The 112547-nt window shown below is 70.2% G+C and carries 104 protein-coding genes, 12 tRNA genes, 1 other RNA gene and 5 pseudogenes (2 of these 122 cut by a window edge); 62 read left to right on the top strand and 60 right to left on the bottom strand.

The genetic code is table 11. The features are described 5' to 3' along the window. A protein-coding gene (locus ACZ5NH_RS17585) for a class I SAM-dependent methyltransferase (RefSeq protein ID WP_468776109.1) crosses the window boundary here: on the top strand, window positions 1–589 show its 3' portion. The gene continues 104 nt to the left of window position 1, outside the view; 589 of the gene's 693 nt are visible here — the last part of the coding sequence; its start codon lies beyond the left edge, outside the window; it ends in the stop codon at window positions 587–589. Between the two features lie 30 nt (window positions 590–619). Further along, on the top strand, window positions 620–1198 hold the full coding sequence (locus ACZ5NH_RS17580; RefSeq protein WP_468776107.1) for an HAD domain-containing protein: 579 nt from the start codon (window positions 620–622) through the stop codon (window positions 1196–1198). 101 nt (window positions 1199–1299) lie between these two features. Here the strand turns inward: ACZ5NH_RS17580 and ACZ5NH_RS17575 are convergent, their stop codons facing one another. From ACZ5NH_RS17575 to ACZ5NH_RS17550, 6 genes are all read right to left on the bottom strand, one after another. After that, complete coding sequence (locus ACZ5NH_RS17575; protein ID WP_468776105.1) at window positions 1300–2709, bottom strand: STAS domain-containing protein; 1410 nt, start codon at window positions 2707–2709, stop codon at window positions 1300–1302. A gap of 443 nt (window positions 2710–3152) precedes the next feature. Continuing rightward, a tRNA-Lys gene (locus ACZ5NH_RS17570) sits at window positions 3153–3225 on the bottom strand. A gap of 99 nt (window positions 3226–3324) precedes the next feature. Then, window positions 3325–4857, bottom strand: coding sequence for an amino acid permease (locus ACZ5NH_RS17565; RefSeq protein ID WP_468776103.1), 1533 nt, complete (start codon window positions 4855–4857; stop codon window positions 3325–3327). A gap of 263 nt (window positions 4858–5120) precedes the next feature. After that, a complete protein-coding gene (locus ACZ5NH_RS17560; RefSeq protein ID WP_468776101.1) occupies window positions 5121–7316 on the bottom strand; it encodes a DEAD/DEAH box helicase in 2196 nt (731 codons plus the stop codon). A 235-nt stretch (window positions 7317–7551) separates the two neighbouring features. Next, window positions 7552–8076 carry a hypothetical protein gene (locus ACZ5NH_RS17555; protein ID WP_468776099.1) on the bottom strand — a complete coding sequence of 175 codons (525 nt, stop codon included), beginning with the start codon at window positions 8074–8076 and terminating at the stop codon, window positions 7552–7554. 170 nt (window positions 8077–8246) lie between these two features. Beyond that, window positions 8247–8597, bottom strand: coding sequence for a metallopeptidase family protein (locus tag ACZ5NH_RS17550; protein WP_388622413.1), 351 nt, complete (start codon window positions 8595–8597; stop codon window positions 8247–8249). Window positions 8598–8712: 115 nt separating this feature from the next. Here ACZ5NH_RS17550 and ACZ5NH_RS17545 point away from each other — a divergent pair, with 115 nt between their 5' ends. The 4 genes from ACZ5NH_RS17545 (at window position 8713) to ACZ5NH_RS17530 (ending at window position 10628) form a co-directional block, all read left to right on the top strand. Continuing rightward, window positions 8713–10266: a metallophosphoesterase family protein gene (locus ACZ5NH_RS17545; protein WP_468776098.1), complete on the top strand. Its 1554-nt coding sequence runs from the start codon at window positions 8713–8715 to the stop codon at window positions 10264–10266. Between the two features lie 80 nt (window positions 10267–10346). After that, a tRNA-Glu gene (locus tag ACZ5NH_RS17540) sits at window positions 10347–10419 on the top strand. A 36-nt stretch (window positions 10420–10455) separates the two neighbouring features. Beyond that, a tRNA-Asp gene (locus ACZ5NH_RS17535) sits at window positions 10456–10530 on the top strand. 24 nt (window positions 10531–10554) lie between these two features. Beyond that, window positions 10555–10628: transfer RNA gene (locus ACZ5NH_RS17530), tRNA-Phe, on the top strand. A 154-nt stretch (window positions 10629–10782) separates the two neighbouring features. Here ACZ5NH_RS17530 and ACZ5NH_RS17525 read toward each other — a convergent pair. Beyond that, on the bottom strand, window positions 10783–12741 hold the full coding sequence (locus ACZ5NH_RS17525) for a hypothetical protein (protein ID WP_468776096.1): 1959 nt from the start codon (window positions 12739–12741) through the stop codon (window positions 10783–10785). 326 nt (window positions 12742–13067) lie between these two features. On the opposite strand from ACZ5NH_RS17525, the gene ACZ5NH_RS17520 reads away from it, so the two are divergent. The 5 genes from ACZ5NH_RS17520 (at window position 13068) to ACZ5NH_RS17500 (ending at window position 18766) form a co-directional block, all read left to right on the top strand. Further along, window positions 13068–13262, top strand: a complete 195-nt coding sequence (locus tag ACZ5NH_RS17520) for a DivIVA domain-containing protein (protein WP_468776094.1) — start codon at window positions 13068–13070, stop codon at window positions 13260–13262. Then, entirely contained in the window at window positions 13259–13567 is a 309-nt protein-coding gene (locus ACZ5NH_RS17515; RefSeq protein WP_388622420.1) for a hypothetical protein, read from the top strand. Before ACZ5NH_RS17520 ends, ACZ5NH_RS17515 begins: the two co-directional genes overlap by 4 nt. 141 nt (window positions 13568–13708) lie before the next feature. Beyond that, on the top strand, window positions 13709–17689 hold the full coding sequence (gene hrpA / locus ACZ5NH_RS17510; RefSeq protein WP_468776092.1) for an ATP-dependent RNA helicase HrpA: 3981 nt from the start codon (window positions 13709–13711) through the stop codon (window positions 17687–17689). A gap of 96 nt (window positions 17690–17785) precedes the next feature. After that, window positions 17786–17860: transfer RNA gene (locus ACZ5NH_RS17505), tRNA-Asp, on the top strand. Window positions 17861–18574: 714 nt separating this feature from the next. After that, complete coding sequence (locus tag ACZ5NH_RS17500) at window positions 18575–18766, top strand: DUF6274 family protein (protein WP_388622424.1); 192 nt, start codon at window positions 18575–18577, stop codon at window positions 18764–18766. 459 nt (window positions 18767–19225) lie between these two features. Here the strand turns inward: ACZ5NH_RS17500 and bldC are convergent, their stop codons facing one another. Then, window positions 19226–19432: a developmental transcriptional regulator BldC gene (gene bldC / locus ACZ5NH_RS17495; RefSeq protein WP_003949541.1), complete on the bottom strand. Its 207-nt coding sequence runs from the start codon at window positions 19430–19432 to the stop codon at window positions 19226–19228. 540 nt (window positions 19433–19972) lie between these two features. Next, window positions 19973–20815 (bottom strand): DUF8083 family protein, encoded by an 843-nt coding sequence (locus tag ACZ5NH_RS17490; RefSeq protein ID WP_388622426.1) that lies wholly within the window; start codon window positions 20813–20815, stop codon window positions 19973–19975. A gap of 200 nt (window positions 20816–21015) precedes the next feature. Between ACZ5NH_RS17490 and ACZ5NH_RS17485 the strand changes: the two genes are divergently transcribed. Beyond that, entirely contained in the window at window positions 21016–22122 is a 1107-nt protein-coding gene (locus ACZ5NH_RS17485) for a Leu/Phe/Val dehydrogenase (RefSeq protein WP_388622427.1), read from the top strand. 290 nt (window positions 22123–22412) lie between these two features. Next, a complete protein-coding gene (locus tag ACZ5NH_RS17480) occupies window positions 22413–22667 on the top strand; it encodes a DUF3073 domain-containing protein (protein WP_388622429.1) in 255 nt (84 codons plus the stop codon). Between the two features lie 170 nt (window positions 22668–22837). On the opposite strand, the gene purM is transcribed toward ACZ5NH_RS17480, so the two are convergent. The 7 genes from purM to purS form a co-directional block, all read right to left on the bottom strand. Next, window positions 22838–23905 carry a phosphoribosylformylglycinamidine cyclo-ligase gene (purM, locus tag ACZ5NH_RS17475; RefSeq protein ID WP_468776088.1) on the bottom strand — a complete coding sequence of 356 codons (1068 nt, stop codon included), beginning with the start codon at window positions 23903–23905 and terminating at the stop codon, window positions 22838–22840. A 32-nt stretch (window positions 23906–23937) separates the two neighbouring features. Next, complete coding sequence (gene purF, locus ACZ5NH_RS17470) at window positions 23938–25467, bottom strand: amidophosphoribosyltransferase (RefSeq protein ID WP_450984715.1); 1530 nt, start codon at window positions 25465–25467, stop codon at window positions 23938–23940. Window positions 25468–25668: 201 nt separating this feature from the next. Then, the gene (locus tag ACZ5NH_RS17465; RefSeq protein ID WP_451551473.1) at window positions 25669–26127 is read right to left on the bottom strand and encodes an META domain-containing protein; all 459 of its coding nucleotides are present in this window, start codon (window positions 26125–26127) and stop codon (window positions 25669–25671) included. 35 nt (window positions 26128–26162) lie between these two features. After that, window positions 26163–26960, bottom strand: coding sequence for a maleylpyruvate isomerase family mycothiol-dependent enzyme (locus ACZ5NH_RS17460; RefSeq protein ID WP_468776087.1), 798 nt, complete (start codon window positions 26958–26960; stop codon window positions 26163–26165). Between the two features lie 104 nt (window positions 26961–27064). Next, a complete protein-coding gene (purL, locus tag ACZ5NH_RS17455) occupies window positions 27065–29323 on the bottom strand; it encodes a phosphoribosylformylglycinamidine synthase subunit PurL (protein WP_468776086.1) in 2259 nt (752 codons plus the stop codon). After that, complete coding sequence (gene purQ, locus ACZ5NH_RS17450; RefSeq protein ID WP_388622440.1) at window positions 29320–30000, bottom strand: phosphoribosylformylglycinamidine synthase subunit PurQ; 681 nt, start codon at window positions 29998–30000, stop codon at window positions 29320–29322. The genes purL and purQ overlap by 4 nt, the downstream gene beginning before the upstream one ends. Beyond that, window positions 29997–30269: a phosphoribosylformylglycinamidine synthase subunit PurS gene (purS, locus tag ACZ5NH_RS17445; protein ID WP_388622442.1), complete on the bottom strand. Its 273-nt coding sequence runs from the start codon at window positions 30267–30269 to the stop codon at window positions 29997–29999. Before purS ends, purQ begins: the two co-directional genes overlap by 4 nt. Before the next feature lie 310 nt (window positions 30270–30579). Between purS and ACZ5NH_RS17440 the strand changes: the two genes are divergently transcribed. The 4 genes from ACZ5NH_RS17440 to ACZ5NH_RS17425 all read left to right on the top strand — a co-directional run bounded on the left by ACZ5NH_RS17440 (window position 30580) and on the right by ACZ5NH_RS17425 (window position 31975). Next, complete coding sequence (locus tag ACZ5NH_RS17440) at window positions 30580–30897, top strand: histone-like nucleoid-structuring protein Lsr2 (RefSeq protein ID WP_388622444.1); 318 nt, start codon at window positions 30580–30582, stop codon at window positions 30895–30897. 204 nt (window positions 30898–31101) lie between these two features. Then, window positions 31102–31173 (top strand) — tRNA-Gly (locus ACZ5NH_RS17435). An 82-nt stretch (window positions 31174–31255) separates the two neighbouring features. Next, window positions 31256–31331, top strand: a tRNA-Gly gene (locus tag ACZ5NH_RS17430). Window positions 31332–31902: 571 nt separating this feature from the next. Then, window positions 31903–31975, top strand: a tRNA-Gly gene (locus tag ACZ5NH_RS17425). Between the two features lie 45 nt (window positions 31976–32020). On the opposite strand, the gene ACZ5NH_RS17420 is transcribed toward ACZ5NH_RS17425, so the two are convergent. From ACZ5NH_RS17420 to ffs, 6 genes are all read right to left on the bottom strand, one after another. Then, window positions 32021–32920 (bottom strand): phosphoribosylaminoimidazolesuccinocarboxamide synthase, encoded by a 900-nt coding sequence (locus ACZ5NH_RS17420; protein ID WP_388622446.1) that lies wholly within the window; start codon window positions 32918–32920, stop codon window positions 32021–32023. 92 nt (window positions 32921–33012) lie between these two features. Then, a complete protein-coding gene (locus tag ACZ5NH_RS17415) occupies window positions 33013–34494 on the bottom strand; it encodes a N,N-dimethylformamidase beta subunit family domain-containing protein (protein ID WP_468776085.1) in 1482 nt (493 codons plus the stop codon). A 250-nt stretch (window positions 34495–34744) separates the two neighbouring features. Then, complete coding sequence (locus tag ACZ5NH_RS17410) at window positions 34745–36655, bottom strand: M48 family metalloprotease (protein WP_468776084.1); 1911 nt, start codon at window positions 36653–36655, stop codon at window positions 34745–34747. A gap of 263 nt (window positions 36656–36918) precedes the next feature. Next, window positions 36919–38187, bottom strand: a complete 1269-nt coding sequence (gene purD / locus ACZ5NH_RS17405; protein ID WP_451551480.1) for a phosphoribosylamine--glycine ligase — start codon at window positions 38185–38187, stop codon at window positions 36919–36921. A 100-nt stretch (window positions 38188–38287) separates the two neighbouring features. After that, window positions 38288–40618, bottom strand: coding sequence for a DNA polymerase III subunit gamma and tau (locus ACZ5NH_RS17400; RefSeq protein ID WP_468776083.1), 2331 nt, complete (start codon window positions 40616–40618; stop codon window positions 38288–38290). A 79-nt stretch (window positions 40619–40697) separates the two neighbouring features. Then, window positions 40698–40792: signal recognition particle sRNA small type (ffs, locus tag ACZ5NH_RS17395), an RNA gene on the bottom strand. Between the two features lie 121 nt (window positions 40793–40913). On the opposite strand from ffs, the gene ACZ5NH_RS17390 reads away from it, so the two are divergent. Further along, window positions 40914–41001 (top strand) — tRNA-Ser (locus tag ACZ5NH_RS17390). A gap of 62 nt (window positions 41002–41063) precedes the next feature. Here ACZ5NH_RS17390 and ACZ5NH_RS17385 read toward each other — a convergent pair. From ACZ5NH_RS17385 to ACZ5NH_RS17335, 11 genes are all read right to left on the bottom strand, one after another. Next, entirely contained in the window at window positions 41064–42344 is a 1281-nt protein-coding gene (locus ACZ5NH_RS17385; RefSeq protein ID WP_468776082.1) for a tyrosine-type recombinase/integrase, read from the bottom strand. Between the two features lie 80 nt (window positions 42345–42424). Beyond that, the gene (locus ACZ5NH_RS17380; RefSeq protein ID WP_223001287.1) at window positions 42425–42658 is read right to left on the bottom strand and encodes a helix-turn-helix domain-containing protein; all 234 of its coding nucleotides are present in this window, start codon (window positions 42656–42658) and stop codon (window positions 42425–42427) included. Window positions 42659–43112: 454 nt separating this feature from the next. Then, on the bottom strand, window positions 43113–44591 hold the full coding sequence (locus ACZ5NH_RS17375; RefSeq protein WP_468776213.1) for an ATP-binding protein: 1479 nt from the start codon (window positions 44589–44591) through the stop codon (window positions 43113–43115). 2 nt (window positions 44592–44593) lie between these two features. Next, on the bottom strand, window positions 44594–45433 hold the full coding sequence (locus ACZ5NH_RS17370; RefSeq protein ID WP_468776081.1) for a bifunctional DNA primase/polymerase: 840 nt from the start codon (window positions 45431–45433) through the stop codon (window positions 44594–44596). After that, on the bottom strand, window positions 45430–46158 hold the full coding sequence (locus tag ACZ5NH_RS17365) for a DNA methylase (protein WP_468776080.1): 729 nt from the start codon (window positions 46156–46158) through the stop codon (window positions 45430–45432). Before ACZ5NH_RS17365 ends, ACZ5NH_RS17370 begins: the two co-directional genes overlap by 4 nt. A gap of 96 nt (window positions 46159–46254) precedes the next feature. Next, window positions 46255–48042, bottom strand: a complete 1788-nt coding sequence (locus tag ACZ5NH_RS17360; RefSeq protein ID WP_468776079.1) for a MarR family transcriptional regulator — start codon at window positions 48040–48042, stop codon at window positions 46255–46257. A gap of 265 nt (window positions 48043–48307) precedes the next feature. Further along, window positions 48308–48673, bottom strand: a complete 366-nt coding sequence (locus ACZ5NH_RS17355) for a DUF6251 family protein (protein ID WP_468776078.1) — start codon at window positions 48671–48673, stop codon at window positions 48308–48310. Continuing rightward, window positions 48643–49014 carry an RRQRL motif-containing zinc-binding protein gene (locus ACZ5NH_RS17350; RefSeq protein ID WP_468776076.1) on the bottom strand — a complete coding sequence of 124 codons (372 nt, stop codon included), beginning with the start codon at window positions 49012–49014 and terminating at the stop codon, window positions 48643–48645. Before ACZ5NH_RS17350 ends, ACZ5NH_RS17355 begins: the two co-directional genes overlap by 31 nt. After that, window positions 49014–49904 (bottom strand): DUF2637 domain-containing protein, encoded by an 891-nt coding sequence (locus tag ACZ5NH_RS17345; RefSeq protein WP_468776074.1) that lies wholly within the window; start codon window positions 49902–49904, stop codon window positions 49014–49016. Before ACZ5NH_RS17345 ends, ACZ5NH_RS17350 begins: the two co-directional genes overlap by 1 nt. Then, window positions 49901–50164, bottom strand: coding sequence for a DUF6284 family protein (locus ACZ5NH_RS17340; RefSeq protein ID WP_468776072.1), 264 nt, complete (start codon window positions 50162–50164; stop codon window positions 49901–49903). The genes ACZ5NH_RS17345 and ACZ5NH_RS17340 overlap by 4 nt, the downstream gene beginning before the upstream one ends. A 466-nt stretch (window positions 50165–50630) precedes the next feature. Next, on the bottom strand, window positions 50631–51347 hold the full coding sequence (locus tag ACZ5NH_RS17335) for a GntR family transcriptional regulator (protein WP_468776070.1): 717 nt from the start codon (window positions 51345–51347) through the stop codon (window positions 50631–50633). A gap of 57 nt (window positions 51348–51404) precedes the next feature. On the opposite strand from ACZ5NH_RS17335, the gene ACZ5NH_RS17330 reads away from it, so the two are divergent. Both ACZ5NH_RS17330 and ACZ5NH_RS17325 read left to right on the top strand, forming a co-directional pair. Then, window positions 51405–52226, top strand: coding sequence for a class I SAM-dependent methyltransferase (locus tag ACZ5NH_RS17330; RefSeq protein ID WP_468776068.1), 822 nt, complete (start codon window positions 51405–51407; stop codon window positions 52224–52226). A gap of 308 nt (window positions 52227–52534) precedes the next feature. After that, window positions 52535–53380 (top strand): DUF4231 domain-containing protein, encoded by an 846-nt coding sequence (locus ACZ5NH_RS17325; protein WP_468776066.1) that lies wholly within the window; start codon window positions 52535–52537, stop codon window positions 53378–53380. Between the two features lie 256 nt (window positions 53381–53636). Here ACZ5NH_RS17325 and ACZ5NH_RS17320 read toward each other — a convergent pair. Beyond that, window positions 53637–54182, bottom strand: a pseudogene (locus ACZ5NH_RS17320) (tyrosine-type recombinase/integrase); the annotation flags it as partial. Here ACZ5NH_RS17320 and ACZ5NH_RS17315 point away from each other — a divergent pair. Together ACZ5NH_RS17315 and ACZ5NH_RS17310 are read left to right on the top strand one after the other, a co-directional pair. Continuing rightward, window positions 54134–54598: pseudogene (locus ACZ5NH_RS17315) on the top strand (ATP-binding protein); the annotation flags it as partial. The pseudogenes ACZ5NH_RS17320 and ACZ5NH_RS17315 overlap by 49 nt on opposite strands. Window positions 54599–54694: 96 nt before the next feature. Beyond that, window positions 54695–56683 carry an RICIN domain-containing protein gene (locus ACZ5NH_RS17310; RefSeq protein WP_468776064.1) on the top strand — a complete coding sequence of 663 codons (1989 nt, stop codon included), beginning with the start codon at window positions 54695–54697 and terminating at the stop codon, window positions 56681–56683. Between the two features lie 402 nt (window positions 56684–57085). Here ACZ5NH_RS17310 and ACZ5NH_RS17305 read toward each other — a convergent pair whose 3' ends face one another. Next, window positions 57086–59524, bottom strand: coding sequence for a non-reducing end alpha-L-arabinofuranosidase family hydrolase (locus ACZ5NH_RS17305; protein WP_468776063.1), 2439 nt, complete (start codon window positions 59522–59524; stop codon window positions 57086–57088). Between the two features lie 76 nt (window positions 59525–59600). Here ACZ5NH_RS17305 and ACZ5NH_RS17300 point away from each other — a divergent pair, with 76 nt between their 5' ends. Further along, window positions 59601–59933 carry a hypothetical protein gene (locus ACZ5NH_RS17300; protein WP_468776211.1) on the top strand — a complete coding sequence of 111 codons (333 nt, stop codon included), beginning with the start codon at window positions 59601–59603 and terminating at the stop codon, window positions 59931–59933. Here ACZ5NH_RS17300 and ACZ5NH_RS17295 read toward each other — a convergent pair. From ACZ5NH_RS17295 to ACZ5NH_RS17260, 8 genes and pseudogenes are all read right to left on the bottom strand, one after another. Beyond that, window positions 59824–60609: a hypothetical protein gene (locus tag ACZ5NH_RS17295; RefSeq protein WP_468776061.1), complete on the bottom strand. Its 786-nt coding sequence runs from the start codon at window positions 60607–60609 to the stop codon at window positions 59824–59826. The genes ACZ5NH_RS17300 and ACZ5NH_RS17295 overlap by 110 nt on opposite strands. Then, window positions 60606–61136: a SigE family RNA polymerase sigma factor gene (locus ACZ5NH_RS17290; RefSeq protein ID WP_356317216.1), complete on the bottom strand. Its 531-nt coding sequence runs from the start codon at window positions 61134–61136 to the stop codon at window positions 60606–60608. Before ACZ5NH_RS17290 ends, ACZ5NH_RS17295 begins: the two co-directional genes overlap by 4 nt. A gap of 143 nt (window positions 61137–61279) precedes the next feature. After that, window positions 61280–61543, bottom strand: a complete 264-nt coding sequence (locus tag ACZ5NH_RS17285) for a hypothetical protein (RefSeq protein WP_468776059.1) — start codon at window positions 61541–61543, stop codon at window positions 61280–61282. A 489-nt stretch (window positions 61544–62032) separates the two neighbouring features. Then, window positions 62033–62749 carry a lanthionine synthetase LanC family protein gene (locus ACZ5NH_RS17280; RefSeq protein ID WP_468776209.1) on the bottom strand — a complete coding sequence of 239 codons (717 nt, stop codon included), beginning with the start codon at window positions 62747–62749 and terminating at the stop codon, window positions 62033–62035. A 91-nt stretch (window positions 62750–62840) separates the two neighbouring features. After that, window positions 62841–64622, bottom strand: a complete 1782-nt coding sequence (locus ACZ5NH_RS17275) for a copper resistance CopC/CopD family protein (RefSeq protein ID WP_468776057.1) — start codon at window positions 64620–64622, stop codon at window positions 62841–62843. 92 nt (window positions 64623–64714) lie between these two features. Further along, window positions 64715–65491, bottom strand: a complete 777-nt coding sequence (locus ACZ5NH_RS17270; protein WP_468776055.1) for an SDR family NAD(P)-dependent oxidoreductase — start codon at window positions 65489–65491, stop codon at window positions 64715–64717. Continuing rightward, window positions 65488–65961: a cupin domain-containing protein gene (locus ACZ5NH_RS17265; protein ID WP_468776207.1), complete on the bottom strand. Its 474-nt coding sequence runs from the start codon at window positions 65959–65961 to the stop codon at window positions 65488–65490. Before ACZ5NH_RS17265 ends, ACZ5NH_RS17270 begins: the two co-directional genes overlap by 4 nt. A 2-nt stretch (window positions 65962–65963) precedes the next feature. Then, window positions 65964–66127, bottom strand: a pseudogene (locus ACZ5NH_RS17260) (GNAT family N-acetyltransferase); the annotation flags it as partial. A 75-nt stretch (window positions 66128–66202) separates the two neighbouring features. Between ACZ5NH_RS17260 and ACZ5NH_RS17255 the strand changes: the two are divergent. The 6 genes from ACZ5NH_RS17255 to ACZ5NH_RS17230 all read left to right on the top strand — a co-directional run bounded on the left by ACZ5NH_RS17255 (window position 66203) and on the right by ACZ5NH_RS17230 (window position 69508). Then, on the top strand, window positions 66203–66805 hold the full coding sequence (locus ACZ5NH_RS17255; RefSeq protein ID WP_468776053.1) for an HhH-GPD-type base excision DNA repair protein: 603 nt from the start codon (window positions 66203–66205) through the stop codon (window positions 66803–66805). 78 nt (window positions 66806–66883) lie between these two features. After that, window positions 66884–67552, top strand: coding sequence for an HdeD family acid-resistance protein (locus ACZ5NH_RS17250; RefSeq protein WP_468776051.1), 669 nt, complete (start codon window positions 66884–66886; stop codon window positions 67550–67552). Between the two features lie 108 nt (window positions 67553–67660). Beyond that, window positions 67661–67966, top strand: coding sequence for a hypothetical protein (locus ACZ5NH_RS17245; RefSeq protein ID WP_468776049.1), 306 nt, complete (start codon window positions 67661–67663; stop codon window positions 67964–67966). 73 nt (window positions 67967–68039) lie between these two features. Next, window positions 68040–68168: a hypothetical protein gene (locus ACZ5NH_RS17240; protein WP_451553227.1), complete on the top strand. Its 129-nt coding sequence runs from the start codon at window positions 68040–68042 to the stop codon at window positions 68166–68168. Between the two features lie 302 nt (window positions 68169–68470). Further along, complete coding sequence (locus ACZ5NH_RS17235; protein ID WP_004943146.1) at window positions 68471–68767, top strand: type II toxin-antitoxin system VapB family antitoxin; 297 nt, start codon at window positions 68471–68473, stop codon at window positions 68765–68767. 105 nt (window positions 68768–68872) lie between these two features. Continuing rightward, entirely contained in the window at window positions 68873–69508 is a 636-nt protein-coding gene (locus tag ACZ5NH_RS17230; RefSeq protein WP_388622478.1) for a LytR C-terminal domain-containing protein, read from the top strand. Window positions 69509–69559: 51 nt separating this feature from the next. Here the strand turns inward: ACZ5NH_RS17230 and upp are convergent, their stop codons facing one another. Continuing rightward, window positions 69560–70195: a uracil phosphoribosyltransferase gene (upp, locus tag ACZ5NH_RS17225; RefSeq protein ID WP_365720507.1), complete on the bottom strand. Its 636-nt coding sequence runs from the start codon at window positions 70193–70195 to the stop codon at window positions 69560–69562. 161 nt (window positions 70196–70356) lie between these two features. On the opposite strand from upp, the gene ACZ5NH_RS17220 reads away from it, so the two are divergent. From ACZ5NH_RS17220 to ACZ5NH_RS17180, 9 genes are all read left to right on the top strand, one after another. Continuing rightward, a complete protein-coding gene (locus ACZ5NH_RS17220; RefSeq protein WP_468776221.1) occupies window positions 70357–70578 on the top strand; it encodes a hypothetical protein in 222 nt (73 codons plus the stop codon). Between the two features lie 312 nt (window positions 70579–70890). Further along, window positions 70891–71427, top strand: coding sequence for a tRNA adenosine deaminase-associated protein (locus ACZ5NH_RS17215; protein ID WP_388623820.1), 537 nt, complete (start codon window positions 70891–70893; stop codon window positions 71425–71427). Window positions 71428–71483: 56 nt separating this feature from the next. Further along, window positions 71484–71915 carry a tRNA adenosine(34) deaminase TadA gene (gene tadA, locus ACZ5NH_RS17210; RefSeq protein WP_388622481.1) on the top strand — a complete coding sequence of 144 codons (432 nt, stop codon included), beginning with the start codon at window positions 71484–71486 and terminating at the stop codon, window positions 71913–71915. A gap of 45 nt (window positions 71916–71960) precedes the next feature. Next, window positions 71961–72045 (top strand) — tRNA-Ser (locus ACZ5NH_RS17205). Window positions 72046–72208: 163 nt separating this feature from the next. Beyond that, window positions 72209–72388: a hypothetical protein gene (locus ACZ5NH_RS17200; RefSeq protein ID WP_055708362.1), complete on the top strand. Its 180-nt coding sequence runs from the start codon at window positions 72209–72211 to the stop codon at window positions 72386–72388. Window positions 72389–72398: 10 nt separating this feature from the next. Continuing rightward, complete coding sequence (locus ACZ5NH_RS17195) at window positions 72399–72692, top strand: Dabb family protein (RefSeq protein ID WP_468776045.1); 294 nt, start codon at window positions 72399–72401, stop codon at window positions 72690–72692. A gap of 174 nt (window positions 72693–72866) precedes the next feature. Continuing rightward, entirely contained in the window at window positions 72867–73715 is an 849-nt protein-coding gene (locus tag ACZ5NH_RS17190; protein WP_388623822.1) for an RNA polymerase sigma factor SigF, read from the top strand. A gap of 327 nt (window positions 73716–74042) precedes the next feature. Then, window positions 74043–74981 (top strand): RNA polymerase sigma factor SigF, encoded by a 939-nt coding sequence (locus ACZ5NH_RS17185; protein ID WP_451004818.1) that lies wholly within the window; start codon window positions 74043–74045, stop codon window positions 74979–74981. A gap of 77 nt (window positions 74982–75058) precedes the next feature. Beyond that, window positions 75059–75796: a hypothetical protein gene (locus tag ACZ5NH_RS17180; RefSeq protein WP_468776043.1), complete on the top strand. Its 738-nt coding sequence runs from the start codon at window positions 75059–75061 to the stop codon at window positions 75794–75796. A gap of 16 nt (window positions 75797–75812) precedes the next feature. Here the strand turns inward: ACZ5NH_RS17180 and ACZ5NH_RS17175 are convergent, their stop codons facing one another. Beyond that, window positions 75813–76013 (bottom strand): hypothetical protein, encoded by a 201-nt coding sequence (locus tag ACZ5NH_RS17175; protein WP_388622489.1) that lies wholly within the window; start codon window positions 76011–76013, stop codon window positions 75813–75815. A gap of 209 nt (window positions 76014–76222) precedes the next feature. Between ACZ5NH_RS17175 and ACZ5NH_RS17170 the strand changes: the two genes are divergently transcribed. The 4 genes from ACZ5NH_RS17170 (at window position 76223) to ACZ5NH_RS17155 (ending at window position 80716) form a co-directional block, all read left to right on the top strand. After that, window positions 76223–76729: a MarR family winged helix-turn-helix transcriptional regulator gene (locus ACZ5NH_RS17170; protein WP_468776041.1), complete on the top strand. Its 507-nt coding sequence runs from the start codon at window positions 76223–76225 to the stop codon at window positions 76727–76729. 88 nt (window positions 76730–76817) lie between these two features. Continuing rightward, window positions 76818–79280, top strand: coding sequence for an MFS transporter (locus ACZ5NH_RS17165; RefSeq protein WP_468776202.1), 2463 nt, complete (start codon window positions 76818–76820; stop codon window positions 79278–79280). A 94-nt stretch (window positions 79281–79374) separates the two neighbouring features. Then, window positions 79375–80196, top strand: coding sequence for a YceI family protein (locus tag ACZ5NH_RS17160; protein ID WP_468776039.1), 822 nt, complete (start codon window positions 79375–79377; stop codon window positions 80194–80196). Window positions 80197–80245: 49 nt separating this feature from the next. Next, the gene (locus ACZ5NH_RS17155) at window positions 80246–80716 is read left to right on the top strand and encodes a PPOX class F420-dependent oxidoreductase (protein ID WP_388622497.1); all 471 of its coding nucleotides are present in this window, start codon (window positions 80246–80248) and stop codon (window positions 80714–80716) included. 130 nt (window positions 80717–80846) lie between these two features. Here the strand turns inward: ACZ5NH_RS17155 and ACZ5NH_RS17150 are convergent, their stop codons facing one another. The 10 genes and pseudogenes from ACZ5NH_RS17150 to ACZ5NH_RS17105 form a co-directional block, all read right to left on the bottom strand. Further along, window positions 80847–81611, bottom strand: coding sequence for a TetR/AcrR family transcriptional regulator (locus ACZ5NH_RS17150; RefSeq protein ID WP_468776037.1), 765 nt, complete (start codon window positions 81609–81611; stop codon window positions 80847–80849). 136 nt (window positions 81612–81747) lie between these two features. Next, window positions 81748–82286, bottom strand: a pseudogene (locus ACZ5NH_RS17145) (MFS transporter); the annotation flags it as partial. 61 nt (window positions 82287–82347) lie between these two features. Then, on the bottom strand, window positions 82348–82497 hold the full coding sequence (locus tag ACZ5NH_RS17140) for a hypothetical protein (protein WP_468776035.1): 150 nt from the start codon (window positions 82495–82497) through the stop codon (window positions 82348–82350). Between the two features lie 66 nt (window positions 82498–82563). Next, the gene (locus tag ACZ5NH_RS17135; RefSeq protein ID WP_468776033.1) at window positions 82564–84771 is read right to left on the bottom strand and encodes a glycosyltransferase family 39 protein; all 2208 of its coding nucleotides are present in this window, start codon (window positions 84769–84771) and stop codon (window positions 82564–82566) included. Beyond that, a complete protein-coding gene (locus ACZ5NH_RS17130; RefSeq protein ID WP_468776031.1) occupies window positions 84768–86261 on the bottom strand; it encodes a bifunctional glycosyltransferase family 2/GtrA family protein in 1494 nt (497 codons plus the stop codon). Before ACZ5NH_RS17130 ends, ACZ5NH_RS17135 begins: the two co-directional genes overlap by 4 nt. 14 nt (window positions 86262–86275) lie before the next feature. After that, window positions 86276–87940 (bottom strand): ATP-binding protein, encoded by a 1665-nt coding sequence (locus ACZ5NH_RS17125; protein ID WP_468776029.1) that lies wholly within the window; start codon window positions 87938–87940, stop codon window positions 86276–86278. Continuing rightward, window positions 87937–88677 (bottom strand): response regulator transcription factor, encoded by a 741-nt coding sequence (locus ACZ5NH_RS17120; protein WP_468776027.1) that lies wholly within the window; start codon window positions 88675–88677, stop codon window positions 87937–87939. The genes ACZ5NH_RS17125 and ACZ5NH_RS17120 overlap by 4 nt, the downstream gene beginning before the upstream one ends. A 100-nt stretch (window positions 88678–88777) precedes the next feature. Beyond that, entirely contained in the window at window positions 88778–89149 is a 372-nt protein-coding gene (locus ACZ5NH_RS17115; RefSeq protein ID WP_468776025.1) for an antibiotic biosynthesis monooxygenase family protein, read from the bottom strand. 87 nt (window positions 89150–89236) lie between these two features. After that, complete coding sequence (locus tag ACZ5NH_RS17110; protein ID WP_468776023.1) at window positions 89237–90112, bottom strand: DUF2797 domain-containing protein; 876 nt, start codon at window positions 90110–90112, stop codon at window positions 89237–89239. Between the two features lie 123 nt (window positions 90113–90235). Then, window positions 90236–90694, bottom strand: coding sequence for a hypothetical protein (locus tag ACZ5NH_RS17105; protein ID WP_468776021.1), 459 nt, complete (start codon window positions 90692–90694; stop codon window positions 90236–90238). 121 nt (window positions 90695–90815) lie between these two features. On the opposite strand from ACZ5NH_RS17105, the gene ACZ5NH_RS17100 reads away from it, so the two are divergent. After that, a complete protein-coding gene (locus ACZ5NH_RS17100) occupies window positions 90816–91352 on the top strand; it encodes a GNAT family N-acetyltransferase (protein ID WP_468776019.1) in 537 nt (178 codons plus the stop codon). Window positions 91353–91457: 105 nt separating this feature from the next. After that, on the top strand, window positions 91458–91679 hold the full coding sequence (locus ACZ5NH_RS17095) for a hypothetical protein (protein WP_388622517.1): 222 nt from the start codon (window positions 91458–91460) through the stop codon (window positions 91677–91679). Between the two features lie 539 nt (window positions 91680–92218). Here the strand turns inward: ACZ5NH_RS17095 and ACZ5NH_RS17090 are convergent. Continuing rightward, window positions 92219–92662 carry a hypothetical protein gene (locus tag ACZ5NH_RS17090; protein ID WP_468776017.1) on the bottom strand — a complete coding sequence of 148 codons (444 nt, stop codon included), beginning with the start codon at window positions 92660–92662 and terminating at the stop codon, window positions 92219–92221. 613 nt (window positions 92663–93275) lie between these two features. On the opposite strand from ACZ5NH_RS17090, the pseudogene ACZ5NH_RS17085 reads away from it, so the two are divergent. From ACZ5NH_RS17085 to ACZ5NH_RS17075, 3 genes and pseudogenes are all read left to right on the top strand, one after another. Beyond that, a pseudogene (locus ACZ5NH_RS17085) lies at window positions 93276–94026 on the top strand (hypothetical protein). Between the two features lie 225 nt (window positions 94027–94251). Continuing rightward, window positions 94252–94878: a hypothetical protein gene (locus ACZ5NH_RS17080; RefSeq protein ID WP_468776015.1), complete on the top strand. Its 627-nt coding sequence runs from the start codon at window positions 94252–94254 to the stop codon at window positions 94876–94878. A gap of 29 nt (window positions 94879–94907) precedes the next feature. After that, a complete protein-coding gene (locus ACZ5NH_RS17075; RefSeq protein ID WP_468776013.1) occupies window positions 94908–95948 on the top strand; it encodes an ImmA/IrrE family metallo-endopeptidase in 1041 nt (346 codons plus the stop codon). 808 nt (window positions 95949–96756) lie between these two features. On the opposite strand, the gene ACZ5NH_RS17070 is transcribed toward ACZ5NH_RS17075, so the two are convergent. Together ACZ5NH_RS17070 and ACZ5NH_RS17065 are read right to left on the bottom strand one after the other, a co-directional pair. Further along, the gene (locus tag ACZ5NH_RS17070) at window positions 96757–97374 is read right to left on the bottom strand and encodes a GNAT family N-acetyltransferase (protein WP_468776010.1); all 618 of its coding nucleotides are present in this window, start codon (window positions 97372–97374) and stop codon (window positions 96757–96759) included. Beyond that, window positions 97355–98113 (bottom strand): GntR family transcriptional regulator, encoded by a 759-nt coding sequence (locus ACZ5NH_RS17065; RefSeq protein ID WP_468776008.1) that lies wholly within the window; start codon window positions 98111–98113, stop codon window positions 97355–97357. The genes ACZ5NH_RS17070 and ACZ5NH_RS17065 overlap by 20 nt, the downstream gene beginning before the upstream one ends. A gap of 463 nt (window positions 98114–98576) precedes the next feature. Between ACZ5NH_RS17065 and ACZ5NH_RS17060 the strand changes: the two genes are divergently transcribed. The 13 genes from ACZ5NH_RS17060 to ACZ5NH_RS17000 all read left to right on the top strand — a co-directional run bounded on the left by ACZ5NH_RS17060 (window position 98577) and on the right by ACZ5NH_RS17000 (window position 108735). Then, the gene (locus tag ACZ5NH_RS17060) at window positions 98577–98846 is read left to right on the top strand and encodes a DUF6284 family protein (protein ID WP_468776006.1); all 270 of its coding nucleotides are present in this window, start codon (window positions 98577–98579) and stop codon (window positions 98844–98846) included. Further along, complete coding sequence (locus ACZ5NH_RS17055) at window positions 98846–99979, top strand: conjugal transfer protein (protein WP_468776004.1); 1134 nt, start codon at window positions 98846–98848, stop codon at window positions 99977–99979. Before ACZ5NH_RS17060 ends, ACZ5NH_RS17055 begins: the two co-directional genes overlap by 1 nt. Further along, the gene (locus tag ACZ5NH_RS17050; protein ID WP_468775960.1) at window positions 99979–100320 is read left to right on the top strand and encodes an RRQRL motif-containing zinc-binding protein; all 342 of its coding nucleotides are present in this window, start codon (window positions 99979–99981) and stop codon (window positions 100318–100320) included. Before ACZ5NH_RS17055 ends, ACZ5NH_RS17050 begins: the two co-directional genes overlap by 1 nt. Continuing rightward, window positions 100320–100637 carry a hypothetical protein gene (locus tag ACZ5NH_RS17045; protein ID WP_468775958.1) on the top strand — a complete coding sequence of 106 codons (318 nt, stop codon included), beginning with the start codon at window positions 100320–100322 and terminating at the stop codon, window positions 100635–100637. The genes ACZ5NH_RS17050 and ACZ5NH_RS17045 overlap by 1 nt, the downstream gene beginning before the upstream one ends. 56 nt (window positions 100638–100693) lie before the next feature. Beyond that, entirely contained in the window at window positions 100694–102817 is a 2124-nt protein-coding gene (locus ACZ5NH_RS17040; RefSeq protein ID WP_468775956.1) for an FtsK/SpoIIIE domain-containing protein, read from the top strand. A gap of 207 nt (window positions 102818–103024) precedes the next feature. After that, window positions 103025–103492, top strand: a complete 468-nt coding sequence (locus tag ACZ5NH_RS17035; RefSeq protein ID WP_468775954.1) for a hypothetical protein — start codon at window positions 103025–103027, stop codon at window positions 103490–103492. 17 nt (window positions 103493–103509) lie between these two features. Further along, window positions 103510–103785: a hypothetical protein gene (locus tag ACZ5NH_RS17030; RefSeq protein WP_468775952.1), complete on the top strand. Its 276-nt coding sequence runs from the start codon at window positions 103510–103512 to the stop codon at window positions 103783–103785. A gap of 87 nt (window positions 103786–103872) precedes the next feature. Next, the gene (locus ACZ5NH_RS17025; RefSeq protein WP_468775950.1) at window positions 103873–104607 is read left to right on the top strand and encodes a DNA methylase; all 735 of its coding nucleotides are present in this window, start codon (window positions 103873–103875) and stop codon (window positions 104605–104607) included. After that, window positions 104604–105494: a bifunctional DNA primase/polymerase gene (locus tag ACZ5NH_RS17020; protein WP_468775948.1), complete on the top strand. Its 891-nt coding sequence runs from the start codon at window positions 104604–104606 to the stop codon at window positions 105492–105494. Before ACZ5NH_RS17025 ends, ACZ5NH_RS17020 begins: the two co-directional genes overlap by 4 nt. 86 nt (window positions 105495–105580) lie before the next feature. Beyond that, the gene (locus ACZ5NH_RS17015; protein ID WP_468775946.1) at window positions 105581–105922 is read left to right on the top strand and encodes a hypothetical protein; all 342 of its coding nucleotides are present in this window, start codon (window positions 105581–105583) and stop codon (window positions 105920–105922) included. Next, complete coding sequence (locus ACZ5NH_RS17010; RefSeq protein WP_468775944.1) at window positions 105919–107067, top strand: DUF3631 domain-containing protein; 1149 nt, start codon at window positions 105919–105921, stop codon at window positions 107065–107067. The genes ACZ5NH_RS17015 and ACZ5NH_RS17010 overlap by 4 nt, the downstream gene beginning before the upstream one ends. A 187-nt stretch (window positions 107068–107254) precedes the next feature. After that, the gene (locus ACZ5NH_RS17005; protein WP_468775942.1) at window positions 107255–107452 is read left to right on the top strand and encodes a helix-turn-helix domain-containing protein; all 198 of its coding nucleotides are present in this window, start codon (window positions 107255–107257) and stop codon (window positions 107450–107452) included. Next, window positions 107452–108735, top strand: coding sequence for a tyrosine-type recombinase/integrase (locus ACZ5NH_RS17000; RefSeq protein ID WP_468775940.1), 1284 nt, complete (start codon window positions 107452–107454; stop codon window positions 108733–108735). Before ACZ5NH_RS17005 ends, ACZ5NH_RS17000 begins: the two co-directional genes overlap by 1 nt. Window positions 108736–108815: 80 nt before the next feature. Here the strand turns inward: ACZ5NH_RS17000 and ACZ5NH_RS16995 are convergent. Further along, window positions 108816–108888: transfer RNA gene (locus ACZ5NH_RS16995), tRNA-Arg, on the bottom strand. A gap of 203 nt (window positions 108889–109091) precedes the next feature. Next, window positions 109092–109182 (bottom strand) — tRNA-Ser (locus ACZ5NH_RS16990). Window positions 109183–109354: 172 nt separating this feature from the next. On the opposite strand from ACZ5NH_RS16990, the gene ACZ5NH_RS16985 reads away from it, so the two are divergent. Beyond that, on the top strand, window positions 109355–109816 hold the full coding sequence (locus ACZ5NH_RS16985) for an SSI family serine proteinase inhibitor (protein WP_468775938.1): 462 nt from the start codon (window positions 109355–109357) through the stop codon (window positions 109814–109816). A 609-nt stretch (window positions 109817–110425) separates the two neighbouring features. Continuing rightward, on the top strand, window positions 110426–112547 hold the beginning of the coding sequence (locus ACZ5NH_RS16980) for a PAS domain-containing protein (protein WP_468775936.1). It continues 2432 nt past the right edge of the window; the window shows 2122 of its 4554 coding nt (coding positions 1–2122); the start codon lies at window positions 110426–110428; its stop codon lies off the right edge, out of view.

The raw sequence follows: 112547 nt of genomic DNA, 5'->3' as shown, positions 1-112547 counted from the left end.
GCCCGGCAGCGGACCCGGCGCCGAAATCCTCGCACCGGATCTGCGCCGCAAGCGACTACTGGAACTCGGCTGCGGCCCCGGCCACAACGCCGCCCACCTCGCCATCCGCTACGGCGCCCACGTCACCGGCGTCGACCTCGTCGGCCTACAGGTCCGCCGAGCCCGCTCCCACTACGGACGGCTAAACAACCTCACCTTCGTCGCCGGACACGCCCTGCACTACCTGCAAGCCTCCGACGAGCGCTTCGACGCGATCTACTCCGTCTTCGGAGCGATCGGCCTCGTCGCCCCCGAGCTTCTGCTCCCGGCCATCGCCCAGCACCTCAAACCCGGATGCACCCTCGCCTTCTCCGTCCCCCACCCCCAGCGGGGCGGCAAGCACCCTTCCGCCGACGACCGGCCCAGCCGCGACTACGTCACCCTCCCCGACCGCACACGCCTGCCCATCGCGCGCTGGGAGTTCGACGCCGTCCGCTGGGAGAAGCACCTCGGACGAGCGGGGCTCTGGCTCGCCTCAGCCCAGGAATTCCACGACGCCCGCCACGGCCTCTGGCCCACCACCCTGCTGATCACCGCGCGCAAGCTCTGACCCCAGCCCCCGGCCCCCTGGGAGAACCCGATGCGCCCGCCCTACCTGCTTCTCGACGTCGACGGCGTCCTCATCCCCTTCCCGGACCCGGAAGGAGCCGGCCCCGACACCCACACGCGCCACGACGTCGTTCCCACCGGCCGGACCGCAGACAACCCGGTCACCATCTGGCTCAACCCAGCACACGGCCCCCTGCTCATGCACGTGATCCGAACCGGCCTGGTCACCCCCGTCTGGTGCTCCAGCTGGCGCCAGGACGCAACCACACTCATCGGCCCCCTCCTCGGCCTCCCGCCCCTGCCACACGTCGAGCTGCCGCGCCCGCAGATCACAACCAGCCACCCCAACGGCTACCTGTGGAAACGCGACCACATAGACGCCTGGCTCGGCGACGCGCCCGCCATCTGGATCGACGACGACTTCACCAACCTCGACCACGAGTGGGCCAGGGAGCGCACCGCCCGTGGCCATGTCACCGCCCTAATCCAGCCGGACCCGCACGTCGGGCTCCTGGCCGAGCACCTGGTCGAGGTCCTGGCTTGTGCCGCCCTGTTGCGCGTCGCGCGGGCTGATGCCTCAGGCGTCCCATGTGAAGCGAAGGTCGCCTAGCGCGGCAAAACCGCAGGAATCGCTGATGCCCTCGTCACCAAGAAGGAGCGAGGGCATCAGCGTTGACAGCTATGTCGCCGGAAGGCAGGCAGTGTTGGTCCCTACCGACGCTGCCGGTGCTGATGTTCGGTGAGCGTCGATGCCGCAGCTGTGATCTGGTGACCACGGCTCTGGGAAGTGCCGACCGAGCCCGCGATGGTCGAGCGTCGACGGGCGGCTTCGGCGCGGCGGTTGGGGGCCGGGTTTCGGCCGGTGTGCTGGATGCGGGTGATCATGACGCGGGCGGGCTGGCGGGCGGTGGTCAGTTCGCGTTGGGCGGCGGCCTCCTTGAGGAGCTGGTGGGGTTGGTGGCCGCGGGCTTCGGCGTCTGCGAGGACGGTGGCGAGTGCCGGCCAGGCCGGGTCGGTAAGGATCCGCTCGGCGTGGTCGGGGACTGCCGCTCGTACGTCGCTGGCCAGGACGCCACGCACTTGTGCCCTTGGGGGCCGGGCTGCGAGTTCGGTGAGCGTGGGGGTGAGGGCGTGGTCGGCGGCGGTCTGGAGGTGCTGGACTGCCTGGCGGGCCGCTTCGGCTTGGTGGACGTGGTTCTTCGCTTCGTGCCAGCGTCTGGCGACGATGGCGGCCCAGACGAGACCGGCGAGCAGTGCGGCGAGTGCGCTGCCGTCGGGGCCGGTGGCGGTGTGGACGATGTCGCGGGCTGCGAGGCGCAGGGTGTGGGCGGTGCGGTCTTCGGCGCGGATCTGGGAGCGCTGGGCTCGGCTGAATGCCTTTTGCAGACGGCGACCGATGTCTCGGTGTTGGGCGTGATGATGCGCCACGACCTGGGTGAGGAGCAGGAACCGGGAACAGCCAGTGAGCCGCTGGACGCTCTCCTGCAACCCCCGGTCCGAGCGGACACCGGGGCCCACCGGGAATCCGAAGGCGCACCCCACCAGCACGGTCGTTTCGGCGACCAGCAGCGCGAAGCCGGGCCGTCGGGCGCTGACGGCAAGCCGCCCCAAGAAGTCGCCCCGCGCCCGGTCCGCGCTCGCTGACAAGCCCGCGACGGGTTGCACGGCCAGGTCGGCGATGTCCTCGCTCATGTCCTCCGCCTGCCAGCGGGTCAGGCGGCGGAGACGGATCCCGTCCTTCACGACTGGTGCACTGGCAGGGTCGCCGCCCTGCTGCTCGTCGGCCGATGGAGACGCTCCCGGCAACTCACTGAGCAGGGAGGCGGAGCCGGTGACGGCGAGAAGTCGGGTGATCTGCGCGCACGGATGGTGCAGCCGCACGAAAGCATGCACCCGGTCCGCGCGCTGCGACGCCGTCAGGAAGACGTCCAGGCCCTTGGAGTCACAGGAGCCGACCGTGGTGAGATCTACATCGATGCCGGTCACGCCGTCGCGCAGGCACTGCTCCAACGCGGTCCGCAGCAAGGGCGCTGTGGCCGGCCCGATCGCGCCGACGAGCGTGACGAGGGCCCGCTCTCCCCGGTCACGCCGGTGAATGTCCAGCCGCTGCACGACCGTCACGCCGCCCCTCGGCAGGGAAGGGCGATAACCGGGGAGGGTCGCGGAGTTGCTGTGCTCGCCGTGGCCATGATGCCGACCCGTCTCCGCACCGTCCGCTCGGGAGGCCCGGGTCTCGTCTCTCGCCGAGGACGACCCGACAGGACAGCCGGAGTGCGTGATGCCCTCGGTACTTTCACCGTACGTCGCCGGCAACCGGGAATGTGGCGCCGGGCAGACTCATCCGCGCCGAGCACACCGCCTGCCGAACGGTCCAATGGAGACCTGACCCCGTACCTACGGGGTATCCACCGCCCCTGGGCCCAAGCACGTTCCGCAGGCCACGGGCGCATCCGCTCACGCATCGCTCACGCACGAGCCCGAAAACGACTCAGCGCCCGAGTCAGCCGAAGCCGACCCGGACGCTGCGTAGCAGGTCGGAGGCCATATCCCCCGCCTGCAACCCGTAGGCCCTGTGGGACTCGAACCCACAACCAATGGATTAAAAGTCCACTGCTCTGCCAATTGAGCTAAGGGCCCAGGCGATGTTGCCTGTCCGAGCATAGCCGGACGCGGCCGTGTCTCCGATCGAGTATCGGTGACGCGGCCGCGTCGGGAGGGGAGCAAGGCTCCGGATGGTCACTTTTCGACCAGCTCCGGGGCCCGGGTCCGCTCCTCGCCGAGGAACCAGTGGCGGGCCGAGGCCAGCCACCAGGTCGCGGCGAAGCCGAGGACGACCAGGACCGCGACCGGGGCGTAGTTGAACGTCTTCCAGGTGACCGGGGAGACCTGCGGGAGCATGAAGAGGATGGTGATCGCGGCCACCCACAGCACCGAGACCACGCCGATCGCGCCCGACCAGCGGCCCAGGTGCCAGGGCCCGCGTTCGAAGGCGGCCCCCTTGCGGACCCGCAGGAAGGTCGGGATGACGTACGCGATGTAGAGGCCGATGACGGCGATGGAGGTCACCGCCGCGTACGCCGTCGAGTTGATCAGGTAGGGCAGGCCGAGGACGAGGGCGGCCAGCGCGGCCAGCCAGACCGCGGCCACGGGGGTGCGGGTGCGGGGGCTGACCGTGTGCCAGACGCGGGAGAAGGGCAGCGCGCCGTCGCGTGAGAAGGCGTAGATCATGCGGCTGTTGGCGGTCACCGAGGCCATGCCGCAGAAGAGCTGGGCGCCGATCACGACCAGCAGCAACAGCTTCCCCGTCGTCGCTCCGAGCGCGTCCAGGAGGATCTGAGCCGGGGGCACGCCCGTCGGGGACGCCAGTTCCTTGTCGTACGACTGGATCGCGAACGTGAAGCCGAGCAGGAGCACGAAGCCGGCGATCCAGGACGTCCAGATCGAGCGGACGATGCCCTTCGGGCCCGCCGTGGAGGCGTCGTGGGTCTCCTCGGTCATGTGGGCGGAGGCGTCGTAGCCGGTGAAGGTGTACTGGGCCATCAGGAGGCCGAGCAGGACGACGTAGGTGCCGCTGCCCCAGCCCGTCTCGTTGACGAACTTCGTGAACACGAACGTCGCCGACTGATGGTGGTCGGGGACGAAGGCGAGCGCGCCGACGATCACCGCGACGCCCAGCACGTGCCACCACACGCTCACGTCGTTCAGGAACGCGACGATCCGGACACCGAAGGTGTTCAGCAGGCCGTGGAGGATCAGGATCGCCGCGAAGATGAGGACCGTGCGGCCCGGAGTCACCTTGAAGCCGAACTGGAGGTCCAGGTACGCGCCCAGGAAGGAGGCCGCGCCGAAGTCGATGCCGGCGGTCACCGCGACCTGGCCCAGCACGTTGAACCAGCCGGTGAACCAGGCCCAGGCCGCCGCCGAGCGAGGTGGGGCGAGGCGGTGCGCCCAGAAGTACAGGCCCGCCGAGGTGGGGTACGCCGAGCAGATCTCGGCCATCGACAGGCCGACGAACAGGGTCATCAGGCCCACCGCCACCCAGCCCCAGGTGATCACCGCGGGGCCGCCGGTGGTCATGCCGAAGAGGTAGAGGGTCAGGCAGCCGGAGAGGACCGAGATGATCGTGAAGGAGACGGCGTAGTTCGAGAACGCCGACATCCGGCGGGCGAGGACCTGGGTGTAACCGAGCTGGGCCAGCCGTTCCTCGTCCGACAGGCCGGACGGGCCGGACACTTCCTGCTGCCCGCTCACTCTCGCGTCATCTGTCATGCCCCCAGCAATTCCCTTACTGAAGGCGTGACATGCGTCACAACATGGCCAAAAAAAGCCCCTGCAAGACGCCTCTCAGAAGAGACCTTGCAGCCCTGCCGGCCGGTCCCGATCTTCACGTGGGCGGCGAACCATCCCTTGCCGCTACCGCTGCAGCGGTAGCGGTTGCCCGCAGGACAATGCCGAAGGGCCCGTACGACCGGGGTCGTACGGGCCCTTGTCGGGTCACTCGGCGTCAGCCGTCACCCTCGTGGGACGCGGCGTCAGCCGTTGCGCTTCCAGCGCGGCTTGTCCTCGCGGCGGCCGAAGGAGGAGCCGTTGCCGCGGTGGTCGTCACGGCGGCCGTAGGGACGCTCGTGGCCGCCGGTGCGGAAGCCCGGGCGGTCGTCGCGGCGGTCGCGGTTGAACGGACGGTCGCTGCCCCGGTGCCCGCCGCGCTCGTCCCGGCGGAAGCCGCCACGGTCGTCACGGCGGTCGAAGGAACGGCCACCGCGGTCGTCACGACGCTCGAAACCACGGTCGGCGCGGTCGTCGCGACGGTCACGGTCGAACGGACGACGGTCGTCGCGACGCTCGGCGCGGTCGCGGTCGAAGCCACGGCCGCCACGGTCCTCACGGCGCTCGAAACCACGGCCACCCCGGTCGTCACGGCGGTCACGGTCGAACGGACGACGGTCCTCGCGACGCTCGAAACCACGGCCACCCCGGTCGTCACGACGCTCGAAACCACGGTCGTCACGGCGGTCACGGTCGAAGGGGCGGCGGTCGTCACGACGGTCGCGGTCGAAGCCACGGCCGCCACGGTCCTCACGGCGCTCGAAGCCTCGGTCGCCGCGCTGCTCACCCCGGTCCCGGTCGAAGCCGCGCCGCTCCCGGCGCTCGTACGGTGCCGAAGCCGCCGGACGCTCCTCGCGCTCGGTCTCCCGCTGCGCCGGCTCCTCGGCCACGGCCGCGAGCTCCTCCGCCGCCGTCGCCTGGGCCTCGGCCACCGCGGCCTCCGGGTCCTCGCCGCGCTCGCGGGCGACCCGGGCGACCAGCCGGTCGGCCTCCTCGCGCAGCTCGGTCGCACGGCGCTGGGCGCGCTCCAGCTGCTTGGTGAGCTGGGCGACCTCGCGCTCGGCCTGCTGGGCGGCGTTGGCGGCGGACTCGGCCTGGACCTCGGTCATGGAGCGGGCGCCGGTGATCTCGGCGACCTCCGGGTCGAAGGCGGCACCGCCCTGGATGATGTGGCGGGCCGCGTCGACGCCGGCGTCCTCCATCAGACGGAAGATCTGGCGCCGCTGGTGCGGCAGGGAGAGGGAGACGACCGTGCCGGTGCGGCCCGCGCGGGCCGTACGGCCGGCGCGGTGCAGGTAGTCCTTGTGGTCGCCGGCCGGGTCGACGTTCAGGACGAGGTCGATGCCGTCGACGTGGATGCCGCGGGCGGCGACGTCGGTGGCGACGAGGACGTTGACGTACCCGTCCTTGAAGTCGGCCAGGGTGCGGGTGCGGGCGCCCTGGGTCATGCCGCCGTGCAGCGCGTCGGCCTTCACGCCCGCCTCGCGCAGCTGCTCGGCGACGCGGTCGGCGCCCAGCTGGGTGCGGACGAAGATGATCGTGCGGCCCTTGCGGGAGGCGATCGCGGCCGTGACCGGCGCCTTGTCCTTGGGCTTCACGATGAGGATGTGGTGCGACATGGTCGTGACCGCGCCCTGGGCCGCGTCCACCTCGTGCAGGACGGGCTCGTTCAGGTAGCGGTCGACCAGGGTCTTGATCTCGTTCTCCATCGTGGCGGAGAAGAGCATGCGCTGGCCGCCTGCCGGAACCTGGTCGAGCAGTTCGGTGACCTCGGGCAGGAAGCCCAGGTCGGACATCTGGTCAGCCTCGTCGAGGACGGCGATCTGGACGTCCTGGAGGGAGCAGGCGCCGCGGTTGATGATGTCGCGCAGCCGGCCCGGGGTGGCGACCAGGATGTCGACGCCGCGCTCCAGGGCGTAGATCTGGTTGCCCATCGAGGTGCCGCCGCAGACGACCTTCATCTTCAGGCCGACGACGTCGCCGTACGGCTGGAGGGCGTCGGCGACCTGCATGGCCAGCTCGCGGGTCGGGGTGAGGATGACGGCGCGGGGCCGCTTCTTCTCGGTGCGGCCGCCGGCCAGCTGGGCCAGGGTCGGCAGACCGAAGGAGAGGGTCTTGCCGGAGCCGGTGCGGCCACGGCCGAGGATGTCCTTGCCGGCCAGGGCGTCCGGGATGGTCGCGGCCTGGATCGGGAAGGGGGTCGTCACGCCGTTCTGCGCGAGCTTGCGCACAACGCCCTCGGGCAGGCCGAGGTCGGCGAAGGTGGTCTGGGGGGTGGTGTCAGCGGCCTCGGGGGCCTCGGTGATCTCGGCCGTCGCGTCGTTGAGCTCCTTGTCGAGCTCATCGAGCTCGTTGAGCTCGTTCTCGGACACGACGAACTGATCAGTACTGGACACGGACATGCGAATGCGAAACCTTCCGGAGTCTCGTCGGCACGCGCCCGTCAACTCCGTGATTCGCTCACGACCGCCTCGATGCGGTCCGCCACGGCAAAGGAGAGTACGCGCCACACGGCGCGCTCTGTGGTGGCGCCGGGCAAATGGGATCAAACGATCTGCCACCATACGCACTCACTGCCCCTGAAGGCAAACCGGCTCCATATCCGCAGGTGAGCCGTGCCTTTGGTGCGTCCGGAGATCACGCCGCGACGTCCGCCCCGGGCTCCGGTGCCGGTTCGCGCTCGACGAGCTGTGTCCCCGGCCCCTCGTGGGCCGAGGAGGACGGCTCGGCCGACGGGGGCTCGGAGGTCGCAGGTGGCGGGGTGGAGGCGGGCGGCGGGGGCGGGGCGGAGGTGGCCGGAGGCGTCGGCGGGGCGTTGGTCGGCGCCGGGCCGCCGGGGGCGACGGTCCCGCCGGGCTTGCCGGGCTTCGCCGGGACCGCGGGCGAGCTGCCCTCGCCGGACGAGGCGGTTGCCGACGGAGAGGCCGACTCCTCTCCCGGCTTCTTCTTGCCGCCGTGCTCGTGCTCGCCGTCACCCCTCGCGCCGTCGTGCCCGCCGGGGCCGGCGCCGTCGTCCACCGAACCGCCGTCGGACCCCTCGCCCCCGTGCCGCCCCGCGGAGTGCGAGGGCCTGGTCCGGCCCGCGTCGTCGCCCACGTTCACACAGCCGGCGGCAGCGGCGAGGGTCAGCACCGTGACGGTGAGCCGGACGGGTACGGACATGGGGCGCACGGCGGCCACCTCCGGAGGCAAGGAAAGGAGTCAACCTCCCCAACTCCCGCCGCCCGCAAGAGGACACGCGCCCCGCACGCATCCCCGCGCGACCACGCGCCCCGCACGGCCGCCCGGCCACGCCCGCGTCACCTTCGGCGCCCACCGATACCAGGGCTGTCTCACCCGTACCCAAGGGTGTGCAGCCGGGCGTCGTCGATGCCGAAGTGATGGGCGATCTCGTGCACCACGGTCACCTCGGTCTCCACGACGACGTCCTCGCGCGACTCGCACATCCGCAGCGTCGGCCCGCGGTAGATGGTGATCCGGTCGGGCAGCACCCCCGCGTACCACTCGCCCCGGTCGGTCAGCGGCGTGCCCTCGTACAGTCCGAGCAGCCCGGGGTCGTCAGCGGGCGGTTCGTCCTCCACGAACACCGCCACGTTGTCCATGAGCCGCATCAGCTCCGGCGGGATCCGGTCGAGCGCCTCGGCGACCAGTTCCTCGAACTCCTCACGCGTCATCTCCAGCACAGGGTCATTGTCCGGTACGAGGGCCAGTACGAGAGCGGTGCGCCACCGCATATCCGCCCGGGTACATGGGCATACGGCACCAATGGTCCGCGTCTCCGTCGCAGCCCTCCGCAGCATGACGAACCGCATGCGCAGTACGACGATCCCGCTGCGCCCCCGCCGCCGCGGCACCCGCAGGCTCCCCGCGCTGGAACTCGCCGCCCGCCCCCGCCCCTGGCTCCGCGCCCTCGGCCTCACGGCTGTCGTCCTCGTCGGCGCCTGGCTGGGCCTGCTGATCGTCGGAAACGTACGGGCCCCGGTCGGCCCGATGAACACGACGATGGCACTGCGCCCCTCGCTCACCGGCGGTACGAAGATCAATGTCTCGCCGCTGGGCGCGCTCACCCTGGACAGCCACGTGGCCCCACTCCGCCTGGACGTCAACGTGGACCAGCTGGATCCGCTACGCGCGCAGGCCCTGGTCGACCACCCCGAACGGATCTCCGGCCTCCAGGACGAGGTCGCCAGGGACGTCGAGCACGACACACTGGACCTGGCCCTGCGCTCCTGTGTCGCCGTGGTGGCCGGCGCCTCGGCCCTCGGGCTCGCCGTCTATCGCAGCCCCCGCCGCGCCCTGGCCGCGGGCGGCCTCGCCCTGGCGCTGCTGGCCGCGTCCGGGGCGAGCGCATACGCCACCTGGAACCCGAAGTCGGTCATGGAACCGAAGTTCTCCGGGCTGCTCACCTCGGCACCGGCGGTGGTCGGCAACGCGCGCAGCATCGTCACCGAGTTCGACGTCTACCAGAAGGAGCTGGCCCGCCTGGTGACGAATGTGACGAAGCTCTACGACGTCACCTCCACGCTCCCGGCCTACCAGCCGGATCCCTCCACCATCCGGGTCCTGCACGTGTCGGACATCCACCTCAACCCGGCGAGCTGGAAGATCATCGCCTCGCTGGTGGAGCAGTACAAGGTGAACGTGATCGTCGACTCCGGCGACACGATGGACCACGGTACGGCGGCGGAGAACGGCTTCCTGGACCCCATCCGGGACCTGGGAGCGCCGTACGTCTGGGTGCGGGGCAACCACGACTCCCGGATCACCCAGCGCTATCTGGAGCGGATGAAGAACGTGCACGTTCTGGACGACGGCCGGGCGCAGACGGTCGCGGGCCTGCGTTTCGCGGGCATCGGCGACCCGCAGTTCACCCCCGACCGCTCGGTGGTGCCCGGCGGCAACGCGGCCGAGCAACTGGCAGGCGACCGGCTGGCCAGCGCCCTGCGCGACCAGCGGGCGGCCGGCACCCCGGTCGATGTCGCGATCGCCCATGAGCCGTCGGCGGCCCGTGAGGCGGACGGCGCGGTGCCCCTGGTGCTGTGCGGCCATCTGCACCACGAGGGGGACGAGAGGCTGCCCTACGGCACCCGGCTGCGCATGGAGGGTTCCACGGGCGGAAGCGGGCTGCGGGCGCTGGAGCGCAGGTACCCCGCGCCCATCGAGGCCTCGATCCTCTATTTCGACCGCGACAGCCACCGTCTCCAGGCCTGGGACGCGATCAAACTGGGCGGGCTCGGCGAGACGACGGCCGAGGTCAGCCGCCATCTGGCGGACGAGAACCGACCGAGGACCACACCTTCCCCGGGCACCCCCTCGCCCTCCTCCCCCACCTCGTCGGCGCCCTCGCCGTAAACCGTTTTGGCGATACTCCCCGCCATCCCATATGCTTCTCACGTCCCCGACGCGCTGAGAAGCGCCCAGGCGGGCCGATAGCCCTCATCGTCTAGCGGCCTAGGACGCCGCCCTTTCAAGGCGGTAGCACGGGTTCGAATCCCGTTGGGGGCACGCAATACCGTGTGCGACACTGTTGCACGCAAGCTTGGTCCTGTGGAGCAGTTTGGAGTGCTCGCCACCCTGTCAAGGTGGAGGCCGCGGGTTCAAATCCCGTCAGGACCGCTGGTGTTTCACGTGAAACACCGCGGCTGGGTAGCTCAGTTGGTACGAGCGTCCGCCTGAAAAGCGGAAGGTCGCCGGTTCGACCCCGGCCCCAGCCACAACCGCCCTCACAGGGCTTGAGCCCCTCCCCGATTCCGCCGGGGAGGGGCTCTTTCGTGTCGGCCCCCACCGAGGGGGCGAGCCAGCCGGTGGTGATCAGGGTGATGACCTGGGCTTTCCCAGGTCATCACCCTTCTTTCAAGAGCGTACGACTCAGGGCACGTACGACCGAGTGTTGCTGGCCCACAGGGCGCCGCCCTTACCGGGACCGCCGGTGCTTGTGTAAACGACGAAGTTGCCGTCCGTCTGCAGCAGGCCGTACGCGCCGCTGTGGCCGTTGGTGTGGGTGGACCAGAGCGCGCTGCCGGTGCTCGAGTAGACGACGAGGTTGCCGTCGGTCTGCATGTAGGCGTAGGCGCCGGAGTGGCCGGAGGTGGCGGTGGACCAGATCGCCTTGCCGTCGTGATTGCGGTAGATCACGAAGTTGCCGTCCGGCTGCATCACCAGGCGGGTGTACTGGGTCTGGGCCCACCAGCCGCCCTGGAGCTTCTGGCCCGAGCCGATCTTCGTCGACCGCGTGTAGGTGCCGTTCGACCACAGCGAGCCGCCGGTGCCGGGCCCACCGCCGGAGCCGTAGACCACCATGTTGCCGTCGTCCTGCACCAGGAAGTAGGCGCCGCTGTGGCCGTTGGTGTGGGTGGACCAGAGCGCGCTGCCGGTGCTCGAGTAGACGACGAAGTTGCCGTCGGTCTGCATGTAGGCGTAGGCGCCGGAGTGGCCGGAGGTGTGGCTGGACCAGATCGCCGGGCCGCTGCTACTCGTTCCGTTCGTCTTGAGGTAGGCGACCAGGTTGCCGTCGGTGCCCATCGCAAGCGTGATGTTCGCGCTGCTCAGACGGTGGCCGGCGGTGAGCTTCCGGCCCGGCTGCAGCGAGTTGACCGTGCCCGCGCCGCCGGCGAAGGCGGTGGTGCCGTTGGGGGTGCCGAGGCCGGTCGGGCCGTCGTAGCCGTTGCCGGCGGTGCACAGGTAGCTCGGTGAGCAGGTGCCGTCGCTGCCCGAGGTGACGTCGTTCAGCGCCGACGTGTGGCCGTAGGGGTACGAGGACGGGTAGCTGTTCGCGGTCGGGGTGCCGGCGAGCGCGTAGGTGGCCGCGATGAGGGGCGAGGAGGCGCTGGTGCCGCCGTAGACGTCCCAGCCGGAGGCGCCGTAGGTGTCGTAGACGGCGACGCCGGTGGCCGGGTCGGCAACCGCGGAGACGTCGGCGACGGTGCGCTTGCCGCAGCCGGTGTCGGACTGCCAGGTGGGCTTGGCCTCGTCGGCGGAGCAGCCGGATCCGGTGCCGTGGGTGCTGTCGTTGGACCAGACCGACTCGCTCCAGCCGCGGGTGTTGCTCGCGCGGCTGAGGGAGGTGCCGCCGACGGCCGTGACGTAGGGGGAGGAGGCCGGGTACTCGGCGCCGTAGCCGCTGTCTCCTGCGCTGACGGTTATGGCGACGCCGGGGTGGTTGAAGTACTGGACGTCAGCGGTGGTCTCGGTCGGATCCTCGAGGCCGCCGAAGGAGTTGGAGACATACTTCGCACCGAGGGCGACGGCCTCGTTCTCGGCCTTGCCGATGTCCGTCATGTCCGTGGAGGAGGCCTCGACGAGCATGATGTGGCACTGCGGGCAGGCGGCGCTGACCATGTCGAGGTCGAGCGAGATCTCGCCGGCCCAGCCGGCGTCCGCGCTCGGGTAGGTCGTGCCGCCGGTCTGGTTCACCTTCTTGAAGCAGCCGTTGGCCGTGGTGCAGGCGGCGAGGCCGTACTGGGACCGATAGGCGGCGAGGTCGGACTCGGCGTTGGGGTCGTCCATGGCGTCGACGACCGCGACGGTGCGGCCCGAACCGGCTGTGGAGGACGGCAGGTTGTAGGCGCTCTGCAGGTCCGATGGGCCGTAACCGGACGGAGTGGTGTTCGGGCTGACGCTCAGGTGCTGCACGACGTCGGTGCGCGCCTCGGCGAGGCACGCCACGTGGCCCGGCGTGGTGGCGTGGGCGCACAGGTGTCTGACATGGGACGCCCCGGTGGCCGACGGTGCGGCGGACGCGGTAGCCGTGAGCCATCCGGTCGATATGAGTGCCGTGGTGGACAGCAGGGCGGCGGTGGATGCCGCCCGACGTCTCCTTGAGAGCAAGGAAATGCCCTTCTTGTGGTGGTGACGATGGGGGACCGAGTGGTCTGCCCATACCAATCGGATGCCGCCGATCAATGCCGATGCGAGATCCGGAGACGGGGGGCGCAGGAACGCTAGCCACACAGCCGATCACGAACAACGCGGAACAGGTAAAGCCTTGATCTGAGTTGCTTACACAGCCGACGCGGTTCAGCCCTATGATCAAGGCGCGCCCCACCTGCACGCGGCCCGAAAAGCGGAAGGTCGCCGGTTCGACCCCGGCCCCAGCCACAGCCAGAAGGCCCGGTTCAGCGAACGGGGCCTTCGTCCGTCGTAGGGGGACATTCATGGCAGGCGATTTCCGGGGCTTCGACATCGCTCGGCGTGGTTACGACCGCGCCCAGGTGGACACCTATCTGACCCGGCTGGCCGAAGGCACGGCACTCGGAGCGCCGCCACTGTTCGACATCGTCCGGCGTGGGTATGACCGGGCTCAGGTGGACGCACGGGTCGCAGAGCTGCTGAATGGAGCGGGGAGATGAGCCAGGACCAGGCCACCGCCGTGACGGGGGACACCCAGCTGGAGAAGGTCCGGGCGCGGTACGGACTGCTCGCGATCGTCGTCAGCAATCTCGCGATCGTCACAGTCGCGATCGTCGGGGTGTGGCGGCTCGACGGGGACAAGTCCGTGATCGTCGGCATACTGACCGCCGCGTTCACCGCCGTGAGCAGCATGACGACCGCCTACCTGGGCATCAAGGCCATCTCCAACACGGCGAAGTCGATCGCGCTGGGCCAGCACAGCGGTGCGCAGGCCTCCGCGCCACCGGCCCAGCGCACATCCTAGAGAAACCGGCCCAGCGCACGTCCTGGGGAAAGCGCCGGCGTCTCGCCGGGGGGTGTCCCCGCACCCCTTCGGGGCGCTCCCCCGTACCCCGCGTCAAATGGTTCGCGTGTTTTTCGGGCGGGGTGAGATCCTGGACCGCGTATGTCTACGCATCCCGCCCCCGCTCTCGGCACCCTCGCCCCCCGTCTGACCGAGCTGTCGCTGCGCGACGCACAGCGGCTCGGCCGGCGGCTCGAGGGCGCGCGCAAGATCCGTAAGCCGGAGGCCCGCGCCGCCGTCCTCGCCGAGATCGAGGCGGAGGTCGGCAGGGCCGAGGCCCGCATGGCCGAGCGGCGCTCCCGCGTGCCCGCCGTCGCCTACCCCGAGCAGCTGCCGGTCAGCCAGAAGAAGGACGAGATCGCGGCGGCCATCCGCGATCACCAGGTCGTCATCGTGGCCGGTGAGACCGGTTCCGGAAAGACCACCCAGATCCCGAAGATCTGTCTGGAGCTGGGGCGCGGGGTGCGCGGCATGATCGGGCACACCCAGCCCCGTCGTATCGCCGCCCGTACCGTCGCCGAGCGCGTGGCGGAGGAGCTGAGGACGCCCCTCGGCGAGTCCGTCGGCTGGAAGGTGCGTTTCACCGACCAGGTCAGCCCGGACGCCACCTTCATCAAGCTGATGACGGACGGCATCCTGCTCGCCGAGATCCAGACCGACCGCGAGCTGCGCGCCTACGACACGATCATCATCGACGAGGCCCACGAGCGGTCCCTCAACATCGACTTCCTGCTCGGCTACCTGGCCCAGCTGCTGCCCAGACGGCCGGATCTCAAGGTCGTCATCACCTCGGCGACCATCGACCCCGAGCGCTTCTCCCGGCACTTCGACGACGCCCCGATCGTCGAGGTCAGCGGCCGGACGTACCCGGTCGAGGTGCGCTACCGCCCGCTCCTCGAACAGGACTCGGAGGACACCGACCGGGACCAGATCACCGCGATCTGCGATGCGGTCGAGGAGCTGCAGGGCGAAGGCCAGGGCGACATCCTCGTCTTCCTCTCCGGAGAGCGGGAGATCCGGGACACCGCCGACGCGCTGGAGAAGAAGAGGTACCCTCGCGCCGGAGGCGCTGATTGGCAGGGCACGGAGATCCTGCCCCTCTACGCCCGGCTCTCGCACGCCGAGCAGCACCGGGTCTTCCAGCCGCACACCGGGCGCAGGATCGTTCTGGCCACGAACGTCGCCGAGACGTCCCTGACCGTCCCCGGCATCAAGTACGTCATCGACCCCGGCTTCGCCCGGATCAGCCGCTACAGCCACCGCACCAAGGTCCAGCGGCTGCCCATCGAGCCGATCTCCCAGGCCAGCGCCAACCAGCGCAAGGGCCGCTGCGGCCGTACGAGCGACGGCATCTGCATCCGGCTGTACTCCGAGGACGACTTCCTCGCCCGCCCGGAGTTCACGGACGCGGAGATCCTCCGTACCAACCTGGCCTCCGTCATCCTGCAGATGACCGCGGCGGGCCTCGGCGACATCGAGAAGTTCCCCTTCATCGACCCGCCGGACCACCGCAACATCCGTGACGGCGTACAGCTGCTGCAGGAGCTCGGCGCGCTCGACGCCGCCCAGAAGGACCCGCGCAAGCGCCTCACCGACACCGGCCGCAAGCTGGCCCAGCTGCCCGTCGACCCGCGCCTGGCCCGCATGGTCCTGGAGGCCGACAAGAACGGCTGTGTCCGCGAGGTCATGGTCATCGCGGCCGCGCTGTCCATCCAGGACCCGCGCGAGCGCCCGGGCGACAAGCAGGCGCAGGCCGACCAGCAGCACGCCCGCTTCAAGGACGAGACCAGCGACTTCCTCGCCTACCTCAACCTGTGGCGGTACATCCGCGAGCAGCAGAAGGAGCGGGGATCGAGCTCCTTCCGGCGGATGTGCAAGCAGGAGTACCTGAACTTCCTGCGCATCCGCGAATGGCAGGACATCTACACCCAGCTGCGCACGGTCGCCAAGCAGATGGGCATGCACCTCGAGGAGCCTGCGGCGGGTACCGACGCCCCCGCCGACCGCATCCACACCTCCCTGCTCGCCGGCCTGCTCTCCCACATCGGGATGAAGGACGTACGCGACGGCAACAAGAACGAGTACCTGGGCGCCCGCAACGCCAAGTTCGCGATCTTCCCGGGCTCGGCGCTGTTCAAGAAGCAGCCGAAGTTCGTGATGTCGGCCGAGCTGGTGGAGACGAGCCGGCTCTGGGCGCGGGTCAACGCCAAGATCGAGCCCGAGTGGGTCGAACCGCTCGCCGGACACCTTCTGAAGCGGACGTACAGCGAGCCGCACTGGGAGAAGGACCAGGCAGCCGTGATGGCGTACGAGAAGGTCACGCTGTACGGCGTCCCGATCGTCGCCCAGCGCAAGGTGAACTACGGCCGCATCGACCCGGAGACGAGCCGCGAGCTGTTCATCCGCAACGCGCTGGTGGAGGGCGACTGGCGCACGCATCACAAGTTCTACGCCGACAACCGCAGACTCCTCAGCGAGGTCGAGGAGCTGGAGCACCGGGCGCGGCGCCGGGACATCGTCGTCGACGACGAGACGCTCTTCGACTTCTACGACCAGCGGGTGCCCGAACACGTCGTGTCCGGCGCGCACTTCGACTCCTGGTGGAAGCGGAAGCGGCACGAGCAGCCTGACTTCCTGGACTTCGAGCGGGAGATGCTCATCCGGGAGTCGGCGGAGGCGGTCACCAAGGCCGACTATCCGGACTCCTGGCGGCAGGGGCAGCTGAAGTTCCGGGTGACGTACCAGTTCGAGCCGGGCGCGGACGCGGACGGCGTCACGGTGCACATCCCGCTCCAGGTCCTCAACCAGGTCACGGACGAGGGCTTCGACTGGCAGATCCCGGGCCTGCGCGAGGAGGTCGTGACGGAGCTGATCCGCTCGCTCCCGAAGCCGATCCGCCGTCACTACGTACCTGCGCCGAACTACGCGAAGGCCTTCCTGGAGAAGGCGGTGCCCCTGCAGGAGCCGCTGACGGTGACGATGGCCCGCGAGCTGAAGCGGATGGTCGGCGTCCCGTTCGAGGCGGACGACTTCGACTGGTCCAAGGTCCCCGACCACCTCAGGATCACCTTCCGGATCGTCGACGAGCGGCGCCGGAAGCTGGCCGAGGACAAGGACCTGGAGACGCTGAAGCTCAGGCTGAAGCCGAAGGCGAGGAAGGCGCTGTCGCAGGCGGCGGCAGCGACCGCGTCCCGGGAGGGCGGCGAGTCGCTGGAGCGCAAGGGGCTGACCGACTGGACGATCGGAAGCCTCACCCGGGTCTTCGAGACCCGCCGGGCCGGCCACCCGGTGAAGGCGTACCCGGCGCTGGTGGACGACGGCGACACGGTCTCGGTGCGGCTCTTCGACACGGAGGCCGAGCAGGCCGAGGCCATGTGGCAGGGCACCCGGCGGCTGATCCTGCGCAACATCCCGGTGAACCCGGCGAAGTTCGCGTCCGAGAAGCTGACGAACGCCCAGAAGCTGGCGCTCTCCGCGAATCCGCACGGCTCCATCCAGGCGTTGTTCGACGACTGCGCGATGGCGGCGGCCGACAAGCTGATCGCGGACTTCGGGGGGCCGGTCTGGGACGAGGAGTCGTACCGGAAGCTGTACGACAAGGTGCGCGCGGAGATCGTCGACACGACGGTCCATACGGTCGCCCAGGTGCAGCAGGTCCTTGCCGCCTGGCAGGCCTGTGAGCGCCGTCTGAAGGCCGTGAGCAGCCCCGCGCTGCTGGCGAACCTGACGGACGTACGCAAGCAGCTGGACGCCCTCGTGAAGCCGGGATTCGTCACCTGGGCGGGCATACGGCGCCTGCCCGACCTGATGCGCTACCTGGTGGCCGCGGACCGGCGTCTGCAGCAGATGCCGACGAACGTCCAGCGGGACACCACGCGCATGGAGAAGGTCCACGAGATGCAGGACGAGTACGCCTGGCTCCTGGAACAGCTTCCGAAGGGCCGCCCGGTGCCGTCCTCGGTCCTGGACATCCGCTGGATGATCGAGGAGCTGCGGGTCAGCCACTTCGCCCACGCCCTCGGCACGGCGTACCCCGTCTCCGACAAGCGGATCGTGAAGGCGATCGACGCGGCCGTGCCGTAACCGCTCGGACACAGGGGGTGAGTTCGACCAGGCGGCCCCACCTCCTGTACAGTCTCTTCTCGCAGCGCAGTGCACAAAACGAGCGCCGCGAAACCTGGTCCTGTGGAGCAGTTTGGAGTGCTCGCCACCCTGTCAAGGTGGAGGCCGCGGGTTCAAATCCCGTCAGGACCGCATCAAAGAAGGGCCCGCATCCGTCAAGGAAGCGGGCCCTTCGACGTGCCACGGAGGCCGCACCCGCACGGAGCCCCAATCGGTCAGGGCACATCCCGCCGGGACCGCACCCCCGAAGGCCCCACACCCACCACACAACCGGGCCCAACAACCTCCCACCCAGGCCGCACCGCTCCGGAGCCGCAATCGGTCAGGGCACATCCCGCCAGGATCACCCCCCTGAAGGTCCCACACCCACCACACAACCGGGCCCAACACCCCCACCGAGGCCCCACCCACGGCACAGCCGCAATCAGGCCGGGCAAACAGCCAGGACCACGCCCCGAAGCCCTCACACCCACCACAGAACCCCGCCCAACACCCCCCACCGAGGCCTCTCCCGCGGCGGAGCCGCAATCGGACAAGGCACATCCCGTCAGGACCGCACAGAAGAAGGGCGCGTGTCCGCAGCCGGACGCGGGCCCTTCCGTAGGCCGGCACATCGCGTTGGCCTCTTCGTGCCGGTCCGTGTCCAGCCCGTCCGGCGATTGGGGACGAGGCCCGTTCAGGGCCGTGGCGGGGGTCCGGGGGCGCAGCCCCAGGGGGTCCGGTCGGGGGCACCCCCGGGAAGCGGCTGAACCGGCGGAGCCACCCCGTGCCCTTGACGACGTCACATTCCGCCGGTACCCAGAAGACAAGGCCCGCGTACCTCTACGGGGCCCTTGGAGGTGGGGTATGGCGGCTTCGGGCAGGCATGAGACGCGGGCGCTGCTCAGGGCCCATCTGGCGGCCGCCTCGTCCTACCGGCATCTGACCCGCCGCTGCCCCGTCTGCCATCACCTGCTGCGGCTCGCACTGGACGCCGGCCCCCGGTACCAGGAGACGGGCGAGGAGGCCGTCGCGGACGAACGTCCCCGTACCGCGTGACCATCTGCGGCCTCAACACCCGTACGTGCGTGGGACCCTGGAACACAGGCTTCCACTAGCGCACACACGCCGGAGGCAACAAGCATCCCGGCATGTGACGGGAGTCACCGCATGAGTTTTTGAAAGGGCGGTACTTAGCCCCGTCCTACAACTGGTCAATTTAATATGTGCAATTGCACCACCCTCAGGGCTCACGCACAGCCGTTCCGACAGCCCTGACCAGACTCCGACAAGGCCGCGCACAGAGACCCATCCGCACCCCGACCAGCGCACAAAAAGATCGCGCTGGACCCGGCGGAGTCCAGCGCGATCTACGACGCACCCTGTGTCGCTGCCTGCAACGTTCTCTTCGGCTTGGGCGAGGGCCCTGTTGGGGCAGGTCCCGCGTCGCTTGGAGCTAGGGTTTCGGGCGCCTCGGCCGGTTGGGGGACCTGCCGGTTTGCCCGGTTATTCGGTTGTTCAGGCCTCGCTGCGCTGCTGCGGGATGCCCGCGAGCAGTGCGCGGACCTCGGCCTCGCGGTAGCGGCGGTGCCCGCCGAGCGTGCGGATGGACGTAAGCTTGCCGGCCTTCGCCCACCGCGTGACCGTCTTCGGGTCGACGCGGAACATCGTGGCGACCTCAGCCGGGGTCAGCAGCGGCTCGGCATCAGGGGTGCGAGCGGTCATGAGCGGCCTCCTCGGGAGAACCGAACCTTCTCGGTTCTTTCCTCTAAATTCTGCACCTTGACCCGCGTTGCCCGAAATGGCGGACGCGAGTCGAGTCGGTTATAGGACGAACGGCTTGTCCTCGGCACTACAACTACACCATCTGTCCAGCCGCGTCGGCCAAACCGATGGAATTGCCCTCCCAGGTGTTCATCAGCGACGGAAGCCGATGGACCATGCCATAGCGGACAGTCACGCCACTGTGACGATCAGTCACAGTGGCGATCAGGAGTCACAAGACCCCCCAAAGCGTGCAATGCTGAGTTTCCGCCCACAATGGAACACAGCTGGACGGACGGAGTCTCCCCCGGACTCCTTGTCCTATTTTGGCATGAGGAGCGGCAAGCGGCGCAAGGGCCGTGTAAGTGCCGTCCATCACCCTTGGGGCAAAAGTCCGGATCGGGACCAACGTCCCGTCACAGGGTCAAGTGGCCTAGACCGTACGTCGTTCGACGCCGTTTGGGCCGTGACGTACGTCACTCTTCGAGCGATTCCGGCACTTCAGTTCGCCGAACGCCGGTCCCGGACCGCCCGCCACCGCTCGACGAGCCGCACATAGGCCTCGCCGGCTGCCGCGCCGTCGCCCATGCGCAACGCCTCGATGCCCTCGGCCACGTCCGCCGCCGAGTGGTCGCCCTCCAGCTCACCGGCCGGCAGCACATGCACCAGGCCGCCGTAGTCCAGCTCCACCAGCGAGCGCGGATGGAACTCCTCCAGCCAGCGGCCGACGTCCACCAGGCCGTCGATCAGCGGGCCCTCCTCGACGGCGTCCTTCAGCGTGCGCAGCGCCCGCGCCACCCGCCGCCGGGCCTGCACCATGGGCGTGCGGTAGCGCAGCAGCGGCGGCACCTCGGCGGTGCCCTTCTCGTAGCGCCGCTCCTCGTCGGAGACCAGCACGAACCAGTTCAGCGGTACCTGCCAGGTCGCCGTACGGATCCATGGGCGGGCGTCGGGATTGCGGGCCAGCCAGCGCTCGTAGTCCTGGGCCGCCTGGCGCCGCACGACCGGCGGCAGCACCGCGTCCAGCACCGGCGCGGGCAGCTCCTCCGCCAGCTCGCCGAGCGCCTGCCAGCCGCGCAGCCGGGTCCGCCAGGGGCAGACGCAGACCACGCCGTCGACCTCCAGCACGAAGGCGTCGCTGCTCTCGTGCACCGGCACCGCGACCGGCGGGGTGGGCAGCAAGTCGGCCAGGGAACGGCGCAGTTCGTCCTGGTAGGAGGGGCGGTCGGGGCGGCGGGCGTAGCGCGTCCAGTGGCCGCGCTCCGGCTCCGGGAAGGCGCCCAGCGGCTCGTACACGCGCAGGTACGCGGCATAGGGGACGACCACGGAGGACACCTTCGGCACGCCTGCTCCCTCCCCATCGGGCCCGGCTCGAAACCACTGCAAATCGTGCCATGGTCATGCGTGCGGACGAGGCGCGGCAGAGTGATCCTGAACACTGCACGGATGGTGGTCGCGCCAAGGCTCTACGCTCATGCCACGGCACCCTGCCACCCGTACGGGGTCCGACCCCACTCGCCGCTATTTACACAGGAGTCACCACAGTGACCGACGTAACCGGCGCGTCTGCTGATGTCCTGCACACCCTGTTCCACTCGGACCAGGGCGGCCATGAGCAGGTCGTGCTCTGCCAGGACCGCGCCACCGGCCTCAAGGCCGTGATCGCCATCCACTCCACCGCCCTGGGCCCTGCCCTCGGCGGCACGCGCTTCTACCCCTACGCGACCGAGGCCGAGGCCATCGCCGACGCCCTCAACCTCGCGCGCGGCATGTCGTACAAGAACGCCATGGCCGGCCTCGACCACGGCGGCGGGAAGGCCGTGATCATCGGCGACCCGGAGCGCGACAAGACCGAGGAGCTGCTCCTCGCCTACGGCCGCATGGTCGCCTCGCTCGGCGGGCGCTATGTCACCGCGTGCGACGTCGGCACGTACGTCGCCGACATGGACGTCGTGGCCCGCGAGTGCCGCTGGACCACCGGCCGCTCCCCGGAGAACGGCGGGGCCGGTGACTCCTCCGTGCTCACCGCCTTCGGCGTCTACCAGGGCATGCGCGCCTCCGCCCAGCACCTGTGGGGCGACCCCTCGCTGCGCGGCCGCAAGGTCGGCATCGCCGGCGTCGGCAAGGTCGGCCACCACCTGGTGAAGCACCTACGGGACGAGGGCGCCGAGGTCGTCATCACGGACGTGCGCGCGGACGCCGTCCGGCGGATCGTCGACCAGTACCCGGAGGGCGTGACGGCGGTCGCCGACACCGAGGAGCTGATCCGGGTCGAGGGGCTCGACATCTACGCCCCCTGCGCGCTCGGCGGCGCCCTGAACGACGCCAGCGTGCCGGTGCTCACCGCCAAGGTGGTGTGCGGCGCGGCCAACAACCAGCTCGCGCACCCGGGCGTGGAGAAGGACCTCGCGGACCGCGGCATCCTCTACGCGCCGGACTACGTGGTGAACGCCGGCGGAGTGATCCAGGTGGCCGACGAGTTGCACGGGTTCGACTTCGACCGGTGCAAGGCCAAGGCGGCGAAGATCTTCGACACCACCCTGGCAATCTTCGCACGTGCGAAGGAAGACGGGATTCCGCCGGCCGCCGCGGCCGACCGGATCGCCGAGCAGCGGATGGCCGACGCGCGCGGCAGCCGCGCCGCGCACTGAGTCCGTCGCACAGGTGAGCGGTACCCGCCGGTGGGGACTTGGAGAGAACTCTCACTTCCATCGGCGGGTCGTTCCCCGATAAGTGGTTAAAATCGCCACTGACCAGCGAGGACGGGGCGCCTCGAAGGTCCAGGGCACACGCGCGTGCTGCGGGCGACGTACCGTATGGGCGCGGGCTCAGGTACCGTGGAAGCCCTACGGACCGGCCTCTCCACGGAGAGTCCGTTCCGGATCATGAACGCGTGTCAGACTCTGGGGCCGTCGAGCCCCGTCGTTGAGGGGGTCGAGCCATGGGGCGCGGCCGGGCCAAGGCCAAGCAGACGAAGGTCGCCCGCCAGCTGAAGTACAACAGCGGTGGGACGGACCTCTCACGCCTGGCCGAGGAGCTGGGCGCATCGACGTCGAACCAGTCGCCGAACGGCGACCGCTTCGAGGACGCCGATGAGCATGACGACGACGACCTGTACTCCCGTTACGCCGACCTCTACGAGGACGACGACGAGGACGAGGACGAAGGTCCCGCACAGCATCGTCGAGGCGCTTGACCTTGCACTGAGCATCAGTCCGGTCGGTGGCACAGCCACCGACCGGCTTCTGTGCTGTCTGCAGGATCATCACAGCCGGCCGGATCACCACGGTCCGCGGGATCACCGCCGTCCGCGGGATCACCGGCGGCCAGAGGACCGCCGGCGTCCCCGGATCGCCGGCGCCCGGATCAGGCGGCGTAGTCCCCCACCAGCTCCGCGCCCGTCTCCTTGTCGCCGCGGTCAGTGATCTCGCCGGCCACCCAGGCGTCGACGCCGCGGTCGGCCAGGGTCGCGAGCGCCACCTCGGTGGACTCCGCGGGGACGATCGCCATCATGCCCACACCCATGTTGAGGGTCTTCTCCAGCTCCAGGCGCTCGACGTTCCCGGTCCTGCCGACCAGGTCGAAGATCGCGCCCGGGGTCCAGGTGGAGCGGTCCACGCGCGCGTGCAGCGCGTCGGGGATCACCCGGGCCAGGTTGGCCGCGAGTCCGCCGCCGGTGATGTGCGAGAACGCGTGCACGTCCGTGGTGCGGGTCAGCGCCAGGCAGTCCAGCGAGTAGATCTTGGTGGGCTCCAGCAGCTCCTCGCCGAGGGTGCGGCCGAACTCCGCCACTTCCGTCTCCAGGGCCAGGCCGGCCGTGTTCAGCAGGACGTGGCGGACCAGGGAGTACCCGTTCGAGTGAAGCCCGGAGGACGCCATGGCGATCACCGCGTCGCCCTTGCGGATGCGATCCGCGCCGAGCAGCCGGTCGGCCTCCACGACGCCCGTACCGGCCCCGGCGACGTCGAAGTCGTCCGCACCCAGCAGCCCCGGGTGTTCGGCCGTCTCGCCGCCCACCAGGGCGCATCCGGCGAGCACACAGCCCTCCGCGATGCCCTTCACGATCGCCGCGACGCGCTCGGGGTGGACCTTGCCGACGCAGATGTAGTCCGTCATGAACAGCGGCTCGGCGCCGCACACCACGATGTCGTCCATGACCATGGCGACCAGGTCGTGGCCGATGGTGTCGTAGACGCCCATGCGGCGCGCGACGTCCACCTTCGTGCCGACGCCGTCCGTGGCGGAGGCGAGCAGCGGGCGCTCGTAGCGCTTGAGGGCGGAGGCGTCGAAGAGCCCGGCGAAGCCGCCGAGGCCGCCGAGGACCTCGGGGCGCTGGGTCTTCTTCACCCACTCCTTCATCAGCTCGACCGCGCGGTCGCCCGCCTCGATGTCGACGCCCGCCGCTGCGTAGCTGGCACCAGTTGTCTCAGACATGACTGTGAGAGCTTTCGTGTCGTACTGCGGTGTTACGGGCGACGGATCGCGTCGGCCGCGGCCGTGGCGGCGGGACCGGCCGCCAGCTCGGTCTCCAGGAGCTGCTTGCCGAGCAGCTCGGGGTCCGGCAGTTCCATCGGGTACTCGCCGTCGAAGCAGGCGCGGCACAGGTTCGGCTTGGCGATGGTGGTCGCCTCGATCATGCCGTCGATGGAGATGTAGGCGAGCGAGTCGGCGCCGAGCGAGGTGCCGATCTCCTCGATGGTCATGCCGTTGGCGATCAGCTCCGCGCGCGTGGCGAAGTCGATGCCGAAGAAACAGGGCCACTTCACGGGCGGCGAGGAGATCCGGATGTGGACCTCGGCGGCGCCGGCCTCGCGGAGCATGCGGACCAGGGCCCGCTGGGTGTTGCCGCGCACGATCGAGTCGTCGACGACGACCAGGCGCTTACCCTTGATGACTTCCTTCAGCGGGTTCAGCTTCAGGCGGATGCCGAGCTGGCGGATGGTCTGCGAGGGCTGGATGAAGGTACGGCCGACGTACGCGTTCTTCACCAGACCCGCGCCGAACGGGATGCCGGAGGCCTCCGCGTAGCCGATGGCGGCCGGGGTGCCGGACTCCGGGGTCGCTATGACCAGGTCGGCCTCGACCGGCGCTTCCTTGGCCAGCCGGCGGCCCATCTCCACGCGGGACAGGTACACGTTCCGGCCGGCGATGTCGGTGTCCGGGCGGGCCAGGTACACATACTCGAAGACACAGCCCTTGGGCTTCGCTTCTGCGAATCGAGAGCTGCGCAGACCGTTTTCGTCGATGGCGACGAACTCGCCCGGCTCGATCTCGCGGACGAAGCTGGCACCGCAGATGTCCAGGGCGGCGGACTCGGAGGCGACCACCCAGCCGCGCTCCAGACGGCCGAGGACCAGCGGGCGGATGCCCTGCGGGTCACGGGCGGCGTAGAGGGTCTGCTCGTCCATGAAGACGAGGGAGAAGGCACCCCGCACCTTCGGGAGGACCTGGTGGGCCGCCTCCTCGATGGTCAGCGGCTTGCCGTCCTCGTCGACCTGGGCGGCGAGCAGCGCCGTCAGCAGGTCGGTGTCATTGGTGGCCGCGACCCGGCTGGAGCGGCTGTTGTTGTCGTTCGGCAGGTCGGCGACCATCTCGGCGAGCTGCGCCGTGTTGACCAGGTTGCCGTTGTGGCCGAGCGCGATCGAACCGTGCGCGGTGGCCCGGAACGTCGGCTGGGCGTTCTCCCACACGGAGGCGCCGGTGGTCGAGTAGCGGGCGTGTCCGACCGCGATATGACCCTGGAGCGAACCGAGCGAGGTCTCGTCGAAGACCTGGGAGACCAGGCCCATGTCCTTGAAGACGAGGATCTGGGAGCCGTTGCTGACCGCGATTCCCGCGGATTCCTGACCCCGGTGCTGGAGGGCGTAGAGCCCGAAGTACGTGAGCTTTGCGACCTCTTCACCCGGAGCCCAGACACCGAAGACGCCGCAAGCGTCCTGGGGGCCCTTCTCGCCGGGAAGCAGATCGTGATTGAGTCGACCGTCACCACGTGGCACGCCACCGAGTGTAGGCGAGGTCGACCACTGGTCCGAATTGGGGATACGTGCCTTTGACGGACAAGCGCTTCCCGATCACCTTGGCGGTTTCTGCGTTTGCGCAGTTCAACGAGGTGTGCTCGCGGTTCTGAGCGTCGGAGGCGGCGCTGCGGGCGCCGGTCGCGGGCCGGTTCACCCGGGGAGTGAGTGAGGTGTCGCACATCATCCGGGCGCGTTGCGGCTGAGGTGGATGCGGTCGCCGTCGCCGTCCGTGAGCGTCAGTTTCGCGTGTTGCGTCTCGGCGACGAGCGTGCCCGTGGTGAGCGCGCGGGCGAGCGCGCGCTCGAAGTCCATCCGGTCCGGGGCGCAGGCCATCCGGGTCGTGCGCAGGTCGCCGAAGGTGAGGTGGTCGCCGTGCACGGTGACCCGCGCGCTGAACTGGTTGCAGCCGAGGTTGCCTGCCGCCTTGCCGTCCGCGTCGATGCGCAGGCGGGCCGAGGCGGGCGCGTGCCGGGTCGTACCGCCGACGGTCAGGCTGTCGACCCGCCAGTCGACGCCGGTCACGGGCTGCTGGACGGTCACCGCACCACTGTCCGCCCTCCCGTTGCCGCACGCCACCGTGAGGACGGCGAGCACGGCGGCCGCCGGCGCGAGGATCATGCGCTGCTTGTACCGGTTCATAACGATTCGACGGTAGACCGGCCGGACCGGTTCCGCTACGCCATCAGCGGCAGCAGCCCCCCGATGTCCGCCCGCTCCCCACTGGCGCTCACCTTGGCCTCCTCCAGGGCGTCCTGCCAGCTCAGACGGCCGGTGGCGAGCCGGATCCAGCTCAGCGGGTCGGTCTCCACGACGTTGGGCGGGGTGCCGCGGGTGTGCCGGGGCCCCTCGACGCACTGCACCACGGCGTACGGCGGCACCCGCACCTCCGTGGAGCCGCCGGGCGCCTTCGCGGCGAGGGCGTCGGCGAGCAGCCGGGTGGCGGCGGCCAGGGCCTGGCGGTCGTACGGGATCTGCAGGCCCGGGAGGGCGGCGTTGAGGTCGTCGGTGTGGACGACGAGTTCGACGGCGCGGGTGACCAGATAGTCGTCCAGGGGCATGGCACCGGCGCTCGTCTGCAGGATCCGGGTGCCGGGGTGCTCGGCGAGCAGGGCGCGCGTCGACCGGTCGACCTCCGTGAGGTAGGCGCCGAGGTCGGGGTGTTCGCCGGACAGGTTCCGGGTGAACTCGTCGATGGCGGCGGCGTTGGCCGAGGTGGCGAAGGGCCAGTCGAGCAGGACGGCGTCCGCCTTGGCCGGCTCGGGCAGGGCGAGCGAGCGGTGGACGGCGGTGAGCGCCATGCCGATGTGCACGGCCAGGTCGCGTACGGTCCACTCGCCGAGCCGGGTGGGCAGCGCGAGCTGCTCCCGGGTGAGGCCGCGCACGGCATCCCTGACGTTTCCGAACTGGGCCAGGACCGCGGCACGGGTCCTGGCGGGGTCATAGCTGCGGGCACGCTTCTTGGCCGGTGGCATGGCGGTGAGCCTATGCCTTCACGGCCTTCTCCCTCGCCGTGCGGCCGCATGCGGAAGACCCCGTCCGGCTCTCCGGACGGGGCCCTCACATGGCCGTACGGCGATTACGCCAGCAGCGCCGGAATGGTCTCCTCGTGAGCCTTCCGCAGCTCCTCCAGGGTGAGCGCGAACTCGCCCTGGACCTCGACCGCGTCTCCGTCCACGACACCGATCCGGGTGGCCGGCAGGCCCCGCGCACCGCACATGTCGTTGAAGCGGACCTCCTCCGAGCGCGGCACCGCGACGATCGCGCGGCCGGCCGACTCGGAGAACAGGAAGGTGAAGGCGTCCAGGCCGTCCGGTACGACCAGCCGCGCGCCCTTGCCGCCGAGCAGCGCGGACTCCACGACCGCCTGCACCAGGCCGCCGTCGGACAGGTCGTGCGCGGAGTCGATCATGCCGTCGCGGGAGGCGGAGATCAGGATCTCGGCCAGCAGGCGCTCGCGCTCCAGGTCGACCTTCGGGGGCAGGCCGCCGAGGTGGTCGTGGACCACCTGGGACCAGGCCGAGCCGCCGAACTCCTCGCGGGTGTCGCCGAGGAGGTAGAGCAGCTGGCCCTCCTCCTGGAAGGCGACCGGCGTGCGGCGCGCGACATCGTCGATCACGCCCAGGACCGCGACCACCGGGGTCGGGTGGATGGCCGCCTCGCCCGTCTGGTTGTAGAGCGAGACATTGCCGCCGGTCACCGGGGTGCCCAGCTGCTGACAGGCGTCCGCCAGACCACGCACGGCCTCGGCGAACTGCCACATCACCGCCGGGTCCTCGGGCGAGCCGAAGTTCAGGCAGTCGGAGACGGCGAGGGGCTTGGCACCGGTGGTGGCCACATTGCGGTAGGCCTCGGCCAGGGCCAGCTGCGCGCCCGTGTACGGGTCGAGCTTGGCGTAACGGCCGTTGCCGTCCGTGGCGATGGCGACGCCGAGGCCGGTCTCCTCGTCCACGCGGATCATGCCGGAGTCCTCCGGCTGCGCGAGGACGGTGTTGCCCTGCACGAGGTGGTCGTACTGCTGGGTGATCCACCTCTTGGAGGCCTGGTTGGGGGAGGCGACCAGCTTCAGGACCTGGTCCTTCAGCTCCTCGCTCGTCTCCGGCCGCGGCAGCTTGTTCGCGTCGTCGGCCTGCAGGGCGTCCTGCCAGTCCGGGCGGGCGTACGGACGCTCGTACGTCGGGCCCTCGTGGGCCACCGTGCGCGGGTCGACGTCCACGATCTTCTCGCCGTGCCAGAAGATCTCCAGCCGGTCGCCGTCGGTCACCTCACCGATGACGGTGGCGATGACGTCCCACTTCGCGCAGATCTCCAGGAAGCGGTCGACCTTCTCCGGCTCCACGACCGCGCACATGCGTTCCTGCGACTCGCTCATGAGGATCTCCTCGGGCGAGAGCGTGGAGTCGCGCAGCGGGACGTCGTCAAGGGTGACGCTCATGCCGCCGGAGCCGTTCGAGGCCAGCTCGGAGGTGGCGCAGGAGAGACCGGCGGCACCGAGGTCCTGGATGCCGACGACCAGCTTCTCCTTGAACGCCTCCAAGGTGCACTCGATGAGCAGCTTCTCCTGGAAGGGGTCGCCGACCTGCACGGCCGGACGCTTCGACGGCTTGGCGTCGTCGAAGGTCTCGGAGGCCAGGATCGACGCGCCGCCGATGCCGTCGCCGCCGGTCCGGGCGCCGTACAGGATGACCTTGTTGCCCGCGCCGGAGGCCTTGGCGAGGTGGATGTCCTCGTGCCGCATCACACCGATGGCACCGGCGTTGACCAGCGGGTTGCCCTGGTAGCAGGCGTCGAAGACGACCTCGCCGCCGATGTTGGGCAGGCCCAGGCAGTTGCCGTAGCCGCCGATACCCGCGACCACGCCCGGGAGCACCCGCTTGGTGTCCGGGTGGTCCGCCGCGCCGAAGCGCAGGGGGTCGACCACGGCGACCGGGCGGGCGCCCATCGCGATGATGTCGCGGACGATGCCGCCGACACCCGTGGCCGCGCCCTGGTAGGGCTCGACGTACGAGGGGTGGTTGTGCGACTCGACCTTGAAGGTCACTGCGTAACCCTGGCCGACGTCCACCACGCCCGCGTTCTCGCCGATGCCGACGAGCAGGGCGTCCGACTGGGGCGCCTTCTCGCCGAACTGGCGCAGGTGGACCTTGGAGGACTTGTACGAGCAGTGCTCGGACCACATGACCGAGTACATGGCGAGCTCGGCGCCGGTCGGGCGGCGGCCGAGGATCTCGACCACACGCTCGTACTCGTCCTTCTTCAGGCCGAGTTCGGCCCAGGGCAGCTCGACGTCGGGGGTCGCGGCCGCGTGCTCGACCGTGTCCAGAGGCGTCCGGCTCATGCGTTGACCAGCTTCTTGAGGATCGAGGTGAAGAACGGGAGCCCGTCGGTACGGCCCGTACCGACCAGCGGCTCGACGGCGTGCTCGGGGTGCGGCATGAGTCCTACGACGTTCCCGGCCTCGTTGGTGATGCCGGCGATGTCCCGCAGCGAGCCGTTCGGGTTGAAGTCGAGGTAACGGAAGACGACACGGCCCTCCGCCTCCAGCTTGTCCAGCGTGTACTCGTCGGCGACGTACCGGCCGTCCATGTTCTTCAGCGGGATGTGGATCTCCTGGCCGGCGCGGTAGTCGCTGGTCCAGGAGGTCTCCGCGTTCTCCACCCGCAGCTTCTGGTCGCGGCAGATGAAGTGGAGGTGGTCGTTGCCGAGCATGGCGCCCGGGAGGAGGTGGGCCTCGGTGAGGACCTGGAAGCCGTTGCAGATGCCGAGCACCGGAAGTCCGGCCTTCGCCTGCTCGATGACCGTCTCCATCACCGGCGAGAACCGGGAGATGGCACCGGCGCGCAGATAGTCGCCATAGGAGAAACCGCCGGGCAGGACCACGGCGTCGACCTGCTTGAGGTCCTTGTCCTTGTGCCACAGGGCGACCGGTTCGGCGCCCGCGAGACGGATCGCGCGCTGGGCATCCTGATCGTCGAGGCTGCCCGGGAAAGTGACGACGCCAATACGAGCGGTCACTTGGCCGCCTCCGCGACTTCCGCGGCCTCTTCCACCTTGACGGTGAAGTCCTCGATCACCGTGTTGGCGAGGAAGGATTCCGCGAGATCGTGGATGCGGGCGAGCGTGGCCTCGTCGACCGGCCCGTCAACTTCCAGTTCGAAACGCTTTCCCTGACGTACGTCCGAGATCCCTTCGAATCCCAGGCGCGGCAGCGCACGCTGGACCGCCTGGCCCTGGGGGTCGAGGATCTCCGGCTTGAGCATGACGTCGACTACGACGCGTGCCACTGGCACTCCCGGTGTGTGGTGCTGAGCAGGTCCCTTCAGACTACCCGCACAAAATTTCTACGCGGGTAGAGTTGTAGGAAACTACGTGAGGCGCATCACGATCGGGTGTCGAAGCCGTACTCCCGTGAAAAGTTCTGGGAAAGTTCCCCAGTCCGCCCCGTTCGCCTATTGTCTTCGGACACGCGGACGGATTTAGTCGGGCTTCACTTTGCATTGCCGAGCACTGTACAAATGAATTGGCAATAGCCGATACTCGGCACGTCGTCGCCGGTGAGCTGTATCGACGTGCCGCACGAAGGGACCGATATTCGTGGCGCAAAAGGTCGTGGTCACGCTCTTTGACGACATCGACGGCTCGGAAGCGGCGGAAACGATCGCCTTCGGACTCGACGGGAAGTCGTACGAGATCGACCTGAACGAAACCAACGCCAAGAAACTGCGCAAGGCGCTCGCGCCCTACGTCGAGGCCGGCCGCAAGCGGTCGCGGTCCGGCAAGGCGTTCAAGCAGACGGAGGTCGCCCCCGACCCGGCGGCCGTCCGCGCCTGGGCCCAGGCCAACAAGATGGACGTCCCCGCCCGCGGACGCATCCCCAAGAAGGTCTACGAGGCGTTCAGCGCCGCGCAGTGAGGCGTGCCGGGAGCCGTCGCGAGCGGCCGGCCGCATGAGCCCGCGAAGGGGCAGTCCTCAGGGTTCGTCAGCGGACCCTGAGGGCCGCGCACTTGGGCATACCGGGCACCAGGGGAAGCCGACTTGCGTCACCCCCCTGTTGATCAGCTAATGTCTGGAGCACGCCGAGGGGCGAGGCCGGAAAGCCGAAACCCCGAGGAGCGTGCGGGTGTAGTTCAGTAGCAGAACATCCCCCTTCCAGGGGGAAGGCGCAGTGTGCGATTCCTGTCACCCGCTCCGGCACCGGTTGTCACGACCACTCTTGTGGATCAGGTAGGCTGGTGCTCGCACCGATCGGTGGGAGCCGGTCGGGAGCAGTGCGGACGTAGCTCAGTTGGTAGAGCGCAACCTTGCCAAGGTTGAGGTCGCGAGTTCGAGCCTCGTCGTCCGCTCCAGGGAAAGCCCCGGTCACAGCGACCGGGGCTTTTTTCGTGTCCCCTGTGATCACGCCGGATCTTCGGATACCGGGCATCTTCTGATACTCGGCATCATCGGATACCGGGCGCCGGTGCTGTGAAGGACGCCACATCTGCGCGCGCCGAAGTGCCCTCCTGCCAGGTGCTGATCGTCACCGGGCCCGGGCTGCCTGGCCGCCTGGAACCGGCGCTCGCGGCCGGTGTGCGTGGGTTCGCCCTGACGGCCGTCAGCGCCCAGCGGCTCGCCTGGATCTCTGGACCGTGCATCGACCGTGCACGCCGGACACCCTTGTGCGGACCCGGGGTTGGCCGCCGACGCGATCTCCGTCAGGGCTGCCCTCCAGCGCCTCGGCTTCCCGTACGGTCGGCGCTCGCGGCCGACGGGGCGCCCGGTCGCGGAGATCGCCGAACGGGCCGCGCCGGCCTTGGTGACCGTGCGGGATCGCCGCTCCTCGGCCGTCCCGAAGCCCGGCACCGGAAACCGACGCGCGGCGGTGCGTCTCACACACGACCGAGGTTGGGTATAGTTGCTCTCGCGCCACGGCGCAACGCGGACGTAGCTCAGTTGGTAGAGCGCAACCTTGCCAAGGTTGAGGTCGCGAGTTCGAGCCTCGTCGTCCGCTCTGGAAGAAGACCCCGGTCCCATGGACCGGGGTCTTTTCGTGCTGCTAGCTCCAGCTGAGGCCGGTGAGGCGCTCGTACGCCTCCACGTACTTCTGCCGGGTCGCCTGCACGACTTCCTCGGGCAGCGGCGGCGGGGGCTGCTCGCTCTTGCGGTCCCAGCCGGAGGCGGCGGAGGTCAGCCAGTCCCGGACGAACTGCTTGTCGTACGACGGCTGGGCGCGGCCCGGCTGCCACCGGTCGGCCGGCCAGAAGCGGGAGGAGTCCGGGGTGAGGACCTCGTCCGCGAGGACCAGGGCGTCGCCGTCGAAGCCGAACTCGAACTTGGTGTCCGCCAGGATGATCCCCCGGTCGCGGGCGATGTCCCGAGCCCGCGAGTACACGGCGAGGGTCGCCTGGCGCAGCTGGGCGGCGGTGTCGGCGCCGACCTGGCGGGCGACCTCCTCGTAGGAGACGTTCTCGTCGTGCTCGCCGACCTCGGCCTTGGTGGCCGGAGTGAAGATCGGGGCGGGGAGCTCCGAGCCGTCCACGAGGCCTTCGGGGAGGGCCAGGCCGCAGACCGTACGGGACTCCTCGTACTCGACCAGGCCGGAGCCGGTGAGATAGCCGCGGGCCACGCACTCCACCGGGACCATCTTCAGCTGCTTGCAGACCAGCGTGCGGCCCGCCCAGTCGGCGGGGGCGCCCTCGGGCACCTCGGTGCTGATCACGTGGTTGGGGGCCAGGTCCCGCAACTGGTCGAACCACCACAGGGAGAGCTGGGTGAGGACACGGCCCTTGTCGGGGATCTCCGTGGGCAGCACCCAGTCGTACGCGGACATGCGGTCGCTGGCGACCATCACGAGGTCGCCCGCCTCGTTCTGGTACAGCTCGCGCACCTTTCCGGTGTGCAGGTGCACCAGGCCCGGAACCTGGATCGGCTCGGGCTTTTCTACGAATCCGGACACGGTTCCTCCCCGTGGTTCTGTCCAAGTGCCTCGATTCTCCCTTATCGGGGGGATCGGTTTCGGCCAGGGGGTCGTGCGCGGGCCGCCGGCGGTCAGTCGCGTTTGCAGATGCGGTCGAGGAGGTTCGCCGTGGCGCGCTGGACACGGGGGTCCACATGGCCGGGGCGGTCCAGGGCCGGGGACCAGGCGAAGGTGCCGGAGGCGAAGACCCAGGCGCCGGAGGGGGCGCGGTACAGGGAGGTCTCCTGGTGGCGCAGGACGCCGTCGTTGTCGGTGTACGGGGAGTGGGCGAGCAGGATGCGCTCCTCGTGCGCGGGCAGCGGGGTGCGCGGGAAGTACCGGTCGGCCTCGCCGGCGACCAGGCCGTCGATCTCGTCACCCTCGCGCGCGCCGGTCGCCTCCCACAGCCAGTGGTCGGCGTTGCGGACGACCAGCGGATGCGGCTCGGGCACCCGGCCCGCGTACTGGATGCCGACCAGCTGCTGCTCGGGCCGGTCGATCTCGCGCCAGAGGACCGGCTTGCCGGGTCCCTTGCGTTTACGGCAGGTCAGCAGGCGGTCCGGGACACCGGACGGGGAGGGGCCCAGCTCCACCTGCCAGTACATGGTGTTGGCGGAGAGGAAGACCAGTGAGGTGCCGTGGTCGCGGGCGTCCTCCACGGCCCGGCGCATCGGCACCGACCAGTACTCGTCGTGCCCGGGGAAGACCAGGCCCCGGTAACGGCCGGGGTCGACGCGGCCGGCGTGCAGATCGCGGGCGTCGGCGTAGGCGAGGTCGTAGCCGTAGCGCTCGGCCCAGCGGATGAAGTCGTAGGCGTGCCCGACGTGCAGGGGCAGGCCGGCGCCCGCGTACGGCCGGTCGAAGGAGACCGTGGTCGCGGCGTCGGCCTCGCCGAGCAGCCGGCCCCTGTCGTCCCAGGCGTGGTACAGACTGGCGCCGGTGCGGCCGTCCTCCGGATACAGGTTGTACGCCTGCCAGGTGATGTCCGGCAGCAGCAGGAGCAGGTCGGCGGGATGGTCGTCGCGGACCGTGAACGGCACGTGGGAGCGGTAGCCGTCGGTGGTGGTGAGGACGGCCACATAGGCGCCGATGGGCCAGTGGGAGGGCACCTGGAGGCGCCAGGACAGCCACCAGTGGTGACAGGAGACCGTGCGGTCGGCGGTCAGCGGCGGGGCCTGGACGATCCCGGACAGCCGCGGACTGGTGGTGATCTTCGCGGCGCCGTCGCCGCCGTAGTGGCCGATCCGGTAGATGTCGACGCTGAACTCCTGGGGCGGGTCGACCGTGACGTGGAAGTCGATCGCCGCGCCGGGCGTGACCGCGCCGGTCGCGGTGAACCCCTTGATCTGGCGGTGCACGTCGTCCGCCGAGCGGGGGCCGGGCACACGCGGGGCGGGACCGACCCCTTTCAGCGGCTGCGGGCTCGGTTCGACGTACCAGGGCACGACATGGCCCGTGTCGTCGAAGTAGGTCTCACTGCCGCGCAGCCAGGGCACCGGGCCCTGGCCGAAGGGGTCCGTGACGGCGTGCGCGAGCGCTCCCGACTCCCAGCGGCGGATGTGGTCCGAGGCCATGGTCGCTCCCCTCCCTCATGCCCCCGTGTCGTCCTGTCTCGGTGGTGCTCGCCGTGCTCGCCGTGCCCGGTGTGCCCGGTGTGCTCGGTGGTACGCGCAGTCCTCGGGCGTGCTGTCGTATGTCGCACGCCCTTGCCAGGTGCGTGGTCGCTCCCAGCACATCACATAACGCACGGGCTCGGTCACTAGTCGTTGCGAATTGACCTGAAGTGGAAGACAGAACTCCCGTTTTACGACGCTGCCGGGTCCCCTAGACGAGCCGTACGGGCTTCTCCGGCCGTATCCCGGACGCGGCCAGCCAGTCGCGCAGCGGGCCCGGGTCTCCCTCCTCGATGAGGCTGAGCACCTTGGGAACGAGGTCGGTGGCGCGCTCGCCGCCCAGCACGAGGGAGGGGCCGTCCAGCCAGTCCAGCGCGGGGACCGCGCCCGCGGTGTCGACGGCCGCGCAGCACACCATCGCCGTGACGTGGTCGGTGAGCAGGTCGCGGGCGGTGCGTGGGGGCTGCAGCGGGAAGAGCGGCAGGCCGCCCTCGTCCCACAGGGCGCTCTCCGGGGTCCGGCCGGTGGCGGTCGCGCCGGACCTCGGGGCGCCGGCCTCCTCGCGGGCCAGGGCGGCGCTCAGGCCCGCGGCGAGGGTGGCGCTGCGTTCCGTGCCGGGGTCTTCGGGCGGCGGTCCCACCTCGGCTTCGCGGGTCGCCTGAGGCGCCTCGGCGGCATGGGACACGTCCGCCTCGTCCTCACCCTCGGCGGGGTTCTGGTTCCCACTCGCACCACCCGTGCGGCTTTCGTCGTCGGGTGCGGGTGGCCCCTGTGGGGCGTCCTCGCCGTCGGCGGCTTGCGGGATGAGGTGTGGGGATTTCGGTATCGCCGCTTCCGAGGGGTGTTCCGTGAGGTGGTCCAGAACTCGGGCCAGGGTGGGGCCGCCGGGGTCGGGGGTCGTGGGGTCGAGGGAGGGGCGGACGCCCAGGGAGTCCAGCACGCGGTGCAGGCGGGCCGCGTCGGCGCGCCAGGTGCGGTCGACGACCTCCTCCGGATACGCCTGCCAGTCCACCGGCGCCCAGTCCGGACCGGGCTCCGCGGGGCCGCCGTGGAAGAGACGGGCGGCGAGGAGGGACGCGGCCTCGTCCACGGCACCCGGCTCCTCCAGGAGGTCGCACGCGGGCCGCTCGCCGAGCCGGGAGGTGAAGCCCTCCGCCAGGCGGTCGCGCCGGGACAGCTCGGTGAGCGCCGCCACCACGCCCGCGTCCAGCCGCGAGGGCCAGCGGCCCATGCGCCAGGCGGGCACCGCGACCCTGGTCAACAGCCGGTCCCAGCCGGCGTAGGCGAGACCGACCTGCTCCTGGGCGACGATCCGCAGGCCGTAGTCGACGGCCTGGGCCCGCTCGGCCGCCGCCGCGGCGACCCCGCGCTCCATCTGCGTCGCGTGCTCCCGGCAGCCGCGCAACAGCAGCCGGGCCACCCAGCCGAGGGCCGCGCACACACCGCGTGTCGCCGGGCAGCGGCCCGGTGTCGAGGCGACCGCGACGGCCGCGTCCAGGCCGCGCACGAAGCGCCGGGCTGCGGCTATGTCCGGGTGCGCCGAAGGGCCCGTACCGGCGATGACAGGGGCGAGGACCGCGCGCAGCTCGCCGACGCGCATCCACCACAGGAACGGGGAGCCGATGACGAGCACCGGGGCGACCGGCGCGCGGCGGCGGCCCGGACCCGCCAGCTCGTCCTCGTCGGGCGTGGAGCGCTGCGGCGGGCCGTGGGCCGAGTGCGTGCGGTCCTCCAGCCAGCTGTCGCAGTCCGGGGTGAGCGCTATGGCCGAAGGGGGCGGCACGTCCAGCCGGTCGGCGAGGTCGCGCACCATCCGGTACAGATCCGGGGCGGACTCCTCCGGGACCGGCACCGTGGGGCTGACGGCGGGGCGGGCCCGGGCCACGACCAGGGCGATACCGGTGGCGGCCAGCAGCACCAGCACGGCGAGCAGGCCCACGACCCAGCGGGTCACGTCCCAGCCCCGGCCGACGAAGTGGCCGGTGGAGCCGCCGGTCAGCAGGATCACCGCGGCGGCCGCGGGCAGCACGGCCACGGCCAGCGCCCGGCCCCGGACCCGCAGTACGGCGAGAGCCCGGGAGCGCGCGGCCTGCGCGCCCATTTCCGCACCGATTCCGGTCACGTCCCGCCCTCACCCCCTCGCCGCCGATGCCGTGCTTGCCTGGTGGTGCTCACTCCCCCACTGTGGCACCCGCCACTGACATCGCAATGCCGGTGGGCCAAGTGCCGGAACGCATGCGCGGCACCCTAGTTGGGGCCCCGGCCCCCGTCAGCCGTATGGACGATTGCTCACTCGATGGAATGGCTTTGGTCAGAGGTGAGTGACAGACAGCAAAGATCAGGCCCCGGATTGTGGGTCCGGGGCCTTCATCAGGAGGGGGCAGGTCAGGCGGTTGCCGCCGGTGCGGCCTGGGCCGCCTTCGCGGCGATGTCCGTGCGGTGCTGGGAGCCGTCCAGCCGGATCCGGCCCACCGCCCGGTACGCCCGCTCGCGCGCCTCGGTCAGGTCCTTGCCGGTGGCGGTGACGGACAGCACCCGGCCGCCCGCGCTGACGACGGCGTCGCCGTCCCGCCTGGTCCCGGCGTGCAGCACGTACGCGTGCGGGGCGTCCTCGGCGGCCACCTCGTCCAGACCGGTGATCGGGTCGCCGGTGCGGGGGGTGGCGGGGTAGTTGTGCGAGGCGACGACGACCGTGACGGCCGCGTCCTCGCTCCAGCGCAGCGGCGGCAGATCGGCGAGGTTGCCGGTGGCGGCGGCCATCAGGAGGCCGGCCGGCGGGGTCTTCAGCCGGGCGAGCACCACCTGGGTCTCGGGGTCGCCGAAGCGGGCGTTGAACTCGATCACCCGGACACCTCGGCTGGTGATCGCCAGGCCCGCGTACAGCAGCCCGGAGAAGGGGGTGCCGCGGCGGCGCAGCTCGTCCACGGTGGGCTGCAGAACCGTCTCCAGCACCTCGTCGACCAGCTTCGGCTCGGCCCACGGCAGCGGCGAGTACGCGCCCATGCCGCCGGTGTTCGGGCCCTCGTCGCCGTCCAGGGCACGCTTGAAGTCCTGGGCGGGCTGGAGCGGTACGACCGACTCCCCGTCGGTGATCGCGAAGAGGGACACCTCGGGGCCGTCGAGGAACTCCTCGATGACCACGCGCTCACAGGCGGCGGCGTGGGCCTTGGCGGCCGCCAGGTCGTCGGTGACGACCACGCCCTTGCCGGCGGCGAGGCCGTCGTCCTTGACGACGTAGGGGGCGCCGAAGGCGTCGAGCGCTTCGGCGACCTCGTCGGCCGTCGTGCACACGTAGGAGCGGGCGGTCGGCACGCCGGCCGCCGCCATGACGTCCTTGGCGAAGGCCTTGGAGCCCTCCAGCTGCGCGGCCTCCTTGGACGGGCCGAACACCGGGATGCCCGCCGCGCGGACGGCGTCGGCCACGCCGGCGACCAGCGGGGCCTCCGGGCCGACGACGACCAGGTCGGCACCGAGGCCGGCGGCCAGCTCGGCGACCGCCTTGCCGTCGAGCGCGTCGACCGGGTGCAGCTCGGCGACCTCGGCGATGCCGGCGTTGCCTGGGGCGCAGTGCAGCGCGGTGACGTCGGGGTCGAGGGACAGGGAGCGGCACAGGGCGTGTTCGCGGGCGCCGTTACCGATGACGAGGACCTTCACGGGGTCAGCCTAATGGCAAGGTTGCCGAAGGTCGGGGGGCGGGTTTGTTGGGGTTTCCTCCAAAGAGGGGCCACTCGCGCGTCGTCGCCGTCCCGGTCGGCTACTCGTTCGAGAACTCCTCCACCACCGTCGCGCCCAGTTCCCGCACGATCAGTTCGTGGCCGGAGAGGGCCGACTCGTCCAGGTCCGGGTCGTCGTCCTCGGGGATGTCGTCCTCGGGGGCGACCGGGGGCGGCTCGGGCGCGGCGTCGGGCCGGGGGGCAGGCGTGGGTGCCGCCGTGGCGGAGCTGGGGCCGGCCTGGGGCGCGGCGGGAGCCTGCGGGGTCGGCTGGGGAACCGTGGGGCGGGGTGCGGCCGGGGTGCCGTAGCCACCGCCGCCCCCGGCGGGAGCGCCGTAGCCGCCTGGGCCGCCGAAGCCCGAGCCCCCGGCGGGCGCCGGTGCGGAACCGCCGCCGGACGGGTCGACGACCGCCTCGATCTTCCACTGCACGTTGAACTGCTCGGCCAGTGCCGCCCGCAGCACGTCCTCGCTGCCGCTGCCGGCGAAGTTGTCCCGGGCACCGGCGTTGACGAAGCCGAGCTGGAGGGTGGTGCCGTCGAAGCCGGTCACCTGCGCGTTCTGGCTGAGCAGGATCCAGGTGAAGCGGCGGCGGTTCTTGACGGCCTCCAGGATGTTCGGCCAGAGCATGCGGGGGTCGAGGCCACCGCTCGGGGCGGCCGGGGGCGCCGCCGGGGCAGCGGGGGCCGCCGGAGCTGCCGGAGCTGCCGGGGGCTGCTGCTGGGCTGGGGCACGGCCGGGGGCCTGGCCCTGGGGTGCGCCGCCCGCCGGTGCCGCTGCCGTGGGCCAGCCACCGGGGCGTCGGCCGCTTCCGGCGGATGCGGCGGTGGGCCAGGCACCGGGAGCGGCGGGAGCCGGGGTGGGAGCACCGGCCGGGGCCTGGGCAGCGGGGGGTGCGGAAGGCGATGCCGGGGCCTCGACGGAGGGGGCAGCCGCTGCGGGGGATGGCGTGGGGGCCGCGGGGGCGGGGGCGGGGGCCGCCGGAGCCGGGCCGCCGGCACCAGGGCCGCCGGGACCAGCAGCACCAGACCCACCAACACCCGGCGCACCAACACCGGTATCACCCGCCCCCGGCCCACCAGCCGCTCGTACCGCCGCGCGGGCCGCCGCCGGGCCGCTTCCGGGCGGTACCGAGGGCAGGGGGGCGCCGGTGCCGTGGGCCTCGGGGCCGGGGACGTAACCCATGGCGGGCATGCCGCCGCCGCCCGAGAAGTGGACGCCGCGTTCGAGACGGTCGAGGCGGGCCATCAGCGACCGGTCGTCGCCATAGGCGGCGGGCAGCAGCACGCGCGCGCAGATCAGTTCCAGCTGGAGGCGGGGCGAGGTGGCGCCGCGCATCTCCGTCAGGCCCGCGTTGACGAGGTCGGCGGCGCGGCTCAGCTCGGCGGCGCCGAAGGTGGAGGCCTGGGCCTGCATGCGCTCCAGGACGTCGGCCGGGGCGTCGAGGAGCCCCTTCTCCACGGCGTCCGGCACGGCGGCGAGGATCACCAGGTCCCGGAGCCGCTCCAGCAGGTCGGCGACGAAACGGCGCGGGTCGTTGCCGCCCTCGATGACACGGTCGACGACCTCGAAGGCGGCGGCCCCGTCACCGGTGGCGAAAGCCTCGACGACGGAGTCGAGAAGCGAGCCGTCGGTGTAGCCGAGGAGGGAGGTGGCCATGGCATACGTCACACCTTCCTCGCCGGCGCCGGCGAGGAGCTGGTCCATGACGGACATGGAGTCACGCACGGAACCCGCGCCGGCCCGCACGACGAGGGGCAGCACGCCGTCCTCGACCGGGATGTCCTCCTTCTGGCACACCTCGGCGAGGTAGTCCCGCAGGGTTCCGGGCGGCACCAGCCGGAAGGGGTAGTGATGGGTCCGTGACCGGATGGTGCCGATGACCTTCTCGGGCTCGGTGGTCGCGAAGATGAACTTGAGGTGCTCCGGCGGCTCCTCGACGACCTTCAGCAGCGCGTTGAAACCGGCCGACGTGACCATGTGGGCCTCGTCGATGATGTAGATCTTGTACCGGCTGCTCGCGGGGCCGAAGAACGCCTTCTCGCGCAGTTCACGGGCGTCGTCCACGCCACCGTGAGAGGCCGCGTCGATCTCGATGACGTCGATCGAGCCCGGGCCGTTGCGCGCCAGGTCCCGGCACGACTGGCACTCGCCGCACGGGGTCGGAGTGGGACCTTGCTCACAGTTCAGGCAGCGGGCGAGGATGCGTGCGCTCGTCGTCTTGCCGCAGCCGCGCGGACCGCTGAACAGGTACGCGTGATTGACCCGGTTGTTCCGCAGCGCCTGCTGCAGCGGGTCGGTGACATGCTCCTGCCCGATGACCTCGGCAAAGGTCTCCGGACGATAGCGGCGGTACAGCGCGAGAGACGACACGCATACGAGGTTATAGGCGCCCACTGACAACCGGTCCCGGCCGCGGACGCCCCGACGATGTCCGGACCGACCCGGGAACGCAAGGGCCCCCCACGCACCCGCCAGAGCCGACCTACCCTTGCTGCCTTCCGGCCCTGGGGGAGTTCAGTCAGATAGCGCCGCGTGAGGGGCTGCGCCCCACATTACCCGATCGCGGCCCACGGTCCGTACCCGATCACGACCCACGGCCGCACCCGATACGGGCCTGCGGGAACGAGTTCGCGAGCACTCCCCTCGGTCATGTAATGTTTCCGGCGGAGGATTCGCCTAGAGGCCTAGGGCGCACGCTTGGAAAGCGTGTTGGGGGCAACCCCTCACGAGTTCGAATCTCGTATCCTCCGCCAGTGCCTCACCGGGCACGATGTCGAAGGGCCCCCTGGAAACAGGGGGTCCTTCGACGTTGTCCCTACTTCTCGTTGTCCTGGTCTTTGTCCACAGCGAGGTTTTCTGAGGCTCCCCAGATGGCGCGCTCGATCTTCCGGGCCGCCTCCTTGAGCATGGGATCGGTCACGTGCAGGTACCGCGCCCGCATCCGAGCGGCGCCGCCCGGCTCCCAACCCATGATTTGGTCGATGACTCGGTCCGGGACCCCGAGCAGCATGAGCACGGTGCCCGCGGTGTGCCGCGCGTCGTGCAGTCGCCCGTCGCGGACGCCGGCGTCTTCCAGCAGCCGTTTCCAGTCGTGGTAGTCCGTGTTCGGACTGAGCGGGCCGCCTAACGGCTTGGTGAACACGTACTCGGACTCGGTCCACAGGTTCCCGGCCGCCGCGCGTTCCCGGGCCTGCGCCTCCCTGTGGGAGCGGAGCATCACGACCAGCGGGCCGGGGAGAGGCACGGCGCGACGCCCGGCGCGTGACTTCGTGTTCTTCGTCTCGCGCCGCACCTGCACCCGGGCCGGGCAGTAGCCGGCCTTCCGGCCGCACGGCGCCGCCTCACCGCACCCGTGCTCGTACTTCGGCCGCAGCCGGTTCCGGCGAAGCTTCAGGTACTCGTTGGCAAGGTCCACGTCGGACCATCGCAGTCCGAGCGTCTCGCCCTGCCGCAGTCCGAGCGCCAGTGCCAGCATCCAGCGAGCACTGTTGCGACGCTTGTTCACTTCGAGTAGGAGGCTCTGCACCTCATCGACCGAGTAGGGCTCTACCTCCGTCTCGTCCTCTTCCATCCTGGGAGGCTTCGCCAGCGCGGCGGCGTTCTTCGCCGCGTGACCGCGCCGCACCGCTTCCCCCAGAGCCGTGCGGGCCGTCCTGTGAGCCTGGTGGGCGGTACCCGGCTTGCTGCCGGCGCTCTGCATCCGGCGGTAAAGGCTCTCCAGGTGTTCAGGCTCCAAGCGGTCGATGCGATGCTTACCGATGCCCGGCACCAGGTGCACCCGGACGGCGACCTCGTAACCGGCGTAGGTGTTCTCGCTCACGACGGGCTTGGCGATGTTCTCGACCCAGTGCTCAAGCCACTTCGCCACCGTCCACGGCTTTCCGGGCTGGCGCGCCGACCCTTCGTCGCGCTGCTTCTCCAGGCGCCGGACCTCGTCCACCAGCTCCTTTCGCGTGGGGCGCGTCAGGTGGCGGCGGTACGGCTCCCCGTTGTCCTTGTAGCCCATCGGGACACGGGCGTGCCAGCGGCCGTCCTTGCCCAGGTAAAGGGCCGATTCGCCGTTGGCCCGGCGAGTGCGCTTCTTCTCCTCTGCCACTGGCAGTTCCTCCGGTCGGTGCGAGGCAGACAGACCCGGAGCGCCGCCCGGCTGTCGGGCGGCGCTCCGGAACGGTGTGATCAGGCGGCGCGCTGCTCGGCGCGGCGGCGGGCGAGGTAGGCGGCGGGGGCGTCGGCGGGGACGCGTCGGAGTCCGCCGATGGTCAGGGACTCCAGTTCTCCGGTGCGGATGAGGGCGTAGCAGGTGGTGCGGCCGATGCGGAGGCAGCGGGCGGCCTCTTCGACGGTCAGGAGGACGGGGGCCGGACCGTTGGCCTTGGCGAGTCGGGTGGTGTCCAGGTCGGTGACGCTCATGTGGGCACTCCTGTGGGCAGTCCTTGGGGGCCGGTGCTGGGTGCACGTGTGTCCGAGGTACGGATTTCTGCGTCACCTGCGTCATCTGCGTCATTCGGGCCCCTGACCTGCGGTTTCGGGGTGACGCAGGACTGTGAGCGCGCGTCACCCGGTGACGCAGACCTCCGTCATCGGGTGACGCAGGTGACGCGGGGTGACGCAGGGATCGGCCGTCTGCGTCACCCGTCTTTAGGCTGTTCACCGGCCGCTTTCGGGGTGTGGGTGACGCAGGTGACGCAGCGTCTTCCTACTTCGGACAGAGAGGGGTGGTGTCTGTTGTGGTGCGCGGCTCAAAGAGTGAAGAACGGGCCGCTTCGCGGCGCGACCCTCGCAGGGCGGCGCCGCCGCCGAACAGCAAGAGGAGCACGCGGCGTCGGGTGCTCCTCTTGCTTGTCCGGGGTGATCGACCACCCGGTCAGAACGCCGGTTCCTGCTCGTGCGCGGTCGAGTCGGAGGCCGATCGCGCGATCTCGATGTAGCGGGACGACTTGGTGCGGCCCCAGTCGATGAGGACGCCCCGGGCTGCGAGTGTGGGCTGAAGGCGCTTGAGGCGGTCTGAGAGCACCTTGCCGGTCGTCGGCCACCCCTTAGGCAGAGGGCGGCACTCCTCGCCCGTGTAGAGGCCCGTGAAGGCGTGCAGCCATTCGGCGGACGTCATCCGCTGCTCGGTCCCCGGCTTCAGGCCGGCGGCGTGCTTGATCGCGGTCTGCGCCAACAAGTCGCCCTCGATCACATCGTCGTTGAGGTCGTCCAGGCTGGCGCGGTACGCGGCGAGCGCCCCGAGACCAGTCGCGGTGTCGAGCTGCGCGCACAAGTGCGCGAAGTCGGCCATCCGCAGGTCGGTCGGAGTGTCCGCCTCAGCAGCCCGGACCTGCACGGTGAGGTCCAGGAGCGAACCGAGGATGACCGGCAGCGCCTCTGCGAAGTCGGACCACAGTTCCGTCTCGGTGCGCCTCACGCGGGGGCGTTCCAGCCTCAGCGGCAGGAGTCGTTCGGCGAGGTCGCCCCGGAGGACACCGACGTCGATGCCGGTCAGCAGCAGCGGCCGGCGGTAGCCGACCCGGAAGACGTCCCCATCGGTGAACAGCGCGCGCTTGACGTTCTCCGCGCCGGTCACGATGCAGCACATCGCATCGGACAGTTCCGGGGTCAGGTGGGAGAGGTTGTCCAGGGCGGTGACCCATCCGGCCGCCACCGCCGTGATCAGGTTCTCCTCGTCCTTCGGGGCCCGGCGCAGGTCTCCGGTCATGCCCTCGATGATCCGCACGAGCATCCGCCCACCGGTGGACTTGCCCGCGCCCTGCGGCCCGGTGAGGAACGGGGCCGGGACGGGCACAGACGGACCGAGACAGCCGATGAGCCAGGCGATGGCCAGGCACTCGGTCTCGGCGGTGGCGAAGTTGCACAGCCGCATCAGAAGGTCGATGCCCTTGCCGTCGGTGTCCTTGACCGGCAGGGGCAGTTCCCCGGTGAGCTGGGTACGGCGCCAGCAGACTTCCTGCGGGTCCGGGATAGCGATGTCCCAGCCGGTGGGGTGGATGCGGACGGACTGCCCATCGCTGCGGCCCAGGTCCAGCCACGTCGCCCCGTCGAATCCCGGGGCGACGCGGATGTGCACGGGCTGCACGTCCCCGGTCATCGCCAACGCTTCGATCAGGTCTAGCGCCTCCTTCATGGCGGTGCCGTTGAACACGCCCAGACCGTCGCGGAACAGTCCGACCATGAGTTCCTGCCGGTGGCTGCCCGTGGTGCCCTGGGAACGGATCGGGCGGGCCACGGGGTGGCCGTTGCGCTGCGCGTACACGGTGCCGTCTGCGGTGCGGAAGTAGCGGAAGTGGGATTGCGCGTAGTCGGTGATGACCTCGCGGGCCGGGTTCTTGTCGTCGTCGGACATGCTCACAGCCCCAACGTGGTCTGGGCGTTGGTCCACGCGTCCGTGCAGTGCCGCAGGGACTCGCCCTTGGCCTGCGCGGCGGCGAACAACCGTCCGATGTGGGTGTCGGTGAGGCAGCCGCACCGGCCGTGCGTGGACAGCACCGCCAGGAAGGTGCGGTACACGGTCGTGTGCACGGCGCTGGACGCCTCGGTGATGCGCTGCTCGGCCATGGCGATTCCACGGGCGAGGTAGGCGGGCGTTCGGTGCGGGCATTGCCCGCCCCCGGCTGGTGCGGGCATGGCGACGGCATGCGGCGCCGGGCGGACCGGAGCGGGCGCCTTGACGGCCAGGGCGCGGACGGTGTCCGGCAGGGCGGTCATGGTGCCGGTGCCGGGCCCGAGATAGCGGGCGTAGGCCATGGTGGACTTGATGTCCACGCCGGGCCGCACGCCGTTCGCGGACGGCATGCGGCCCAGGTAGAGCCAGTGCTCGCCCCGGGTCGTGGGCACGGTCTGCGTGGCCGGCAGGTTCTCGCGGGCCCAGTGGACCGCATCGGCGTCGTCCAGGTCCACGACCGTCAGCCCCGCCCCGCCCGGGTGGTAGGCGACCGCGCTCGCGCGCATCCACGCGCGCCGCCACCCGACCGAGGCGATGACGTCCGCATCAGTGGTCGCGGCGGCCCAGCCGTGGCAGGGACCGAGGCACGAGCACGGTCCGGGGGTCTTCATGTTCGGCCGGCCGCCGCACGCGTTGTCCACGCACGCCGTGCAGTTGCCGAAGGGGACTTTGCCCACCCGCAGCGGCAGGACCGGGACCCGAGAGGCAGCCAGGGCGAGCGCGGTGCGCAGGTACTCGCTCATGCCGCCACCCCCCACGCAGCGCGAGAGGCCCGGAAGGCGCGGCCGATGTACTCGCTGTAGGCGGGCGGGATGGCCTCGGTCAGTTCCTCGCGCACGTCGGTCCACGTGATGCCCATCGCCGCTTGCAACTCCCGGACGGTGGGCTTGCCCCCACCGTTGCCGTAGGCGGCCACGTACGGGCCGTCGTAGAAGCGGCCGTGACGGTAGCCGCGCACGCGGCCCCGGTGCGGCTGGTGCTCGGGCTGTGGCACGGTCCAGCCGCCGGCCTCGAAGTTGCGGTGCCGGATCACTCCGAGACCGAACATCTCCCCGCACAGGGTGAGGTCTTTGCGGATCTCCGCACGTCCGTTGGGCTGCTCGATGACGTACGGCAGGCCCGTCTCATCGAGCAGGGCGCGGGTGGGTGCCACAAGGTCGACGTGGGCTCCACCCCACCCCTGGGAACGGTTGGTGCCCACCGTCAGCGTGCACTTGTCCTGGCAGGGCGGGGAGGCGTGCACGAACGCGTACCGGCGGATCTCGCCCGTGGCGATGAGGTGAGCGAGGTAGGCGAGCGCGTCACCCCGGTGGTACGGGAAGGGGTAGTTCGGCCGGTGGGCGATGTCGCAGCCATGCACGCGGAAGCCGGCGCGCAGGTACCCCATGGCGGCGCCGCCAGCGCACGAGAAGAGATCCAGGAGTAACGGCCGCTCGCCGTCTCGCCGGAAGGTGGTCGGTTGGGTCATGCTGGGAGACCTCCACGGGTCTGTTGACGGTCTGGTGGAAGGCGGCGGCCCCGGTTCTTGGCGGAAGGGGGCCGCCGTCGTCGTTGTGCGGCTGGGTCAGGCGGCGGCGGACTCGTCGCCGCGCGTGGCGGTCAGGCAGCCGTCCGTGGTGCGGACGATCGCGCCGTCGGTAGTGAGGGTCTTGACCGCCTTGGACACGGCGCCCTTGGACAGGCCCGTGAGCGTGACCAAGTCCTTCTGCCGGACCGGCTCGTCAGCGGTCTCGATGGCCTTCAGCACACGGGCGGCGGCGCCATCCGGGAGCGGGGCCGCCTCGGTCGCGGTGTCCTTGACGAGGGTGAGCGTCGGGGCGCCCGCGGCTTCCACCGTGGGAGCCACGCTGCGGGACCACGGCGTGCGGTCGGGCAGAGCGATGACCACGGCCTTGTCCATGTAACGGACCTTGACAGGGTCGGGCTTGCGCTTGCCGTCCCGGATCAGCGCCACACCCGGTACCGGGAGTTCGTCGGCGTTCCAGCCCTTGGCCTGTGCGTCCTCCCCGAGGACGACGCGGGCCTCGGCCGGGGTGCGGACCGCGAGGCAGATGGAGACGCCGATCTGCGGGGCGATCTGCTTGGGGATGCCGTCGCCGATGGTGGGCTTCTGCGTCATCCACCACAGGTCGATGCACGCCGCGCGGCCCATCCGCGCCAGCGACTCCAGCCCCGGCAGCGCGGACCGGTTGACGGTGCGGGTCTTGCCGTCGCTCGTCTCGGTCTCGTAGGGGACCTTGTCAGCGGCGGTCATGACTTCGGCGCCTTCATCGACCACGACCGTGATGCGCGGCCGGTCCGCCGTCGGGGTCCAGGTGTCCTGGCCCTTGGGCAGGACGGAGAGCCGTTCCAGCATCTCCGTCTCCAGCTCGTCGACCACGTCGACGACTTCGCGCGGGGTGGAGGCGACGCGGGCCCGGTGGTCCCACAGGCGGCCTTCCACACGCTTGAGGTCGATGATGACGAGCGCGTTCGCCGCGCCCTCGGACGCCTCATACAGCAGCGGCCGGGACGCCACGCTCTTGCCCGCCCCGGACCGCCCGGCGATCAGCAGCCGTTCCCCGAGCGGCACGGTCACCTGCTCACCGGTCACGGTGTCGATGCCGAGGGAGCGGCGTTCAGGCGTCCACGTCAGGTCGTCGCCGTCGGCCGCGCTGCGGGTGCGCAGGATCAGTTCGGCCCAGCCGCCCTGCTTGCCCGCCTTGATCTGCATGCGCAGGCTCGTGCGGGCCCCGAGCAGGGCGCGGATGTGGTCCTCGGCGGCGCGGAGCTTGGTCGCCGTCCACGTGCCGTCCAGGCGGACGGCGACGACGATGCCCGCCTCGGTCAGCTTCGGCCGGCCGGTCAGCGTGCCGGACAGGCCGCGCTGTTCGGCGTGCTCCTTCCAGTGCTGCGGCTGCAACCGCTTCAGCAGCGCCGACTCTTCAGCGGTGGGCTTGAGTCCAGTCGTGTCGCGCTCGTGCACCGCGATCCACACCGACAGGGCGGTGACGGCGGCCACCACGGCGACGGCCGACCACACCCACACGCGGGTGGAGACGTGCGGCAGCCACACGTACCCGGCGACACCGAGAGCGGCGGCGGTCTTGGTGGCGAACAGCCACATCGGGTCCGGCACGCGCCGCTTGGCGGTGCGCAGCTCGCGCTCGGCGCGGTGGCGCAGCGGGGTGACGCCCTCGGGGTCGATGGCGCGCGCGGTGGCCAGCGCGCGGCGGGCATCGCGCACGAGCGGCTTGCGTTCGGCGCGCAGCGCGGAACGGCGCTCGGCTTCCTTGCGCCACCGGTCGGCGGTCCAGCGGGCGGCCGTGGCGGCGTACTGGCGGTGGGTACGCCAGACTTGGGACTGACTCACGGTGTCCTCTTCTCAAGGGTTCGGTGGGTTGGTGGTGGCGGGCCCTGCGACGGCCCGTCACCACGCATGTGTGTTACGCGGAGTGAGCGTGTTTCCGGTTTCCTGGTTTCCGAGGCGGCCCCTACGCGTGCGCGCGCGAGGACGGAAACTTCCGTCACCCTGCGTCGCTATGGGGTCTATGGCGGGCGAACAGGCTTCCGGGGGTCAAACCCCACGCGGAAGGCCCCTCGGGCGCTCTGTGGGCCGTCTACGGCCTCGGGGCGTTTCAGCGGCCCTTCCGGCCGCTCCTGCCGGTGCTCTTGGTGCCGGTGGTGACCGAGCGGACGACGGTGACCACGGCCCACCCGAGCACCAGCGCGATGAACGCGAGCATCGCGATGTTCGCGGCGATGGCGGTCAGCACGCCGACGAGCAGCGGGCCGAAGTAGACGCCGGCCGCGACCGCACCGGCACCGACCCCGGAGCCCAGCGCGACGCGCTGCACCGTGCGGTCCGGCGGCGCCTGGTGGATGTGCACCACCTGCGGCCCGGCGGGCTGCTGGGCGGGCAGCGCGGTGGGGTCGGCGTAGACGTGGCTGCCGTCGGGGAGCTGCACGACAGTCAGCGGGCGGTGTGCGGGGAGCTGTTCCATGACGCACCCTCCGGGGCGTTGTCGGAAAAAGCGCAGGCAGAGCACATGCCGAGCGACGGCGGGATGACGTATCCCGCATCCCGGCGGCAGGCGGGGCAGAGGCGGCGGGCGGCGTTGGCCTTGACCAGGGCCGCCCACCGGGCCGGGGTCATCGGACGCACCGGCTTGGCGCGGTCGACACGGTAGAGGTAGGCGACCAGCGGGCCCCGCCGGCGCCGGGGCCGTTCGAGCTGCGCGGCCACGTCCTGACCGCCGGGGCGCAAGCCGAGGGCGCGGAGCTGTCGGCGGGTGGCGTAGCCGTCCGGGGCCAGGTGCCACCGGTAGACGGGCAGCGCGGCCATCAGGCGACCAGAAGGCCGCGTTCGGCACGCAGGGTGTCGCGCAGGGTACGGGCGTTCGCCGGCGAGGTGCGAACCTCACGACGGATGCCCTCGGCAGTCAGCTTGGCGTCCGGCCAATCGGCCGTCGCCTTCCGAGCCTCGTCGAGCAACTCATCCGGAGTCCGCTTCAGCCGCGGGGCGCGGGCGACCTCGGGCACACGGCCCGTGGCCCGGCGTGGCCGACTCGACTCGGCAGCCACCGTGCGCCGCTCGATCGGTGTCACACTCGGCTGCTCGATGGCCTTGACCGGCTTGCTCGGGATGGTCGACTTCAGGAAGCCGACGGCCACCGGTCGGGGCAGCGCCGTGACGTTCGACGTGATCGGCGCCGGGGTCGATACCGCAAGGTCAGAACTAGACCGATTCATCTCGGTACTGGTCGATTCCTCCGCATTCGCGGTCGGAGCCGCGATCGGGGTGGGGCGGTGGTGCAGCACCTTCGCCACGAGGTCCGAACCGAAGTAGATCGACCCGACCGGCAGCGACGTGGCGAGCAGCACGAGCGCCCAGTTCGCCGGGTCCCAGTCGGCCAGTCGACCCCAGTCGACCGAGCGGCCGTGCAGCTCCGGGACCAGGCCGTGCACGTAGTTCAGCACGAGCGAGGCGATCGTGTAGGCCGCCAGCACCCGCAGCGCGAACGTCCGATCCCGCCCGGCGAGCACGAGCGTCGCAATCAGGGCCAGGGCCATGAGGCCGTCGACGACGAACGGGTACAGCGTCGCCGCCGTGCCGTCCGCGCCGATGGCGCCCGCGATGTCGCGCAGGGCGTTCCAGGACACCCGGAACGCCATCGCGACGACGGCGACCAGCGCCAGCACCAGGGCGGCGCGGCCCTTGCGGTGCAGGTTCATGCGGCACCGCCCGTCTGCCCGGACAGGCCGTTGACGTGGTCGCGGTGCGCGGCGAGCACGCGCCGGCGGGCCCGGCGGATCCGCCGCTCGTCCAGCTCGCACGGCGTGCGGTCGATGACGACGATCTGCGCGTCCAGCAACTCCATCTCCGCGCGGATGACGGGCATCTCCGCGTCGATGGCGTCCAGCTCCGCGTCCGTGGGCTCCATCCACGGCTCGAACGCGGTAACAGCGTCCTGAACAGTCACGATGTGGTCCATGGGTCGTGTTCTCCCTAGCAGGTGGCAACGGCCCGAACAGCGGCCCCGGTGTTCGAGCACCGGGGCCGCGCGCCGTTGGAGACGGGATCTCCGGCTCCCCTCTGCGCCGCTCGTACGAGACGAGCAGCGGAGGCAACCGGCGCGGCGTGCGCCGCGAGGTCGAAGCGCAGTCAGGCGCTGCGCGATCCGTCTTTTCGACTCGGGGAGACGGGGCCCGCCTATGCAGTTGTCAAGCAACTCCCGGCGCAGGGCCTCTCGTTGTGGCAGGCCGTCCCGAACCAGAACCGCACCTCAGTGAGTTGGTGCGGCGTTGCATCTACAGACTGGACCGGTGGACCGGTCCAGTCAAGCAGTGAAATCGGAGTTATCGAGCAGTGGCGAGCGTTTGCGCAGCTCAAGCAGCTTGACGGGGCATCAAAAAAGCTGGACCGGCGGACCGGTCCAGCTATCTTTCGGTGGGCTCTACCTACATCGCGTAGGTGTCCACCTGCTCAAAGAGAGCGGCCGGGGTGACGCCCTCTTCACAGACCAGCGGGCACCCCTCTTGGTCGAATGCCGTGTGCAGGAGGACCGCGACCGCGCTACCTGGCTCGACACCCAGCCGTTCCGCCTCAACTTGGGTGGCCAGGCGCACGGTAGTCACGTCCACGCCCTCCACAGGAAACCGCCCGGTCTGTCGACGAACGTAGCGGGTCGTCCCCTCTGCGATTGGTGCTGTGTCGGAGAGGCGAGGTGCAGCCTCTCCGATCTCAGGAGGGAACCACGCTTCCACGCAGCTATTGGGGCTCCCGTCTGGCAGCTGGAGGACCCGGACACGCCGGAGGGCCAGGGTGCCGGGTGCGAGGCCAAGAGCATTGGCCACGCGTGTGGGCGGTTCAGCCCAGTCGGGCGTGCCGATCCGCAGGAACGGCATACCACCCAAGATGCGTGCCGACCCGGCCCGCCGGGCGCCGGCGGGACGTGCCACGGGGGTCTCTGTGACGACGAACCCGGTTCCTTGCTTGGCCACGACTACGCCGTCGTTCCGGAGCACGTCCACGGCCTTGATGGCAGTGGCTCGCGACACGTCCCACTGTTCGGCCAGGTCTCGGCCGGACGGAATCGTCTCGCCGGGGGCGAATTCACCTGCGGCGATGCGGGTCCGAAGCGACTCGGCGATCTCCTCGTACTTCAGAACAGCCATTGGCTTCCCTTACTTCGCGCGCTGGACTGGTCCACCGGTACACACGATACTGCGGGCATGTCGAATCTCGAATTGGCTCCCTCCGTGATGCGGTTCTACGGCGAGACAGTGAACGAGGACAGCCGTCTGCGCAGCTCGGCAGACGGGCGGATGGAGCTGGTCAGGACTCAAGAGCTTCTCCGACGGTTTCTGCCCCCCGCACCGGCCCGCGTACTCGACGTGGGTGGGGGGACCGGGATTCATGCCGAATGGCTGGTGCAGGACGGCTACGACGTGACGCTGGTGGACCCGGTGCCCCGGCACGTCGAGTACGCCTCAGCCGTGTGTCCTGCGGTCGTGGGGGATGCCCGCGCCCTAAGCGAGCCGGACGACAGTTACGACGTCGTGCAGCTTCTTGGGCCGCTCTACCACCTGCCAGACCCAGAGGACCGGCGTATCGCGCTGGCGGAGGCGCACCGCGTGGTGAAGCCGGGCGGGCTGGTCGCAGCAGCAGCCATCAACCGGTACGCCTCGTTGTTTGAGCACGTGACGTACGCCCATCTGCACAAGGAGCGAATCCGGGACTCCGTCTCCAAGATTCTTGAGACAGCCGTCTATGACGGCGTGCGAGGATTCACCCTGTCGTACTTCCACCGGGCTGAGGAACTGGTCTCGGAGCTGGTGGCCTCTGGGCTCACTGAAGTGCAGGTTTTCGGGATTGAGGGCCCCGCGTGGTCGCTCGTCAAGACAGCCGAGCAGCAGCCCGGTGAAGGGCCCACGGATGAGCTGATCGCATCGGCCATGGAGGCGGCCCGCATGGCGGAGCCGTACCCGGAGTTGCTGGCCGCTAGCTCGCATCTCTTGGCTGTGGGGAGAGCTTCCGCGGACATCAACCCCTGACATCAACGGTGGCGAACACTGGCGGACAGCCACGCCCGTTCCGCCTTAGGCACAGGCCGGTTTGGGCGCGGGGGCAGGGGGCGCAAAGCGCGCGCACCCGCCTACGGATCAGATGACATCTACCCAGATCGTCAGCCGGGCCGAAACGCCAGTCCGTATTAAGAGCGGTAGGTGCGAGCTACAGCCCCCGCCTCGTGAGGAGTCGAGACGGGGGCGTTCGCACCAGCTCCAAAACGGTATTCGACGGCCTCATGAACTCCTATGATCGGATCGCGTGTAATCGGCACGAGGGGTCGCAGCGGGGGAGCATGGCGCAGTCACCGGGGGCAGCAGAGCGCGCGATTGAGAGTCTTCTTGACCACGACAGGAAGATCCTCGAACTTCGACGTGAAATACGTTCAGCACACATAAGGCGCTTTGTCCTAGTTTCAACCTACGCTTCCGCCCCCACACTGCTGCTTCTCCTGTTCGTCGGGAACATCGCCACATGGGGCCGCGTCGACCTCACCCGCGTCAACATAGCCGGGATCCCGATTCTTCTAGCTTTGCTCGTTTTGTGTGCAATTGTACGAATTCTCAGTTCTGGTGACCTCTTCGATGGAGTGCTTACCGAAGACTGGGAAGCCGGGTACGCAGCTGAGAAGAAGATCGACCTCACGCTGGCCATCGAGCGCAAGCGTCTCTCTGCAGCCTCTACGAACCTGCCAACGGAAACGCGTCGGCACATCTACCGGGAGACCGTCCCGGGAGCCATCGAACAGTATCGAGCTGACGGACTGCGCTACCGGCGTATCCACAACTTCTTCCAGAGCATCATCATCATCGGTTCGCTTGCGACTTCGACGGCAGCGAGCCTTGCGGAGACTCCAGCTCCCTTCAAGTGGATCACTGTTGGCACAAGCTTCGCCGTAGGCCTCGCGGCAGGCTTCACGGGCTACTTCAAGTTCCGCGAGCGCAGCTTCTACCTCCAACAGACGGCGGACTCCATTGAGGAGGAGTACGACGCTGTCAACCTGAAAGTGGGTCGCTACAAGGGCAGCGCAGACGACGCAGCAGCCCTGTTGGACTTCACCGAGCGTGTGGAGACCCTGAAGAACGACCAGCGTAAGCGGCAGCAACAGCTCGACCAGCCGACAGAGACGCCAGAGGGTTAGCGTCGTTGTCCGGGTCTTTGTCCAGTGCACCGACGGCCGCCACTGTTCACCGGCGTGCGCGCACCCCCTCTGACCTGGCCCGCGAACTCGTACGAACGCCCCCGTACGGCCGCGCGGACAGTTGGAAAGCGTGTTGGGGGCAACCCCTCACGAGTTCGAATCTCGTATCCTCCGCCAGTGCCTCACCGGGCACGATGTCGAAGGGCCCCACTGTTCGCAGTGGGGCCCTTCGACGTGCGTGGTCTCAGTTTTGGTCTCATTTGGCTCCGGAGGAGCCCCACAGCTTCTCTCCGACCTGATCCGCGACCTTCCGGAGCATGAGCCCTGTCACATGCATGTAGCGAGCTCGCATCCGCGCGGCGCCACCCGGCTCCCATCCCATGATCGCGTCCACGCTGCCATCCGGGACACCGAGCACGAGGAGGACCGTAGCCGCCGTGTGGCGAGCGTCATGAAGGCGCCCGTCCCGCACGCCAGCGTCCCGAAGAAGCCGCTTCCACACGTGGTAGTCGGTGTTCGGGCTCAGAAGCCCCCCAGTCGGCGACGTGAAGACGTAGCCCTTGTCCTCCCAGTCGGCTCCGGCCCCCGCGCGCTCCCGGTCCTGCTCCTCCCTGTGCTTGCGGAGCAGCTTGATCAGCGGGTCAGGCAGGCCGACCGTTCGGCGGCCAGAGCGTGATTTCGTGCTCTTGTGCTCGCGCCGGATCTGCTCGCGTTTGGGGCAGTACCCCGGCTTCTTGCCGCACGACTCGTCCCGACCGGATCCTGCACGACCTGCTCCCTCAGCCCCAGACGGACGACGTCGCTCTCCTTCTGACCCGGACCAGGACCCTTGGCACCAGCCAGGTCGCCACCTGGGAACTGCCCGCCGAACCCTCCGTCGTGGCCCTGGCCCGTGAACTCGCCTGTGAGGGTCTGGCCGCCTGGCACCAGCAGGAAGCTGCCTTCACCGCGGAACTCGTGGTGAGCGAACTGGTCACCCATGCCATCCGCTACGGCTCCCCACCGATCCACCTGCGGCTCATCCGTGACACGGCGTTGATCCGTGAGGTCAGCGACGCCAGCGGCCCAGCCCCGCATCTGCGACGCGCCCGCCTCTCCGACGAAGGCGGCCGGAGCCTCCTCATCGTCGCTCAGCTCTCCCAGCGGTGGGGCAGCCGTCACACCCGCACCGGCAAGACGATCTGGGCCGAACTACCCCTCACCCCTGCCCAGCATTGATCTTCATCCGCGGGGAGGTCCAATAGCGGGCGTGGTACGCGGTAAGCGGCGGGGACGGGAGCAGCCATCAGGCGTTCGCCACCGCCGGCGTCAGACGTGCCGCGCTCCGCAGCGAACGGGAAGCGGTCAAGGCGAAAAAATCTGTGGCTCTTCGCGGCAACCTTTTCGGCCTCTGGGACCACTCAGCGTTGTCCGGCCAAGTGGTCCGGTCAGATGCAACGGCTGAAAGAGAGCACAGGCATGTCCCTGGAACGAGAGCACAGACATGTCCCCGGCCCACCCACGTCATCGTTGGCGTCCCGCGTCGGCGGCCACCGCGCCGACGGCGGCGGCCGCGGTGGTCGCCCGAAGCATCGTGGCCGTCGATTGCTCGCGCGTCGGGGTTTCTGGGCGGGCCTCGTCATGGTTGTCGTGGCCGGCTCGGCTGTCGTGGTCAGCCAGGCTTCGGCGCAGCAAACCCTGGATCTGAAGAAGTGGTACGTGCTGGTCAACCGCAACAGCGGCAAGGTGCTGGACGACCGCGCCTTCGCCACGAACGACGGCGCTGCGGTGGTGCAGTGGGCGCGCCACGGAGGGGCCAACCAGCAGTGGCGGTTCATCGACGCGGGTGACGGGTACTACCGGCTGCAGAACCGGAACTCCGGCAAGGTGCTGGACGACCTCGGCTGGTCGAAGACCGCCGGCTCCGCCATCGTGCAGTGGAAAGACCTGAACGGCACCAACCAGCAGTTCAAGGTGGCCAAGTCGCCGGACGGCTACGTGCGTTTGGTCAATCGCTTCAGTGGCATGGCTGTCGATGTCCACAACGCCGCCAAGGCCGACGGGGGCTACGTCGTCCAGAACCGCGACCGGGGCAGCGCCGATCAGCAGTGGCAACTCGTCCCGGCCGGGAGTGTCGGCAGCGCCGGTACGCCCACCGCGCCGGGCGGCAGCGTTCCCACCAGCCAGACTCCGAGCGGCTCGCACCCGTCGTCGCCGTCGTCTCCCGAGGCTGGTGGCGGCAGCTCGACGACACGTTTCATGGGCAGTAGCACGGTGCTCATCGGCGGCTCGATGTCTGATGCCTCGGCGGCCGCCGCGCCGTTCGACGTGCGGTACGCCTATGTGCACAGCCAGCCCGCGCCCTCGTCGGCTTACTATTCGGCATCGCTCTGCCAGGCCGCGTGGTCGAGCTGGTGGGGCTGCTGGAACGGCAGCACCACGGCGCCCGGCACTTACGTGACCTGGCGGGACACCGTGGCGGCCCACGCGACGTACAAGGGCAGCCCGCGCCCGCAGAAGATGCTCTGGACGTGGTACTCGTTGCGCGACCTCGGGGATGCGGCAGGCCAGGGCGACGGTCCGGGCGAGGTCGTGGCCATCAACCGGCTTGACCTGCTCACCCGGTACATGAACGACTACCGTTTCTTCCTCCAGAAGATCGGCAACTCGAACGACATGATCGACCTTGAACCCGACTTCTGGGGCTACGTCCGGTCGCTCGGCGATCCGCACAAGGTTGCCGCCCAGGTCTCGGCCGCAAACCCGACCGATTGCGGATCGCAGGAGAACAGCGCCGCCGGACTCTCCCGCTGCCTGATCTCGATGGCGCACAAGTACGCGCCGCACACCGCCGTGGGGCTCCACCTCACCTGCTGGGACTGGCAGAACAACACCCAGGGATGCATCAAGGACTACGCAAGCCTCGGGGCACAGAACGCCGACCTCCTGGTCACCGACGTGTCGGACCGCGACGCAGGCTGGTACGCGCAGCCGGCACACGGCGGCCGTGACACCTTCTGGACCGACCAGAAGGCCGCCGACTCGCTGAGGTTCTACAAGACGATGGCCGAGTCCGTGGGCAAGCCGGTGGTCCTGTGGCAGATCCCCGTGGGCAACATGGCGCAGAACAACACCCTCAACCATTACAAGGACGACAAGGTGGACTGGTTCTTCGGGCACATGGACCAGGTGGCGAACGCCCATGTCGCCGGGCTGCTGTTCGGTCCAGGGCAGCAGGAACAGACAACGGCCGAGACCGACGGCGGAAACCTGATCAGCAAGACCATCGCCTACCACAACTCAGGTGGCACAGCGCTCAAGTAGGCGAAGGCACGAATGCGCCCCCATCTTCCCGATGGGGGCGCGTTTTCGTCATCTTCGTCTGGCTGAGGACTTCTCGGCCGGCGCCGGCCATGCCGCCGTCGGTGCGGGCGTCGATCGAGGCGGCCTTGGCGAAAGGGATGATGGTGCTGACAGGTGCCGGCAGAACGCCGATCCGGGACGTCGGCGCCCACGCCGCGCAGGATCAGGAGCACGCCCATCTGCCGGACAAGCCTCCCCGGGCCTCCGCCTGGTCCCCAAACGATTGGAACCCCAGCCGGCGTACGGCTGGGGTTCCTCGAGGCGGTGAGTATCGGTCAGCGGGTGGAGGTGCCCGAGCCGTAGACCGCTCGTCTACGCCGCCGGTGCGCCGCACCAGATCGCGATCACCACGGATCAGGCGGGTCAGCGCTGCAGGGTGAGGACCCCCGGCCGCCACGGCAGTCGGTCGTAGGGGCCGGCCGCGGTGGGGGACTTGCCCTGGTAGAGGAACTGCAGGTGGCAGGGGTCGATGGTCATGGTCTGGTCGGGGTTGGTGCGGACCAGGTCGCCGTGGCTGATGTCGTTGGTCCAGGTGGCACCGCTGTTGGCCTTGCCGGCGAAGGGGTTGCTCTCGCTGGCGGCCTGCGGGGTCCAGGAACCACTCAGGCTGGTGGCGGTGAACGAGCGGAAGTAGCGCTGCTCGTTCGCGCCCCGAGCCTCGACGATCATGAGGTACTGGTTCTGGCCCTGCACCTTGTAGACCTGCGGCGCCTCGAACAGGTTCTTCACCGTGTCGCTCATGACCGTCGTGTAGGACGAGCCGAAGTTGCCCGGGAAGTTCCCGATCGGCATGCTCGCCCGGTAGATCTTGCCGTTGTCACCGGCGAAGAACAGGTAGATGTTCCGGTCGTCGGCGATCAGTGTCTGGTCGATCGGGCCGGTGGGGGATTCAGTCTTGGGGATGCTGCCGGTGAACAGCGGCTGCGGCGCGGACCAGCCGTCGGGGTCGGTGGGGTCGCTCGACGTGCGGTAGACGAAGGGCGACGCGCCCCACTGGGACGCCAGCACCCAGATCTTCTTGGGCGCGAAGTAGAACAGCGTGGGCGCCACCGCGGACTGGCTCATCCCGGTCTGGCCGGCCGACGCCATGTCCGACCAGTTCGTGAAGGGCCTGAACATCATCGAGCCGTACGACGATCCCGACACGCTCGACGCGTACACCAGGTGCTTGCCGTTGTACACCACGTCGGTGAAGTCCTTCACCGCGTCCCATCCGTTCGCCGGCTGCGCCAACGCACCCGTCGACGACCACCGGTACGTCGACGGAAGAGCACACGTGCCGCCCGCCGGCGCGGGCGCCGAAGTCCTTAGGTTCCAGTGCTGGTGGGCGCCGCCGTTGGAGTCCCAGATCTGGACGGGAGTGCCGTTGGCGGTCCGACCGCCGGGGATCTCCAGCGCCCGGCCGCTGGCGACGTTGGTCAGCGTGTAGGAGCCGTCACTGTTGCGGCCGGCCCGCCAGTGCTGGTTGGTGCCGCCGCCCGAGTCCCAGACCTGCATCCTCGTCCCGTTGCCCGTCTGGTTGCCCGGCTCGTCCAGTACCCGGCCGCTGGCGACGTTGGTCAGCGTGTAGGAGCCGTCGCTGTTCCGGCCGGCCCGCCACTGCTGGTTGGAGGCACCGCTGGCGTCCCACACCTGGAGCGGGGTGCCGTTGCCGTTGTATCCCGCGGGCTCGTCGAGAACGCGTCCGGCGGCCACGTCGGAGAGCGTGTAGACCGCGCCGGAGGTGATGCCGCCTGCGTCCGGCGTGCCGCCGCTGGCGCTGCCCAGGGCGGTGAGCGCCGCACTGTAGGCGGGTTTCTTGTTGCCGCTCGCGTCGAACAACAGCGGGTTCTCACCGGTGCGCCACGAGTCGCTGTCCCTGATCCCCCACACCGTGATGCCCGTGCAGCGGGCGACGTTCATGCACGCCTGGACGGCGTTGGTGTACGCCGTCGGCGACGCCTGGGCGATGTCGAGTTCGGTGATCTGGACGTCCACGCCGAGCGCGGCGAACTTGGACAGAGTGGTCTGGTAGCCGGCCGGTGGGCCGCCTGCGCCGAAGTGGCTCTGGAAGCCGACGCAGTCGATCGGTACACCGCGGGACTTGAAGTCCTTGACCATCGCGTAGACGCCCTGCGTCTTGGCGTCGGTCCAGTTCTCGATGTTGTAGTCGTTGTAGCAGAGCTTGGCGGAGGGATCGGCGTTCCGGGCGGTGCGGAACGCCTCCTCGATGAAGCCGTTGCCCAGCACGTCCTGGAAGACCGAGCTGCGGTGCCGGCCGCTGCCGCCGTCGGCGAACGCCTCGTTGACCACGTCCCAGGCGTAGATCTTGCCCTTGAAGTGGCTCATCTCGGTGGTGATGTGGTTGTCCATCACACTGCGCAGGGTGTTGGCGTCGGTGATGGACTTCACCCAGCCAGGCAGTTGCGAGTGCCACACCAGGGTGTGCCCGCGCATCCGCTGCCCGTGCGCGGAGGCGTGGCCGACGATCGAGTCGGCCGGGCCGAAGTTGAAGGTGCCGCGGGACGGTTCGGTGGTGTCCCACTTCATCTCGTTCTCCGGGGTGATCATGTTGAACTCCCGGTCGAGAATCGTGGAGTACGTCGAGTCCCCGAGCCTGCCCGAGGACACCGCCGTACCGAAGTAACGGCCGCTGCCGGCCGCTGCACCGGCAAGGGTCGGCGTGCGGGCATTCGGCGTGTGGGCGGCCTGGGCGACCAGCGGTACGGCGGCACCCGCGGCGGCGAGGACCACGGCGGCGGCGAGCACGCGGCGGGTAGCCGGACGGCGGCGATGAGAGCGGTTCTGATCTGACAAGGGCATGTCCTTCTGGCACAACGGGCCTTGATCCGGCCCTGGTTACTCGCCAGTCGCCGCCACGCACACAAAGGTTGCCGCGATCGCGGGAAGAATTTTCACGGCCGCCGTCACCGTCCCCACCCAGTCCCGCGGCGACCTGCTGGCCACCGTGGAGGCCACCTACGCCGACGGGACCAACGCCGGGTCGGCCGATGGGACCAACGCCGACCCGGCCGACTGGACCCCGTACCAGCAGTTCGGGTACTTGTTCTCCCACCGGGCTGTGCGGCAAGGGGACTCATCCCCTTGCCGCACAGCGGCCTTCACCGGGTCGGGACGAACCCTCCCCGGACCGACGCGGAGCCGCCCGAACCCTGCGCGTCGACGCGGTAGCCGTCGCCCGCGGCACTGCGCACGCCGGTGCCGTTGTTGAACTGGGCGGCAAACTCATAGCTCCCGGCCGGCACGGTCAGGCCCGGCTTGAGGACCCAGCGGTAGACCAGCGTGCCGTCGGCCTCCTGAGCGGTGACGGTGAAGTCACCACTCGGCAGGGTCTGCCAGGTGCCGGTGTTCTTCACCCCGCCGGTCTGCACGATCCGTATCTCGATCGTGAGCGAGGTGAGCGGCTGGGTCGTCTTGAGGGCGAGGTTGCTCTGCGTCCAGTAGACGGTGCTGTGCGGGTCCACCGAGCCGGTCGACCACAGCGCCCCGTTGCGGCTCTCGCCGGCGGCCGGCGATGGACTGGTGGCCGGCTGAGTCGGGCGCGGGCTGCCCGGGGTGGTGGCCGGGGCCGGCGCGACAGGGGTGGGGCGGGCCGATGTCGGGTGCGGGGAGCCGGCGGTCGGGGACGGGCTGGCCGGCGTGGTCACGGTGGCCGACGGCGACGAGTGCGCGACGATGGCGGCGACGGCGAGGCCGCCGGTCGCCAGGATGCCGGCGGCGGCGAGTCCGGCGAGCGCGACCCTGGTACCGGACCTCGCGAACGGCCGCGCGCGGTGACGGACGGCGGGGCCGGCCACGCCGCGTTGCACCCGGGCCAGCATCCTCGCGCGGTCGGGCCGGTGGGCCTCGGCGGCCTCGCGCAGCCGACGGGCGATCTCCTCGTTCACCGGTTCCTCCTCCCTGCCACCAGGTCCCCGACCGCTCGCGCGCCAAGAATCCTTTCCAGCTCGGCCATTCCCTTCGAGGTCTGGCTCTTCACCGTACCGACCGATATGCCCAGCGCCACCGCCGTGTCCTTCTCCGACAGGTCGAAGGCGTGCCGCAGCACCACGCAGGCACGCTTGCGGAACGGCAGCCGGGCGAGCGCCGCGCGGACGTCCAGCACGGCCGCCATGTCCGGCCCCTCCACCTTCTCGGGGCTGCGGGACCAGAACAGCGTGATCCGGCGTCGCTCGCGCACCGCGCTGCGGATCCGTCCCCGCGCCAGGTTGGCCACCACGCCGCGGGCGTAGGCGAGCGGGTGGTCGGCCTGCCGCAACCGGTCCCAGCGCTGCCACAGGGCGACCAGGGCATCCGCCGCGAGGTCGTCCGCCGCGTCGGTCTCGCCGGTCAGCAGGTGTGCTAGACGGGCGAGTTCGGCATAGTGGCGTTCGAAGAATTCGTGGAACTCCGCGGACGCGTCATCGAGGACCATCCCCCGGTCGCCCTCTCCTGGCAATGATGTGCGCGTTGGTTGCGCGTTTAACAATCGGGGCGGCAGCCTAACAGTGCCCAGCCCGGGATTCGAACGGCTGCCGTGCTCGGTTGCGGGCCGGTGAAGGCCGACCGGCGGGCTGGTCAATGCCGGGCGAGCTGGACGCTGGTCGGCTGCACCGTCGCACCCGCACCGCCGCCCGCCGCAGACCCGGCATCGGACGGGGCGGCCGCCCGCGCGCCTGCGGCGGACGCGTCGGCTGCCCGCCCGGCACCGGTTCCGCTCGCGGTGAGGAGGGTCAGGGCCAGGCACGCCAGCACACCGACGACCAGCAGCCCCAAGGGAATGCCCGTGACCAGTCCGCGCCTGCGCCACGGTCGCGGCGCGGCGTGCTTCGTTGCCCTCATGCCCGTCCATCCGGTAGTTCGAATCGGCCTTCCGGCTCCCAGTTGCCGCAGGGGACGAGAAGGTTGCCGCCCCGACGCTGATTTCCCGGCGACCGGTGCACGGCACGAAAGGGATCTGAAGAACATCGGATACGGCGACAACCTTTCCGTCCCGAGCGGCCACCTAGGGGTGCACCAACCACGGCGAGCGCAGTCAGCTGCGCCACCGCCGCCCGTAGCCACGCACTCCGATCGGGGGCCACTCGTGTCACCCGACGACCCGATAACCTCCGAGCAGCCGATGCCCCGGAGCCGTACGCGCCGCCGTGGCCGAACACGCCGCCGCATCGTGGCGGGAGCGGGGGCGGCACTGCTGGCCGGGGCCGGCGCGGGCGCCCTGGCGCTCAGCGCGCACGCCGCGGCGACCGTCGCCGTCACCGTCGATGCCGGCACCTCGCTGAGCACGATGCCCAGCACCGGCGTCGGCCTCAACACAGCGGTCCACGACACCTACATGACCGACGCCAAGGCGGCGTCGCTGATGAAGGCGGCCGGGATCCGGCAGCTGCGCTTCCCCGGCGGCTCCGTCGGGGACGCCCACCACTGGAAGACCCATACCGTCACCGGCGGCAGCTGGGCCGCGCCGGGCACCGACTTCGACCACTTCATGGCCACCGCGAAGAGGGTCGGCGCCCAGCCGATCATCACGCTCGCTTTTAGGCGTGGACGTAGGGGCCGGCCGGGCCGTGGCACCAGCCGTAGCTGATGGGCTCGATCACATCGGGTCGGTACTGGAGGGGTCGAGTGCGGCACCAGGAAGCCCTCCGGCCCGGCCTCGTCGCGCGCCACGACGTCTGCGGCACCGGCCAGCGCCAGCTCGACCAGGTCCGCACGGCCGGTGGCCTCGCCGACCCGGGCAAGCGCCAGGACGATGCCGAGCGTGCCGTGCGAGATGTGATGCAGACGGGAGTCGATGCCCGTGCGGTGGGCCCAGTGGACGCCCGCCGGGGTCTGCTCCGCCGTGCGCAGATACGGCTCCATGGCGAGGACGGCCAGTTCGGCGTCGCCGGCCAGGAGTGCCCCGAGGCCGATCCCCGCGTTGCCGCCCATCAGCTCGAACAGTTCGCCCCAGCGGGTGCCGTCGAAGCGTGACCGCACGAGTTGCAGCGCGCGGTCGACGGCGGCGCCGGCGGCCGTGTCGCCGAGTTCTTCGTGAAGGGCTCGCAGGACGAGCGCCTTTCCGGTGCGGCCAGTTCTGGTCTCGAGTGGGCGGCGACCGGCTGCCCCGCCCAGAAGATCGACCGCGTCCGGGGCTGGCCTACCGCGTCACCCGCACCCGTGCCGACACCGTCACCTGGTCCAGGTCCGACACCCGGACCGTCGCCTTCATCGTCCAGGTGCCGGGGAGGGGGAGGTCGAAGGAGTCGGTGGACCAGTAGCCGCCGCGGTCGGTGATGCGGGTGTCGAGGGGGCCCAGGTGCCGGGCGGGCAGGGTGAGGGTGACGCGGAGTTCGGGGACCGTGGACAGGCCGCCGTCGGGGCCGTAGACCACCGCCTGCACGGAGGTGCGGCCGATCCGGCCCGGGTCCAGCGTGATCTGGACCTTGCCGTGGCCGCCGGGGGTGCCGACGTCGAAGGGGATCGTGGTGACGGAGGCCGTGGGTATGCCGGTCGTCGCGGTTGCGGACGGTGTGGCCTCCTCGGCCGCACGGCCGGGGACCGTGCTCGTCAGCAGGGTCGTCAGGGCCAGGACCAGCACGCCGACGGCCGCCTCCGCCAGCACCGAGCGGCGCAGGGTGTGGAAGGGCGGGGGTGGGGGCGGGGTGGCGGGTTCCGGGGGGAGCGGGGGGCCGGTGGCCGGTTCGGGGACACGGGCGGCGGCCACCCGGGGCTCCCGGGCCAGGCGGCTGGTCCAGGTGCGGGAGCAGGCCGCCGCCAGCAGCAGCGCGGTGACCGCCGCCAGTTTGGCCAGCAGCGTGCGGCCGTACGTCGTGTCCGTGAGTGCCTGCCAGGAGCCGAGGCCGCGCCAGGACTGGTAGACGCCGGTCAGGACCAGGACCGTCACCGAGGCGGAGGCCAGGCGGGAGAAGCGGGCCACGGTGGCCGGGGAGGTGCGCCGCAGGATGCGCAGGAGGGCCGCCAGACCGCCCAGCCAGGCCGCCATGGCCAGCAGGTGGAGGGTGGCGGAGGTGATGGCCAGGGGGACCTGGATGCCCGCCGCGGCGTGGTCGGCCGCCGTCCAGGTCAGGGTGAGGGGGAGGGAGACGGCCCCGGCCACGGCCAGCGTCGTACGGCGCGGGAGTCTTCTGCGGCGGGCCCGCAGGAGCGCCACACCGGCGCCGGCCAGGAGCAGCAGCGTCAGGCGGAGGAGCAGGAGGGCGCCGGGGCGGGTCGTGGCCGTGTGGGTCAGGGAGCCCAGGGAGACGCCGGGTGAGGTGCCCTCCTCGTAGGGGGCGCGCAGGAGGTACAGGACGGCCGTCGTGGCGAGCAGGGTCCAGGCGGCGGCCAGCACCGGGGTGCGCAGCGGGGCCGCCGTCGGCGGGCGGCAGTACGCCACGAACGCCGCGGCGCCGAGCAGAAGGGCCACCGAGAGGTAGGCGAGGTAGCGGGCGATGTTGTACAGGGCCGCCGTGGCGGGGTTCTCCGTGTCGTCGGGGGCCGGGCTCGCGGCCGTCGCCGTGCGGTTGCCGACCGAGAAGGTGAGCGCTCCGGACACCGGGTGGCTGTCCGCGGACACCACCCGCCAGGCGACGGTGTAGGTGCCGGTGGCGAGCTTCGCGGGGAGGGCGACGCGGGCCGCGTCCGAGCGGCCGGGGGCGTGCTCGGCGGGGCCCGTGCGCAGCCGGTGGTTGGTCGGGTCGTAGACGCGGAAGGAGTCGGTGAGCAGGCCGACCGATTCGGTGAAGGTCAGGGTGACGTGCCGGGGGGCCGTGCGCAGGAGGGTTCCGTCGGCGGGGTCGGACGTGCGCAGGGCCGCGTGGGCGGACGCGGGGGCCGCCGTGCCGAGCAGCAGCACGAAGAGGCCCGCGCAGAGCAGGCCCAGCCGTCGTGCCCATCGACGCCGGTCGTGCAGCAGCACTCGTCCCCTCCCTCGACGCATGCCTCGTAGGAGCACGCCTCGCCGCCTGTCCTCCGTATGAGTACGCAGAGACCGGCCGGAGCGCTCAGCCCGCGAGCGATCGGCCGCAGCGCTCACCAGGTCGGCCGGGCCGAGATGCCGCCGTCCACGGTCAGGTCGTGGCCGGTGATCCAGCTCGCGAGCGACGAGGCCAGGAACACACAGGCGTCGGCCACGTCCTCGGGACGGCCGAGCCGGCCGGTGGGGACGGCGGCGAGCCAGCGGCGTACGCCGTCCGGCCAGGCCTGCGCCAGGCCCTCCCGGTCGATCAGGCCGGGCGACACGGTGTTGACCCGGATGCCGTCGGGCCCGTACTCCAGGGCCGCCGCGCGGGCGTGCATGACCACTGCCGCCTTGGCCGCGCTGTAGTGGGCGTGGCCGGGCGCGGGACGGGAGGCCTCGATGGAGGCGATGTGGGTGACGCTGCCGCCGCCGTGGGCCCGCATATGGGCGGCGGCGGCCTGGGTGCAGGCGAAGACGCTGGTGAGGTCGGTGTCGACGACCGTGCGCCACTCGGCCGCCGCCATACCGGGCAGGGGCTGGATGGGCTGGACGGCCGCGTTGTTGACGAGGGCGGTGAGCCGGCCGCCGGACCAGTCCGCCGCCTCCCTGACCAGCCGGTGGCAGGCGTCCTCGTCCGTCAGGTCCGCCCGGAGTACGACGGCCTCGCCGCCCGACTCCCGGATCCGGGCCGCCACTTCGCCGGCCGCGTCCACCGCCGTACGGCAGTGCACGGCCACCGCCGCGCCCTCCTCGGCGAAGCGCAGCGCGATGGCGCGGCCGATGCCGCCGCCCGCGCCGGTCACCAGGGCGGTCTGTCCGTCGAGCAGGTTCAGCGGGCTCCTGTTCATGGGCGGCACAGTTCCGCGATCCGGGCGGCCTCGGAGGGATAACGCGCCGTCAGGTCGGCCGCACTCCCGTGTTCGTAGTCCGGGTAGGTGAATCCGGGCGCCATCGTGCAGCCGAAGAACGCCCAGGCGCCGCCCGGTGCCACCCGCGCGCCCATCCAGGTGCGGGCGGGCACGGTGAGCTGGGGCTGCTGGCCGGACAGCGGGGCGGGGCCGAGAACGGCGGTGCGGGTGCTGCCGTCGGGGGCGAGCAGCAGGAGGTCGAGCGGGTCGCCGAGGTAGAAGTGCCAGATCTCGTCGGTGGGCAGGCGGTGCAGGGCGCAGAAGTCGTCGGCGGTGAGCAGGGCGACGATGGCGGAGCCCTCGGGCCGGCCGTCGGGGCGCTCCGGCCCCTCCCAGGTACACCGGAACAGGCCGCCCTCGCGGGGGATGGGTTCGAGGCCGTAGTACGCGATCAGATCGTCCGGCGTCAGCGTCACCCGGGGAAGGCTATCGCGCGCTCCGGAAGGCGAGTTGGCGTCGGGCGTGCTTCTCCGGCCGGTATCCAGCGGGGAGGTCCACCTCGGGCAGGACGACCGCCGGGCCGACACCGAAGCCCTGGCGTTCGAAGCGGGTGATCGCCCTGGTGTCGCGTACGTCCGTACGAGAGAGAGGGGGGGGAGCCGTCGGACCACCCCGGCTGCGTCGCGCGCGCCGGCGGGCCACCATCGACGCATGGACGTCACCCTGCACCTCGCCCAGGACCCCGACGCCGACGCGCTCCTCGGGCGGTCCGCGCTCGCCGCACTCACCGGCATGCTGCTCGACCAGCAGGTCCCGATGGAGTGGGCGTTCAAAGGGCCCCGGACCATCGCCGACCGGCTCGGCGTCCCAGCGGCCGGCGATCTCGACGCGCACGCCATCGCCGCGATGGACCCGGAGGCCTTCGCCGCGCTGCTCGCCGAGAAGCCGGCCGTGCACCGCTACCCGGGCTCGATGGCGGGGCGCATCCAGCAGCTGTGCCAGTACCTCGTCGAGCACTACGACGGGGACGCGGAGGCCGTCTGGCGGGGCGTGCCGACCGGTTCCGAACTGCTGAAACGGCTGGAGGACCTGCCCGGGTTCGGCAAACAGAAGGCCCAGATCTTCCTCGCCCTGCTCGGCAAGCAGCTCGGCGTCACGCCGGAGGGCTGGCGGGAGGCCGCGGGGGCGTACGGCGAGCGCGAGTCCTTCCGGTCCGTCGCCGACATCACCGGGCCGGAGTCACTGGCCAAGGTGCGCGCGCACAAGCAGGAGATGAAGGCGGCGGCGAAGGCCTCCGGCAAGCCGGGCCGATAGACGTGGGGTGGCTGCGGGGCTTCACTCGACCGGCCCACCCCGATGGCAGCGCCGACCCCGCCGTCCACAGCATGAACCATGACCGAGATACCGAACACCGGTCCGGAGTGGGGCCGTGAGTACGACGACCGGAATGTGCACGCGGGCGCGCCGCCGGGCGAGCGGCGTGAGCCCGAGCCGCCGTTCGAGGGGCCCCTGCACGCCCTGTCCCAGGCCGCCTGGCAGGTGGTCCTGGTCACCGGGACCGCCTCACTGGTCCTCGGCGTCCTGGTGCTCGTCTGGCCCGGCCCCTCCCTGCTCGTCGCCGGTGTGCTGTTCGGGCTCTACCTCTTGGCCAGCGGCGTCTTCCAACTGGTCGCCGCGTTCGGCACGCACCGGGCGACCTCGCTGCGGGTGCTGGCGTTCATCAGCGGCGCGCTGTCGATCCTGCTCGGCCTGCTCTGCTTCCGCGGGCCCATGCAGTCGATCCTGCTGCTCGGCCTGTGGATCGGGATCGGCTGGCTGATCCGCGGGATCACCCAGACCATCGCCGCCGCGCAGGACTCCCGGATGCCCGGCCGAGGCTGGCAGATCCTCCTGGGGGTCCTCACCTTCGTCGCCGGGATCGTGCTCATCGACGCGCCGTTCCGGTCGGTCGCCGTGCTGACCCTCGTCGCCGGCGTCTGGCTGCTCGTCGTGGGGATCGTGGAGATCGTCACCGCGTTCAGCATCCGCGGCCGGGCGAAGGCGATACCGCGGACGGTGTGAGCGGCGGCATCAACGCGGGCCCCGCACCTACGCCGAGCGGGCGGATCTCGGGCCCCGCGTGCTGCACACCCCGCACGCCCCGGGGACATACCCGATGTGAGCAGGACCGTGAGTGTCCCCCGGAGCCGTACCTGGCTGCGGGCGCTCGTGCTGCTCCTCGCCCTGTGGGTGCCCGTCGCCCATGCGCAGGCCCAGGCGGCCCACGCGCTGGGCGCGTCCGCCGAGACCTTCGAGCACGACGTGCTCGACACGCTCCTACGGCCGCCCGCCCCCGCAGTCCACGCGGGCGTACCCGAGCGTCCCGCGCCCCTCCCCGACCCGGCACCCGCCCGGCCGGCGGTACGCGCCTGCCCCGGCACGCCCCGGGCGCCGTACGCCCCGCCCCTGCTCCGCACCGTGGTCCTGCGCTGCTGACGGACCCGCGTCCCCGCGAAAGGCCGGCCGAAGGCCGGTCACAGGTCAGTCAGACGCAAGGAGCGACACAGTCATGCCCATGGATACCTACGCCGTCCTGCGCGCCCTGCTGCGCGCGGAGGCCCGGCGCGCGACAAAACCGAAGCCGGAGCAGAAGCACGAGGAAGAGCCGCAGCGGCCGTCCGAGGAACGGGACCGCTGAACCGGTACCGGCGGGGGCGGGTCACCGCCTTCGCCGGTCCGTGCCGAAGGCGGGGCGGGGATCTCGCGGCCGGCCTGGTGCCGGGCTTCTCGGGGGCCGGCTCGCGGTCCACAGCCTGTGCACGACGCCCGTGGAGCGGGGAGCCGCGCACCGCCTGCTCCGGTACGGCCCCGCCCCCGACCCCCTGCGCCGGTGATCTCGTCCCGTTAGCGGCACATATGACCCGTTTGCAGAATCTTTTCAGGTGCCGCACTCCGCCGCCATGGCTGCGCCCGGAACGTCTTGACCGGTAGGCTTTCCGTGTGATCTTCAAGCGCATCGGAAACGGCCGGCCGTACCCCGACCACGGCCGGGAAAGCACCCGGCAGTGGGCGGACGTCGCGCCGCGCCCGGTCCGCCTCGATCAGCTCGTGACCACCAAGCAGCAGCTCGACCTGGAGACCCTGCTGGCGGAGGACTCGACGTTCTACGGCGACCTCTTCGCACACGTCGTGAAGTGGCAGGGCGACCTCTATCTGGAGGACGGGCTGCACCGCGCGGTCCGCGCCGCCCTCCAGCAGCGCCAGGTGCTGCACGCGCGCGTGCTCGAACTCGACTGACCGGCGCGACACCGCCCTTGCCCCCTTGACCCTTTCGGGTTCCCCTGAGCGGCATCGACTGATCATCTAATAGGCAGCGCCGCTCGGGCGCACTACGCTGCGCCCATGAGCATGCTCACTCCCCCTGGCATGGGCGGCCGGTACCGGATCACGGGGGACAAATACCCTCGGATGCGTCCGCCGCGCCGACGCGCCAGGCTCGTGGCCGCCATGGTGGCGTCCGTCGCCGTGCTCGGCCTGATCGGCTGGGGCACCCTGCAGCTCATCGACGTCTTCACCGGCGGCAAGAAGGCCTCGGCGGCCGGCCCGAAGACCGACTGCCACCCCAAGGCCGCTACGGCCGCACAGGTGAAGGCCCTGCCGAAGCCGGGTCAGATCACCGTGAACGTCTACAACGCCACCGCGCGCACCGGGCTCGCCAAGTCCACCGCCGACGAGCTGAAGAAGCGGGGCTTCAGGATCGGTGATGTGGGCAACGCGCCCGGGGAGTACGACAAGAAGGTGAAGAGCGCCGGGATACTGCTCGGTCCCGCGGCCGCCCAGAACACCTCGCTGCCGGTGCTCGCCGCCCAGCTCACCGGCGCCGAACAACGCGCCGACACCCGCAAGGGCACCGACGTCGACCTCATCCTGGGCGACGCCTTCAAGGGCCTGGTGAAGCCGACGGAGGCGGACCAGACCCTGACCAGGCTGACCGCGCCCGCATCGACGTCGGCGCCTTCCGTCAAGAAGGGGTGCTGAGCCGGGGGCGAGCACTCAGCACCCCGGTCAGCACCCCGGTCGGCGCGAAAACTACTCGGCCGCCCCGTAGAGACGATCCCCCGCGTCCCCCAGTCCCGGCACGATGTACCCGTGCTCGTTGAGGTGGTCGTCGACGGCCGCCGTGACCACCGTCACCGGCGTCCCCGCCAGCTCCCGCTCCATCACCTCGACGCCCTCGGGAGCGGCGAGCAGCACCACCGCCGTCACGTCATCCGCACCGCGCTTGATCAGCTCCCGGATCGCCGCGACCAGCGTGCCGCCCGTCGCCAGCATCGGGTCCAGGACGTACACCTGACGGCCGGAGAGGTCCTCCGGCATGCGCGAGGCGTAGGTGGAGGCCTGCAGTGTCTCCTCGTTGCGGATCATGCCCAGGAAGCCCACTTCGGCGGTCGGCAGCAGCCGGACCATGCCGTCCAGCATGCCGAGGCCGGCGCGCAGGATCGGCACCACCAGCGGGCGGGGGCGGGCGAGCTTGACGCCGGTCGTCCGCGCGACCGGGGTCTGGATGTCGACGGCTTCGGTGCGCACGTCCCGCGTGGCCTCGTAGGCGAGCAGGGTGACCAGTTCGTCGGCGAGCCGCCGGAAGGTCGCGGAGTCGGTGCGCTGGTCGCGCAGCGTGGTGAGCTTGTGGGCGACCAGGGGGTGGTCGACGACATGGAGACGCATGCCCCTAACGGTACCCGCGCCGCGGCCCCCGCCCGCTCCGGCGTACCCCCCACCGGGACCCCGGCCCGGACCCGGCCGACACCCCGGCCGACACCCCTCCGGCCCTGGATCGAAGCGGCCGTACGAGGGAAAGTGGGAGGGAGGAACTGGGGTGGTGTGACGTGCCCGACCTGTCTGGCCTTCCGGAGAACGCACCCGAGGGCGCCGACGAGCCCGCGATACGCGCCGCGGCCGTGGAGACGGACGCCGAGCGCCGGCGCCGCCGCGCCCGGTTCCTGCGTGACCTGGCCGAGGCCCGTGAGCTGCGCGCCCGGGTCCAGCCGCGACGCGCCAAGGCCACCCGGCTGCGCCACGCGCTGCGCATGCGGACGTTCCGCTGGTAGACCGACTGCGGGAGGGACACGCTTGGGAATCCTCGTGGGAATCCTCTGGGGCAGGACCCGGTAAGGAAGTTCTGGGTCAGGAAGATCCGCGCACACACCGGCGTTTGCGAGGTGGGCGTGCGTGACCGGCCGGAAAAGCCGCGTACGATCCGCAGGTGGCTGCAAGACACAGGGCGTCGAAGACGTCCCCTGAACGCCTTGTTTCTGCCACGATTCCGAGTGGGTGGGGCTCGGAGCCCAGCTCTCTCCGCCCAAGTACCTCCGCCGGGGGGACCCCCAACCGGCACGCCTATGACCAGTGGGAGAGTCACGGTGTACTTCGCCGCACTGCTCGCGCGCACCGAAGACGGGTGGGAAGCGAGCGACACAGAGCTCGACGATGTGGAGACCCTGTCGGATCTTGCCGACCTGGCCCGTGAAGCCTCTCCCGAGGAGGACACGGTGCTCGTGCTGATCGAGCAGGAGGACTCCTGGTTCGGCGTCGTCCGCGTGGACGGCGAGGACGACCCTCGCATCTACGTCTCGGACGCGGCCGCCGCCCAGCGCAGCGCGTACGGCGAGCTGCTGCTCACCGACGAGCTGCTCGGCCGGGAGCCAGGTGCCGACGACGGCCCCGATCTGGACTCCCTCGACCTCGACGGCACCGAGGACGGCGAGTCCGAGTCCGCCGAGGACGACGAGGAGGGCGCCGCCGCCGACGCCGTTCCGCACAGCCCCGTGGGCGACAGCCAGATCCTCGACGACCTGGGCATCAGCGAGAAGGAGCTGCGCTCGCTGGACGCCGAGGACGCGCTGGGCACGATCGCCGAGGCCCTGGGCGCCTCGGAGGTGCTGGAGACCGTCCGCTGACCGTCGAGCACCCGGCCGCCGCTCCGGACCCGGTACGCGACCGCTGGCGGGCCGCGATGCGACTCGCCCTGGCCGAGGCCGAGCGGGCCGTCCGGGGCGGGGACGTCCCCGTCGGCGCCGTCGTGCTGTCCCCGGACGGTACGACGGTGCTCGCCGTCGGGCACAACGAGCGCGAGGCCACCGGCGATCCCACGGCACACGCGGAGGTCCTCGCGATCCGGCGGGCCGCCGCCCTGCTCGGGGAGTGGCGGCTGGCCGGCTGCACGCTCGTGGTCACCCTGGAGCCGTGCACGATGTGCGCGGGCGCGATCGTCCAGTCCCGCGTCGACCGGGTCGTCTACGGCGCCCGGGACGACAAGGCGGGCGCGGCGGGCTCGCTGTGGGACGTGATCCGCGACCGGCGGCTCAATCACCGCCCGGAGGTCGTCGAGGGCGTCCTCGCGGCGGACTGCGCCCGCCTGCTCACCGAGTTTTTCCGGGACCGGTGAATACCGATTTCGGAGCACACCCCGGTGTGCTGTAAGGTCTCCCTCGGTAGCGTGTCCGAGCGGCCGAAGGAGCTCGCCTCGAAAGCGAGTGTGGCGCAAGTCACCGAGGGTTCAAATCCCTCCGCTACCGCTTGAAGAAGGGCCCTGTCGACAGACGGGGCCCTTCGTGCATCCCGGGAACGGGACGGAAAAGACCCCGGGCGACGGACCGTTGGTCCCCCGAAAAGAGCGCGAAGGTTACACTCGCCGCCGGCAACAGGGGCTCACAAGGCGCACGCACAGGGGAGGCCGCGGTGGCGGTGAACGCCAAGAAGATCGCCGTATACGTGCTCGTGGTCTTCGCGCTGTATGTGATCATCACGGACCCGCCCAAGGCGGCCCATTACGTACAGATAGTCTTCGAGGGCATATCGGACGCGGCCAAGGCCGTGGGCGACTTCATGACGTGGGTCGCCAACGGAGGAAAGAGCTGAGGTACATCCCATGATCCGCCACCTGGTCCTCTTCAAGCTCAACGAGGGCGTCGAGCGCGACGATCCGCGGGTCGTGGCGGGCGTGGAGGCCTTCAGGACCCTCGGCGGCCAGATCGAGGAGCTGCGCTTCTGGGAGTGTGCCTGGAACATCAGCGACCGGCCGGTCGCCTACGACTTCGCGATCAACTCGGCGGTCGAGGACACCGACGCCCTCCAGCGCTATCTGGAGCATCCGGCCCACCAGGCGGGCGTCGCGATGTGGCGCGAGTTCGCCACGTGGGTGATCGCCGACTACGAATTCTGACCACTTACGCCCGGGAGCCCCCCGCCGCAACGGCGGGGGGCTTTCGTGCGTCTTAATCCCCAACTTGTTGGAGTTTGAACACAACACGAGGTAATGCGGTGCTTGCACACAGTGCACATGTCTTGTGATGCTATGACCGCTTTTGACCGATCATTGAGCGACGAAGAGGTGGCGTTGACCGTGTCGGCCAGTACTGCGCCGCCCCAGGAGGAGGCGGCCCCGCCTGCCCCCGCCACCGCTCCCGTGGGCCCCGAGAAGCGGCGCGGTTCCGACACACGAGCCCTCACCCAGGTGCTCTTCGCCGAGCTGAAGGACCTCACCCCGGGCACGCCGGAGCACCACCGCGTGCGCGGAGCGCTGATCGAGGCGAACCTCCCGCTCGTGCGCTACGCCGCCGCGCGCTTCCGCTCCCGCAACGAGCCCATGGAGGACGTGGTCCAGGTCGGCACCATCGGTCTGATCAACGCCATCGACCGGTTCGACCCGGACCGGGGCGTGCAGTTCCCCACCTTCGCCATGCCGACCGTGGTCGGCGAGATCAAGCGCTACTTCCGGGACAACGTCCGCACCGTCCACGTACCGCGCCGGCTGCACGAGCTGTGGGTCCAGGTCAACAGCGCCACCGAGGACCTCACCACGCTCTACGGCCGCTCCCCGACCACCGCCGAGATCGCCGATCGGCTCAGGATCAGCGAGGAGGAGGTGCTGAGCTGCATCGAGGCGGGACGCTCGTACCACGCCACCTCACTGGAGGCCGCCCAGGAGGGCGACGGACTGCCCGGACTGCTGGACCGCATCGGCTACGAGGACCCGGCCCTGGACGGCGTCGAACACCGCGACCTGGTCCGCCATCTCCTCGTCCAACTCCCGGAACGAGAACAGCGAATCCTTCTCCTGCGCTACTACAGCAATCTCACCCAGTCGCAGATCAGCGCGGAACTCGGCGTCTCCCAGATGCACGTCTCCCGGCTTCTCGCCCGCAGCTTCCAGCGGCTGCGCTCGGCGAATCGCATCGACGCGTAGAAGCTCCCGGGGCGGAGCACAGCAGGCGCACGGAAGCACACACGGGATCACCCCCTGCATCGCAAGCCCGATCGATGCTTCACCACCGAGAGCGAATCGCTCACCAGCGCAGATGCCGACAGTTGGGTTCCCGAAAAGCGTCAGACCCCGTCTTTCCAGGGCCGATTCACTTCTCACATGTCGACATGTCACTACAGCGTGTTGCCGACATGTGACATTCTGCGGGAGACGCGTTTGCCGGGCCTTCGGCGCCGGTATTCAGGTGAAGGCTGCGCTGCTCGCAAGAACGGCGCCGCCACGACCGTCCCGCGACCCAAAGGGGGTGGCATGTCCGCAGACCAGGGCAGCTCGAAGGTGCTGACGCCCGCGACAAGCGAGGCAGCGCCCAAGGAGCTCGACGCTCTCGACGTCCTCGACGGCATCGAGGGCGTCACGGCCCTCGACGCCGCGCCGTCCCCGACCGCCCCGGCGGCCGCCGACCTCCCGGCTCCGCCGGCCGCGGGGGACATCGACACCCGCACCCTGTCCCGCTCCCTGTTCCTGCGGCTCGCCGCGCTCGGCGAGGACAGCCCCGAACGGGCCTACGTCCGGGACACCCTGATCGAGCTGAATCTGCCGCTGGTCCGCTATGCGGCCGCGCGTTTCCGCTCCCGCAACGAGCCGATGGAGGACATCGTCCAAGTCGGCACCATCGGTCTGATCAAGGCGATCGACCGCTTCGACTGCGAACGGGGCGTGGAGTTCCCGACCTTCGCCATGCCGACGGTCGTGGGCGAGATCAAGCGCTTCTTCCGCGACACCTCGTGGTCCGTCCGCGTCCCGCGCCGCCTGCAGGAGCTGCGCCTGGCCCTCACCAAGGCCAGCGACGAGCTGTCCCAGAAGCTGGACCGCTCCCCGACGGTGACGGAACTGGCCGCCGTGCTCGGCGTCTCCGAGGAGGACGTGGTCGACGGCCTCGCGGTCGGCAACGCCTACACCGCGTCCTCCCTCGACTCGCCGGCCCCCGAGGACGACGGCGGTGAGGGCTCCCTGGCCGACCGCCTCGGCTACGAGGACACGGCCCTGGAGGGCGTGGAGTACCGCGAGTCCCTGAAGCCCCTGCTGGCCAAGCTCCCGCCCCGTGAGCGCCGGATCATCATGCTCCGCTTCTTCGCCAACATGACCCAGTCCCAGATCGGCGAGGAGGTCGGCATCTCCCAGATGCACGTCTCACGCCTGCTGACCCGGACGCTGGCGCAGCTGCGGGAGGGCCTGATCTCCGACTGACCGTGTACCGGCCCCTGCGGGGCGCTGGTCCCGTCCGGACCCTTCCTATCTGACGAGGCGTCAGCCACCATGGCCCGATGCTTCGTACGACGACATGGACACGTGGCCGCCGAGGCGCCGTTACGGCAGCGTCGGCGGTCGTCGTCGTCCTGGGCGGGGTGCTCGCCGCGTGCGGGGGCCATGGCCCGGGCGGCGGATATGTCGCGGTCGGCTCGGGACAGCGCGGACCGGGCTCCGTCGGCCCGACGGGATCCGTGACCCTGGTGCCGCTCGACACAGGCAGCGGCACGAGCGGGAGCCGCCGTAACCCACCTGGCGCGGCCGCGACTTCGGGCAGCACCGACATCTCGGGCAGCCCGGACGCTCCGGAGCAGGCTTCCACCGCCCCCGGCGGTGACGGCTCCCCCGCCCCTCCCGGCCCGACCGGCACGGACAGTCGTACGACACCGTCCGCCACCTCGCCCGGTCCCACCCCCGGCCCCACGCGCGGCCAGGGCGAGCCCGCCACCCCCGCCGAACTCTCCTGGGGCACCCCGACGACCGGGGCGACGGACCAGCGCTGGTGTCAGAAGGTGACCGTCGGCTTCCACAACTCGGGGGGCACGGCGGTGCGATCGGGGTCCGTGACCTTCGGGACGCACGTCATCGGCGCGCTCGGCATCGACTGGGGGACGGTCGACTCGACGGTCGGCCTTCCCGTGCCGATCGCACCAGGCGCGCACGAGGACCACACCTGGACGGTGTGCGTCGACGCCTGGCGCGTGCCGCTCGGCATGCACATCGAGACGCGGGACGTGTCCGTCCAGTGGAAGTGATCGCCTGACGGCGGTCCTACTTCAGCGCCAGCCAGGCCACACCCGCCACCACGGCGATCGCCACGACGACACCGATGATCAGGCCGATACGGGGGCCGGAGGACGTGGCGGCCGGCTGCTGCTGTCGGCCCTGCGGGGCCTCGTCCACGAACGCGCGGAACATCTGGGTGCTGCCGGCGGGGTCGTAATTGCCCTGGGGGCCCTGGGTGTTAGCCATGGCCCGAGACCTTAGCGAAGACGGGCCGGGCCGCCCAAGTGGGGGGCCACCGGGACAGACAGGGGCACCCCACCCGCACCTACCTGCATGTTTACGGTTGCAATACTTGCCTTTGCCAAGTTTTTGCGCCACAGGACCCCTCATTTATTTGCCTGCAGCAACCAAACAGGCCTAAGGTTGCCTCAAGCAACGAATACGCGGGAGGTGTGATGGCCGAGCAGGCGCAGTTCGAAGAGCTGGCGCGTCAGCTCAGCGCCGTCGGAGCCGTGAAACGGGACATGGGGCGGATACTGCCGCCCGACTGCCCGGCCGGTTCGGCCGCCGTGCTGACCCTGCTCGGCCGCCACGGAGACATGCGCATGAGCAAGCTCGCGGAGCTGCTCGCCGTGGACATGTCGGTCACCAGCCGGCATGTCGCGCACGTCGCCGCGCGCGGCTGGATCGAGCGGCACCCGGACCCGGCGGACAAGCGCTCGCGCATCCTGCGCCTGACGCCCACGGGCCTGGCGGAGCTCCGGGAGCTGTCCCGGCAGACCACGCATCTGCTCGCCGAGCGGCTCGCCGACTGGACCGACGACGAGGTGGCCCAGCTGATCCGGCTGATGACCCGCCTGCGCGCGTCCTTCGGCGACTGCCGGTCCGTCCCGGTCCGGCTCCCGGCCGCCGCAGCCGCCCCCGTAGTCGAAGAGACCACCCGTACACCCGCAAGCACGTAAGAGAAGGAAGCCCATGGCAACGACCACACCAGCCGGTGTGCGGGCTCACGCCAAGCACGGGGGAGGCTCCGCGGCGGGCCACGCCCCGATGACGCACCGGCAGATCATGGAGGCCCTGTCCGGCCTCCTCCTCGGCATGTTCGTGGCGATCCTGTCGTCCACGATCGTCTCCAACGCCCTGCCGCACATCATCGGTGACCTCGGCGGCGGTCAGTCCGCCTACACCTGGGTCGTCACCGCCGCCCTGCTGTCGATGACCGCGGCCACTCCCCTGTGGGGCAAGCTCGCCGACCTGTACAGCAAGAAGGGCCTCGTCCAGATAGCCCTGGTCATCTACGTCCTCGGCTCGATGGCCGCCGGTCTGTCGCAGAACGCCGGCATGCTGATCGCCTGCCGTGTCGTCCAGGGCATCGGTGTCGGCGGTCTGTCGGCCCTCGCCCAGATCGTCATGGCCGCGATGATCTCCCCGCGTGAGCGCGGCCGTTACTCCGGCTACCTCGGCGCCACCTTCGCCGTCGCCACCGTCGGCGGCCCGCTGCTCGGCGGTGTCATCACCGACACCTCCTGGCTGGGCTGGCGCTGGTGCTTCTACGTCGGTGTCCCGTTCGCCGTCATCGCCCTGATCGTGCTGCAGAAGACCCTGCACCTGCCCGTGGTCAAGCGGGAGGTCAAGGTCGACTGGGGCGGCGCCTTCTTCATCTCGGCCGCCGTCTCGCTGCTGCTGATCTGGGTCACCTTCGCCGGTGACAAGTACGACTGGGTGTCCTGGCAGACGTACGCGATGGTGGGCGGTTCGATCGTCCTCGGCGCGCTGTTCGTGCTCGTGGAGTCCAAGGCGAGTGAGCCGATCATCCCGCTGCGGCTGTTCAGGAACCGCACCATCACCCTGGCGTCCCTCGCCTCCCTGTTCGTCGGCATCGCGATGTTCACCGGCACGGTGTTCTTCAGCCAGTACTTCCAGCTGGCCCGGGACAAGTCCCCGACGATGTCCGGCGTCATGACCATCCCCATGATCGGTGGCCTGTTCGTCTCCTCCACCGTCTCGGGTCAGTTCATCACCCGCACCGGCCGCTGGAAGGCTTGGCTGGTCAGCGGTGGCGTCCTGGTGACGGCCGGCCTGTGCCTGCTCGGCTCCATCCGGTACGACACCGAGTACTGGAAGATGGCGATCTTCATGGCGCTGCTGGGTCTCGGCATCGGCATGATGATGCAGAACCTGGTGCTCGCCACGCAGAACCAGGTCGCCCCGTCCGACCTCGGATCGGCCAGCTCCACGGTCACCTTCTTCCGCTCCCTCGGCGGTGCGGTCGGCGTCTCCGCGCTCGGCGCGGTGATGTCCCACCGGATCACGCACTACGTCCAGGACGGCATCTCCGCCCTGAGCCCGAAGTACCAGGCGGCCCTGGCGGGCTCCAGCTCCACCGACAGCATCCCGGACATGGGCAAGCTGCCGGCGCCTCTGCGGACGCTGCTGGAGAGCGCCTACGGCCACGGCATCGCCGATGTCTTCTTCATCGCCGGCTGCCTCGCCGCCCTCGCCTTCCTGATCACCCTGTTCATCAAGGAGGTCCCGCTGAAGACCAAGGGTGCGCTCGCCCAGGCCGCCGAGGCCGACGCCCCGGCCGCCCCCGTGGAGACCGTTGTGCAGGACACCGTGCAGGAACCCGCGCAGCAGCAGGTGCCCAGCTGGGCCACGCCCGTCGTGTCCGACACCTCCGCCCAGGCACCGGCCGCGGCCGCCCAGCCGGCGGCGACCGCCGTCGCCACCATCGCCGAGCCCGGCACGGGCGGCGGCACCCCGGTGCACGGCTTCGTCCGCGGCGCCGAGAGCGCCCCGGTCCCGCAGGCCGCGGTCACCCTGATCTCGCTGTCCGGCCGCCAGCTGGGCCGCGCGGTCGCCCAGGCCGACGGCTCCTACTCCGTCGACGCCCCCGGCACCGGGACGTACGTCCTGATCGCCTCCGCCGACGGCTACCAGCCGCAGGCCGCCACCGTCGTGGTGGGCGAGGAGCCGCTGTCGTACGACATCCTGCTCAGCGGCACCAGCGGGCTGACCGGTGTGGTCCGGGCCGCCGGGAGCGCGCTGCCGGTCAAGGACGCCATGGTGATCGTCACCGACGTCCGCGGTGACCTGCTGGCCACCGCCGCCACCGGCGAGCAGGGCGACTTCGCCCTCACCGACCTGGTGCCGGGCACGGTCACCCTGGCCGTCAACGCGAGCGGGTTCCGGCCGCGCGCCCTGCCGGTCGAGATCGGTGCCACCGGGGTCACCCGGATCGAGATCGACCTGGACGCCGGCGCCCAGCTGCAGGGTGTCGTCCGGGCCCCGCACGGCCCGCTTGCCGACGCCCGGGTGACGCTCGTCGACCAGGCGGGCAACGTGGTAGGCACCGCCACCACCGGTGCGGACGGCGCGTACGCCTTCACCGACCTGGACAGCGGCGAGTACACGGTCATCGCGACCGGTTATCCGCCGGTGGCGACGGCCCTGACCGTGGCCGGCACCGGGGTCGACGGGCACGACATCGAACTCGCCCACCCCGGCGAGTAGTTCACTCCCGGCCCGTGGCACACATACCGTCGTGTGTGCGCCACGGGCCGGTTTCATACGACCGATTTGTAAGGCTTTGCAGGGAGAAAACGGGATGGGACTGACCGCGAAGATCCGCACGCGAGACGGGTGGGCCGTGTCGCACGCGGTCGTCACGGTGACCGACATGACCGGCACGCAGGTGCTGCGCGCCGAGGCGGACGCCGAGGGAGCCGTACGGGATGCCACCGAGCTGGCGCCGGGGGCGTACACGGTGATCGTGACGGCCGTCGGGTACGCGCCCGCGGCCTCCTCCGCGATCGTCACCGCCAGCGGCCGGGCCGAGGTCGGCACGGTCACCCTGGCCCGGCAGGGCGGCACCGAGCTGCCGCCGCCCGGGCCCTGGACCATCGACCCGGTGCACTCCTCCGTCGCCGCGGTCGCCCAGCACCTGGGGATCTCCAGCGTGCACGGGCGGTTCACCGAGTTCGGCGGCACGATCGAGATCGCCCCGGACGACGTCACCAAGTCCCGTGTGGAGGCGGTGATCAAGGCCGCGTCCATCGACACGGGCAACGGCATGCGCGACGAGCATCTGAAGTCCGCGGACTTCCTCGACGTCGAGCAGCACCCGGAGATCGGCTACCGCTCGACGAGCCTGACCCAGTCGGGCTCCGACCGCTGGACCGTGCACGGCGAACTGTCCATGCACGGGGTCGTACGACCGGTGGACCTGGACCTCGCCTACCTCGGCACCGGCGCGGACCCGTGGGGCGGCACGCGCGCCGCGTTCCGCGCGACCGCCGAGCTGCGCCGCGAGGACTTCGCGATGAACTACAACCAGGTGCTCCAGGCGGGCATCGCGGCGATCGGTACGACGCTGAAGGTGGAGCTGGACATCCAGGCGGTGCAGGGCGACTCGCTGCCCCAGGCGTAGGCACGGCAGGGTCAGCCACGGGGGCGCACACTGCCCCTAGGCTGCCCCCATGGCACCGAACATCGCTACCAACACCCGTGTATCGCTGGACGAGCTGCTGGACTTCGTACGGCCCCGGCACCGCGCCCTGCTGATCACCCGCCGCGCCGACGGCGGACCGCAGGCCTCCCCGCTGACCTGCGGGGTCGACGACTCGGGACGGATCGTCGTCTCCACCTACCCCGAGCGCGCCAAGACCCGCAACGCCAAACGGGATCCGCGGGTGAGCCTGCTCGTCCTGAGCGACGAATGGAACGGCCCCTGGGTCCAGATCGACGGCACGGCCGAGGTCATCGACGCGCCGGACTCGGTGGAACCACTGGTCGAGTACTACCGCAACATCGCCGGCGAACACCCCGACTGGGACGAGTACCGGGAGGCGATGGTCAAGCAGGGCAAGTCCATCATCCGGGTGACACCGCAGCGGTGGGGACCAGTGGCGACCGGCGGGTTTCCGGCGCGGCTGGCCGACGATCGATAAACACCGCCCGCTCCCACCCGACGGACGGAGTCCGGCGCAGCGCCCCGAAGCCATCCGCGTGACACCGCAGCTGTGGGGACCGGTGGCGACCGGTGGGTTCCCGGCGCGGCTGGTGGGCGGTGGGGAGTAGTCAGCCTCGGCCGACCATCGCCTCGATGCCGGCGATCAGCAGGTCCAGGGCGAAGGTGAAGTCGCGGTCCAGCATCTCGTCGACCGTGTCCCCGCCGCGGGCCGCCATGAGGTCCTTCGACTCCTCGACGACCTCGGCGGTCCCCGGGGCCTCGGTCACCAAGGCCATGGCCTGCTCGTAGTACTCGTCGGCACTCAGCCCGGTGTCCGCGATCCGGGCGAAGAAGTGGCCCTCGATCGTGCCGAAGCCGTACACGAACTGGAAGACCGCCGAGATCGCCCCCGTCACCCCGTGCGCGGGCAGCCCCGCCCGGCGGACGACCCGCTGGACCGCGCGGGAGAACGCCAGCGAGTTCGGGCCGATGTTGAGGTAGCGCCCCGCCAGCGGCGACAGCCACGGGTGGCGCACCAGCAGCGCCCGGTACTCGGTGGCCAGCCCGCGCAACTGCTCGCGCCAGTCCTCGCTCTCGGCGTCCGGATCCGGCAGCCGCAGCTCGCCGAAGGCCGCGTCCAGGGCGAGTTCGAGCAGGTCGTCCTTGGTGTCGACGTACCAGTACAGGGACATGGCGGTGACGTTCAGCTCAGCGGCCAGCCGCCGCATGGAGAACTTCGCCAGCCCCTCGGCGTCCAGCAGCCGAACGGACACCGTCGTGATCCGCTCACGGTCGAGCCCGGAGGGCTGCCCGCCACCGCTACGACCGCTCCGGCGGGCCTTCTCCTCCAGCCAGACACTGCTCCGCGCCGACCGACCTGCGTCCTTCGCCACGGGCGCACCTTTCTCGATTCCAGCCACCGGTCCAACTTAAAGGGCGCGGGGCAGCACCCGTATGCGGCTACCGCGGCGTGGGCGCGAACAACCACATACAACCCGAGGCCGCACACATACCCACACCCCCGAGCCCTCAGGCGACCGCCCGCTCCGCCCGCTTCAAGAGCCCCGCTGCCACGAACCCACCCAGCAGCACGGCAATCGCCCCCACCAACTGACCAGCCCCGAGCCCGGCCGACAACGACTCCACGGACGCCACGGAAGAGCTGAGCACAGCCCCGAGAACGGCAACACCAAGACCGTTCCAGAACTCGGCGAGGGTGCCGTTGCTCCCGGCCCCGACCCCCGCCTTCTCCGGAGGAATCGCGCTCATGATGGCGTGCGCCATCGCCGGGTTGACGACGGCGCATCCCGCCCCGATCAGCACCAGCCCGAGCAGCAACCCGGCGTAGCCGCCGGAGGCGACCGCGATGGCCACCAGTCCGGCGGACATCAGCACCATTCCGAGCGCGATGGACACCGGCGTACCCAGCCGCCCGGACCACTTCGCCGCCAGCCCCGTGAAGTTGAGCAGCACGACGGTCAACGCCAGCGGAGCGGTCCGCAGGCCCGCCTCCAGGGGCCGTACCCGAGCACGAACTGCAGGTGCTGGGTCAGCAGGAACAGCGCCCCAACAGGGCGAGCCCCGCGATGAGCATCTTCTTGCGTGCCGATGGGGGTCCCCCCGCGCCCTTTAGGCGTGGGGGAGGTCGGCGGCGCTGCCCGCGGTGAGCAGCAGACCGGACTGCACCAGGGAGGTGTTGTCGAGCAGCACGGTGAGCTGGGCGAAACAGATCACGCCGAGGATCACCCAGCGCTGGGGGTGGCCTTGGGAAGCAGACATGTCGTACACCGTATAGCAGTCACTATACGGTGTACGACACGTTTTCCGACAGCCGGGTTCCGCCGGTCAGCCGCTCATCTTCTGCGTCAGGTCGTAGAACGTGGCCGAACCGACCGTGACCTTCTTGAAGTTGCTCTCGACCCACGAGGTGATCCGGGACGACGTACCGCTGCCGCTGCCGCCCATGCCACCGCCCATGCCTCCGCCGGCGATGAAGTAGTGGATCTTCCCTTCCTCGGCGTACTTCTTGAACTGCGCGAGCGTCGGGGACGGGTCGGTGCCGTTGAAGCCGCCGATCGCCATCACCGGGTCGCCGGTGGCGAGCTGGTAGCCGGCCGCGTTCTGGGAACCGATGGACGCGGCGACCCAGGTGTACTTGGCGGCGTCCTTCTCCAGCAGTTGCTTGGCGGCGGAGGAGACGTTCGCGCCGTTCAGCAGGCCGCCGGCGCCACCGCCGCCGCCCATGCCGCCTTCGCCCGTCCGGCCGGCGCCGGGGAAGCCGTGGCCGTTCCGGCCCTGGCCCTGCGTGTTGCCGTTGCCCTGCTGCTGGTTCTGGCCCGGCATGCCGCCGCCGAGGCCGCCGCCCCCGGGGAAGCCATTGCCGTTCTGCTGCCCCTGCTGCCCCGGCATCGCGCCGCCGAAGCCGCCGCGCATACCGCCGCCGAAGCCCCCACCGGGCCCCCGGCCGCCGCCGAAGCCCATCATGCTGGCGCCCGCCGGACCGGCCGTCGGGATGGAGCCGGTGTGCGCGGAGTCAACCGTGCTGAGGGTGTACGCCGTCGGACCGGCGAGCGCGGCCACCAGGCCCACCCCCGCCGCCCCGAGGGCCAGCTGCCGGGAGATCCGGCCGGCGAAGACCAGGCCCAGCGCGGCCGCCAGACCGCCGATCAGCACCAGCCACTTCAGCCAGGGCAGATAGCTGGAGGTGCGGTTGAGCAGGACGTATCCCCACACGGACGCGGCCACGAGCGCGGCGGCGAGGCTGATCGACGCCCAGGTCTGCCTGCGCCGCTCCCACAGCAGCCCGGCGCCCATGCCGACGACGGCCGCGAGGTAGGGCGCGAGCGCCACCGTGTAGTACTGGTGGAAGATGCCCGCCATGTAGCTGAAGACCACCATGGTGATCAGCAGCGAGCCGCCCCACACCAGGAACGAGGCCCGCGTCACCGACGTCCGCTGCAGCTTCCGGGTGGCCACGAGACCCGCGGCCAGCAGGACCAGCGCGGCCGGGAGCAGCCAGGAGATCTGGCCGCCGATCTCGGAGTTGAACATCCGGTCCCAGCCCGTGGTGCCCCAGCGGCCGGAGCCGTTCCCGCCGCCACCGCCGCCGACGCTGCCGGTCTCGTCGCCGTTGATCCGGCCGAGGCCGTTGTAGCCGAAGGTCAGCTCCAGGAAGCTGTTGTTCTGCGAACCGCCGATGTAGGGGCGGGAGGAGGCCGGCCACAGCTCGACGATCGCGACCCACCAGCCGCCGGCGACGACCAGCGCGACGGTCGCGAGACCCAGCTGCGCCAGGCGCTTGCGCAGCCTCACCGGACCGCACACGGCGTAGACGATCGCCAGCGGCGGCAGGATCAGGAAGGCCTGCAGGGTCTTGACGAGGAAGGCGAAGCCGATCGCGGCCCCGGCCGCGACCAGCCACTTCGTCCGGCCGTCCGCCACCGCGCGTACGACGAAGTAGCAGGCCAGCGCCATCAACAGGCCCAGCATCGCGTCCGGGTTGTCGAACCGGAACATCAGCGCCGCCACGGGGGTGACCGCGAGCACCGCGCCCGCGATCAGACCGGCCACGGGGCTGAACCGGCGCCGTACGGCCGCGTACACGACCGCCACCGTGCCCACGCCCATCAGCACCTCGGGCGTGAGGATCGCCCACGAGTTCAGGCCGAAGATCCGCACCGACAGCTCCATCGGCCACAGGAAGGCCGACGGCTTGTCGACGGTGATGGCGTTGCCCGCGTCCAGCGAGCCGAAGAAGAACGCCTTCCAGGACTTGCTGCCCGCCTGCACGGCCGCCGAGTAGAAGGAGTTGGCGTAGCCGGAGGCGCTGAGGTTGTACAGGTAGAGCAGGAGGGTCGCGGCGAGCAGGCCGAGGAAGGCCGGGCGCGCCCAGCGGGGGTCCTCGGCGCGGCCGCGCCACAGTCTGCGGAGGAACGGCTGCTCGGGCGCACCGGCCGCCCGGTGCGGGTGCGGCTGCGACGGGGGGTGCGGGAGGGCGCCCGTGGGCGGGCCCCACACGGTCGTACCGCGCTGCTGGTCGTACTGGGTGGTCATCGGGGATCCTCCGGATCGGTGTCGTGAGGGCGCACCGGCTGCAGTCGCATGGTGGCGTCCCTCCAGCTGCCGTCCGCGGCTTCACCGGCGCGGACCTGGGTGGCCGTCGGATACGGCTGCTGGTACGGCACCGGGCGCCGGGGAAGCGGTGTGTACGGAGCGGTCGTGCCGTGCGGCGGGGTCGTGCTCGTGCTGTAGGTCGGCGAGGAGAGGGGGTGGGAGGCGACGACCGTCGAGCCGGTGCCGGACTCGCCGCGGTCCGGGAACACCCAGGCGCGGAAGAGCAGGAACCGCAGGACGGTCGCCGCGAGGTTGGCGGCGATGAGCACCGCCAGTTCGGTGGAGTGCGCCGGGTGGTCGCTGGCCGCGTTCAGGGCGGCCAGGGAGCCACTGGTCAGAGCGAGCCCGATGCCGAAGACGACCAGGCCCTGCGCCTGGTGCCGGACAGCGCCGCCCCGGCCGCGCACCCCGAAGGTGAGCCGGCGGTTGGCGGCCGTGTTGGCGACCGCGGAGACCAGCAGGGCGAGCGCGTTGGCGATCTGGGAGCCGGAGAACTGCCGGAAGACGCTGTAGAGGAGGAGGTAGAAGAGGGTGGACAGGCCGCCGACGACACAGAATCCCACGAGCTGACGGGCCAGCCCCTTGGGCACGTTGGTCAGGTCGCGGTCGCGCGGGTCGTCACCGAAGGGCCGGGTGAGCCGGTCCAGCGGGAGTGAACCGGTGGCCAGCGCCTTGCCGACCCGCCAGACGCCCTTGAGGTCGTCCGTCGCGGTCTTCACGATGTGCACGGTGGAGTCCGGGTCGTCGACCCAGTCGACCGGCACCTCGTGGATCCTGAGGCCCGCCCGCTCGGCGAGCACCAGCATCTCGGTGTCGAAGAACCAGCCGGTGTCCTCCACCAGCGGCAGCAGCACCTGGGCCACATCCCGCCGGATGGCCTTGAATCCGCACTGGGCGTCGGAGAAGCGGGCCTGGAGCGAGCCGCGCAGGATGAGGTTGTAGGCCCGGCTGATGAACTCCCGCTTGGGGCCGCGTACGACCCGGGAGGCGCGGGCCAGCCGGGAGCCGATCGCCAGGTCCGAGTGGCCGGAGATCAGCGGGGCCACCAGCGGCAGCAGGGCGTTGAGGTCGGTGGACAGGTCGACGTCCATGTAGGCGAGGATCGGCGCCTCGGAGGCGGACCACACGGTCCGCAGGGCCCGTCCCCGGCCCTTCTGCTCCAGGCGGAAGTTGGTGACCTCGGGGAGCTCCGCCTGCAGCCGCGCCGCCACCAGCGGGGTGGTGTCCGTGGACGCGTTGTCCGCGATCGTGATGCGGAAGGCGTACGGGAAGGTGCGCGTGAGGTGCTCGTGCAGTCTGCGGACGCACGGCTGGAGGTCCTTCTCCTCGTTGTAGACGGGGATCACTACGTCCAGGACAGGCGTACCGGCGTCTCCGGCCGGGAGGTGCTCCCGCGCCGGCAGGGTGCCGGGAGAAGAGTCGGTTCGCATGGGACCGACTCAACTCAAGCGCCCTGTTGCACCCATGTGGTGGCACTGTGCCGTGGCTGTGAGTGCGATTGCCAGTTCGTTTCGGGCGCGGGCCGCGGAACGGCGGGGGCCGACGCGGGCAGATGCACGGTGAACACGGTCCGCCCGGGCACGCTGTCGACGGTGACGGCACCCCCGTGCGCGGCCGCGACCGCCTGCACGATGGCGAGCCCGAGGCCCGTCGAGCCGGTGGCCCTGGACCTCGCGGAGTCCCCGCGCGCGAACCGCTCGAAGACGTGCGGCAGCAGCTCGGGCGGAATCCCCTGCCCGTTGTCCTCGACGTCGACGCACATCCACGGCCCGCGCCGCTGCACGCGCGCGGTGACGGTCGTACCCGGTGGCGTGTGCTTGCGCGCGTTGCCGAGCAGATTGACCAGCACCTGCTGGATGCGTGCCGCGTCCGCGGACACGAGGGCGGGTTCCTCGGGCAGATCGAGCCGCCAGTTGTGGTCCATGCCGGCCGCCCGGGAGTCGCTGACCGTGTCGACGACCAGCGGGATGAGATCGGTCTGCTCGAACTGCAGCGGCCGTCCGGCGTCGAGGCGGGCGAGCAGGAGCAGGTCCTCGACCAGGAGGGTCATACGGCCCGCCTCGGACTCGATCCGGCCGAGGGCGTGCCGGGTGTCGGGGCCGACCTGTTCGCGTCCGCGTCTGGTGAGTTCCGCGTACCCCCGGATGGAGGCGAGGGGGGTGCGGAGTTCATGACTGGCGTCGGCGACGAACTGCCGTACCCGCATCTCGCTCTGCTGCCGGGCGTGCAGGGCGCCGTGCACATGGTCGAGCATCCGGTTGAGCGCGGCACCGACCTGGCCGACCTCGGTGTGCGGGTCGCACTCGGACTCCGGGACCCGCTCGCTGAGGTTCACCTCGCCGGTGTGCAGCGGGAGTTCGGAGACCCGGGTGGCGGTGGCGGCGACCCTGCGGAGGGGGCGGGTGGCCACGCCGACGATGACGAATCCGGCGAGCGAGGCGGCGAGCAGTCCGGCGGCGGTGACGCAGACCTCGACGACGATGAGGGTGTCGATGTTGTCGTCGACGTCCTTGGTGGGCAGGGCGACGTAGTAGGTGGCGCTGCCGTCGGGGCTCACCGCGTACTGGACGCGGTAGCTCCCCAGGTCCGGCAGGTCGACCGTGTGCGCGTGCCCGTCCCTCGGCACACCCGCGAGCGCCCGCTGCTGCGCGGCCGTGAGGCTGACGGTGCCCATCTTCCGGAAGCCGCCGTTGCTGTCGTTCAGCTGCACCGCCTTGGCCGCGCCGGCGATCCGGCCGTTCTGCAGACAGGCCGCGACGGTGCTGGGCTGGGTCGGGCCGTTGGTGAGGAGGCGCGCGATCTTCTCGTCCGGCGTGGCGGTGGCCTTGTCCCCGGCGTCCGGGTCGGTGGGGAGGCCGGGCACGGTGACGCCGGGGTGCAGCCGGCCGCCCTTCGCGCGCATGGCGATTTCGCCGACCTTCTCGTCGAGCTGCCCGTACAGGTGCGAGCGCAGCGCCACCGCGGTGACCGTGCCGATCACCGCGCACACCACGGCGATCAGTACCACCGACGCGACGACGAGCCGGGTCCGCAGGGTGCGCGGCTGTCCGGCCCGTCGCTTCTGCCGCTTCTGCCGTTGCCGCGGACCCGGCCGTCGTCGCCTGCTCATGAGGCGGCGGGCTTGATCAGGTAACCGGCCCCACGCCGGGTGTGGATCATCGGCTCCCGCCCCGCGTCGATCTTCCGTCGCAGATAGGAGATGTACAGCTCGACGACATTCGCCTGCCCGCCGAAGTCGTACGACCACACCCGGTCCAGGATCTGTGCCTTGCTGAGCACGCGCCTAGGGTTGCGCATGAGGAAGCGCAGCAGCTCGAACTCGGTGGCGGTCAGATGGATGGAGTCCCCGCCCCGCGACACCTCGTGGCTGTCCTCGTCGAGCGTCAGGTCTCCGACCACGAGCACGGAGTCGGAGCGCCGGTCGGCGGCCCCGGACCGGCGGATGAGTCCCCGCAGCCGGGCCACGACCTCCTCCAGGCTGAACGGCTTGGTGACGTAGTCGTCACCGCCGGCCGTGAGCCCGGCGATACGGTCCTCCACCGCGTCCTTGGCGGTCAGGAAGAGGACGGGCACGTCCGGCAGCTCGCGCCGCAGCCGCCCGAGGGCGGTCAGCCCGTCCATGTCGGGCAGCATCATGTCCAGTACGACGGCGTCGGGGCGGAACTCACGGGCGGTCTGGACGGCTCCCTGCCCGTCCCCCGCACTCCTGATCTGCCAGCCCTCGTAACGAAGAGCCATGCTCAGCAGTTCGGTGATCGACAGTTCGTCGTCCACCACAAGCACGCGGACGGGGCTCCCGTCCGGCCTCAGCAGTTCGGTGCGCCCCTGGGGCGAGGTCGTGGTCATGCTGGGCACCTTGTCCGGGACCTCTGAGAGGAGGCTTTCCCCAGTCTGTGTTTTCCCTGAGAAACACACAGGCACCTCTCAGGCGGCGCCTGGGAAGCGCTCACTCCCGCGCGAAGACGCGCGCGTGCTCGACCCTGGCGATGTGGATCACGTACCGCTCGTACCAACGCTCCCGGCCGCGGCGCTTGGCCGCGAGGTGCTCGGGGTGCCGCCGCCAGCGCTCGATCCCTTCGAGATCCCGGAAGTAGGCGACGGATACGGCGAGTCCGCCGGGGGTACGGGCGGAGTCCTCACCGAGGAAGCCGGGGACTTCACGGACGAGACGGGAGAGGTGTTCGGCGGTGCGGTCGTAGCCGTCGGGGTCGTCGTCGGCTTCGTCGTCGGTACGGAGGGAGGTGAAGATCGCCGCGTAGTAAGGGGGTTCGGGGAGGGAGGAGGTGGGCTGTACAGCGGCATCCGTGTGATCGCTCATGACAACCACGGTCGGGGGCGGGCCCGTTCGGCGTCCACGACCCTTGCCGAAAGGGATCCGTAGGGGATCCGAGTCTTTGCCTTCGCCTCAGAACAGCCCCTCCTGCGGTTGGGCGAACTCCCGGAACGGAAAGGTGAGTCCGGCAGTCCCGGTCGAGGGCGGCGCCACCAGCTCCCAGCCGGTCATGAGCCGGGTGTCGAGCACGACGGCCCCGCGCTCGCCGACCGCCAGATGAAGATCGGGCCCGGCGGCCGCGACCAGCTCACCGCTGACCCGGCCCCCCGGGACCAGTTTCACCACCTCTCCGAGCGCGGAAGGAGCACCGGCGAGCCCGAACGCCGCCACATGGTCGGTGACTTCGCAGGGCGCGGGCCGCAGGGACTCGGGCCATCCGCTGAGCGCCACGGCCCGCGCATGCAGCTCCCGCACCTCAGCCGCCCGCTCCCGCTCGGTCCCCGGCAACGCCGACCGCACCGCGCGCTTCTCGGCGTACGGGATCCGGTCCGGCACCTGGAGCGCGGCCCGCAGCAGCTCCTCGGTACGCCGGGCGGCCATCAGCGGGCCGGTGCCCAACCAGCTGAAACTGACAGCGCCCTGCTCCAGCAGCCGGGCGGAGCCCCGCTCGACCGCGGTGATCCCGACTTTCACCATCCCGGGCCCGAACCACGCCAGATACACCCGGTACGGCCGCGGGTCGTCGACAATCGTGTCGGCGGCCACGGAGTGCGCCCGGTCCAGCCGCGCACACTCCTCGCACCGGGCGCCCGTGCTCCGCGCCGGCACGGCAGCACGGGTGGGACAGGCATGCCCGCGCGCCCCCACACAGTGCCGGGCGCTCCCCTCCGGCACGGCGAATCCGACCCGCTTCCCCCACGGCAGCGCACTGCGCCGCCCGCCGTCCCACACCAGCGCCGGTCCGGTCGGCGACCAGCGGAGCCCCGAGCATTTCCATACCTGTGCCATCACTCGTCAGGGTATGGGTCGGGTCTGACAACGGGTTCCGGGCGGCGGACTGGCGTGAGCTGCGCGAAGGCCCGAAGCCGCAACCTCGTTTTGCGACTTCGGGCCTTCTGTCGGATTGGGCGGTTACGGCGGAACGCACACCGGCACCCCTTCCGCCGCGACCCCCGCCTGCCGCACGCCCCCCTTGATCAGCATGCGCAGGCAGTCATGGCCCCGATCGAGCGTGAGCCCCGTACGCTCCGAGACCTCGTCCAGCCGGCAGTACACCGGCCCACGCACCAGCGGCGGGGCGAGGCAGGCGGCGACGGCGTGCACGTCCTCGATGACGACCAGGCTCTTCGCCCGCCAGGTGGCGAGGAGCTGCTGGGGGGTCATGGTGGGCCGGGGCGGTACCGGGGCGGGAGGCCGCATACGGCCGGCGATGAGGCCGAGGGTGTCGGCGATACGACCGAGCCACTCCCGACCTGCAGGAATGCTGAGACAGTGCGCTTGGAGCACGGTCTCAGCGGCAGCGAAGTTGGTTGCGTCGGCGACGTTCCGCAGCGCGGAGCCTGCGTGTGCGTACCCCAAGTGCTTGCACACGTCCACAGCAGGACAACGGGTCGTTGCGCTGTGCCCCTCCGCACCGGCAGAGTCGGACGCCGTTGCCCACGTCGGCCACACGAGGTCGAACCCGTTGGTCGGGAGGATCAGGAGTCGTTCCATGTCCGATGAAGTCACTCTGCGCCCGGTGACCGCCGACGATCTCGACCTGTTCGAGCGCGAGTTCAACGGGCCGGAGGGGGCCGGCCAGTACCAGTGGTTCGGCTACGGTTCACCGGCCGGCCTGCGCCGGCAGTTCGCCGAGACCGGCCTGCTCGGCCCCGACGGCGGCATGCTCTCCGTCGCGGAAGCGGGCCGGACGGTGGGCCGCGTCGAGTGGTTCGCCAGCGCCTGGGGGCGGCCCGCCACCTCCACCTGCTGGACCCTGGCGATCGGCCTGGTGCCCGCCGCGCACGGCCGCGGCATAGGCACCCAGGCCCAGCGACTGCTGGCCGAGTACCTCTTCGACCACACCAGGGCCGAACGGCTCCAAGCCTGGACGGACTGCGCCAACCTCGCCGAGCAGCGTGCGCTGGAGAAAGCGGGCTTCGTCAGGGAGGGCGTGCTGCGCTCCGCTCAGTGGCGCGGCGGCCAGTGGCACGATCAGGTGATCTTCTCCATGCTCCGCGCGGAGCGATTCGGCGGCGAACTGAGGTGAACACTGGTCTCAAAACACCAGGTCAGTGGTGTGACGCGGTTGTCCCCGTCCTGATCTGTGCCGACGGCCACAGCCAGCGGGACACACGTAGGCTCATACTGAGCTATGACAAAGCCTGCGGCACCGAAGCGTCATCTTCCTACCAGCCCCTTCAAGGCCCCGGTCACACGGGCTCCCAAGCACTTCGCCCTGGGCGACCAGGTCACACATGACGTGTACGGCCTCGGCCGGGTGGTCGGCGTCGAGGACGGAATCGCGGTCCTCGTGGATTTCGGCTCGGCGCAGATGCGGATCTTGAGCCCGTACGCCAAGATGACCAAGCTGTAGGACCCCTGTGCCCGGTCACGGCACGCCAGGCCCCATCGGGGGCCTGTAACGAAAGGCAGACCTCTCATCGACCCGACGTCGCTGTTCTCCGCCCTGGAAGGGCAACCCCGCCGTTCCACCGCGGTATCGCCGCCTCCGACGACAACCCCCTTCCAGGCCCCGGACTTCGGAGAAGACGAGATCTTCTGGTCCGAGGACGCACAGGAGCCCGCCCCGGGCACGCGTGTGACGCGGCCCAAGGCTGCCTAGCGGCGGGCCGGCGGGCGGTCGAGTACGCGCCGACGCCCGCCCGCGCCCGCCCTCAGCGCAAAAGCAGAGGCCCTGTGGAGTGATCCACAGAGCCTCTGATCCATGCGCACTCGGCAGGATTCGAACCTGCAACCTTCTGATCCGTAGCTCTGGAGAGATCGGTCGGAGACGGTCATACAGGTCGCGTGTCGGCCTCAGGGGGAGGCTATGGGGCGGGGCCGGTTGCTGCGGTTGCTGTATCCGGCTGCTGTACAGCAGGATCCCGTGGGGCTCACGGCATGGAGCGGGAGCTACTCGAACGGCTCCTGGTCGGCAACGACGAGGCGTCCGTGGTCGCTCTGGCTGCGCTCCACTGCGGCGGTTCCCACGAGGTCTGCGGCAACGCACTCGTAGAACGGACGCGTCGTGGACCGGGCGTTCGCGAACTGAGTGATGACCCAGCGATTGGCCAGGGTGTCCCAGCGTACGACCGCGTCCCCGTCGTTGGTCGTCTCGCACGGCTCACCGAATCCGGCCCACAGTGTGTTGGTGTTCGTCGGCCCCAAGAGGGTGGTGCCGGCTTTGGAGTACACCGCGAAGGCGGTGTTGACCGTCTCGACGATCTGAGTGGTACCGACCGAGGCGTTCGGGTCCGGCGGCACACCCGGTGGGGTGTAGTTGTTCGACCCGATTCCCTCGAAGCTGACGGTGACCGGGAGCGCCGCGGCGCGCTTGTTGAAATTCTTCTGCGCCACTGTGTCCCGTGCCACCCCTGTGGGGTGGGGGACCCCTTTGACCGGGAACGGGCCATTACTGGTCGTTTCCGGCGTGTGCAGAGTGCGCACCGGAGGCGACGTGATGCACCACAGGGCCGGAGTCGTCTGAACTCCGCTCGGCCGCACGCACACTGGGCTGCACCGAGCCTGCCGCCTGCGCTTGCGCGGAGGCGGTGACACCGGTGAGGAACAGGGCGGCAGCCAGCAGAGATCTCAGTCGCAGAATTCGCATGCAGTCTCGCAGACACTGAGCTCGGGCTTCCGTGACAGGAAAGATATAAACCCGACCTAAAGCACCAGCTGCCAGACATGCGGCGTTATTGACTCGTCGTCACCTATATAGATGCAAATCTTCGGGTATTGATGCTGGTACTGCTGGCGGCGCCGGGGGGCTGCCCTGGTTCTGATGGAGTCGGGTCGCTGGAGAATTGACCGTTCCAGAAGCCCTGGTAGACCGCCATACCCCGCAACTGTCCGCCGGAGTTCCACCGCCCTCTTCGAGTACCTGAAGATCTTCCATAACCGGCAGCGCAGACACTCCGCCCTAGGCATGCGTAGCCCGGTGGAATACGAACTGTGCGCAGCACCTGTCGTGAAATCAGCTATCCCGACTCCACGCAACTACCCGTACAAGAACGGCTTTGCGGCCTACGCCTGGGTCGCGACCCCGGAGGGCGACCACAAGCGGAAGTACGTGTACGGCAAGACCCGCGAGGAGACCCACGAAAAGTGGATCAAGCTCCACAGCGAAGCCAGCAAGGGCCCGGTGCAGACACGCCACCGCACGGTGCAGGCGTTCCTCTCCTACTGGCTTGAATCGATCGTGAAGCCCAACCTCGCCCGGCTGTCGTACGTGTCGTACGAAGGCTCCGTACGGCTCTACATCAACCCGCACCTGTTCGAGACCGGTGAGCTGTACGTGGATCACCAGATCCAGCGCGCGGGGCGGCAGATTCTCCACCGGGAGACCAAGACTGCGGCGTGCCCAGCAGACCGGGGACCGGAAGGCGGCCGGTGAGCTGTGGCAGGACACGCGCGGGCTGATCTTCACCACGAAGTACGGCACCCCGATCGAGCCGGGCGACCTCACCCGCATGTTCGCCCTGCGGGCCCGGCGCGCCGGCCTCCGGGTGATCCCGCTCCGGACGATGGAGTTCTACGCCGAAGCCAGCGAAGAGGAAGTGCGCGCCGCGCTCGGGAAGCTGTCCGACGCATGGGCGGCACCAGCTGATCCCGTTGCTGTACTTCGCTGCCGTACGCCCCTGAAACGCAAGAGGCCCCGGATCGCTCCGGGGCCTCTCATCTGTGTGCACTCGGCAGGATTCGAACCTGCAACCTTCTGATCCGTAGGCGCGCACACACCAGACGGGGGTCGCGCCGACAAGCCGCATCATGGCATGGAGCTGCTGCCCCCAGCCGACCTCGGTACGTGACTGTGTACTGACGTACGCGGCTGTTGATGTCAGGTGTTGATGTCACGCGTCGGACCGACTGTGGCGCATGGACCCCAAGTGGAATAGTTCGCGGAATAATTGACACCCGCTCAGTAAGGGGTGCAAGATGCTCCCGTGACGAACCCGCTGACGTTAGAAGAGGCAGCAGATGTCCTCGCCGAGCATCGCGAGGACATCCGAGACGTGCTCAAGAACGGCTGGTCACGCTGGCGCAAGCTGTTGGAGGCTGACACCGAACTGGCTGTCATCGTCAGCGGCAGGACGCGGGCGAGCCTGGTGTACGACTTCATCCGCTATGAAGCGATGAACAGCTTCGAAGGCACATCAGGCGTAGTGATCAGCGAAGAACGAGGGATCCTCCTGCTGACCTTCCAGGAACGCCTCCTTCTGCGCTTCAAGAAGTTCCGGAGCAAGGGGCTGAAGACCAGCGGGATCCCCACCCAGCAGGCCCGCAACTTCGCCCACCAGACACTTCCTGGCATGGAGGAGCTGACGCACATTGTCGCTGGCTACCTCCCCGATGAAGCAGGCATCGACCTGGATAGAGTGGCCATCACCTGCAGCGTCGCGAACGAGATGCAGTGGGTTATCGATCTCGACTTCGGCCTCGACGACGGGTTGGGACTGGACGACGGACTTGGGCCCGTTGCCCCTGCTCCCCTGCCCGTGGCGCCGACCGACGGGCAGGGAGACACCCTGGTCGTGCCTAAGGTCGATCGAGCCGAAGACGGAAGAGAGTAGTCACTAGCGAGGGAAGGACCGGGACTGCCATGAACCCGCGGATGCTCCAGACCGCGAGGGAGTCGCGCGGTTTGTCGCAGTCCAAGCTCTCGGCGATGACAGGTATCTCTCAAGCGGTCCTGTCCAAGGCAGAGCACGGCCTGGCACCGCTGCCACCCGAGCGCATCGACCTCATCGCCGGCGCGCTCGGCTACCCTCGCGAGATGTTTGACTGGCCTGACGACCCCATCGGGCTCGGCGCCTCCAGCTACTACCACCGCAAGCAAGCCGGGCTGGGTCAGACGACGCTTCGCCGCATCGAGGCAGAAATCAACCTCTTCCTCATGCAACTGAAGCGGCTGGAGACAAGCGTAGACATCGCGCCCGTCCACCCTTTGCCCACCTTCGAGTCGCCCGAAGCTCAGGGTCCAGAACCGGAAGAAGCTGCACGCAAGCTGCGAACCGCATGGCTCCTTCCTGATGGGCCGGTTCAGGATGCGATCCGAACAGTCGAGCGCGCGGGTGTTGTAGTTGTCCGGCGGGACCTCGGCTCACCAAAGATCTCAGGAATGAGTATCCGCCCGCCAGCCTCACTTCCCGTAATCATCTTGAATACGGGAATGTCCACCGACCGAGAGCGGTTTACCGTCTTTCACGAGGTTGGCCACCTCGTCATGCACCAGGTCCCCAGCGAGGACGGTGAGCGTGAGGCGGACCGATTCGCAGCCGAATTCTTGATGCCAGCACGCACCATCGCACCCCAATTGGCAGGGATCAACCTCCAGCGCGCCATGCAACTCAAGCAGCACTGGAAGACGTCAATGGCATCAATCATTCGCCGCGCGTACACCCTCGGAAAGATTGACGCCAGCCGTTACAAGAGCCTTAATGTGCAGATGGCGCAACGGGGATTCAATCGCCACGAGCCTGTCACATTGGGTCCGGAGGAATCTCGCATTCTCACGGCAGTGCTAGACGCCCACCGTAAACTCTATGGTTACAGTGACGCCGAGCTAGCGAAAGTTGTCGGCCTGAAGACTCCGGAATTCCAAGCTGGATATGGCACCAGGCGGGCACTGCGAGCCGTGTAGCCAGTCACATTCCGGCCGCCGGGGGCGCCTTGAATAATCGCGTTATCTAGTCGACGCCCGCCTTCTAAGACTCCTCTTTTCCGTCAGCACCTGCATTCGACAGCGGGTACACCCTATATTGTGACTTTGCCCATCTGTGGGCACGCTTATGGCGACGCCAACTCGCATAGCCCCAAAGTCGCCGACGCGTCTTGCGAAGTGATATGCGGCCCTGCAGGTACTGTGCGAGCACATCTTGCATGGCTCGCCAATCTGCAGTTCTCTCAGCATGTATGGTCAACCGCTTGATTGTTAGATCAGGTTGGCTCAGCAGAGTCGTCAGGTCCGGATCTCTTCGTCGATCGTAAATATGACGCGTTAGTTGCGAAACCTCAAAGCGACTAAATCCTAGATCTAGCAGCGCCAGCTCCAAATCCCGTTCGTCTGGCGTAAAACTGCTATAGGGGCCGGTCGGACGCTCAATATCGAAAGCTGAGTATATCTTTTCCCGCAGGTTAACAGCAGCCTTTCGCCGCTCAGAGCGGATCTCGCGATGACTCGTGGCTCTGGCAGTTATCCAAACTGCAGTAAGCGTAACTGCAGGAGTTACCCACCAGGGGGCGGTAGACGCCGTCCAACTGAAATGTGCCACGCCCGATCTCCTCATCAACAAGTAATCAACTAACTGAGTTCTCCAGCCGGGATCGCTCCAGCTACTCAGTGACTTGTTGAGGGGCGGGACGCGATCTGTAGAGCCACGGTCAGGAAGCTGAGCCAGCCGACCGAAAACACCAGAGCCAACGATCACCACCCCTCTCCCTCGGAGGCCCTACCTCTGTTTCGGCACCCCCCGGTTGCGGACCGCCACGCCGCTTTGCCAGCCCTCTTCCGGGAAGACAGGCAGAAGATCTTGTGGCATAGCCAACTCACCCGCCGGGCGCTGGGCGAGCCATCCCGAGCGCCTGTGGGCCGGCGCCTCAGTGCGGACGTGCTGGAACCCCAGCCGCTCGTAGTAGGCGTGCAGCCCGGTGTTCGTGCGCCAGGTGTCGATGCGCACCCAGGTTCGCCCTTCTAGGGCGGCGAGCCGGGACATCCAGTCGATGAGCCGCGTTCCGAGCTGTCGGCCGGATGCTTCTCGGGCAACGATCAACTTGTAGAGGTACAGCGCCGTTTCGGGACGATCGGCATCGGTCCAGAAGTCCCGGTCGACAGGGCCACGGCTGACGGTGGCGAGTACCTCGTCACGCTCGCCAACGACCACCCATGCACGCCCCTCGTCTATGCTCGCGCGCCACTTCGAAATAGCGCGCTCGCCGGTCTCCGGGTCGCTCCACTGGTCTGTTCCCTTGGTACGTAGCCACCCTTCGGCCTCTGCGCGTAGGGCCAAGAGGGCAGGTACGTCCTCCGCCGCTGCTGGGCGGAGGTACTCAGTCCGTACTGACTTCATAGAGGATCTTGTGCCTGTCTCCGGGGAGGATGGTGACCATGCAGCGGAGGGGGCGATCGTCCGCGTCATAGCCCGTTCGGGTGTGCTCTGCGACTGGAGTAGCTGCGGGGAGGCCGAGTTGCTCCGCTTCCTGGTGAGTCGGCATACGGACTGAAATTTCGTCCACGAACTTGGCCTGCACGAGTCCCACAGAGGCGAGGATGCCGCCGGGCGCGGAGACGTCTCGTGGCTCCATCAGGGGTGTGCCGGCCACGAGTTCCTGAGGAAAGTACGAATCGGCGAGTGCATAGGGCCGGTTGTCTATGAACCGGACGCGCTTGCGCGCCACAGCCAATCCGTCCACGGGGAGCCCAAGGCGCTCCCGGACATGTGACGGGGGCACAACGATGGACACTGAGATCTCTTGGCGCGGGGCGTTCCCGTTCTCCGCGATTGCGCTCGCCCACTGGTCGCCAGCAGTCCGCCCTTCAACTGCGTTGGCGTGGCGACTCCGACTCTCCAGAGTCGTCCAGTTCCACACGACAGGGGGGTAGTCCTCGCGGACGTACTTCCCCTGTCCCTGTCCAGCTACAACCAAGCCCTCCTCAATCAAGAGACGCACACCGGCGCGGATGGTCTCGCGGCTGTAGCCGTAGTGACTCATCATCTTGGATTCGCTGGGCAGGGCCTCGCCTGGCGCCAACCTGCCGGACTGAATCTGTTCGCGCAGCTCATAGGCGATTTCCTGAGCCTTCGTCATTCCTCGTCGTACTGCCACCGCGTCCCCTCTACTCCGACTCCTCCGTACAAGTTAGACCAGGGGGCTTGACTCTCCAAGGGCGACTCGTGCAGTCTCTTGCTACGGCACTCCTCCAGACAAGTCGGATGAGGTGTCACGTACGGTTCTGCCGTACAAGAGCGCCCGGAGGAAAGCCCCAGCTCAGGCGGGGGTGAGTACGAAGGAAGCGCAGGTTCATTGACAACTGAATGGGGATCACGCCGCCTCTCCTCGGCCAAGTAGGCGGCCACACGGGACCCCCCGTGTGAGGTACAGCGCGACTCAATCTCCGCAGAACCGCTGCGGCCGGTTGCCTCCGCTGCTCGTCTCGTACGAGCAGCGCTGAGGGGAGCCGGATAGTCCGACTTCAACGGCGCGCGGCCCCGGTGCTGGAACACCGGGGCCGCTGTTCGGGCCGTTCCTGACTGGAAGGGAACACGACCCAATGGAGCACATCGTTACTGTTCAGGACGCTGTTACCGCGTTCGCCGACTTCATGGAGCCGACGGGCGCGGAGCTGGACGCGATCGAGCGTGAGATGCCCGTGATCCTGGCGGACGTCGAGCTGCTGGACGCGCAGATCGTCACCCTGGATCGCGCCCCGACCGAGCTGGACGCTCGCCGCATCCGCCGGGCCCGCCGGCGGGCGCTGGCCGTGCGGGTCGCGCTGGTCAACCGTGCGGCCGGCACGAGTCTGCCGGGCGGTGCGGCGTGATGCACCACAAGGAACTGACCGCCCCGCAGCGCATCGTGCTCGGGGCCGCGTTCGTCATCATGGCCGCCGTTGGCGGCGTCGGCGGTTACGGCACGTTCTCCAACATCGGTCACGCCTACGGCACCGGTACCGCGCTCGGTGCGGTCGCGGCCGGTGAGGGTGCCACCGCCGTTCTCGGCCTGGTTCTGCTCGGCCTGACCATGCTGGGCCAGTCCTCACCCCGCGTCGTCCGACTCGGCTTGTGGGCGTTGCCCGCCGCCGCGTCCGTCATGGCCGCGATGGCTGGCCCGGACGCCGGCCGTACCGTGATCTACGCCGTGACCCCGATGGGCATGTGCGTCTCGGCCGAGGGCATGGCGTTCCTGGCCCGGCGGATCGTCGTCCACACCGACGGCCACGACGCCGAAGCCGAAGCCCGCGCGGCGGCCGTCGTGCGGCAGCTGGCCTATCACCGGGCCGTTGCCGCCAACCACCCCAGCGACCGCGTGAAGAAGTGGTCCGAGCGCAAGTCGTGGCGTCTTGCCCGCAGGGTCGGCACCGGCGACCACACACTCGGAACGCGGCTGCTCGATGTGCAGCGCGAGCGCGTCACGGCGGGCGCGGATGCCGCGCTGGCGGGCATGTTCACCGCCCCGACCGACCCGCCGACGCTGCCGTCGGTCGACCCGATCGGTCCGACGACCACCGCGAGCACGAATGCGGAGGAATCGACCGAGACCGAGAGGATTCGGTCTACGACTGACCAGCCGGAATCGACGCCCCTCACGATTACCCTGACCCGCCTCCCGGTACCCGACCCGGTCCCGGCGGACGCGGGCAAGTCGAGCCTGCCACTCAAGCCGATCCCCGCGCTCGCGGCCCCGGTCGAGTCGACCCCGCCCCATCCGACCATGCGTCGCTCGATGGCTGCCGAGTCGACCCGGCAGCGCCGAGCGACGTACCGGGTCCCGGACGCCGCAAAGGCACCGCGTGTGCGGCGCAGTCCGGAACAGCTCCTGACCGAGGCACGGACCATCACGGCCGACTGGCCCGATGGGAAGGTGACGGCCGAGGGCATCCGCCGTGTCCTGCACGTCTCCCCGGTCAACGCGCGCAAGCTGCGTGACGCGCTGCTCGCCGAGCGGGCCGCGTGATGGGAGCACTGCCCGTCTACCGGTGGCGGCTCGCCCCGGACGGCTACGCCACTCGTCGGCAGCTCCGTGCGCGGGGCCTGCGGCCGGGTGGTCAGGAGGTGGCGGCGCAGCTCGAACGGCCGCGCCGCCGCCGTGGCCCGCTGGTCGCCTACCTGTACCGCGTCGACCTCGCCAAGCCGGTGCGTCCCATGACGCCGGCCAGGTGGGCGGCGCTGTCGAAGGCCAACGCGGCCCGCCAGATCTGCCCGCAGTGCCTGCGGGATGCGGGCTACGTCATCCCCTCGTCGCTCGGCACCTGCGTGCCCTGCGCTTCCCCTTCCACCTCGCCTAGGAGTGCGTGATGGGCAAGCCCGACACCCGCCGCCTGGACCGGGAGATCCAGCAGACGACCCGCAAGCTCGAAGCGGTCCGCAACCGCGAGATGTGGCCGCTGGACGGCCGCGAACGCCGCGCCGTCCTCGGTGCCCTCGCCGGCGGCTCCTACCGGATCGCCCGGGGCCGTAGCGCCGGCCACGCGGAGCAGCGGATCGAGACCGCGTGGCAGAGCGCGGAGACCCGTCTGCTCGCGGAGATCACCGCCATGCAGATCGAGCGGGCCCGGATCGTCCGCGAGGCCGCGCAGGCCAAGGCCGCCAAGAAGTCCTCCCGGTGGTTCTAACCCTCCCTCCCCCCCTTTTTCCGCCCCTGTGAGGGGGCGTCAGGAGTCCTTTCGCCATGAGTGACACCGTCGTCCACCTGCACAAGAACCCTGAACCGCCCTCGGAGCCGGCGACCGTGACCACGCTCACCGTGGTCCCCGACCCGGCACCCGCCAAGCCTGTGCCCCTGTGGGTCCGCTCCGGTCGCGCCGTCCGCACGGCCGTCACGCACGAGACCACCCGCACCACCGCCCGCGCGCTCGCCCGGCACTCCCTCTACGTCGCCGGCGGGACGCGGATCGTGGCCCGCCGGGCATGGGACGGCCGCACCGCCGCCCGCTACGAGCGCTACATGCGCACCGCCGAAGCCGCGGGGAACTTCGAGGCGGCAGCCGAGTGGGAGGAACGCGGGCAGCGCTTCCGCGAGGCCCGACACCGCCGCCGCATGGACCTGCTCCACTCCCCGCTCGACGCCGCCAAGGGCGCGGCCGTCACCGCCGGTATGGGCGTCGGCGGACTGGTCCTGCTCGGCATCGTCATGGCCGTCGCCACCAAGGACCCCACCGAGGTCATCACGCCCCTGATGGCCGTCATCCGGTTCATCAACCTGATGGTCACGATCGTGCGGGTGGTGTGGGGCCCCGCCATCACCATCGGCCCGTTCCTCGCGCTGCTCGCACTGTGGTCGGTCGGCGCCCACCAGCAGGCCGCACCGCAGTGGGCGCTCCCGCCGAACATCCGGAACGGTGAGGGGGAGCCGATCACACCGTCGATCGTGGTCAAGGCCCTGCGCGACCTGGGCATCACCGAACTGCGGAAGGCCATCAAGGAGATGGGCGACGCGGGCGCGTCGATGCTGTCCCCGATCGTGATCGCCGGATGCGGCGTCGAGGTCGACGTCACCCTGCCCTCCGGGGTGTCCACGAACGAGGTTCAGCAACGCCGCCGCAAGCTCGCCGAGAACCTCTCCCGTCACGAGCACGAGGTGTTCATCACCATCCCCCAGGCGGCCCGCACGGTGCGGCTGTGGATCGCCGACTCCGGCGCGCTGGACGAGCCGATCGGCCCGTCCCCGCTGGTCACCGACGAGACGCTGACCGCCGACTACGCCAAGGGCAAGGCCCCATGGGGGCAAGATCTGCGTGGCGACGCCGTTGAGCTGAGCGTGTATCAGCGGCACCTGCTCATTACGGGACGTTCGAACCAGGGCAAGACCGCCTCCCTGCGCTCCCTGGCCCTGTGGCTCGCCCTAGACCGGTCCGTTCAGTTCTGGCTGGGAGACCTCAAGGGCGTCGGGGACTGGGCCATGTTCGACGGCATCGCGGACGTCCTGATCCAGGGACCGACCGACGACCACGTCATCCAGGTCACCGAGATGGTCGAGTCGGGTGTGGACGAGATGAACCGCCGCATCGAGATCCGCAAGAACGACCCGACGGCCGTCTTCCCCCCGCTCATCATCCTGGTGGACGAGGCACAGTTGGCGTTCATGTGCCCGGCCGTCGACGAGCAAAAGCGGCCCTACGGCGGCTCCAAGGCCACGAGCCGGTACTTCATGGCCGTCCGGAAGATCCACAACCAGGGCCGTGCCGTCGACGTGCTGATGTGGCAGGGCACCCAGGACCCCACCGACCAGAACCTTCCCAAGCTGGTCCGCGAGGGCGCCCACACCCGTGCCTCCCTCGTGCTGGGCACCGAATCGCAGTCGAAGATGGCGCTGGGCGACAAGGCCGTCGAGGAAGGCGCAGCCCCGCACATGCTGCGTCAGGGCCTGGATAAGGGCACCCTCGTGGTCACGACGGACGGCATCGACATGCCCAAGGGTCAGTCGTTCCTCACGGTCCGCACCCACTTCATCGACGACGACCCGGCCGCCGAGATCGCCGAGCGGGCCAAGGCCCTGCGCTCCGGCGTCACGACGCTGCACGCCGTCGAGCGGGGCGAGGAGCGGGATCCGCTCGCCGACATCGCCGCCGTCGTCGGCACCGACGCCCGCGTGCGCACGCAGGAGGTCATCACCCGGCTCGCCGGCCTGGACCCGAAGGCCTACGGCGGCTGGTCGTTCATCGACCTCACGCGCGTGCTGGACGGCACCGGGGCCGAGCCGTACAAGTCCGACGGCGTGAAGGTCATCAGCCGCGATCGGCTCGCCCGCGCGCTCGCCGACCGCGACGAGACCGGTTCCGCTTCCGCTTCCTGACAGCAGGGAGGCGACCCCCGCCGGGTCAGGGAGGCAGGGAGAACTCCCTGAACCCCTCCCTGAATCGCCTCCCTGGCCCTGACCAGCATCAATGATCCATCAGGGAGTCAGGGAGGCCCGCAGGTCAGACCCCCGAAAACCCCCTCCACACGGCACCCCCAAGGGGGTGTCGTCCCCTCCCTCGTCCAGCATCGGAAGGGATTCCGCATGTACCCCGACCACGCCGACAACGCGCCCGCCGTACGGGGCAGGGAAGTCCACCACCCGACGCCGATACAGCCGCCCGTCGTCGTCCAGGCGGCCCCGCGCGCGCCCGTGCAGCCGGGCGCCGTCCCGGCCGTGGCGAGCGTCGTCCTCCCGGACGGCCGTGTCGTCACCGGCTACGCCATCAGCCCCGTACAGCCCGAACCGGTCGCCGCCAAGCCGGCCGTGTCGCGTGCGGCGGTGAACGTCGCCCTCGGGGGCGTCGGGTTCCTCGCCGTGTGCGGCGGACTGCTGATGCTAACCACTTTCATCACCGCCCTGACCGCACTGATCACCCAGCTCATCACGCTGGCCGCCGTCCTGTTCGGCGGGTTCATCGCCGTCCAGGTGCTCACCGCCAAGAGCCACAAGGGCGGGACCACGGTGAACATCCGCCGGGCGGTGTTCAAGCGCAACCACTTCCACGGCTGACCGAGGAGACAACCACTGTGATCCGACTCCGCCTCCAGGTCATCGGCTGCTCCCGCCGGGCGCTGGTCCTGACCGACACGCCCCGCCCGGACTGCCCCGACTGCGAAGGTGTCGGCGGCATCGAGCGCGACTACGGCGACTACGACACCGGCGAGTACGCCGGCACCGAGTGGTACCCCTGCGACTGCTGGACCGGGTGGCGCAGGGTCCTGCTGCCGCTCCCGCGCCTGCCCCGGCTGCTGCGCCGCCGCGTCGCCCAACGCGACCCGTGGGGCGACGAACCGCCCTTCTAGCTACGCCAAGGGCGGCCCCCTCGTCTCGCCAAAGTCGCGGGGCCGCCCTTGTCAGCCAGCACCTTCTAGGAACTGGAGACATCCAGCATGACCCTTCCCACCGACATCCGGCGAGTGCCCGGCCGAAGGCCGCGCTTACTGGACCTGTTCTCCTGCGCCGGCGGCGCCGCCATGGGCTACCACCGTGCCGGATTCGACGTCGACGGCTGCGACATCGCCCACCGGCCCAACTACCCCTTCCCCTACCACCGGGGCGATGCCCTCGCCCACCTCGCCCACCTCGTCGCCACCGGGGAGATCCGCCGGTACGCGTTCGTGCACGCCTCCCCGCCCTGCCAGCACGGATGCGCCCTGACCGTGGGCACCAACGCCTCCCAGGGATGGGGCCGCGCGCACGTCGACCTCGTGGCGCCCACCCGCGCCCTGCTCGACGCCACCGGCCTGCCCTACGTCATCGAGCAGCCCAACGGCCGCGCCAAGATCCGTAAAGACCTGACCCTGTGCGGGGAGATGTTCTCCCTCGGGGTGATCCGGCACCGCAACTTCGAGTTGGGCGGCTGGAGCACAGACCGGCCGGCGCACGTCCCGCACCGGGGTCGCGTGCGCGGCTACCGGCACGGCCGCTTCTACGACGGCCCCTACGTCGCCGCCTACGGCAACGGCGGCGGCAAGCCCACCGTCCCCGAGTTGCAACAGGCCATGGGGATCACCTGGACCGACGTGCGGGAGGAACTGACCGAGGCCATCCCGCCCGCCTTCACCGAGTGGATCGGCCGTGCCTACCTCGCCGCCCGTACCCCCGCATTGGAGGTGGCCGCGTGAACGAGAACTTGCTGCGGGCCGCGCTGGACGCGGCCGAACGCGGCTGGCACGTCTTCCCGCTGCGTCCCGGTGGGAAGCCGCCGGCGCTGCACGGGGAGAAGACCTGCGCCCGCACCGGCGTGTGCGCGGACGGGCACGCGAAGTGGGAGCAGCGCGCCACCACCGACCCCGACCGCATCCGCACCGCCTGGACGCGGGCCCCGTTCAACGTCGGTATCGCCACCGGCCCCTCCGGGCTGCTCGTGGTGGACCTGGACACCCCAGAACACAAGGGCAGTTCGGACGCGCCTGACGGCGCGACGACCTTCTCTGCGCTCTGCGAGCGCGCCGGACACGCCGTCCCCACCACCTACCGGACCCGGACCCCGAGCGGCGGCACCCACCTGTACTTCACCGCCCCGCCCGAACTGAGGCTCGGCAACACGGCGGGCACCGTGGCCGATTCGATCGACACCCGGGCGTGGGGCGGCTACGTCGTCGCCGCCGGCAGCACCACCCCCGCCGGACGGTACGAAGCGCTGTGCGCCTCCATGGCGGTCCCTCTGCCGTCATGGCTGCAAGCCATCCTGCAACCAGCCCCCACGCGCCCTGTGGGCCCGCTCAGGCTGCCTGCGGTGGACGGCAGCCGCGCCGCCCTTGCCGCACTGGAAGCTGAGTGCGCGGTCGTGGCCGCCGCCCCGGAAGGGGAACGCAACACCACGCTGAACCGATGCGCGTTCAAAGTGGGGCGGTTCGTCGCATGGGGCGACCTCCCCCGGCACGTGGCGGAGGACGCCTTCCAAGGGACCGGCGAGGCGGCCGGCCTCACCGCCGCCGAGTGCCGCACCACCATCCGCAGCGCCCTGGACAGCTCCATCCGCAAAGCCCGACCCAGGGACGCGGCATGACCGGCCCCACCACCATCCCATTGGAAGGCCAACCCCCAGCATCCACAGGCCCGCAGGCCGCTCCACGGCCTGTGCACACGACGGCCGTGGGCGAACCGAAAGGCGCCGCCCGTAAGGGCGTCGTAACTGCCTTTCGTTCTGACCGGTTCCGGAGCGACGAGGCACGCCACATTGCGGAAGACCCCACCCCGGAGCGGCTCGGTCTCCGCATCTACGCCCCACCGGTCTACCGGCACCACTGGGACGGTGCCCGCTGGTCCACCCGGCCCGGCGACACCCCCACCGCCGCCTATGCCTGTGGCTGCGGGCAGACCGGCACCGCCACCGGCTCACGGGCCGTGGCGGCGCTGGTCGCTGAGTACGACGCCCACAAGTCCGCCTGCACCGGAACGCCTGCCGTACCCACCGAAGGGAGGGTCGCCGCATGACCCCCACGCCCATCGACGGGGCCGCGCTGCTCGACGAGGTGGAAGCCTTCCACCGCCGCTTCAACGTCTTCCCCACCGATGCCGCGTTCGTCGCGGTCGCGCTGTGGGACGCGCACGCCCACCTGCTCGACTGCTTCGACTCCACTCCCCGCATCGCCTTCCTGTCCCCGGAACCGGGGTCGGGCAAGACGCGGGCGCTGGAGATCGTGGAAACCCTCGTGCCGCAGCCGATGACGGCCGTCAACGCCTCCGCCGCCGCCCTGTTCCGGTCCGTCTCGGCAGGCAACGGCAAGCCGACGATCCTGTTCGATGAGATCGACACCGTCTTCGGGCCGAAGGCGGGGGACAACGAGGAACTGCGCGGGTTTCTCAACGCCGGACACCGCCGCACCGGAGTCACCTACCGGTGCATTGGCGACGGCGGACAGCAGACCGTCCAGGCCTTCCCCTCGTACTGCGCGGTCGCGGTCGCCGGTCTCGGGTCGCTGCCCGACACGATCCTGAGTCGCTCCGTCATCATCCGCATGCGCCGCCGCGCGAGGAACGAGAAGGTGGAGCCCTTCCGGGCCCGCATCCACGAGGCCGAAGGGCACAAGCTCCGTGACCGCCTCGCCGCGTGGGCGGAGCAGGCGCGAGAGTTCGTGCTGGGGGCGTGGCCGGACATGCCGAGCGGGGTGACCGACCGGCCGGCGGACGTGTGGGAACCCCTGCTCGCCGTCGCCGACGCCGCCGGCGGCCACTGGCCCGACCGGGCCCGCGCCGCCTGCGTGAGCCTGGTCACCGCGTCCAAGGCCAACGACAAGGGCAGCCTGGGCGTTCGGCTGCTGACCGACCTGCGCGACCACGTGCTTGTCGGCATCGATCGCCTGCCGACGGTCGCCATCCTTGACCGGCTCAACGCCATGGACGACGCCCCGTGGGCCGACCTGGGCGGCAAGCCGCTCGACAGCCGGCGCCTGTCCAAGATGCTCGCCGAGTACATGACGGCGGACAACGAGCCCATCGCCTCCCGCAACATCAAGGCCGCCGGAAGCGTCCTCAAGGGCTACTACGCCGCCGATCTCTGGGACGCGTGGGCCCGCTACTGCCCCCCACCCCCGGAAAGTCCGCTACCTCCGCTACCCGGCATCGAAAACGCCGCCTGACCAGCCAAAACGGGGTAGCGGCACGCACCACCGCGAGCCGCTACCCCGCCGCTACCCATCCGCTACCGCTACCCCTTCCCGCTACCCCGAACAGGCCCCTGACCTGCACCGTAGCGGCGGTAGCGGAAGTAGCGGGCTTCCCAGAGGGGGGCCGAGAACGCCCCCCCCCGCATCAAGGAGGTTCGTCGTGCGCACCGCCATGCCCGCAACCCCCGAAGCCCTCACCGTCCCCGAAGTGATGACCGCCCTGCGGCTGAGCCGCAGCAAGGTCTATGACCTCATTCGCTCCAAACAGCTCCACAGCTACACATCCGGCCGGGCCCGCCGCGTCCCGGTCGACGCAGTTCGCCAGTACATGCAGGACCGGATGGAGGAAGCCGCGTAATGGCCAAGCGTCGCGCCAACGGCGAAGGAACGATCACCAAGCGAGCGGACGGCCGCTACCAGGCTGCTGCCTACGTCTACCGCCCGGACGGGACCCGCACCCGGAAGTTCGTCTATGGCAAGACCCGCACAGAAGTGGCCGAGAAGCTGACGGAGTTGCAGGAGAAGACCCGTCAGGGCATTCCCGCCGCCGCGTCCACCATGGCGTTCGGCGACTACCTCACCTACTGGCTCGCCACCATCGCGCCACAACGGCTGAAGCCGTCCACGCTGAACAGTTACGAGGGTCTGACCCGTCTGTACATCCGCCCCGCACTCGGCAAGAAGCGGCTGAACCGGTTGTCGCCGGCAGACGTGCGCCGGTTCCTCGCGGAGTTCAAGGACTCCTGCCTGTGCTGCCTGCGTGGCGCGGACGCGGAGCGCCCGGAGGGCAAGCGCTCGTGCTGCGCCGTTGGCCGTTGCTGCCAGCGTCGACCGTCCGCCCGGACCGTCCAGTACATCCACGCTGTCCTGCGGTCCTCGCTGCAGCAGGCGATTCGAGAGGAACTGATCGCTCGGAACGTCGCGCGGATCGTGGAACCCCCCACCGTCTCCCGCAAGGAGGTGCGTCCGCTGGACGCCGCAGAGGCTCGCCTCATGCTCAAAACCGCCCGCTCCCACCGCCTCTACGCCCTGTGGCTGCTGCTGGTGTCCACGGGCCTGCGCCGGGGTGAGGCACTTGCCCTCACCTGGGCGGACGTCGACCTTACGAACGGACAGCTCCGCGTCCGCCGGAACGTACAGCGCATCCGGCGTGAGCTGATCTTCGGCAGCCCCAAGACCGTGCGCTCCATGCGTACGGTGGCCATTCCGAAGCACTGCATGCGGGCACTCGTACAGCACCGGGCCCAGCAGGAACGGGAACGCAAGGTCGCGGGGAAGAAGTGGCAGCCGACACCGGGGCAGCCGGACGGGCTGATCTTCACCACGACGACCGGACGCGTCACGGACCCTCGCAGCCTGAACCGGATGCTCACCATCCTGTGCCGGGACGCCGGCGTACGGCGGGTGCGGGTGCACGACCTCCGCCACACGTGCGCGTCGCTTCTGCTCGCGCAGGGCGTGGATGCTCGCACGATCATGGAAACGCTCGGGCACAGCACGATCACGATGACGCTGGACACCTACGCGCACGTGATGAGCACGACGCTCAAGGCTGCAGCCGACCGGATGGACGACGCGCTCGGGCTGGACGAGTCGGAGGAGGAATCAGACGGCGAGCAGGAGCCCCACACCGACAAGTGATCGGCACTTCGGGTCGCGTTGATGTCAGCCGTTGATGTCAAAAGCCCTCCGGGATGATCCCGAAGGGCTTTTGATCTGTGCGCACTCGGCAGGATTCGAACCTGCAACCTTCTGATCCGTAGTCAGATGCTCTATCCGTTAAGCTACGAGTGCTTGTTCTTTTGTTCTTGTCTCCGTTTCGGCCCTTTCGGCCCGTCCCGGCGACAGGAAGAACATTACATGACTGCCGTCGACATGTGAAATCCGTTTGGCGCACCCCTTGTGACCTGCGGAAACGCCCGCAGGCGGGCTGAGGGGCGACGGAGGGCTGGAACGCCGAAGCCCCGGTCCTGGGGACCGGGGCTTCGGGATCGGTGCGGAGGCGGAGGGATTTGAACCCTCGATGGGCTTTAAGGCCCAAACCGCATTAGCAGTGCGGCGCCATAGACCGGACTAGGCGACGCCTCCAGCACAACCGCTCACGCGAGCGCGCGAGTGGTGCGTGCAGATGATGACACAGCCGAGCGCCCTGTCACCAATCGCCCCCCACGGTACTAGGCACTCGGGCCGCAGGGCAAAGGGCTTCTGCCCGGCGCGGCGCGGGACGCAACGTCCGGGGGGCTGGGGCGTTGGGCAGGGCATGGCTTTTCTTCTTCATGGCGGTGGCTCGGCCGTCCTCGCCGGCGTATCCGCCCTGGTCACCCTCTCTGCCGTACCCGCCGTGGCCGCGCCCGTCATGCCGCCGCCCGTGCGGCCCGAGGACCGGGTCGTTGATCACCTCACCGTCGTCGTGCGGCATGCCGGGGCCGGGCAGGACGGGACGTACGAACTGTTCTGTCATCCGGCGGCCGGGAGCCACCCGGACGCGACGGAGGCCTGCCGGGTGCTGGACGAGCGCACACAGTGGGGGCGGGACCTCTTCGCCCCGGTGGCACCCGGCGCCCTCTGCACCATGCTCTACGGCGGACCGGCCACCGCCCGGGTGACCGGCACCTGGGCCGGACGCAGCGTCGATGCCGCCTACGACCGCAGCAACGGGTGCGAGATCGGGCGGTGGGACCGGATGGTGCCACTGCTGCCGAGGCTGGGCTCGGCGGCGTAGGCCCGCGGGTCCGGCTCCCCGTGGACCCACCCGGCGGCGATGCGGGCCGGCAGCGCGTCCGGCCCGTCACCCCGGGGCCCCGCTCCTCGTGGGCCCTTCAGCCCGGCGCCCGGCTCCTCGTGCGCCCGTCACCCCGACGCCCGGCTCCTCGTGCGCCCGGCAGCCCGGGGCTCATACATGCGTACGCCCGCCGACCCTTCCGTGGACCCATGGGCCCCTGCGCCCGCCGACCCGCCGACCCCTCGGCCCCCGCCGGCCCAGCGATCAACAGGCCCAGCCAATCCACCGCCCGGCAACCCGCCGCCCCAGGGATCCGTGCCCGCCCACCTACCGGCCCACCAGCCCACCGACCCGCACAGCCGGCCTGCTCCCAGCTTCCCCAGCAGAATCACCGGTCCCGTAAAAGTCCCGCGAAGGTCTCGCGGAGCCGGAGGGCGTGGCCGGCCCGTGGTGGCCGGTTCGGTGTCACTTCCTCGTGGGACCTCCCTCTCATCCGGCGTCGCGAGCGCAACGTGTGCCCTTAGACTCCCTCGCGTGACACGTCGCGGGCCGGTTGGCAAGATGGCCCGAGCGGTCGGCAAGGTGCGGTAACAGGGAGGAAGGCGTCTCGTGAGCAGCAGGCCATCCCGAGGCGCTGCTCGCCTCGCAGCCATACTCGACGCGCTGCCGGACGCGTTGGTCCTGGTCAACGCCAACGGAACCGTCGTCAACGCCAACACCATCGCGCTCGAAGCATTCGAGGCACCCGGTACGGCGCTCGTGGGGCGTGGGCTGCTCGATCTGCTGCCCGAGTTCGACTCGCGGCTGATCCCCGGGTCCATGCGGCGGCCCGATCACATGGATCCGCGGGGACGGACCAAGCCCACGCGGATGGTCGCGCGGCGCACCGACGGGTCCGAGTTCCCCGTCGAGGTCACGAGCGCGAACCTGGAGAACGGGCAGCAGGCGTACGACGGTTACGGCTACACGGGTGACGAGCTGCTGATGATCGTCGTCCGGGACCTGTCCGGGACGGTCGACACCGAGGCGGAGCTGGCACGCTCGCAGCGGCAGACCGAGATGATCCTGCGGGCCGCCGCCGAGGGTGTCGTGGGGACCGACACCGACGGGCGGATCGTGCTCGTCAATCCGGCCGCCGCCCAGATCCTGGGATACCGGGCCGGAGAGCTCGGCGGCAAGGAACTGCACACGCTGGTGCTGCACTCGCGCGCCGACGGCTCGCCGTTCCCGTACGAGGAGTCGCCGCTCGCCGACACCCTGCGCTCCGGGCGCAAGCACCGGGTGCGCGGGCAGGTGCTGTGGTCCAAGGGGGACCAGAAGGTCTCGGTCGATCTGACCACCGCGCCCGTGCGCGACGGGGACCAGCTCGTCGGTGCCGTGATGACCTTCACCGACCGGCGGCCCTACGAGGCCCTCGCCGAGGAGAAGGCCGCGCTGGAGAAGGCGCACGCGGAGGAGGTCGAGCGGCTCTCCGAGGAGCACGCCTCCGACCTGACCTCGCTGCGTCAGCAGCATGTGACCGAGGTCGAGGAGCTGCGGGAGAAGCACGCCGAGGAGCTCGGAGCCGGCGAGGAGCGGTACGCCGCGCTCGCCGAGCGGGAGAAGGACCGGTACGAGGCCCTCAGCGGGCGGCACGAGCAGTTGCTGACCCTGCTCGGGCAGTCGCTGCGCGGACCGCTGGAGGAGCTGCGGCGCGAGCTGGCGGCACTGGCCGCCGACGACGCCGGACAGCTGTGGCCCGAGGCCAACCAGGTGCTGCATCACCTTTCGGCCGGATATTCGCGGATCACGACGCTCATCGACAACGTCCTCGGGTACCAGCGGCTGGACGCGGGCGCCGAGGACATCACCCGTACGAAGGTGCTGCTGGACGCCGTCGTCGCCGCCGGTGTCGACGGCGCCGTCGAACTGATCGGCCCGGGGCGGGTCCAGTTCGCCGTGCACGCGCCGCCCATCGAGGCGGAGGTCGACCCGCAGCGGCTCGCCACCGCGCTGGCCCATCTGGTGGCGGATGTCGCCGGTGTCGATGCGACCGGCAACTCGCCCGTCTCCGCGGGCGGTTATCTGGACAACACCGTCGTGGTCGCGGCCGCGCAGCGCGGTGAGGTGGCGCGGATCGAGGTGCGCGGGCCGTACGCCGGGGGAGACGCGGTGCACGAGCCGATCGTGCGCGGGATCGTGCGGGCCCACGGCGGCGTGCTGCAGACGCACGAGGTGCCGGGCATGAGCGGCAGCGCGTATGTGCTGGAGGTGCCGCTCGGCGGTGGCGCCGGCACGGTCGCCGGCGCGGGCGCGGGGCAGGTGGCCGCCGCTGCGCTTCCGGCCGCCGCGCCGGACGCGGGCGGGCAGGTCTCCGGCGCCGGTGAGGTCGCCGTGGTCGAGGCCGGTGCCACCGAGCAGGCCGCCGGTGGCGGACGGCGGCGGGCCCGGCGGCCCTCCACCGACGCCTTCCTGGAGAGTGACGTTCCCGCTGCCGGTGAGGCCGACGCGGCCACGCCGACCGGGCGCCGTCGCAGGCGCGCCGGCGCGCCCGCCGACGAGACCGGCCCGGTACCGGCCGAGGCCGTGGAGGCCGCGTCCGGGGGTACCGGGCGACGCCGTGGCCGGCCCGCCGAGGGCGGCGCCGATGTGAGCGAGGGCGCGGTGGTGACGGCGGCCGAGCATGCCGCGGGGGCCGCCGCCTCCGGTACGGGGCTGGGTCCGGCCGTACCGCCGCAGGGCGTGCCCGTGC

The organism is Streptomyces sp. NPDC031426, assembly GCF_055581585.1.
Note: the sequence above shows the minus strand (reverse complement) of the source record. Positions and strands in the feature narration are given on the sequence as shown.

Bases quoted from the DNA above. Each gene is read 5' to 3' on its own strand.
- ACZ5NH_RS17580 (WP_468776107.1), top strand. From the start codon at position 620: ATGCGCCCGCCCTACCTGCTTCTCGACGTCGACGGCGTCCTCATCCCC.
- ACZ5NH_RS17565 (WP_468776103.1), bottom strand. From the start codon at position 4,857: ATGACAGATGACGCGAGAGTGAGCGGGCAGCAGGAAGTGTCCGGCCCG.
- ACZ5NH_RS17560 (WP_468776101.1), bottom strand. From the start codon at position 7,316: ATGTCCGTGTCCAGTACTGATCAGTTCGTCGTGTCCGAGAACGAGCTC.
- ACZ5NH_RS17555 (WP_468776099.1), bottom strand. From the start codon at position 8,076: ATGTCCGTACCCGTCCGGCTCACCGTCACGGTGCTGACCCTCGCCGCT.
- ACZ5NH_RS17545 (WP_468776098.1), top strand. From the start codon at position 8,713: ATGACGAACCGCATGCGCAGTACGACGATCCCGCTGCGCCCCCGCCGC.
- ACZ5NH_RS17520 (WP_468776094.1), top strand. From the start codon at position 13,068: ATGGCAGGCGATTTCCGGGGCTTCGACATCGCTCGGCGTGGTTACGAC.
- ACZ5NH_RS17515 (WP_388622420.1), top strand. From the start codon at position 13,259: ATGAGCCAGGACCAGGCCACCGCCGTGACGGGGGACACCCAGCTGGAG.
- hrpA (WP_468776092.1), top strand. From the start codon at position 13,709: ATGTCTACGCATCCCGCCCCCGCTCTCGGCACCCTCGCCCCCCGTCTG.
- ACZ5NH_RS17500 (WP_388622424.1), top strand. From the start codon at position 18,575: ATGGCGGCTTCGGGCAGGCATGAGACGCGGGCGCTGCTCAGGGCCCAT.
- bldC (WP_003949541.1), bottom strand. From the start codon at position 19,432: ATGACCGCTCGCACCCCTGATGCCGAGCCGCTGCTGACCCCGGCTGAG.
- ACZ5NH_RS17480 (WP_388622429.1), top strand. From the start codon at position 22,413: ATGGGGCGCGGCCGGGCCAAGGCCAAGCAGACGAAGGTCGCCCGCCAG.
- purM (WP_468776088.1), bottom strand. From the start codon at position 23,905: ATGTCTGAGACAACTGGTGCCAGCTACGCAGCGGCGGGCGTCGACATC.
- ACZ5NH_RS17465 (WP_451551473.1), bottom strand. From the start codon at position 26,127: ATGAACCGGTACAAGCAGCGCATGATCCTCGCGCCGGCGGCCGCCGTG.
- ACZ5NH_RS17460 (WP_468776087.1), bottom strand. From the start codon at position 26,960: ATGCCACCGGCCAAGAAGCGTGCCCGCAGCTATGACCCCGCCAGGACC.
- purL (WP_468776086.1), bottom strand. From the start codon at position 29,323: ATGAGCCGGACGCCTCTGGACACGGTCGAGCACGCGGCCGCGACCCCC.
- ACZ5NH_RS17415 (WP_468776085.1), bottom strand. From the start codon at position 34,494: ATGGCCTCGGACCACATCCGCCGCTGGGAGTCGGGAGCGCTCGCGCAC.
- ACZ5NH_RS17380 (WP_223001287.1), bottom strand. From the start codon at position 42,658: ATGAGCGTCACCGACCTGGACACCACCCGACTCGCCAAGGCCAACGGT.
- ACZ5NH_RS17375 (WP_468776213.1), bottom strand. From the start codon at position 44,591: ATGTCCGACGACGACAAGAACCCGGCCCGCGAGGTCATCACCGACTAC.
- ACZ5NH_RS17370 (WP_468776081.1), bottom strand. From the start codon at position 45,433: ATGAGCGAGTACCTGCGCACCGCGCTCGCCCTGGCTGCCTCTCGGGTC.
- ACZ5NH_RS17365 (WP_468776080.1), bottom strand. From the start codon at position 46,158: ATGACCCAACCGACCACCTTCCGGCGAGACGGCGAGCGGCCGTTACTC.
- ACZ5NH_RS17355 (WP_468776078.1), bottom strand. From the start codon at position 48,673: ATGGAACAGCTCCCCGCACACCGCCCGCTGACTGTCGTGCAGCTCCCC.
- ACZ5NH_RS17350 (WP_468776076.1), bottom strand. From the start codon at position 49,014: ATGGCCGCGCTGCCCGTCTACCGGTGGCACCTGGCCCCGGACGGCTAC.
- ACZ5NH_RS17345 (WP_468776074.1), bottom strand. From the start codon at position 49,904: ATGAACCTGCACCGCAAGGGCCGCGCCGCCCTGGTGCTGGCGCTGGTC.
- ACZ5NH_RS17340 (WP_468776072.1), bottom strand. From the start codon at position 50,164: ATGGACCACATCGTGACTGTTCAGGACGCTGTTACCGCGTTCGAGCCG.
- ACZ5NH_RS17335 (WP_468776070.1), bottom strand. From the start codon at position 51,347: ATGGCTGTTCTGAAGTACGAGGAGATCGCCGAGTCGCTTCGGACCCGC.
- ACZ5NH_RS17330 (WP_468776068.1), top strand. From the start codon at position 51,405: ATGTCGAATCTCGAATTGGCTCCCTCCGTGATGCGGTTCTACGGCGAG.
- ACZ5NH_RS17325 (WP_468776066.1), top strand. From the start codon at position 52,535: ATGGCGCAGTCACCGGGGGCAGCAGAGCGCGCGATTGAGAGTCTTCTT.
- ACZ5NH_RS17305 (WP_468776063.1), bottom strand. From the start codon at position 59,524: ATGCCCTTGTCAGATCAGAACCGCTCTCATCGCCGCCGTCCGGCTACC.
- ACZ5NH_RS17290 (WP_356317216.1), bottom strand. From the start codon at position 61,136: ATGGTCCTCGATGACGCGTCCGCGGAGTTCCACGAATTCTTCGAACGC.
- ACZ5NH_RS17285 (WP_468776059.1), bottom strand. From the start codon at position 61,543: ATGAGGGCAACGAAGCACGCCGCGCCGCGACCGTGGCGCAGGCGCGGA.
- ACZ5NH_RS17275 (WP_468776057.1), bottom strand. From the start codon at position 64,622: ATGCGTCGAGGGAGGGGACGAGTGCTGCTGCACGACCGGCGTCGATGG.
- ACZ5NH_RS17270 (WP_468776055.1), bottom strand. From the start codon at position 65,491: ATGAACAGGAGCCCGCTGAACCTGCTCGACGGACAGACCGCCCTGGTG.
- ACZ5NH_RS17255 (WP_468776053.1), top strand. From the start codon at position 66,203: ATGGACGTCACCCTGCACCTCGCCCAGGACCCCGACGCCGACGCGCTC.
- ACZ5NH_RS17250 (WP_468776051.1), top strand. From the start codon at position 66,884: ATGACCGAGATACCGAACACCGGTCCGGAGTGGGGCCGTGAGTACGAC.
- ACZ5NH_RS17240 (WP_451553227.1), top strand. From the start codon at position 68,040: ATGCCCATGGATACCTACGCCGTCCTGCGCGCCCTGCTGCGCGCGGAG.
- ACZ5NH_RS17230 (WP_388622478.1), top strand. From the start codon at position 68,873: ATGAGCATGCTCACTCCCCCTGGCATGGGCGGCCGGTACCGGATCACG.
- upp (WP_365720507.1), bottom strand. From the start codon at position 70,195: ATGCGTCTCCATGTCGTCGACCACCCCCTGGTCGCCCACAAGCTCACC.
- tadA (WP_388622481.1), top strand. From the start codon at position 71,484: ATGCGACTCGCCCTGGCCGAGGCCGAGCGGGCCGTCCGGGGCGGGGAC.
- ACZ5NH_RS17195 (WP_468776045.1), top strand. From the start codon at position 72,399: ATGATCCGCCACCTGGTCCTCTTCAAGCTCAACGAGGGCGTCGAGCGC.
- ACZ5NH_RS17185 (WP_451004818.1), top strand. From the start codon at position 74,043: ATGTCCGCAGACCAGGGCAGCTCGAAGGTGCTGACGCCCGCGACAAGC.
- ACZ5NH_RS17180 (WP_468776043.1), top strand. From the start codon at position 75,059: ATGCTTCGTACGACGACATGGACACGTGGCCGCCGAGGCGCCGTTACG.
- ACZ5NH_RS17175 (WP_388622489.1), bottom strand. From the start codon at position 76,013: ATGGCTAACACCCAGGGCCCCCAGGGCAATTACGACCCCGCCGGCAGC.
- ACZ5NH_RS17170 (WP_468776041.1), top strand. From the start codon at position 76,223: ATGGCCGAGCAGGCGCAGTTCGAAGAGCTGGCGCGTCAGCTCAGCGCC.
- ACZ5NH_RS17165 (WP_468776202.1), top strand. From the start codon at position 76,818: ATGACGCACCGGCAGATCATGGAGGCCCTGTCCGGCCTCCTCCTCGGC.
- ACZ5NH_RS17160 (WP_468776039.1), top strand. From the start codon at position 79,375: ATGGGACTGACCGCGAAGATCCGCACGCGAGACGGGTGGGCCGTGTCG.
- ACZ5NH_RS17155 (WP_388622497.1), top strand. From the start codon at position 80,246: ATGGCACCGAACATCGCTACCAACACCCGTGTATCGCTGGACGAGCTG.
- ACZ5NH_RS17140 (WP_468776035.1), bottom strand. From the start codon at position 82,497: ATGTCTGCTTCCCAAGGCCACCCCCAGCGCTGGGTGATCCTCGGCGTG.
- ACZ5NH_RS17135 (WP_468776033.1), bottom strand. From the start codon at position 84,771: ATGACCACCCAGTACGACCAGCAGCGCGGTACGACCGTGTGGGGCCCG.
- ACZ5NH_RS17130 (WP_468776031.1), bottom strand. From the start codon at position 86,261: ATGCGAACCGACTCTTCTCCCGGCACCCTGCCGGCGCGGGAGCACCTC.
- ACZ5NH_RS17125 (WP_468776029.1), bottom strand. From the start codon at position 87,940: ATGAGCAGGCGACGACGGCCGGGTCCGCGGCAACGGCAGAAGCGGCAG.
- ACZ5NH_RS17120 (WP_468776027.1), bottom strand. From the start codon at position 88,677: ATGACCACGACCTCGCCCCAGGGGCGCACCGAACTGCTGAGGCCGGAC.
- ACZ5NH_RS17115 (WP_468776025.1), bottom strand. From the start codon at position 89,149: ATGAGCGATCACACGGATGCCGCTGTACAGCCCACCTCCTCCCTCCCC.
- ACZ5NH_RS17110 (WP_468776023.1), bottom strand. From the start codon at position 90,112: ATGGCACAGGTATGGAAATGCTCGGGGCTCCGCTGGTCGCCGACCGGA.
- ACZ5NH_RS17100 (WP_468776019.1), top strand. From the start codon at position 90,816: ATGTCCGATGAAGTCACTCTGCGCCCGGTGACCGCCGACGATCTCGAC.
- ACZ5NH_RS17095 (WP_388622517.1), top strand. From the start codon at position 91,458: ATGACAAAGCCTGCGGCACCGAAGCGTCATCTTCCTACCAGCCCCTTC.
- ACZ5NH_RS17075 (WP_468776013.1), top strand. From the start codon at position 94,908: ATGAACCCGCGGATGCTCCAGACCGCGAGGGAGTCGCGCGGTTTGTCG.
- ACZ5NH_RS17070 (WP_468776010.1), bottom strand. From the start codon at position 97,374: ATGAAGTCAGTACGGACTGAGTACCTCCGCCCAGCAGCGGCGGAGGAC.
- ACZ5NH_RS17065 (WP_468776008.1), bottom strand. From the start codon at position 98,113: ATGACGAAGGCTCAGGAAATCGCCTATGAGCTGCGCGAACAGATTCAG.
- ACZ5NH_RS17060 (WP_468776006.1), top strand. From the start codon at position 98,577: ATGGAGCACATCGTTACTGTTCAGGACGCTGTTACCGCGTTCGCCGAC.
- ACZ5NH_RS17055 (WP_468776004.1), top strand. From the start codon at position 98,846: ATGCACCACAAGGAACTGACCGCCCCGCAGCGCATCGTGCTCGGGGCC.
- ACZ5NH_RS17050 (WP_468775960.1), top strand. From the start codon at position 99,979: ATGGGAGCACTGCCCGTCTACCGGTGGCGGCTCGCCCCGGACGGCTAC.
- ACZ5NH_RS17045 (WP_468775958.1), top strand. From the start codon at position 100,320: ATGGGCAAGCCCGACACCCGCCGCCTGGACCGGGAGATCCAGCAGACG.
- ACZ5NH_RS17040 (WP_468775956.1), top strand. From the start codon at position 100,694: ATGAGTGACACCGTCGTCCACCTGCACAAGAACCCTGAACCGCCCTCG.
- ACZ5NH_RS17035 (WP_468775954.1), top strand. From the start codon at position 103,025: ATGTACCCCGACCACGCCGACAACGCGCCCGCCGTACGGGGCAGGGAA.
- ACZ5NH_RS17025 (WP_468775950.1), top strand. From the start codon at position 103,873: ATGACCCTTCCCACCGACATCCGGCGAGTGCCCGGCCGAAGGCCGCGC.
- ACZ5NH_RS17010 (WP_468775944.1), top strand. From the start codon at position 105,919: ATGACCCCCACGCCCATCGACGGGGCCGCGCTGCTCGACGAGGTGGAA.
- ACZ5NH_RS17000 (WP_468775940.1), top strand. From the start codon at position 107,452: ATGGCCAAGCGTCGCGCCAACGGCGAAGGAACGATCACCAAGCGAGCG.
- ACZ5NH_RS16985 (WP_468775938.1), top strand. From the start codon at position 109,355: ATGGCTTTTCTTCTTCATGGCGGTGGCTCGGCCGTCCTCGCCGGCGTA.